This is a genomic window from Prochlorococcus sp. MIT 1306 (assembly GCF_047304515.1).
In the GTDB taxonomy this organism is placed as follows: Bacteria; Cyanobacteriota; Cyanobacteriia; order PCC-6307; family Cyanobiaceae; genus Prochlorococcus; species Prochlorococcus marinus_D.
In genome coordinates this window covers 2167163-2281892 of the sequence record NZ_CP138959.1, presented here as the reverse complement: position 1 = coordinate 2281892, position 114730 = coordinate 2167163, and the positions used below count along the sequence as shown (strand labels likewise).

Below are 114730 nucleotides of genomic sequence, written 5' to 3'. Positions count from 1 at the left end.
GTCCAAAACGCAAAGCATTAAGGAGCGCAATAGGCCTTGCACCCATAGTAAAAATATCTCTCAAAATTCCGCCAACACCTGTAGCAGCTCCTTGAAAAGGTTCCAATGCAGAAGGATGATTGTGGCTTTCAATTTTGAAAGCCAAGCTCTGTCCATCTCCTAAATCCACGACCCCAGCATTTTCTCCAGGACCAACCAAAATCCGATGACCACTTGTAGGAAAGCTGCTGAGTAAAGGCCTTGAATTGCGATAACAACAGTGTTCAGACCACATCACACCAAACATGCCCAGCTCAACTCGGTTAGGTGCACGTTGGAGACGACGACAAATCTCGTCGTAATCATCTGGTTTGAGACCTTCATGACGTAAAGCCGCAGCCACGTCATAATCAACTCTCAAATCGGGGCCCTCACACACGAGATCTGACTCATCTCTTCCCAGTTTTACTTATAAAGCTCAAACCCAAGGATCATCCTGACCATCGCCTCTACCGTCCGGACGCCGACGGCGGCGTAACTCTTCAGTTGATTGGGAAAAATTATCAGTCTGTTGATCATCCCAACCTTCTAAGGGATCCATTTCAGCCATATCAGAAGACTTCCAAGAACGCTGAACTGGTTCTTCCCAGGGAGGATCCTCCAACCAACCTTCCAAACGATCACTAGCCCGGTCACCCATCTTGTGAAGTTGATCACGCCAATGACGGGAACGCTTGATTAAACCCTGCCGAACACTGGAATGAACCAAGGGAAGATCATCTAAACCACGCAAAGCAGTAGAAACCATTCCTGGTTGCTGATCAACAATGCGATCAGTTGTTAATCGCCATCGACTGCTGCCTGGAAGGCGAGGATCACTGCGAGAGACCAAATAATGAAGAATTTTGCCTGTTGTGGGAATAAAAACAAAATCAGCCACCAAACCAAGGCGTTCCCCATCGCGATCCAACAAATCAGCATCTAACAAAGTGGGAAGACGCTCAAGCGTGATCTGATCAGAAACAGCCGGTTGCCCTTTAACAAAAACCTCTTGCTCATTAATCCCACGAGACTGATCCAAACGCCAAACATCCCTCGACACTCGAAGTGCTGATGGACGACTAACCCAACCAAGTAAACGATGAACTGGAGGATGCATCCAAGGCATTACTCCAGGCCCATGATCTAATCCCTGATCACAACGTACACGATGATGCAACAGATCACTCAATAAAATCTGATCAGGAAGATTCAAAGTTCAAGAACGAATTTGTACTGGCATCACCAAATACGTAAAGCCAATATCATCATCCTTTGGTGAAATAATTGCAGGTGTGGTTGGAGCATTACAACGCAGTACAATACGATCACTATCCATCACCTTCAAACCATCTAGTACATAACGAACATTAAAAGCAATCTGAACAGAATCACCAGTAAATTCAGCCGATAGCGATTCAGAGCCACTGCCTACATCCTGAGCATCAGCACTAATTTGTAGAAGCTCAGAAGTACTGTCACCACTAACCTTTACAACATTGTTATGTTGATCAGCTAATACAGCTATCCGTTCCAAAGCTGAAATAAAAGCACGCCGATCAACATCAAAGCTCCGAGCAAAACCATCAGGAATTAACTGACGATAGTTAGGATAAGTTCCGTCTAATGTTCGACTAGTTACAACTTGATCAGCAGCTAAAAATACCACCTGACCCTTATCACAAAACAAACTCACTTGATCATCACTACGCCATCCGGCGATCAAGCGCTCCACTTCCCGCAAAGAGCGAGAAGGAAGCGTTACCGCAAAATTCTCACCTTCATCATCCGTGTCAGATGAAAGCGTAGTCTCAACATCTAAGGCATCTGCCAAGCTTAAAACTGCAAGGCGATGACCATCAGTTGCCGCTGCTTCCATCGCTTTACCATCAAAATGCAAATGAACTCCTGTTAGTAACTGTTTGGCTTCATCTGAACTGCTAGCAAAAAGAGTTCCTCGAAGAGCTGTCAAAAGAGCCCTCGCATTCACCTTGACAGCCTTACCACTTTCAACAAGAGGTAATTCAGGAAAATCATCAGCAGACATCCCACGCATCTGATAACTCCCGCTTAAACTTTTGAGCTCTACCTGTTCACCAGCCTCATCAGTGGCCAAAGTGATAGGCGAATCACTTGAAAGCCTTGAAACAATTTCCCCTAATAGGCGCGCAGGCAAAGTAATCGCACCACTGGATTCCACCGAGGCAGTCAATGCCGTTTGAATACCAAGGCTCAGATCAAAACCCGTGAGGCTGAGACGATCAGTGCCAGCATCAGCAGTGAGAAGCACGTTAGCTAGCACCGGATGAGTGGGTCGTGAGGCCACGGCTCTGCTAACGAGCTGTAGTGCTGTATTGAGTTCAGCCTGTGAACAAACCAGTTTCATGGAATCAATGTCACGACTAGAACGAGAACGCTGAAGAGGTCTCCCACAATTTCACAAGCCAGCGAGAAGTGCAATGGCAGATCATTCTCATTCACAACCTCCCGGTTTTATTGATTAAATTATTAAAAGAAATTAAAAGAACCGTAGTAGTAGTGCTTGAGGAAATCGTGGAAAATTGTACAAATCCTTTACGACGACTGGACTCTAATGGTTAGAGACTTGTGGAAAGGATAGTTGGGCATGTGGAGGCATGGCTTTCTTTCCACATTTTAATCAATTGGGGAAAATGCTGAGCTCTTTAAATGGCTTGGTTTTGGGTCCTTTTCCCCAGCTTTAAATATGGTTTTAATATGATTTCCACAGTCAGATTGTAGATAGTCTATTTGAGCTGCTAGTGGTTGTTTGATCCTTAAAAGCCCATGACACGAGCCACAGTGGTCAGATCTGGATTTAGATCTGCATGAAATGTTGCATCGTTGTTATTGATGGCACAATCTGGATCTTTTAAACCGTTGCCAGTAAGGACACATACAACAGTTGCCCCTGAAGGGACTTCAGAAGCACGTTTTAATAATCCTGCTACAGAAGCAGCACTTGCAGGTTCACAGAAAATGCCTTCCTCTCGACCAAGCAATTTGTAAGCTTCTATTATTTTTTCATCTGAAACATCAAGAAAGGCTCCATTGCTGCTTGATTTTGCGGCAATAGCTTTTTCTTTGTTGACTGGGTTGCCTATTCTAATTGCCGTTGCGATTGTATTTGGATTGTTTACGGTTTTATTGAAAACTAATGGAGCAGATCCACTTGCTTGGAATCCCATCATTTGTGGTAGAAGTTGACATTTTCCGGCTTGTTTGTACTCTTGAAAACCCATCCAATACGCAGTGATATTGCCTGCATTCCCCATTGGGATGCAAAGCCATTCCGGTGCTTCTCCGAGAGCATCAACAATTTCAAAGGCTGCAGTTTTTTGACCTTGAAGCCTGTATGGGTTGACGGAATTCACTAGAGTTACTGGGTATTTCAAGGCCATTTCTTGAACAATGTCGAGAGCACGATCAAAATTGCCTCGAATTGCTAGCACCTCGGCGCCATAAACTAAAGCTTGAGCTAACTTTCCTTGCGCTACATAACCGTCTGGAATTAATACAAAAGCACGCATGCCAGCGCGTCTTGCATATGCAGCAGCAGCAGCAGATGTGTTGCCTGTACTGGCACATATGACTCCTTCACAATTAGCTTCTTTGGCCTTGCTGATTGCCATCGTCATGCCTCGGTCCTTAAAGGACCCTGTGGGGTTGAGGCCGTCGTATTTCACGTAGACCTTAACTCCCCTGCCAATCCGTTCAGCTATGGAGTTGACAGGGATCAATGGCGTCGCTCCTTCTTTGAGAGTCACGACAGGTGTGGTATCGCTTACGGGCAACCAGGATCTATACGCTTCTATTAGGCCAGGCCAATCCTGCATCACAGGGGCTGTGGCGATAGCTTGAGGGAGGTTCTGGCTGAGTGACACCTACAGAGAGCAGTGTTTAGAAGGAATCTAAGCCTTAAGGCTTAGATTCCTTAAGGCCGTCTAGTGGGGAATCGGAAAAGAATTTCACCAGACCAGCGATTGACTCAGCTTTTTGCATGATTCCAAACAGAGCCGGTAGGTTTACTGTCATTGTTTGGTTGGGATAGGCTTTTAGAAAGTGGATGGCATTAAGACCGCCCTTCCCTAATTGCATGCCATTGATTACTCCAGATCTGAATGCTGGAACGCTTACCGAAGGGTTTGGCACGTTGAGAGGGTAGATGATTTTGGATATGCGGTTGATGATTACGTTGCCAATGCGGGTGGTCATCAATCGACTGGTAAGCCCTATAGGAAGTTCTACCTTTTTATTGAGGAGCTTGGAAACAGTTTCAGGGTTTTGTCGACTGAATTTCAGGGCATCTTTTAAAAGGCCTCTGGCTTTTCCTGTTTTTGCTAGATATTCCAAATTTGACACTGAGATTGAGCGGCGGAAGGCACCACTCACTAAGGCCACTTCTTTGGCTGCTTCTGCTTTCGGCATCGTTGAAAACAGACTTAATCCCAAACCTAGGCAGAGAGCCATCAGAGACCGGTAAGAATGTTTTTTGGATTGATTCATTAGTGAACCCTTTAGTCACAGAATTTAGGGTGAAACTCCTGCTGCTACCTTGACAAGACGGACAACACCACGTTCGGCGAGACCCTGCGCAACTTTTATACCCATTTTGTGGGTGTCAGGTTCGCGGATCAGTCTTGGTAGGCGGCTGAGGACTAGTTCAGGAGTGAAGCCGGGCAGGTTTTGCAAGATAGCGATCAGTTGCCGAATTGGTTCTAAATCAAGCAGTGAGCCATCGTCAGAATTTTCAGACTCCGAACCAATGGCTATAAGTGGAGGTTGCAAGGATCGCGGTAGGTTACGACCCAGACGTTGAAATGTTTGCCAGCCAAAGGCGTCAAGGCGGTTGATTAGTGCTTCAACAAGTTGGTCTCTCAAGAGACCACCGTTGATTGAGAAGAGGAAATCGATGACCTGATCCATTAAGCTGTCCAAGTCAAGCTGGGCTTGGCTTGCAGCACTTGCTACAAGGTTTTCTAGTCGAGTCCAGCGGAAGATTTCTCCGTCAAATAGCATTTCTTTGAGGCTTTGGCGTAATTGAGGGTCGGGATCTTCCATGAGTCGCCGAGCGAAGTAAGGATAAGCAGCACCAAGAATTTTGAATTCTGAATCTACGCTTAATGCGATGCCTTCAAGTGTTATTAGTGAACGAATAATTAATGCGTAGTATGGAGGTACCTTGAAAGGGAACTTGTACATTACGCCAGAGAGGTCATCAGTTACGCTTTTGAAATCAAGGCGACTTACACCCATCTCAAGAGCTTGGCTGAAGACACTTTCAAACGCAGGTACAATTGGTTGGAGATTGACATCTTCTGCTAGAAAACCGAGTTTTACAAAGTCACGTGAAAGGTTGTTGAAATTACGGTTTACCAGATGTACCACTGCTTCAATTAAGCCTGTACGTGATTCTCGGCTCACCTCACTCATCATTCCGAAATCTAGGTAGCAGAGCCGCCCATCGGCCATAGCTAGAAGGTTGCCTGGATGTGGATCAGCGTGGAAAAAACCGTGTTCCAGCAACTGTTGCAAGCTGCAGTTAACTCCGACTTCAACCATATTATTGGGATCGATTCCTAGCTCTCTCACTGCCGTTAGATTAGTGAGTTTTACGCCATCAATCCATTCCATTGTAAGTACTCTACGGCTAGTAGCTTGCCGATAGATTATTGGTACAGCGATGCGTTGATTATGGCTGTGAAGAGTGCGGAAACGCTCTGCATTGGCAGCTTCATTGAGATAATCCATCTCTTCAAATACTCTTCGGCCTAGCTCATCAATCAGCGCCACAAGATCACTACGTATCAATCTCACATTGCTTTTTAGCCATGCGGCAATGTTCCGTACGATGTAAAGATCAAGGGTGATTTGTTCACGAAGTCCTGGTCGTTGTACCTTGACAGCCACCTGTTGACCTCCTTTGAGTACGCCTCGGTGGACCTGTCCTAGAGAGGCGGCAGAGATGGGCTCTTTGTCGAGTTGTTCGTAGATCTCTTCGATTGGTGCTTCAAGGTCTTCTTCTATGCAGGCCATAGCCATGACACTGTCGAAGCCTGGCAATTGGTCTTGTAGTTGTGAAAGCTCTTCCAGTAGAACTGGTGGTACCAGGTCTGGTCGACTGGAAAGAGCTTGTCCGGCCTTAATGAAAGCAGGGCCAAGCTCTACCAAGAGTTCCGCGAATTCTCGTGCTCGGGAACGAGCACGATTTGCATCGTTGAGTAAGCCAAAAACTTTGTCCCCTGCTAAGCCAATCAGGAAAAGACCAATGGGTAGAAGTGTTTGCCATAGTCGGCGCAAAAGGCGCTGTGGATGACCGGCATAAATTCTGGTAATTGCAGCAGGGTCGTATTCAAGTAGGCCTGCCGCCTCGATGAAATCCCCGAGTTCTGTTTCCATCCTGAGTGGGGTCTTGATCATCCCCCCCTTCTAAACGACTTTGATAGCCGCTACCGTCGGTCGACACTGGGGGTCGGCCGTGTTAATTGGTCTTCGACTTCAAAACATTGCTTTGATCGACAGCCTGGATCTGAGCTTTGATCAAGGTTTTACGGTGCTTACGGGAGAAACAGGAGCGGGAAAATCGATCCTGTTTGAGGCATTGGATGCTCTTTTGGGAGGAGCGCAAGGAACGGCGGGAGTTCGCTTACTTAGTTTTGGTGAGGAGCGTGGTCAGATTGAGGCAAGTTTCGCGCTTGATTCAGCAGTAGAACATTGGCTTAAGGATCAGGAGTTTGATTCAGAAGATGCGGAACTGGTCCTTTGTAGGGAGTGGCGTCGTCAGGACAATCGAGTTAGCAGTCGTTTTCGACTCAATGGGGTGACGGTTAATCGGCAGCAGATTCTCACTTTGCGACCGTTGTTGATTGATCTCACTGTGCAGGGTCAGGCTCAGCAATTAGCGAGACCTGGTCAGCAGCGTTGGTGGTTGGATCGTTTTGGTGGTGTTGTTTTGGAACGTACTCTTTTGCAAGTGAAGCAAAGCTGGTCTGATTGGCAACAGAACTCTTTAAGGCTTGAGCAGGCTCAAGCCAACTGGCAGCAGTTGCAACGGCAGAGACAGGAGGAGGAAATGCAGCTTGAGGAACTGGAGCTTGCTCAGTTAGACGATTGCTGCGAAGACAAGACTCTTCAGCGGGAGCAGGATCGACTTGTTCATGGCGTGAGGTTGCAGGAGGGCTTAGGTGTATTGATCGGTCGGTTGAAACTGGGTGCTGATCAAGTGCCGTCTGTTCTGGATCATTTGGCTGCCTGTGTTCATCAACTTCAGGCAATGTCTTTGCTGGATTCTTCTTTGGCCACTCAGCTGGATCAATGTCTCGATTTTGAGGCCGGTTTGCAGGATTTGATTCATCAGCTTGAGCATTACGGTTCTGTTTTGGAGAGTGATCCAGAACGTCTTGGTCAGTTGCAGGAACGGCTCGCGTTTTTGAAGCGATTGGAGAGACGTTTTGGTTTGGATTTGCCGCAGATGCTGGTTCGTCGGGATGAATTGAGGAATCATTTGGCAGTCGGTGGGGCAGAAGCTGCTTTAGAGAAGTTGAAGAAAGAGGAGGAAAATGCCCGGAATTGTATGGATCGAGCGAATCAGTCTCTAACAGTTGTTAGGGAGAAAACGGCGCGCCAATTAGAGCAGAAGTTGATGACATATTTGCGTCCGATGGGTCTGGAGAATGTGCGTTTTAAGGTTCAGCTCAACTCGTCTATGCCTAGTGAAAATGGTGCGGATGCTGTTCAATTTCTTTTTTCCGCTAATCCTGGTCAGCCGTTAGCTCCTCTTGCTGAAGTGGCGTCGGGTGGTGAGATGTCTCGTTTTTTGCTTGCCCTTAAAACAACCCTCAGTGCAGTGGATGGACGGAGCACCTTGCTGTTTGATGAGATTGATGCAGGAGTAAGTGGTCGGCTGAGTGGCGAGATTGCCAGTCTTCTAAAGGATCTAGCTCTTCATCGACAAGTCTTTTGTGTTACCCATCAACCATTGGTGGCGGCAGCTGCAGACCATCATTTCCGTGTCAGCAAATTAGTTGAGCAGGGTTTGACACGATCGCGAGTGTCCCAACTGAGGGACACTCAGTCTCGAATGCAGGAATTGGCGGATTTGGCTGGCGGGGATTTGGCTGAGGCGCGGGCCTATGCGGCCAGCTTGCTGGACCATCAAGTGGCCTAATTGACAGCTGGTTTTCGTAGACTCCCTTGCTATTGATTGATGCCTCATGGGGCGAGATGCCGCCAAGGTCAAGGATCATCGTTTGAGTAAGCAGCTGAATCTGAGTGGTGGCTCATTGGAGGATGTGATTCGCGTGCGAGGTGCGCGTCAGCACAACCTCAAGAACGTTGATATCACCCTTCCACGCAACAAGCTGGTGGTTTTAACCGGAGTAAGTGGAAGCGGAAAGAGCTCTTTAGCGTTTGACACGATTTTTGCTGAGGGTCAGCGTCGCTACGTCGAGAGTCTTTCCGCTTATGCCCGTCAGTTTTTGGGTCAGGTTGATAAGCCTGATGTCGATGCTATCGAGGGGTTGTCACCGGCGATTTCCATTGATCAGAAGTCGACGAGTCACAATCCTCGTTCAACCGTTGGAACGGTCACGGAAATTCAGGATTATTTGCGCTTGCTATTCGGACGTGCTGGAGAACCGCACTGTCCGCAATGTGATCGGCTAATCCGGCCTCAGACCATCGATGAGATGGTGGATCAGATCCTAATTTTGCCTGAAGGAACGCGTTATCAATTGTTGGCACCGTTGGTTCGTGGAAAGAAGGGTACTCACGCCAAATTGTTGAGTGGCCTTGCGGCAGAGGGATTTGCGAGGGTTCGGATTAATGCAGAGGTTAGAGAGCTTGCCGACAACATTGAATTGGACAAGAACCATCTGCACAGTATTGAGGTTGTGGTTGATCGTCTGGTGGCTCGGGAAGGGATTCAGGAACGATTAACTGATTCATTGCGTACCACTTTGATGCGCGGTGATGGCCTTGCTTTGGTGGAGGTTGTACCTAAAGCTGATCAAGCTCTCCCCGAGGGTGTGGAGCGTGAGCGGCTCTATTCCGAGAATTTTGCATGTCCAGTGCATGGGGCGGTGATTGAGGAACTTTCTCCCCGGCTATTTTCGTTTAATAGCCCTTATGGTGCTTGTTCTGATTGTCATGGCATCGGCCATCTTCGTAAGTTCACTTTAGAACGGGTTGTGCCTGATCCCTCCCTGCCTGTTTATGCCGCTGTGGCGCCTTGGAGTGATAAGGACAACAGCTATTACTTCTCATTGCTGTATTCAGTTGGTGAGGCCTTTGGTTTTGAAATTAAAACGCCATGGAAGAACTTAACGGCAGATCAGCAACATGTATTGCTTTATGGAAGTTCTGAGCCGATTCAGATTCAGGCTGATAGCCGCTATAAAAAGAGTACAGGTTATATGAGACCTTTTGAGGGTATTTTGCCCATCTTGGAAAGACAATTGCGTGATGCAAGTGGCGAGTCTGTTAAACAGAAACTTGAGAAGTTTCTTGAGTTGGTCCCTTGTGGAAGTTGTGGTGGGAAGAGATTGCGTGCAGAAGCTCTGGCGGTGAAGGTGGGTCCTTATCGGATTACTGAGCTCACTTCTATCAGCGTGGCGCTGACTCTTGAACGCATCGAAAAGCTTATGGGCGTTGGAGCAGCCAATGGATCTGAGCCTTTGCTCAATTCACGTCAGATCCAGATCGGTGATTTGGTCTTGCGGGAGATTCGTATGCGTCTTCGCTTTCTTCTTGATGTTGGGCTCGAATATCTCAGCTTGGATCGACCCGCGATGACCTTATCTGGCGGTGAGGCTCAGAGGATTCGTTTGGCGACACAGATCGGCGCTGGTCTTACGGGTGTGCTTTATGTGCTTGATGAACCAAGCATTGGTTTGCATCAGCGGGACAATGATCGTCTGTTAGCCACGCTCAGGCGTTTAAGGGATCTGGGTAACACTTTAATAGTGGTAGAACACGATGAGGACACCATTCGCGCCGCTGACCATCTTGTCGATATTGGTCCAGGCGCAGGGGTGCATGGGGGTCATATTGTTGTTGAAGGATCTTTGGATCATCTGTTGATGGCTGAAGAATCTTTGACAGGTGCATATCTCAGTGGCCGCCGCTCTATTCCTACACCTAGAGAGAGGAGAGAAGGAAGCAGTCGCAGGCTTCGTTTGATTGATTGTGATCGCAATAATCTTAAAAATCTCACCGTAGATTTTCCTTTAGGGCGCCTCGTTGCGGTCACAGGAGTCAGTGGTAGTGGTAAGAGCACTTTGGTGAATGAGTTACTTCATCCTGCCTTAGATCACAGTTTGGGTTTGAAGGTGCCTTTCCCTCAAGGCTTGGGCGAGTTGCGAGGTGTCAATGCGATCGACAAGGTGATCGTGATTGACCAGTCTCCAATCGGCCGTACACCGCGCTCTAATCCAGCCACCTACACCGGTGCGTTTGATCCGATTCGTCAGGTATTTGCTGCTTCCGTTGAGGCAAAGGCTCGTGGTTATCAGGTTGGTCAGTTTAGTTTCAATGTGAAAGGTGGTCGCTGTGAGGCTTGTCGTGGTCAAGGGGTGAATGTGATTGAAATGAACTTTTTGCCAGATGTTTATGTTCAGTGCGATGTCTGCAAAGGTGCTCGATTTAATCGGGAGACCTTACAGGTCACTTACAAGGGCCACACCATTGCAGATGTTTTGCAGATGACGGTTGAGCAGGCTGCAGAGGTTTTTTCTGCTATTCCCCAGGCGGCTGATCGATTGCGCACGTTGGTTGATGTGGGACTGGGATATGTGAAGTTAGGTCAGCCTGCGCCCACGCTTTCAGGTGGTGAAGCTCAACGTGTGAAGCTTGCTACCGAGCTCTCAAAGCGCGCTACTGGCAAAACCCTTTATTTGATTGATGAACCAACCACTGGCCTCAGTTTTTACGACGTGCATAAGTTGATGGATGTTATGCAGCGTCTTGTTGATAAAGGCAATTCAATTATCGTGATAGAACACAACTTGGATGTAATTCGTTGTTCTGATTGGATTATTGATCTTGGCCCTGAAGGAGGAGATTGTGGTGGCGATCTTCTGGTCACGGGGACTCCAGAACAGGTTGCATCCCATCCCACTAGCCATACGGGGCATTATCTCAAGAAGGTGTTAGCGAAGCATCCTCCTGAGACTGTGTCTGTTGCAGCTTGATGATGTTTTTTCGTTCCCGTCTTTGGCTGTTTGCAATCAGTTTTGGAGCGGGGCTTGGACTTTTTCCAAGCTCTGCTCCTGCACTTGAACGCTTGGTGTTTGATCTGCCTGTACTGGAAAGTCAGATTGATTTTGAGCTTGGCGCTGCTCAGAGCGCAGGCGATCTAATTGATGCCAATCCCGATTTTGTGGAGTTGGATCGGGCTACGGATGGTGCTTTTGAGCGACTTCTCAATCAGGTCTTTAATGCTCCCCTGCCAGCGCAGATTGAGAAGGTGATTGAGAAGTCTGTCGGGCAGCCTCTTTTGGAGCAGGCTCTGATCGCCGTATCCAAGTTGGTTCAAGTTGAGGGGCTGCCCCAAGACACCAGTGGAAGGATGTTGCTTGAGGCGCTTTCGCGTGCTTCCAAGAGTGGTCAGCCAACTGTGCTTGGTTTGTTGCGACAAATCCCTGGTCAAGCTGCATCCATCAACTTGTCGAAATTGGCCAGCTATGTCTCACGGCTTCAACGCAATCAGCTAGCAGCAAATCTGCTTGTGGAGAAAGAGGCTTCTGTTCAGATTAAAACTGGATTACGCATGCCGCTTAGCGGGTTGTGGTTAAGTCAGCAAGTTGATTTTCAGGCTTCCCATCGCTCGAAACCGATACGGGTGGTGGTGATAGAACCAAAGTCTCGCTCAAATGGTCGCTTGGTGGTCATTTCACATGGGCTTTGGGAGTCTCCGAGAGATCTTCAGGGTTGGGCTGAATATCTTTCTGCTAACGGTTATACGGTGTTGCTCCCGGAGCATCAGGGCAGTGATGCTGATCAGCAGAAGGCGATGTTGGCGGGTGATCAACCTCCGCCGGGACCTCAAGAGTTGCGTCTTCGTGCGATGGATGTGACTGCGATGCTCTCTGCTGTGGAGTCAGGTGGTTTGTTGTCAAGACTTTCCCTCAATACAGATGAGGTCGCTGTTGTTGGTCATTCATGGGGGGCGACTACAGCGATTCAATTGGCTGGGGCACGCTCAACGGATGTGAAGCTCTCTGCTCGTTGTCATAACCAGGATGACCCTGAGCGCAATATCAGCTGGATACTGCAGTGCAGTTGGCTTTCCAAAATGAATGAGTCTTCTGTTGAAGACTCACGGGTCAAGGCAGTTGTGGCGGTGAGTCCGCCGTTACGTCTTCTATTTGATCCAAGGAGAACTTCAGTTTTGACAGCCAAGGTTTTGTTGGTTAGTGGCACTCGTGATTGGGTCGTGCCTCCGGTGCCTGAGGCTCTGGTGCCCATGCGTGATAGTGGTGCTTTGGAGTTTGGCCATCGCTTGGTGCTTGCCCAAGATGGTGGTCACTTCAACTTGATGGCACCTGCAAATCAGCTTCAGCCGGCCACTTTGGCGCCCCTCATTCTTGCTTGGATTAATGAACAGCTTGCAAATCCTGGTGTTGTCACCTTTAGTGGCGGCGGTTGGGGTGATGCTGTGCATCCTTTAGTGGATGTGACTGATGCGGCTCTGAACCTGTATCGCTGAGGCTTTTTGGCCTGGCTTGTTGCGAGCAAGAGGCTTCATTATTCTGTCTTTGAGGTTTGTATTTCTCAACGATTCGTTCTAGGATTTTTCTTTTTAAAAGAGAAAACACATAGAGGGAATATATTGTTGTCGTTTCTAGTGAGCTGGGAGGTTTGGTTCTCATCCTTTCTTTAGGCTTATGAGGATGGAAGTTCCTTGATTATTTCTTGATGGCCATCCGCATCTGGATGGTTTCGTTGATCGCCTTGGAGGCATCAGATGGGTTTGAGATTGCTTCATCTGCATCTTCATGGACTGTTTCGATCTCACGACTTGGAATTGGGTCGCGATGCTGATACAGGAGGCCAGGCTCTTTATGTGCTCGAGCTTGTCAGGGGCCTGGCTGCGCGTTCGGAAATTGAGCAGGTTGAGGTGGTTACCCGCTTAATTCATGATCGTCGTGTTTCTACTGACTATGCCAATCCCATTGAGGATATTGCTCCTGGGGCCAAGATCATCAGGCTGCCTTTTGGACCAAGACGATATTTGCGCAAGGAGTTGTTTTGGCCCTATTTGGATGATTTAGCGGATCAGACCGTTAGCCATCTCCAGCAGCAAGAACATCTTCCTGATTGGATTCATGCTCATTACGCCGATGCAGGCTATGTGGGAGCCCTTGTGAGTCGCAGGCTGGGTGTTCCCTTGGTGTTTACAGGTCATTCCTTGGGCAGGGAAAAGTTGCGGCGTCTGTTGGGAGTTGGTGGAGACCATGAACAGATCGAGCAAACATATGCCATTGGTCAACGCATTGATGCTGAAGAGTTCACTCTTGCTCATTGCAGTTTGGTGATTACGAGTACTCGCCAGGAAATTGATCATCAATACGCTCGCTATGGGCGTTTTGTTCCGGAGCAAGCGGAGGTGGTGCCTCCCGGCGTTGATTCCATTCGCTTCCATCCACTCCAATCTTCTAGTGAAACGGATGTTGTTGATGGATTGCTCGCGCCCTTTTTGAGGAAACCTTCTTTACCTCCTCTTTTGGCCATTTCCAGAGCTGTGCGTCGTAAGAATATTCCTTTTTTGGTGGAGGCTTACGGCCGCTCGCCTGTGTTGCGTCAACGGCATAATCTTGTGCTTGTACTCGGCTGTCGGGATGATCCTCGTCAGTTGGAGAAGCAACAGCGGGAGGTGTTCCAGCAGGTTTTTGATCTCGTGGATCGTTACGACCTCTATGGCCGGGTGGCTTATCCCAAACAGCACCGTCGTGATCAGATCCCAGCGATTTACCGATGGGCAGCCTTGCATCGTGGTTTGTTTGTGAATCCAGCGCTTACCGAGCCCTTTGGGCTCACTTTGCTTGAAGCGGCGGCCTGTGGCTTGCCGATGGTGGCGACTGATGACGGTGGTCCACGCGACATCCTTGCTCGTTGTGACAACGGCTTGTTGGTTGACGTTACTGATCTGGAGGCACTTCAGGATGTAATGGAGCAGGCTGGTTCAGACGCAGATCAGTGGCGTCTTTGGAGTGATAACGGGATTGAGGCGGTCAGTCGGCATTTCAGTTGGGATGCTCATGTTTGCCATTACTTGGCATTGATGAAGCAACGTCTTGAATTGTCTCAGCCACGAATCTGGGCCACAGATAAAGAGTGTCTGGGCAGTCCACTGGGGCAGAGTTTGTTGTTGCTTGATCTTGATAGTTCTCTCGAAGAACCCGAGGCAGAGGGTTTGGCTTCGCTGCGGGAGGGATTGGAATCCATTGGCTCTGGCGATGCGCATGGTCTGGGAGTATTGACGGGTCGTTCTGTGCAGGCTGCAAAAAAGCGTTATGCAGAGCTGAATCTTCCTTCTCCTCGGGTTTGGATTAGTCGCGCGGGTACTGAAATCCATTACGGATTGGAGGATCAGTCGGATCGCTTTTGGCAGGCCCATATCGACGTTGATTGGCGGCGACAGGCAGTGGTGTCTGCTTTAGCTGATCTCAAGGACCATTTGACGCTTCAGGACGATCAGGAGCAGGGTCCTCACAAGGTGAGTTATCTATTGAAAGAGCATGGTGAGGCGATTTTGCCACTCGTCCGTCAGCGTTTAAGGCAAAGGAGTCAGGCGGCACGTCCTCATTTGCGTTGTCATTGGTTTTTGGATGTGGTGCCTTTGCGAGCTTCCCGAAGCGAAGCCATTCGCTATCTCTCTCTTCGTTGGGGATTACCTCTTGAGCAGATTTTGGTTGTTGCCAGTCAACAGGGCGATGCTGAATTGGTAAGGGGATTGACTGCTTCAGTAGTCCTTGCAGAGCATGATCCTTGTCTGGATGGTTTGCGACATCAGCAACGAGTGTTTTTTGCTAGCAGCCCGCATTTGTTTGGACTTTTAGATGGCTTAAATCACTATCGGTTTTTCTGAAAGTCTTAACTGACACTCTTGCCCTTTATTACCTGGATGGATGCGGCGGCTCGATCAGCTTTAGAGCGAACTGCTTCCAGAGACTTGCCTTTGGCTAAAGCAACCCCCATGCGACGCCCTGGTCGAGCATTGGGTTTGCCGAACAGTAATATCTGGGTGTCAATTTCTGAGAGGGCTTTCTCCACTCCTTTGTAGGAAATGGATGAGAGATTGTCTTTTGCCAGGATCACCCTGCTTGCTGCTGCATCTGCAGTTTGAATGGTAGGAATAGGTAATTTCAGCACTGCGCGCAGGTGTAATTCGAATTCACTAAGGTTTTGGCTGATTAGGGTGACAAGTCCGGTGTCATGAGGCCTTGGTGATAGTTCAGAGAAAATTACTTCATTGCCACATAGAAAGAACTCCACCCCGAACAATCCCACACCACCAAGATTTTCGGTAATAGTCAGAGCCATTGATTGGGCTTGCTTGAGTTGTTCAGTAGAGAGTTCTGCTGGTTGCCAGCTGCATTGATAATCTCCTCCAATTTGTTCATGCCCGATTGGTTCGCAGAAGAGGGTGGAGCCATCCTCTTGGCGAATTGTGAGCAAGGTAATTTCTAGATCAAAGTGAAGGAACTCTTCCACGATGACTCGCGGTGAGTTGCCTCGGGACCCTGCCATAGCGGCTTGCCAGGCTTGCCGAAGGCCTTCAGGATTGCTAACCACACTTTGGCCTTTGCCGGAGGAGCTCATGACTGGTTTGACCACCACTGGCCAGCCCAGGGGCTCAGCTGCATGTCTGAGTTCTTCGGCACTGCCGGCATAAGCAAATTTTGGGGTCAGTAGAGCCAATTCTTCGCTGGCGAGATCTCTGATTCGATCGCGATTCATTGTTACGGCTGTGGCTCGGGCCGTAGGGATCACTGTGATTCCTTCGTTTTCAAGCTCTGCCAGTGCATTGACTGCCAATGCTTCGATCTCTGGAATGACTACATCCGGTTGGTGATGCCTGATGATGGCTGTGAGGGCTTCTGAATTGTTCATGTCCAGAACCTCTGCTTGGTCTGCTACTTGCATGGCCGGGGCTCCGGAGTATCGATCACAGGCGATGACATGGCAGCCCAACCGTTGAGCGGCGATTGTTATTTCTTTGCCGAGTTCTCCGCTGCCAAGTAACAGCAAGGTTTTTGGTAAGACAGTCATCATGAAGGTGTTGATGATGAGTTGATCTTCGCGCTCGGCTGGTTAGGGGAATTGCCTTAAAAGTGGTATTTGAGATCCCTTTACATTTTGAGATCAGGGATCAGCGTGAGCTGTCGAAAGGCTGGTTCTTCGCTGATGAACCCCCAGGCTTCGAATACACCGGGATCAGGATGAGTGATGCGTTGTTTTTTCATGTTCTGTTCCAGCCGAAAGCCTTCTCGGGCCATGCGTCGCATCAGACTTGCAGCCTCTTCGAAACGGGAAGCCATGGCTTCAAGGCTTGCGCAGTCGCTTGTGAGACCAGCCTCTTTCCAAGTGAAGTAACTCATTTTTTTAATACACCAGATTGATGGTGATGACGACTGGGTGTTTGAAGCTTCGAGGTTCCGCAGACCACATTTGCTATTGGGTTGGTATGGATTTTTCTCGTTGGTAGTTTTTCTGTCTCAACAGTTCAATCATTATCGGCGCACAAACCTGCCCGATCGAGAGAGGTTGTTCTCAATAAGCGCGACACAATTGAGAATTGCTGGCCTTTGCCCCCATTGGCTTTGTTTGCACCAGCAAAACGCTCACTTTGCCTGATAAGACTTGGATTTTAGTGAGTTAAGGATGCTGCTCCGTGAAGTGCTTTCGGGGGTGTGTGCTTGATAAGTCTCAAAGGAAGCAAGGCCAATGTGTAAACAAGGAACGGGATGTAGAACTTTGGATCTTCACGTGTGTGTCCAACGTAGGTGAGCAGAAAGACGGTCCAAAGCCAGTGGCTGCCAATCAAATGAAGTCTCTTCCAATTTTTCATACCCATCCATTGCTGGGCTTGATCAGTGGAAGTCAAGGCCATCAGGAAAATAAACACATAACCAATACCACCGAAAATCCACTTTCCCATCGGCTGATCTTCGAGAAAAGGTTCTGGGAAGTTCAAAGAGATCAACACAATCAGGATGAGGTGAATGAAGTGCGAGGCTGCAAAGCTCAGTCCGATGTAGCGCCTGTTGTGAAGAGTCCAGGTCGTAAAAGGTGTTTTCCAGAGGGAATAGACACTCGATGCGGTAAAGGCAATGGAGAAGAGAAATAGAGAACTTCTGCCGGTGTAATCAATGCCTGCGGTGATCGTTTCGGCACTCCATCCGCTCAAAACGAAAAAGATGGTAAGCATCAGAAGGATCATGCCAGCGACCCAAGCAGTGATATTCCAGCCCTGTAGTTTCATGATCTTCATTTCGGTATTGATATTCTGAAACTGATACGAGTTGCTTGCAAGAAGTGAGTTTAAAAGTGCATCTTTATTTCTTATAGAAGTAACTCATGCCAGCACTTATGCAGTGGGGCGTAATAGCAGACCTAGTAGCACTAAGCCTCCAGTGCTCAACCAAAATCTTCGCACCACCATTTGCTCGTCGGCACCTCCGATTTCATAGTGGTGGTGAAGCGGCGCCATACGGAACACGCGTCGTCCAACTCCGTCAGGTCCTTTGGTGGCTTTGAAAACCCATACCTGAATAATCACAGAAAGGGATTCAGCCAAGAACACACCACCCATGATCAATAGCGGCCAGAGGCTGTTGGAGAGGATTGCGACTCCACTCAAGGCGGCCCCCATTGCTAGTGAGCCTGTGTCGCCCATGAACACCTGGGCTGGGTTGCGGTTGTGCATCAGGAAACCGAGCCAGGCCCCTGCCATTGCCATGCAGAAGCCTGCCAGTACAGGATTGCCATCATTACCTCTGAGCATCAGTTGCACGGCTAGCCCAGTGAAGACAAGCGCCCCGCAGCCACTGGCTAGCCCATCGAGTCCGTCGGTGAGATTGGTGGCGTTGCTTTCCGCTAGGAACACGAACAGTGCTAGTGGCCAGATCATGAATCCCATCTGGATGGACATGCCAAGGGGCAGGGCGATGCTGGAGTCGATCCAGTGTTGCCAGCCCGCCCAAGCGAGAAAGATCAGGCCGGCTGCGGTTTGAAGTAGAAGTTTTCCCCGAGGGGTAAGACCAGTGTTGGTTCCGCGCGTGAGACTGCGCCAGTCGTCGAAGCCACCGATCACCATGTAAGCCAGGGTGATGCATGACAGAGCTAGCAGTTGCTCGCTGCTTTCGCCATTCACACTGACGAAACTTCCGATGATGAGCCCCACTGGCACGACTAGCAGCCCACCCATGGTTGGTGTGCCAGATTTGCGCTGATGAGTCTGTGGTCCGTCTTCTCGAATCACTTGCCCCATTTTTAGGGCCCTTAACTTCGGGATGCCCCAGCTTGCGATCAGCACTGAAATCAGTGTTGAAATCATCAACGGCAAGCTGAGCAGACTGTTGGCTATGAAGCGGTCCGATGTGAAGCTTGCAGCAAAGATAACGATCCCGAGCAAGCTTGCGGACGTTGTCCCTTTAGTCCACCACCTTTGTGTATCCGTATCAGCCAATGGCTTCGGAGAGTTGCTCACGTCAGGGCTTGATTGGCGGTGCGTAATGAAGTGAGCAGGCTTCTTCGGTTTGAGAAAATGGCTATTCTTCCCAGTTTTCTTCTGTTTGTTCGTCGTCGGCTTTGTAATCTTCTTTCTCTCCCATCAAGGCCGAAAGCTCCTCTTCCTCTACTGTGCTGACCTCTGGTGAGGTGGATTCTTCATCGGCGACTAGCCTTCCACTTGCTTCGAGCCAACTCAGCAGATCTGGTTCTTCGCGTAGGGGCAAAACAGGGGCAGGTTCTGTTCTTCTATAGCGCGTAAGAGCAGGGTTGATGCCGTCGAGTGCGCTCAGGTTGATCGTATCGAGGGCGCTCATTTGTGAGGACATAGACCAATCAGCCAACATAGTTCATTGACTTCCTTTGATCAGGTGTTTTTTTCTTCCAAGCTGATCTTGATGGTTTTTGCCTGGGGCTTGGCCTTACTACTCAGCTTTGGCTTGCGGTTTTGGGGTCTGTTGCATCCTGAGCCTTTTGTAATTCGGCCCCTCCTGGTGGCGTTGTTGCTCTTTGCTCCTGCGGTTGGCCTCGGTATTTGGGTCATGCGGGAGGGATTTCCTACGACTGATTCCGGGTCTTTGGTCAACGGGAAGGGAGAATCTTTGAATTGTGATTCGGAGTCCAGTTGATGGGGCGTGCGAAGAAGGTGGTGCTTGCTTATTCCGGTGGTGTTGATACCAGCGTTTGCATCCCATATCTCAAGCATGAATGGGGGGTAGACGAGGTGATCACCTTTGCTGCCGATTTAGGTCAGGGCGATGAGCTTGATCCCATCCGCCTTAAGGCTCTTGATGCTGGTGCTAGTCAGTCTCTGGTGGGAGATTTGATAGAGCCTTTTGTAGAAGAGTTTGCTTTGCCGGCGATTCGTGCCAATGCTCTTTATGAAGGTCGTTATCCACTGTCTACGGCTTTAGCTCGCCCCCTGATTGCTCGTCGGTTGGTAGAGGTTGCCAGGGAGGTCGGGGCCGATGCGGTTGCTCATGGCTGTACGGGTAAAGGCAACGATCAGGTGCGTTTTGATTTGGCCATTGCAGCACTAGCACCTGATCTCAAGGTGCTAACTCCCGCTCGGGAATGGAGCATGAGCAGAGAGGAGGCGATCGCCTATGGCGAACGTTGTGGGATCCCTGCCCCCGTGAGTAAGAAATCGCCTTATTCGATTGATCTGAATCTGTTGGGTCGAAGTATTGAAGCGGGTCCTCTTGAAGATCCGATGGTGGCTCCGCCCGAGGAGGTCTTTGCCATGACCTCCTCGATTGACGCTGCACCCTCTCAGGCTCAGGACATTGAGATCAGATTTGAAGCTGGTAATCCTGTGGCTATTGATGGGGTGCGACTTGATTCGGTGGGTTTGATCAAGGAGGCGAATCGTCTTGCTGGACGGCATGGTTTCGGTCGCCTTGACATCATTGAGAATCGGGTGGTTGGTATCAAGAGTCGGGAGATTTATGAAACTCCAGGGTTACTTTTATTGATTCGTGCTCATCAGGAATTGGAGAGTTTGACACTTGCTGCGGATGTGTTGCGCATGAAGCGTCAATTGGAGATGCAATGGGCTGAGCTGGTCTATCAGGGTCTTTGGTTTTCCCCTTTGAAGGATGCTCTGGATGGATTCATGGAGCGCACTCAGATTTATGTGAATGGCTTGGTGCGGATTCGTCTCCATAAAGGCAATGCCATGGTGATTGGCCGGAGCTCTGACACCAACAGCTTGTATATATCTGAGATGGCTACCTATGGCAGCGAGGACAACTTTGACCACAGGGCTGCTGAAGGATTTATCTACATCTGGGGACTTCCAAGTCGCCTTTGGGCAGCAGCTCGGCGAGGCTAAGTTGTGATCTTTTGATTAGTTTTCTTGTGGAGATTGTCCTCTGCCTCCAAGCCATCTTGTGCGAAGCAGGGAAGGCACTTTTAATGTGTGAGGCTCCTCAAGCATGATTGACTCTGTTTGAATAGCAGAGTTTTGAGTATGCGTGATTAGGCGATAGCGCTCTAGTAGGGGGATGAGTCGTTGTTGAAATTTTCGTTCGAAAATATCAGGGAGTTCCTTTAGGAGGGCTTCGTATTCCTGAACTTGCTCCTTAAGGTCTTTGATTTGACTTTTAAGTAGTTCTTGTTGGTCATAAGGATTGTCTTTGCAGTTAGATCTGATCTCAGCCTTGGTTAGCAGCAACTTGCCTGTTGATTGTCGCCATTGTTGGATGGCATCACGTCTGGTTATTTTTTTATTTTCTTGTTGTGTTTCCTGTTTCTTCCAAATTGGAAGAGGGCTTTGATGGTCTTGATGGGCAGCGCGCATGGCAGAAAGCTAACGCCAAGCAGCTTTTTCAACAATGGTGTTGATCAGGCTTCTACGGCTGCGGCTTCCTGCTGTTCTACTGGCTCAGGTTCACTCCCTGGGACGATTCTGGGAGCGGGTAGAGGACCTTCCTGCTTCACAGTTAGGTAGCGAATCACGTCTTCACTGAGACGCATGGCTTTTTCCAGCACGGCCACTTGTTGTCCATTGCCGTTGTGGCTTAGCTGCACATAGATGCCTTCCTTGTGATTTGAGATTGGATAGGCCAGGCGTCGCTTGCCACGCATTTGATTGTCGAGGACCTCTGCCCCTGCTTCAGTCACCATCTCGCGGTACTTGGTGACATGGGTTTCTACTTCCTCTTCCGGGATGTCCGGCCGGAGGATGTACATGGTTTCGTAATAAGGTTGTTGACTCATCAGTTGTTCCGACAGGGACTTAAAGGCTCACGGCAGTGAGCGACGGAGCGACCAGCCTATCTCTTTGTGGTCATTGTTTTAGGAGAGCTGCATGCGAACGGCTTGGCTGATACCTGGCAGGTCTGGTTCACGTCCTCTTAGGCATTCGATGAGGGCGAAAATCACGATGGCAAGCATTGCTACCAGCACAGTGCTGGTTAGCGTGCGCAGCATGAAAGCACCACTAAGAGGTTGTAGAAGGATTTGGAAGGCATAGCCCAGCAGTACGACAACAATGTCTACTAGTAGTGCTTGCAGTGTGTTGAAGCGAAGAAAATAGGGAACTTTAGGGTTCCTTACAACGGCAAGAAAGAGCAAGAAAAATATTAGAAGACTTCCGAACGGGATCCCTTGTTCCAGGATCATGAAGGGTAGGGCTGGAAGTGCAAGCAATTCAAGCAATGGAAATTGCACAAATAAACTTCGCCCAAATGGAATGGTGTCGCTCCAAGGGAGCATGTAAATCAGCACTCCCAGCAATCGTTGCCAGATAGGGATCAGCATGGGGGTCAGATCACTGCTATGACGCTAAACCGTGAGCCAGCCCAGAGCAGCTTTTCTCATCTCTTCGACAGGCACCTGGTTGTTGCCGCTCCAGAGCCTTAGAGAGGCAGCGCCTTGTTGAACAAGCATTTCGAGGCCATCTATGCAATGGCAGCCATGTTCAGTTCCTAAGGTCAGCCAGGCGGTTGGTTTTGGTGTGTAAATAAGGTCATAGAGAGTTGTCTTTGGGCTTAGGTTTTGCCAAATGTTCTTCCCCAGGGGCATTGGCGCTCTAGGAGTTGATGTTTCTGAACGGTTTTGGGACATGCCTACTGGTGTGGTGTTGACCACCAGATCGGCTTTGGTTAGCTGTTCAACCAGAGCAGGGTCCTGTTGGAGAATTCCTTGCAAGAGCACTTGGCAATCAGATTCGGAGCTGGCTGGGTTGGGCTGGAGATCATCGAGAAATCTCTTCAGCGCATCAGATCGGCGGCCAACCACCATGATTTGAGCCAATTTTAAATCTTGCAGACCTGCAACGACTGCGCGGGCGCTACCACCGCAACCGAGCACGACGGCACGACGCCCATGCCACTCGCACTTGCTTTCTTGAAGGGGTGCAATAAAACCGGCCACGTCTGTGTTGGTGCCTGTCCAGCCGCCGTCGACATGAGGGATCAGAGTGTTGACGGCTTTAAGTCGTTTTGCTAGTGGGCTGAGCTCTCGACAGGTTTTGGCCACGTCTTGTTTGTGGGGGATGGTGATGTTCAGGCCAAGGCAGTTGATTGAACGCAGAGCGCAGAGCACATTGGCCAGATCGTTGGTTTCGCAGGGCATGGCCATGTAGCACCAGTCGAGATTCATTGCAGTGAGGGCTGCGTTTTGCATCACTGGTGAGAGGGAATGGTGCACTGGTTGGCCGAGCAGGCCTATTAGGGAGGTTGTGCCGCTAATCATTCCCATTGCTTGATCGGTTCTGTGCCCAGCCTGCCGGGCGAGCTGTTCGGGAACCACACCTCGCCTCTAAGTGGCCTCACTGCCGAGGATGCACCTGTTCAAGACAGAGATCTTTAGGAGGTCGGCACGAATGGGAAAGGTTGTTGGCATTGACCTTGGAACCACGAACAGTTGTGTCGCCGTAATGGAGGGTGGCAAGCCCGTCGTGATTGCTAACGCTGAAGGGTTTAGAACAACTCCCTCCGTGGTCGCGTATACCAAAAATCAGGATCAATTGGTTGGCCAGATCGCCAAGCGCCAAGCGGTGATGAACACTGATAACACCTTTTATTCAGCGAAGCGCTTCGTTGGTCGTCGGGTTGATGAGGTGAACGAAGAATCGAAGGAAGTGAGTTATGAGGTTGAGAAGTCTGGCTCTAATGTGAGGTTGAAGTGCCCGGTTCTTGATAAGCAGTTTTCTCCTGAGGAAGTAAGTGCTCAGGTGTTGCGCAAGTTAGCTGAGGACGCTGGTAAGTATCTCGGTGAGAACGTAACCCAGGCAGTGATCACGGTGCCTGCCTATTTTAATGATTCACAGAGACAGGCCACCAAAGACGCCGGCAAGATAGCTGGCTTAGAGGTGCTACGCATCATTAACGAGCCAACCGCGGCTGCGTTGGCGTATGGCCTCGATAAGAAGAGCAATGAGCGAATTCTGGTGTTTGACCTGGGTGGTGGAACCTTTGATGTTTCTGTGCTCGAGGTAGGTGATGGTGTTTTTGAGGTTCTATCTACCTCTGGTGACACTCATCTAGGCGGAGATGATTTCGACAAAGTGATTGTTGATCATCTGGCTGCAACTTTTAAGGCCAATGAAGGTATTGATCTGCGTCAGGATAAGCAGGCTCTTCAGCGGCTCACTGAGGCGGCAGAGAAAGCCAAGATCGAGCTTTCCAGTGCTACGCAAAGTGAGATCAACCTGCCATTTATTACTGCTACCTCTGAGGGGCCTAAGCATCTCGATCTAACCCTGACACGTGCCAAATTTGAGGAATTGGCTTCAAAGCTGATTGATCGTTGTCGTGTACCTGTGGAGCAGGCTCTTAAGGACGCCAAACTCTCTTCTGGTGAACTTGACGAAATCGTGATGGTGGGCGGCTCCAGCCGCATGCCTGCAGTTCAGGAACTTGTTAAGAGGGTTACGGGTAAAGATCCCAATCAGACTGTCAATCCTGATGAGGTTGTTGCAGTAGGCGCTGCCATACAGGGCGGGGTATTGGCTGGTGAAGTTAAGGACATCTTGCTGCTTGACGTCACTCCTCTCTCCTTGGGTGTGGAGACTCTTGGTGGTGTGATGACCAAGATGATTACGCGTAATACGACTGTTCCTACGAAGAAGTCGGAAACGTATTCCACGGCGGTTGATGGACAAACCAATGTGGAGATTCACGTGCTTCAGGGTGAACGTGAGATGGCCTCTGATAATAAGAGCTTGGGAACATTCCGTCTTGATGGAATTCCTCCTGCCCCTCGTGGTGTTCCTCAGATTGAGGTGACTTTTGATATCGATGCTAACGGTATCCTTAGTGTTAATGCCAAGGATAAGGGTAGCGGTAAGGAGCAAAGTATTTCGATTACTGGTGCTTCAACCCTCTCTGAAAATGAGGTTGAGAAGATGGTTAAGGATGCTGAGACCAATGCCTCAGCTGATAAAGAAAAGCGTGAGCGCATTGACATTAAGAACCAGGCTGAGACTCTTGTTTATCAGGCGGAAAAGCAGCTCGGAGAGTTGGCTGACAAGGTTGATGCTGATTCAAAGGCAAAGGTGGAAGATAAGCGCGTCAAGCTTAAGGCTGCCATTGAGAAAGATGACTTTGATGCGATGAAGTCACAATTGGAGGAACTGCAGCAGGAGCTTTATACCTTGGGCGCTTCTGTTTATCAGCAGGCGGGTGCTGCCGCGGCAGAATCCGGCGCTGATGCTGGCGCGGCTGGTGCTGGTGCTGGTGATTCCAGTAGTGGTGATGATGTGATTGACGCAGAATTTACTGAGTCGAAGTGATTGGATAGTTAGCTTGTTGATGCCATAAAGTATCATTTGTATGCTTCTCAATAGTCATAAAGTAGTCTTGGTCAACATTGGCCTTACTTTTGATATATGGTTAGCCTATATGGCATGAATGCTTGTATCTTTTCAGTGGCTAAGAATGGATCAAGCAACGAAGGATTGTTTAGGTTTTGTTGATCAGCGATTAAACTTGATCAGAGTTGATTGAAATGAGTGGATGTCTTATGTAAAGTCCCCTGTCTTATATATAAAATGGTGACATCTCTTTCAGTGTGTTGCTTGACTTTCACTGGTAATTAGCGGCTTCTACATCACCTTGGGCTGGCATGACAAAATATTCTCTGGATAGACTGAAGATCCAAAATTTACAAAATAGGCCAAATGACTTCTAGCCTTGAGAAAAAATTATATTGATTAGGCGATCAACTTTGAGAGCTGATTATTTTCTATGCATGAGTTCAATTGAGAGGCAAGAGTCTGTTGGAGGCTGATGGTTTGCTGCCTAATGATTTGCTGTTTGATTGTCTTGTAGTAGTCAATTCAATCAATATTGAGCCACGTGATTACAGAGATTTAGCAGATGGAGATGCCCTGCTTTGATTTCTACGAATATGATGACAGGAAGAGGCCATCTTCTGCAATGCTGAATACATTGCTACTTATTTAGCGATAGAATTGATCGAATCAATCTTTTTACGGGTTGCTGGGAGTCTATCAATGATTTGATGGTAGCACTTGAATCGTGCTTCAAGTGTTTGAAGAGTTGAGGAACTCTTTATTCATTTTTTTGGCCTAGTTACTTCAATTTTTATAAAATGCCTCTAGGGTGATTCCGCTATATTCTGAATTTCTGGGGTTTATCCCTTGCCTCAAAAGAATCAACGCAGAAAGCTCTTCGAAGCAGGGATTACTGTTGTGAAGGAGAGTCTATAGTTTTCAGCAAATGTTAATTTCAGTAGGATTGCTTATTTTTTGATGTATGACAACTGCAAGCAGATTCTGGCCGAATTGTCATTTCATGACTTGGAATTATGCCGTTAAGAGTTCTGCGACCTTGCAATATATTATGCTCAGGAAATTGCGGAAATTAAGAAGCTCAAATTTTTTGAATGGCAATCTTATGATGATTGGATTAAGGATTCATTGATTGACACGATAAGGCTTTTTATGTGTAGGCGTTCATCGGCCACGTTTAGGGTAAATCAAAGCCTTTATGCCCTTCCCTTTCAGTAATTTTGAAGGTTCAATCTGCATTTATTGAAGCAAGGACTTGCTTGCAATGACACCTGCATATGAATTTCTAATGAACTTTTCCGACTTGTTGATGCGGATTCCACTGTCTTCCGGCAGTGATCTGTGTTATAGCTTGAAGGATACAAAATCCTATTTGCCAAAAGTTTATGGAAACCCTTGGAACCATTTTCGCTTTTCTGCTGGCCGTAGTTCCTGTTGGTCTGTTATTACACTTTTATGCCAGGCACCGAGATAAAGAGATAACTCTGAAGTGAAATTTCTTGCTTTATTTCTTCAGCATCTATAAAGCAGGTGCCTCTGACGCATTGAGTACGTTTAAAAAGCGTTTTAGGCACTTCGTCAATTTAGATGGGCACTGGTTTCTCGAGGAATTCAGACAATCAAAGTGCGCCTCAACAGGCTCATAGAGATCTGTTTTACGCAGCTAACTGGTGATCTTTGGACGCCCCCTTTTTAGATGATTGAAAATTGATCAAGAGTCAAGTCAAGATCTTGTCTCGTTAGTGAGTTGCTCTTTGACCCATGCAGCGCTGGCCGGGGCGAGCAAGACGCCATTTCGGTAATGGCCTGTAGCCACGATTAGCCCGGGCTCTAGTTTTTCTAAAAGAGGTGCTGGACGTTCGACAGGTCGAGCGCGCAATCCATGCCATTGGTCTTTCACAGTCGCGCTTTCTAACCAAGCCGGGGCATCTCCCTCGAGGTGTTGCATGGCCTTTAGGTGGCTCGCTATTGGTTGCACTCCTGGCTCGAGAGTGGCACCTATCCAGATCTGATTGGGTCCGTGGGGGATCAGGTTGATGCCATGGCTCACGAGTACTGCAGGCCAGCCGCTCCAATTGTGCTGATCTGAGATCAGCTCTAGATCCAGCACTTGTCCAAGCACAGGGGTCATGGGAAGACTGTGGCCTAGTGGTTCCAGCAGGGCTTCGCTGCCCAGTGCTGCACAGATCACGACAGCCTCTTGGTTCAAATTTGTTCCTCCCGCAAGTTGAAGGCGCCACTGTTTGTCTTCGACAGATGAATTTCGTTCCAGCGAGACGACTGGCTCTTGGATTTGTTGTACGCGTTGCTCTTGAAGGGCGGCCCGTAGGCATTTTTGTAGGGCGATCGGGTCTAGATAACCGTCTTGATGAGAGATCAGGCCCCCATGTTGTCTGTTTGGCCATGATCGGCCCATGCAGGGATTCGAGTTTGGTGAGATCAGCTCAAGGCCGAGATGTTGCCGTTGTTCTGTGAGTTGCTTCATCAGGGTGGCTTCTGCTTCGCTACTCGCAAGTTGAATCAGAGGCGTGTTGAGCTTGAGCGGATGCTCTTGACTGCTCAGTTCTGCAACCCACTCTGGCCAGAGGGTCATGCTGTGTTGTCGGAGTCGCCAGGCTCGTCCACTGCTGCGCCTGAAAACATGCCCCATGAGTACCCCTAGAGAAGCAGTTGTTCCCGGGAGGGCCCCTGATCTGTTAATCGGTTGATCCAGTTTTGGATCAATCAGCATCACTTGGTGGCCATGCTTGGCTAAATACCAGGCTGTGCCAGCGCCAACCGCACCGGCGCCAATGATTGCAACAGTGGAAGCAGTCATTCTTGATATTGACGAGCAATGCATCTCACTTTGAGGTGTTCTTGGTGCTGACGTTCGTCAAGACAGAATGAGTTTTTGCAATCAGGTTGAGTGAGCTCCCCTCTTGGTGCTGTATGGAATCCTTACGGTTACAAGCTTCGTGTGATTCTGCAGCTCATCTGTCCAGATCGGCCTGCTTTGGTGAGTGAGTTGTCGGGATGGGTGGCTGTTAATGGAGGCAATATTCTTCATGCTGATCACCATACGGATGTTGGGGCTGGACTGTTTCTGAGCAGGATCGAATTTGGAATTGAGGGCTTCGGATTGCCTCGAGAGGCGATAGCACCAGCTGTAAATGCCCTGGCAGATCGCCTCGGGGGTCAGGCGCAATTGCATTTTTCGGATGAGATCCCTCGGGTGGCGATCTTCGCCAGCAAGCAGAGTCACTGTCTGTTGGATCTGCTTTGGCGCACTCGCAGTGGGGAGTTGCCGATGCAGGTGCCGCTTGTGATTGCAAACCACTCTCAATTGGAGCCTTTATGCAGGGAGTTTGGTGTTTGTTTTGAGTGTGTTCCTATGACGCCTGCCAGCAAGCCTGAGGCGGAACAAACCATGCTGGATTTGTTGGCTGAGCATCGGATTGAGCTCGTTGTGTTGGCCAAGTACATGCAGGTCCTTAGTGGTGCTTTTCTAGAGCGTTTCCCCACCGTGATTAATATTCACCATTCCTTCCTGCCGGCTTTTAAGGGGGCACAGCCCTATCACAGGGCCTGGGATCGAGGGGTGAAAGTGATTGGGGCTACCGCCCATTACGTCACTGAAGATCTGGATGACGGGCCGATTATTGAGCAGACCATCGAGCATGTAAACCATCGTGATGAGGTGGAAGATTTGATTCGTAAAGGACGTGATACAGAACGTCTCGCTTTGGCAAGGGCCTTGAGATTGCATCTTTGTCGCCAGGTGATGGTCTATCGCGGTAGAACCGCTGTTTTTGCATGACGGTGTTGGCTTGGATGGCTCGATGTCGCCCTGCTGCTGCGACCTCCATTGGATGGCTTGCTTTCCAGTGGGGGCTTTTTTTGTTGCCTTCCAGTGCATTGTTGGCAGGCTTGTTGCTGCTTACGGCCCTGGTGCTTGGTAGTTGTCAGCGACAGCAACCGTTTTGGCGCGATCCCTGGAATTGGCCTTTGCTGATTGCCGCACTGTTGATGCTGGTTGGTTGCGTTCAGGCCTATTCGGGTGGACGTGCTTGGGTTGGTCTGGGGAATTGGTTGCCTTTCTTTTGGGCTTTTTGGGGTTTTCAGCCTTATTTAGTTAGTGATGAAGCCCGACGACGTTGTGCCCTTTGGCTTGTCGCTGGCACTTTGCCTGTGGTGATTACCGGTCTCGGACAGCTCTGGTGGGGATGGCAGGGGCCATGGCAATTGTTCGGTGGCTTAATCGTCTGGTTCATGGCTCCAGGGGGTGAGCCTACTGGCCGTTTATCTGGTCTATTTGATTACGCAAATATTGCTGGAGCCTGGTTGGCCTTGGTTTGGCCATTCTGTTTGGCAGCTCTGCTTCAGCCTGCCCTCAGTCGTTTTCAACGCAGTGTGGCTTTTGGGGTCGCTATTGCTGTTGTGGCTGCATTGGTTCTCACCGACTCACGAAATGCTTGGGGAGGGTTGATGTTGGCGATTCCCTTTGTTTTTGGGCCCGCCAGGTGGCCCTGGTTGTTGCCGTTGATGGTGTTAGCGCTGTTACCAGTGACCCTTGCAGCATTACCAGGCAGTCCTTCAGGTTTGCAGCAGTGGGCACGCACGTTTGTGCCTGAGGGTATTTGGGCGCGTCTTAATGACATGCGCTATATCCAGGATCGTGAGTTGATGTCAACTCGCATGAGCCAGTGGGGGGTGGCTCTGCAGTTCATTGATTCTCGTCCTTGGCTTGGTTGGGGGGCTGCTGCTTTTTCAGTGCTCTATCCGCTGCGGACTGGTCAGTGGCATGGCCATGCCCATAACCTTCCTCTTGAACTTGCTGTGAGCCATGGGATACCCGTGGCTTTGCTAGTGGTGGGGACTGTTTTAGCTCTCTTGATCACAGTCTTGCGACGTGGTGTGTTGACTGGTGGAGTCTTGATAAGCCGAGGTTTGAGTAGCACGGTCTTTGACCGTGCTTGGTGGACGGCAAGTTTGATCCTGGTGGTGATGCATGCTAGTGATATGCCTTTCTTTGATAGTCGGCTCAACATTGCCGGCTGGATTCTTTTGGCTGGATTGCGTTGCATCATTCTTCCCCAGCAGTCACTCCACCATGCTCGTTTAGGGCTTGATGATGATGTTCGATGAGTTGCTTTTGGTTGAGGGGTCCTTCTAGATGGGTCCAGGGAAGTGTTCGTGATGGCTCCCATGATTCATGCACCACTTCTTCCCAGGCGGGTGGGCGGGGCAGTGGTATGGCTTGTTCAGTCGTTGTACTGAGATCCCCTTCGCGTGCTGCTTTGTAAGCCTTTCTCCAGCTGCCTAGTTTGTTGTGTGAGCCCCGGACAGATGCAATCACAGGGGCGAGACGTCGGTCACTGCGTGACAGCAGAGCCTGGATCGTGCTCCATCCGAAGCTTTCTGGTCGCACCTCAATGCCTTTTGGTTTCAGTTGTTTTGCTAGTTGTTTGAGTCGTTTCTCCGCTTTACGGTTGATCCCGTGCCATTGAAAGGGAGTATGAGCCTTAGGGACAAAGGTGCTGACTCCCAGAGTGAGGCGTAAGCCTGGGGTTGTTTTTTTGAGGTTCAGTAACAGATTGCTCGTGTCGTCTATATCGGAGTCTTCTTCGGTAGGCAGTCCAACCATGCCGTAGAGCTTCAGGCCCCTGAGGCCGCCTTCAAACGCATATTTGGCAGCCGCAAAAATTTCTTCTTGAGCAAGCTTTTTATTGATCATTGCGCGAATGCGCTCGCTGCCGCTTTCGATGGCAATTGTGAGTGATTTACTGCCGCGGCGGTTCAGGATCCTGGTCAATTCTGAGTTCACTGTGGCTGCCCGTACAGAGCTAACGCTGAGGCGGATGTCGTTGAAGCGATCTTTGTCTAACCATTGCAGTAGCTCACCAAATTGAGGGTGTTGGGTAACAGAGGCGCCTAGTAGTCCAAGTCTCTTAGTGGCGGTGAGTCCTTTCTCAATGGCAGGGATGAGTCCATCGTCTAAGGATGGACTGCGGAAGGGCAGTGTGAGATAGCTGGCAAGACAGAATCGGCAAAGTTCTGGGCAGCTGCGCACCACCTCAACCATATGGATGTTTGGCCAGGCAGCATCTGGCGTGATCACTGTGGAATGAGTGAGGGTGTTGCCGCGCCAGGTTTGCTTCGCGATTGAGGGGGGTAAGTCGGATTCGACGGGCTTTACTGTCAGCAGGGTGTCGTCAGCGTCGTAGATGGGTTCATAGAACCTTGGTACATAGACACCTGGAATCTTTGCCAGAGCTCGCAGGCGATCAGTTCGTGGCAACTGTTTCACTTGTTGGAGCGTATCGATGAAGGCTGGCAAAAGTTCTTCCCCGTCTCCCAACAACACCACATCGAAAAATGGAGCTAGGGGTTCGGGGTTAGCTGTGAGTACAGGACCACCACCAAAAACAATTGGGTTGTTGTCTCCGCGTTGATGACTCCATAGCGGGATGCGTTGTTGCTCAAGTAGATCCAGTAATACCGGACCATCCAGTTCCCAGCTCAGGGAGAGTCCGAACAGGTCGCAGGTGCGATGGGTGATGTCCCCTTGATCGGTAAATAACCGCCTTACATCGATGTCTTCACGTTTAGCGAGGGTGGCCCAGATAACTTGATATCCCAGGCTGGTAATCCCAATGCTGTATGTGCTTGGGAACGCCAGCACGGCTCGGAGCGCTCCAGGTTCGGGAACGGCGGGGGTGAATAGGAGCGTTTCCTTGTTCAGGAGGTCAACCTTGGCAACATCAGTTCATCCTGAAGAGGCTATTGGCATCGGGTGCAAAACCATCTGATTTACGTCAATAAATCAATGATTAAGGAATCAACCCTGCATTATTGGGTTGATTGATCTTGCTTGATTATATGTTTTGACCTGCCAGCTGTCTTTAGCAAATTCCTTGCTTCACTTTATATTGATAGAGTAACAATTTATATGACTACCTGCCTTTTAGGGATCTAGGTTATTGTGATATTTAATGGCAATATTGGCTGAAGTCTTGAGCTCAGGAGCGGATATTTACGAGTCTTATTATGCAGATCATGAGGATCCAAATAATATGGGTTGTCTTGATTCTCTTTGCATAATTTTTCTAGAGGATAGATTTGGGCTGTCTGCAAATTATCCAGTTTATTTAGATATTATAAGTAGTAGATTGCTTCTTTCGATTGGTTACTCTTTGTATTCCATTGTGATTTGTCTTTCATAGATTGAGTGTTCATTAAAGAGGCGAGATACGAGAAAGCTTGATAGGCATGCCACTAGAATTGGTTTGAGGATTAGCAAATCTTTTGTTAGTGCGAAGGCTAAAAACATGGCTGTGATCGGTGTGCGTGAGCAGCTGGCTACGAACGCTCCCATGCCTGCAAAAATGAAGGTACTGGGTGCGTGGCCAGTGAGCATTTCTGCCCAGTCTCCACAGGCCAGGCCGATTGCTCCTCCTAGGGTCAGCATCGGGACAAATAAGCCTCCTGGTGCTCCTGAGGCAGCTGCTAGCCCTGTAGTGAAAAACAGCACGACGAAGGTGCTGAGAGCCATCAGAGGACCAGCTTCTCCTCCACCGACCAGATCTTGGAGGTTATCCAAATTCCTAAAGCTCTCAGGAAGAGATGCATAAACCCCTCCGAGTACACCACCACTGAGCACCATCCTTAAAACGAGTCGATTGCCGAACCAGGTTTTACCTTTGCGTTGCATCGCTAGGACGTAGCGGCAGTAAAACTCCGCCAAGACTCCAGTGACCAACCCAAGGGCGATTAGGTAGCCCAGGTCGATTGGTAGAAAGTGCACTAGGGGTGTGTATTCACGTTCCAGTTGAAAGCCCACGCCTTTGCTAAGACTTCCAGCTGATGGACTTAGCCCTAGAAATCCGAACACATCGGCCCAAGTATCAGCCCAGAAGGTGGTGACAACCACCAGCAACAAGACTGCAGGTTTTGCAGAATGAAGTAGCTCTTCAATTACATAAACAAAGCCTCCAATTGGCGCACTGAAAATAGCGGCCAGACCTGCCCCACCTCCAGCAGCGACAATGACTCGGCGAAAGGCGATTGGTGCCTTTAACCATTGAGCAAATTTCCAAGCGACAGAGCCTCCCATTTGCACTGCTGGTCCTTCTGGACCAAGTGGAAAACCACTGCCGATGGCGATCACTCCTGCGACTAGCTTGACCATCCCAACCCTCAATCCCATTGGTACGGATCGATGGCGTAAAAATGCCATGATGTGGCTCACCCCTGAACCGCTCGCAGAGGGGGCTAGACCAGAAACAAGCAACCCAGAAACCAAGCCTCCTGTGGCACCAAGGGCTGGTAGAACGATCCAAGGCGGAAGAAGTTCAAGAAGTTGGAATCGCCACTTGGCGAGGCTATAGATACCAGCTTTGAAAAGCACTCCTGTGAGGGCAGCTCCAAGGCCCGTAAGCATCAGAGCCAGCACAACCACAAACCAGCGCTGTTCTAAGAGTTTGCGGATGCTGCGACTGGACTGCATCAGATTTTGTTGCTGGTTTAGATCATTCGGCATGGCCATGGGTGGGTGAAAACTCTGCAAGAACTTCTGCTTGTATGTCGTTACTTACCACGCGCCCTTGATCTGCAAAGCCATCAATCTGGTTGAAATTTAGATAGCGATAAAGCTCAGATGAGAGGGGATCGATTTTTTCTGTTGCGATCGAAAGATATTCTTTTGGTGTAGGGATTCTGCCTAATAATGCACATACTGCTGCCAACTCAGCACTGCCTAAATAGACCTGGGCTCCTTGGCCTAGTCGATTGTTGAAGTTTCGAGTGCTTGTGGAGAAAACGGTTGTGTTGTCTTCCACGCGTGCTTGATTGCCCATACATAATGAACAACCAGGCATTTCCATGCGGCTCCCTGCCGCTTCGAAGATTTTGTAGTAACCCTCTTCTTGAAGCATGGCTTCATCCATTCTTGTTGGTGGGCAAACCCATAGGCGAGCTTTGCTGGTTCCAGACCCTTCAAGAATTTTTGCGGCAGCTCTGTAGTGGCCGATGTTGGTCATACAGGAGCCGATAAAGACTTCCTGCACTGGATTGTTTGCAACCTCACTGAGTAGTTTTACATTGTCGGGATCGTTGGGACAGGCCAGTACGGGTTCTTTGAGTTCGTCGAGATTGATATTGATGATTTCGGCATACTCTGCGTTTTGATCAGCGCTAATTAATTCTGGTTTTGCCAGCCAAGCTTCCATGGCTTTGATACGTCTTGCCAGGGTGCGAGCATCCTGATAACCGCGGGCAATCATGTTTGTTAGCAATGCAATATTGCTGCGAAGGTATTCAGCAACCGTTGATTCAGAGAGTTTGATCGTGCAGCCAGCGCAGGAACGTTCAGCAGTGGCATCGGTTAGTTCAAAGGCTTGCTCCAGCTTCAGATCAGGTAATCCTTCGATTTCCATGATTTTGCCGCTAAAGACATTGAGCTTTTTGGCTTTTTCTACGCTGAGTAGACCTTCTTGAATCGCGATCCAGGGGATGGCATTGACGACGTCACGCAGTGTGATGCCGCTCTGTAGTGAGCCGCTGAAACGAACCAGTACAGATTCCGGCATGTCTAGTGGCATGGCACCGATGGCTGCAGCAAAAGCCACCACGCCAGAACCTCCGGGGAAAGAAATACCTAAGGGGAAACGAGTGTGGCTATCGCCGCCTGTTCCCACTGTGTCTGGCAGAAGCATGCGGTTCAGCCAGCTGTGGATGATCCCATCGCCTGGATGAAGTGCTACACCACCACGCTGGGCGAAGAAATCGGGAAGTTCTTTCTGGGTTTGTAGATCTACAGGCTTCGGGTAGGCAGCGGTGTGGCAGAAGCTTTGCATGACTAGATCTGCTGCAAATCCCAGGCAGGCGAGCTCCTTCATTTCGTCTCTAGTCATTGGTCCAGTTGTGTCTTGGCTGCCTACAGTTGTCATCAGCGGTTCGCAACTTGTCCCAGGTCGTATTCCTTCGAGCCCACAGGCAAGACCAACGATTTTTTGGGCCTGGGTATACCCCTTGCTCGTTTCAGGAGTGTCTCCTGGGCGGACGAATAGATCGGATGTTGAAAGTCCAAATTGAGATCGCACTTTGTCGGTTAGTGCTCTGCCGATCAGTAGGGAGATACGCCCACCCGCGCGCACTTCGTCGCTGATGGTGATTGGTTTGAGCTTGAAGTGAGCAACGATTTCGCCTGCTTTGTCTTCTCCGAAGGCCCGTTCGATGGTGCCGGCATGGGGACGGATGGTGATCACATCGCCACTTTGCAGCTGACTGACATCACATTCGATTGGGAGGGCGCCGGAGTCTTCCGCTGTGTTGAAGAAAATGGGAGCGATTTTGCCGCCAAGGATGACGCCGCCGGATCGCTTGTTGGGTACGAAAGGGATATCGGCTCCTATGTGCCAAAGCACCGAATTGATTGCTGATTTGCGAGAACTGCCCGTACCCACCACATCGCCCACGTAGGCAATGGGATGGCCTTTTGCCTTCAGGCTGATGATCTTGGCAAGGGCATTGGGATCTCGTGTTTCCAGCATGGCCAGAGCATGCAGGGGGATGTCTGGTCGGGTGGTGGCATGGGTGGCGGGGGATAGATCGTCGGTATTGGTTTCACCATCAACTTTGAAGACTGTGACTGTGATCTCTTTGGCTAAGACTGGTTTTGAGGTGAACCATTCAGCGGCGGCCCAGCTTTCTACAACTTGTTTGGCGAAGCGATTGGTTTCAGCTAGCTCGATAACGTCATGCACAGCGTCGTAGACGAGCAGGGTGCGACTCAGGCCTGTAGCGGCGCATTCAGCTAGCTCGTGGTCATTGTGTTGCAGCAGCTCAATCAGAGCTGCAACGTTGTACCCCCCAATCATCGTGCCAAGCAGTTTTGTGGCTTCTAATGGAGTAATGAGTGGGCTCTTGCTGTTTCCCTGGGCGATAGCACTCAGCCAGGTTGCTTTCACGTAGGCAGCTTCATCGACTCCTGGAGGGATGCGTTCACGCAGCAGGTACAGCAGTTCAGAGCTGTCTCCTGCTGGTGGATTCTGTAAAACCAAGGTGAGTGCTTGGGTTTGCTCGGCAGTGAGGGGCAGGGGAGGGATGCCCTGGGCGTCACGTTCGGCGGCGAGCTGGCGATAAGCACTCAGCATTTGGGTGATTCCTCGGCAGCGGTCATGGCCCTTCTATTGTTATTTGCCGTCGATCCCTCCTGGAAGGAGATCGATATTGAAATGCAATTACCGGATGCTGTCACCTTGCTGGTTTCCTAGCCTGGGTTGTCATGAATTCTGGCGAAATGACCACCACCTCCGACTTGCATGTGGTGGATACGCGGCCTTTGGTGTCACCCGTGTTGCTTCATCAGGAGCTGCCCCTCGATCTAGTGGCTCTCAAAACCGTTGCAGACACTCGTAGACGCATCCAGGCAATTCTGCGTGGTGAGGATCCCCGCTTGCTGGTGATTGTTGGTCCCTGCTCGGTTCATGACATTGCCTCTGCAAGGGACTATGCCCGTCAGTTGGAGCCATTGCGACAGCGATATGCTGCCCAGTTGGAGGTGGTTTTGCGGGTCTATTTCGAAAAACCTCGCACCACCGTTGGCTGGAAAGGTCTCATCAATGATCCCCATCTCGATGGTTCCTATGACATCAACACTGGCTTGAGGCGTGCGCGGTCGTTGTTGCTCGACCTTGCCCGCGAGGGTATGCCGACGGCCACTGAATTGCTGGATCCGGTTGTTCCTCAATACATCGCTGATTTGATCAGTTGGACGGCGATTGGAGCCAGAACCACTGAGAGTCAGACCCATCGGGAGATGGCTTCTGGATTGTCAATGCCCGTTGGTTACAAAAACGGTACCGATGGCAGTGCCAAGATTGCGATCCATGCGATGCAGGCAGCATCTAGGCCGCATCATTTTCTAGGGATCAATCGGCAGGGTCAGGCTTCGATTGTGCATACCACTGGAAACCCTGATGGCCATCTCGTGTTGCGGGGAGGTAATGGCTGCACCAATTACCATCCCGAAGCTGTGGAAGGGGTTGCAAAAGAATTAGTGAAGGCTGGCTTGGCTGATCGGTTGATGGTGGATTGCAGCCATGACAATTCGAATAAAGATTTTCGGCGACAGTCAGAGGTGCTGCAGGCTGTTGCTACTCAGGTACGCCAAGGATCAACCCACCTGATGGGTGTGATGTTGGAAAGTCATCTTGTCGAGGGCAATCAGAAGTTGCCTGAAGACCTCTCTACTCTTGTCTATGGTCAAAGCATTACGGATGCTTGTATCGATATAGAGACAACGGCAACTCTCCTTGAGGATTTGGCGGCTGCAGTGGCTTCAGTGACGTTGTCACCAATAACTTGAAGAGTCTTTAGATCGCTGTCATCCATGACCAGGCGACTGCAACTCCCATTGGCACAGTGAGGTTGTCGATACCCCAACGACTTAGTTGCTCTAGTCCAACGGCAAGGCCTGTGACGGCGAAGATGCGTAGGGGATGGAAGCTAGCGTCAATGAGCAGGCTGAGAGTGAAAAGAATGATTAGGGTTATCACAGCCATGGTAAGAGTGCCTGCGATTGATTTGCGTTGACCCCATATCAACCAATTGGGTGAGCGTACTTTGCGACCGATGAGGCCAGCTAACCCATCGCCGAAAGCCATCACAAGCACTCCGGAGCAGACCGCTGCAGCATTTTCTGGCCAGAAGAAAATCAGCAACAGGGTGATTGTTAGAGCGTATGCCACTGTGCCGTAGCTGTTTCGATTGACGTCTTCAATAGCTGGTAGTAAGCGCCAGCGGTGGTTGATGAGGATCACAATGGTAATGAGGATTGCCATTGGAATTGCCCAATTCGATGGGATCCCGAGCCACCAGGCCAAAGGGATCACTGGGCCAGTACCGATGTGAACGATCTTGCGACTTAGTTCTCGTTGGTTAGGCCAGCGGACCCTGCAAACCACAGCAGCTGAAAGCACAAAAGCTATCCAGCATGCAATGGCAACCAGAGAGTTGATATACCCCAAGACTTAACTCATGCAGCTTGTTGATGGTTGGTCATCATCCGTAGCTTGAGAATGGCTTTGGCCTCCAACTGTCGTACGCGTTCTCGTGAGACGCTGATTTGCCGACCAATTTCAGCGAGGGTCAGTGGTTCTTCACCATCTAGACCGAAGCGCAAGCGCAGGATTTTCTGTTCACGTTCATTGAGCTGAGATAGCCAACCTCCTAGGTGTTCCTTTTGGATGCTGCGATCTAGGCCTTCCATTGGTTCGGCCCCATTGGGGTCGGGTATCAGTTCACCTAGGGTGCTGCGGTCTTCTTCTCCGCGGGCATGGGCATCGAGAGATGCGCAAGGAGCGCTTTGAGCGATGAGATCCTCAAGGTCTTGGGGTTGAATGCCCATGGCATGGGCTAACTCCAATCGATTTGGTTGACGGCCGAAACGATGGGAAAGCTCTCTTGAGATGCGTCGCATCTTGGAGAGTTTTTCGCTGATGTGAATGGGTAGACGGATGGTGCGAGCGCTGTTGTCGATGGCCCTGGTCATCCCTTGACGAATCCACCAATAGGCGTAGGTAGAGAACTTATAACCCATGGCTGGATCGAACTTGTCGACAGCACGTTCGAGACCAATGGCTCCTTCTTGGACTAGGTCAAGGAGTTCAAGGCCCTGATTCTGATATTTTTTGGCAACGCTAACCACGAGCCGGAGGTTGGCTGACATCATGCGGTCACGGGCGCGTTTGCCCATGCGAATTTTGTGGCGTTGTCGTGGAGTGTGGTCTTGCTCTGGTAACTCCAGCAATTCCTTCATCGCTTGCACATGGTGTGCCAGCTCAATTTCCTCAGCTGCGGTCAGCAAAGGGACGCGTCCGATGCTGCTCAGGTAGAACCCGATCGCATCAGTACCCAAACGACCACCTTGGCGATTTTGGTTACGGGATGTCTGCCCGTTACGGCCAGCTCGATTCGCTTGTTCTGAAGGTTGCTTAGATGTAGACGGTAATACAACTTCTGACGAAGGCGTGAGTGAAGCACCCTTCGCAGATTCCAGAGGGATCCCCATCACCCTGGCCTCCTAAATTAGATTTGCGCGGAATGTAGCACTCACAGAGCTTAGAAACTTGGTTGAAGCAAAAAGTTTTTGTTAGCCTATGCGAGTGATCAGTTGATTGGTCGCTTCTAAGTAAAAAAACTGTTTTGCATGCTGATCATTCCTTTTTAGGTAGCAAAGAGCACTTTGCTCACAGTTATGGTGTCGTGAGGCACGGAGTTTCACCCTGCAGGGATGGCTTGTTGCCAGAGGTTGATCAGCTGTTGCTGTGCACGATGTTCTTCACTATTGGGATTGGGTTGGCGCTGTAAAAAGCTGCCATCGCTCTGCATATCCCAGGCTTCCCGGTTGTCGTTTAGGTAGAGGTTCAGCAGTCGCTCTAGGTGTTCCTTTTGCTCTGGTTCTTCAATTGGAGTAACGGCTTCCACGCGTCTGTCTAAGTTTCGAGGCATCAAGTCTGCGCTGCCGATATAAACCTCTGGGTTGTTGTCATTGGCAAACCAGAAGATACGGGAGTGTTCCAGGAACCGGCCGATGATGCTGATCACGCTGATGTTTTCGCTGAACCCTTTTCGCCCTGGGTAGAGACAGCACATACCGCGGATGATCAGTTCAATGCGAACTCCAACTTGGGAAGCTTCGTAGAGCAGGCTAATGATGGCTGGATCCACCAGAGCATTCATCTTGGCGCGGATGTGTCCGCCTCTACCTTCGCGGGCGTGTTCGATTTCGCGGAGGATCAGTGATTCCATTCCCTTGCGTAGGGTGACAGGCGCCACCAGCAGTCGACGAAAACTTTGTTGCTTTGAAAAGCCAGTGAGATAATTGAATAGTTCAACTAGATCTTGGCTGAGTTCCGGTCGTGCAGAGAGCAGGCCAAGGTCGGTGTAGAGACGTGATGTCTTCGAGTTGTAGTTACCTGTGCCGATGTGCACGTAGCTGCGTAGGCGCTCTTTTTCTTTGCGAACGACCAAGATGGTTTTTGTGTGTGTTTTTAGTCCTAAAACGCCATAGACAACGTGAACGCCCGATCGCTCTAGATGACGGGCCCATTGAATATTGTTGCCTTCATCGAAGCGTGCCTTGAGTTCAACCAGAGCCATGACCTGCTTACCGTGTTCGGCTGCACGGATCAGGGCCGCAATGATTGGGGAATCCTTGGATGTCCGATAGAGCGTGATCTTGATTCCCATGACGAGGGGATCGTCTGCTGCTTGATTGATGAATTCCTCTACAGAGGTCGCGAACAGTTCGTATGGGTGGTGAAGGAGAATGTCTTTGCGGCGAATCACCGAGAAGATGCTTTTGAATTCTTCTTCTTTGATTGATTCTTCTTCAAGCATTCTGCGCTGGCTGCGGGAGAGAACTTTGGCGGTCAGGCCAATGTGGGGTTGGTCTTTGAGTTGCTCCAGGGGCAAACGCATGAGACCGAATAGATCATCGAGGCCTAGTAGTCCCTCGATGCGATAAAGGTCGTTTTCTTCAACAGCCATACCTTCAATCAGCATCTCAACGACTCTCTGGGGCATTTCGTTTGTCACTTCGAGTCTCACCACTTCTCCGCCCATCCGCCGCTTGTGAAGGCCCTGTTCCATGGCGCTCATGAGATCGTCGGCTTCTAGGTCTCTGAGTTCAAGGTCAGCATCGCGGGTGACTCGGAAGAAGTAGTGCTCTTCAATCTTCATTCCGGGGAAGAGCAATTTGAGGTTGAAGGCCACCACTTGCTCCAATGGAACTGCTGTGTGAACCGGCTTGGGATTGATGCCACTTAGATCAGGAGGTATCTCTACAAAACGAGGCATCGTTTTTTGTGGAATCTTGACCCGGGCGAATTGTTGTTGGCCTGTTTCCGGATCGAGGATCAGGGTCGCAATGTTGAGGCTGAGATTGCTAACGAAAGGGAAGGGATGGGCTTGATCCACGGCTAGTGGTGTCAGCACCGGGAAAATGGCTGTCTGGAAATAATTGTCAACCCAGAGGCGTTCTTTTTGATTGAGTTGCTCGTAGTCGAGTAGGTGAACACCTTGCTCGACTAGCTGGTTTTTGAGGTGTTTACGGTAGTGATCTTGTTGTTGCTCGATGAGAGGAACAAGGTGATCTCGGATCGTGAGGAGTTGCTGAATAGGGGTTAGACCATCTGCGCTGGTTTTGGTAATGCCGGCTTCCACTTGAGCTTTGAGGGAGGCCACGCGAACCATGAAGAATTCGTCGAGGTTGTTGCTGAAGATGGCACTGAACTTGGCTTGTTCCAGCAGCGGGGTGCGCGTATCCAGTGCCTGAGCAAGGACCCTTTCGTTGAAGGCGATCCAGCTGAGCTCGCGGTTGATGTAGTGCTCCGAAGCTACCGCTGGATTACTCATTGAAGGCCAGTTTGTTCATCCACTATCCAGGCAAAGTAGCAATCATGATTGTTTGATTGTTGTGTTCCTTGTGCTTGCAGGTAGGCCTCCTGCAACAAGGGCAATCACGCCCACTAGTACGAGGCTGGCCAGCCAGAAGGGACTGCGAGTGCCTATTTGGTCGTAGGCGAATCCTGCGGCGGCTGCACCAAGGAAGGTCCCTAGACTCTGAAGACCTTGAAGGCTACCGAGCACTGCCCCTTGGCCAGCGTTGTCGAGGCGTCTGGAGACAAGCGCTCTCAAGCATGGCACGACTAGACCTGTGCCAAGGGCTAGTACCGATACGGCAGTGAATACAACAGAAATCGAATTCTGCTGAGTGGCCATGGGCAATAGCAGACAGCCTGCAATGACGAAGCCAATGCCAGCAATGGTGAGCCGCCATTCGCCGAAGGATTTGACCAGTGGACCGATTAGCAGCCCTTGAACCACCATTGCGATCACGCCTACAACTGCAAAGGTCAGGCCTGCCAAACTGACTGTCCATGAGAAGGCTTGCTTCAGGTAAAGCACCAGCACAGCTGTGAAACCGTTGAATGCCATGAAGAACAGGAAGAAGGCGAAACAAAGGCGGCTTACTAGTGGATTGGCAAAGATCTGTGCTAGCTGGGTGATCGGGTTGAGTTGTCTTTTGCTTGGTAGGGAATTGCGAGCTGCTGGCGGGTGTGTTTCGGGAAGGATATAGATCACAAGGAGCAGGTTCGCGACTGCGAAGGCTGTGGCGGCTATCCCGGGTAGAGCGATATTGATCTCTGCTAAGCGGCCACCGATATAAGGGCCCAAGATGAACCCGAGGCCGAATGCAACGCCAATAAGGCCGAATGCCTTTGCTCGGTTCTCAGGTGTTGAGATGTCGGCAAGCACTGCGGTGGCGCTACTTGCTGTGCCACCGCTAACGCCATCGATGATTCTTGCTGAGAAGAGAAGGATCAGGGGAACAATGCCGATCCAAGCGGCTGGAAGTATGTTCCAGTCAATCCATATTGTGATAGCGAATAAGCCAAGGCCTGCTACTGAGCCAGCAACGCAAGCGGTTAAAACTGGTTTGCGGCCAAAGCGATCACTGAGAGCGCCAATTAGGGGAGCCACGACGAATTGAGCCAATGCATAAGTACCTCCCAGTAGCCCCAGAATTGTGCCGCTGTCTGTGAAGCGTCCTGGGAGGTATGGAAGTAATGGCAGTAAGAGGGTTTCACCTAGGCGATCGTTCAACAGAGTGACAAAGGCACAGAGAAAGATGGGAATCTGTGGTCGGCGCAATTGGGAATGAGTCAGGATGAATGTCACGATCCCATAGAGACTTGACGCCATTGATCTAAATGGCAGGCTCTTGTGACTTGTCGCCGCTTAAGACCCCTTACAAAAACTGATCATTTTGTTGTCAGGGAGATTTATGCCGATGCGATTGAATCTCAAGGGGGAGGCTTGTATTCCCCTGTTCAGATCAGTGCTTGGGCAGCCTTGGCCTGGTTACCAGGAGTTCTGGATAGGCCACTGATCGAAGGACGAGGTTGGTTGAGTCTTGAGAACGACGAGGTTGAGGCTTTCGCTCTTCGTTATCCCTCTGATCGTTTGGCGTTGCTTTATTGCCGGGGCCGGTCTGCTCGTTGTGGCCATGCCACTGCGCTGCTTGAACAGGTGGAAGCTGAAGCCTTGCAGGAAGGACAGCTAATCTTGGTTACGGAAGCCAGTTTGTGTAGTCACCCTTTGCTGTTGAAGTGGGGCTGGATTGAAATGGCTAAGGAAGTGATTCAGATCGGAGGTGTGAGTTTCGATCGTTATCGCATGGCGAAAAACCTACAGGCTCGCTTCAAATGATGGTCTCTCTCCAAGCAATGAGCTGCTCAAGCGTGGTTTGGGCTAAGCCTGATTGCAGACACTTTTCAGCATGAGCGATACCTTCATCGAGGTTGTCGGCCAGGCCCGCTAACCATAGGTAGGTACCAGCATTCCAGAGGAGGGGCTGGCTTAATGCCCCGCGATTGTGCAGAGCTTCCATTGCCTGCTCGCGCCACTCCGTAAGGTTGCTCCACTCAACGTCTTGGCTAAAGCAGCCGTGGTTACGGGGGTGGAGGATGAGTCGTTCTGGCTTGCCGTTTTGAACTCGGGATGTGATGCAAGTTCGACTGATGGGAAGGTCTGTGCTTCCTTCGAGCCCTTTCACAGTCACGAGATTTGTTTCACCTGCTAGCTCAAGGGCTTTCCAGGCCCGGTCTTCGGTGGGTGGATGCACGAAGCCGCTGACGAGTAAATGCTGTCCTTGATGTGCTGTCCAAAGCAGCTCCAAACTGGCCACAGGCGGTCGCTTGCCGATGTCGTCGCGATAACTGATCAAGCTTTCGGCCAGCGGGAAGTGATCTGGCTGGTAGATCAGTGCCAGACCATGTTGTTGAAAGCCAGCTTCTAGGTTTGCTATTGATAGGCCTTGGAGTTGTAGCCCTAAGGCTTTGAATAACTCTTCTGTGGTGACGCCATATTTGATTGGCATACGTTGCCCCCCTTGCAAGACGACGGGTTGACCAGCGTTGAGTAGGACCAGTGCTGTGAGCGGATAAATGGGGGCTGTTCGCTTGCGGCCGTCGAATGGCATCCCAAAGCAAATGGGTCGTTTCTGGCCATTGGCTGATTTCAGTTTGGGTCCAAGCACTCTGTATGTATCAAGCATGCCGGCGAGTTCCTGGGGCTCGGGTCGACGAATGCGATGGGCGATGAGGAAGGCGCCAATTTGAGCAGGGCTGGCTTGGGCTGTAAGGATGAGATGCAAGGCATCAGCTGATTCTTCACGGCTCATGCCACGACTGGTTTGCTCTCCACTTCCCACTTTCCTGAGGTGGGCTTTGAAGCGTTCACGGCCGGATAATTCGGGGCATGTGGTCACGATTGATTGCCGGAACTCATTGGATCTTTCTGTAGTCATGTAGCTGCGTGGAGTAGCGATTAAGACATCCTTGTGACATGTCTGCTTGGCACAGGCCTAATTGGCTCCGTTGGGCTTTAGGAATCACTGCAACGATAAAGCGAGGCTGTTTGCATTTCAGCGTAGTTATATTTTCTAAGTGCAATGTTCGAATCTCCAAAGTTTTTGCGCTGGGGTATTGGGGTATTGATCAACGTCGAGACTGGTTTTATGCTATTGTTTTATTTGATTACCGGGCTTTTGATTGCAAGGGCTCGGCATGCATCTTGCATAGAAGATTCATCTAAGAGTAAGAGTTTTTTTGGCACCGTAGTTCTGCTTTTCAGTAGTTGATTGGTGTCAATGAAATGAATCATCAGATACGATTGCTTTTGCTTGGATTGCAGTTTTCATTTATTGCCATCATCCTCTTTTTGATTCAATAACCCATATTTGCGTATCCGTTGGCTATGGACTCATTGCCATGATCTGTATTGCTGAGCAAGTTGTTTTTTGGCTAGGTCTCGATGGAGATCAGTCGGCAGACTTTGGCTGAGCTTGAACAGGTTTGATTGACTGCTGGATGTGCCGATGCAGCCCAGGGCTAGTAATGCTGCTCGTGTTGTAGCTTCGGAACCTTTTCTTGCCACTTCGGCAATGCGGTTGCTGATGTCGACACCATCGCGTCGTTGCAGAATTCGAATGGTGCTTAACACCACTGGATCGCGTATGTCGTTGAGGAGGTCGTCAAGGAGGTTCAGCAGCTCGTCATCGCTAAGTTGGTATGCCTTGAAGTTCAACAACTCCAGACCAGCCATGCGCATTGCTTGGGAAGGTTCTCTGAAAATCCTTTTTATCAGCAAAGTTGGCACTATGGCTCCCCAGCAGGCCATTGCTTGCAGTACCTCGAGCTCCAGTTCTTCTTGATCACCAAGTTGTTGGATGAGCCAGTCTCGAGCCTCAGGTTGATGGCAGAGGCCAGCTGCATAGATGAGTTCAGACTGCTTACCATGTTGCTTAAGCAGGGTTTTTAATATTCCCCAGCCATCATCACCAAGCAAGCCCAGTCTTTCGGCTAAGGCTTTACGTAGATCAGCAGAAAGGCTGGGGCAGTAAACATTCCCCAGCCAGTCTGGTTCTAGAGGAGTCTTACCTACTTTATTGAGACGTTCCCAGAGAACGGCTTCATCGAAGCTCATGAATGTTCTAGATCAGCGTGCCCCTAGTTCGGCGGCGAGTTCACGTTCCAGCTTCTCATCGTGAACCGTAGGCAGTACGTTGCTCATTTGGGTGCGATGGGTGCTGTAGAAGAGCATGCCGATAAACACCATCCCGCCAATGATGTTGCCGAGGGTGACTGGAATGAAGTTCCAAACGATTACTTGGCCAAAGGAAACGCCTGAACCAAGCATGGGTCCGGCGGTGTGCAGGAACATGTTCACCACGATGTGCTCCATTCCCATGGTTTGGAATGCTGTGATCGGCAGCCAGCAGGCCAAAATTTTGCCAGGTACGCTCTTACTAACTAGGGCCATGGTCACACCCAGACAAACCAACCAGTTCGCGATCAATCCGCGCAGGAAGGCCAAGAAGAAGCCAAGGGATTGAAGGTTCTCGTATTTGCTAACAACGTTGGTTTTGTTGAGGGCAATGATCTTCGCTGCTACCTGTTGCCACATGCCGCCACCATCGGCAGCGGAGGCGGGATCCACGGTGCCACCGCTGGTCAGGCTGATTGCCATCAATAGGGCAACCACAGCAGTGCCGATCCAGTTGCCGAGCCAGACCCAACCCCAGTTGCGGAAGGTGGCTCCCCAGGTGCTCTTGCCGGCCCATGTGGCCATAGGCAGCAGAGCGAAGTTACCGGTGACCAGTTCCATGCCGAATAGCACGATGCTGGCAAAGCCGAAGGGGAAGAGCAGGGATCCCAACCATGGTTGACCACTCTTGAGACCAACTGTGAGTGCAAGGATCACAGCAAGGCCGAGAATGGCCCCGGAATAGAAGCCACGCACCAGCAAGTTCTTGACGCTGACAGTGGCTTTTTTGCCGCCGGCGGTAATCATGCCGTCGACAAGTTCGTTAGGTAGGACGTAGTCCATTTGTGACGCCGTGGCGCTCATGTTGGTAGATGCGTAGGTTTAACGAGAGGAGGATTTTTAGCCACTGATGGTGTTCATCAGGCGTGAGAAGACATCTCGGCCACCTTCTTTTTGATTGATTGCAGGCTTGTCGCTACCGCTGTTGCTTAACCAGTTGACAAAGCGAGAGAAAAGATCACGTGCTTGGGAAGTCGATTGCATGGTGGGGCTTGATAGGTGATTGATTTAAGAACGGTGGTTTAGCGATCGCAGCTCAAGGGGATGGGCTGCTGTTTTCGCCTAAATTGCTGAACCAGTTCATGAAGTTGGAGAAAGGGTCGCTGTTCTGCTTCGGTTGGCTACGAGGTTGAGCACCGAAGCGTTCGATCAGTAATTCCCGCAGTACGTCTTTCAGTTCGCTGCCAGGAATGCCTTTGCGATGCAGTGTCCCGATTCGGGCATCCGGCCCTTGCCGGCCTTCAAGGCTGAGGTCATAGGCCTCAACCATGCCTTGGCCCCCGTTCGGTGCACGGGCTTTGGTTCCTGTGAGGCCGATTGCGCCCATGTAGGCCTGGCCACAGCTGTTGGGACAGCCAGTCCAATGGACTTTTATTTCCTCAGGGAGGATGAGTTCTGCATCCAGTTGATGGGCCATTGCCATGGCCTGATCTTTGGTGTTTGTAAGGGCGAAGCTGCAGTACGTATTTCCTGTGCAGGAGACAGTGCCGGCGGCAAAGGAACCGGGTTCAAGTGGAAAACGCTGTAGCAGTGGATCAGCTTGAAATTTGTCGAGGTTGGTAGTTGATAGCCCCACCAAAATGATGTTCTGGTCTTCAGTAAGACGAATTTCACCACTGCCATAGTTAAGACTGGCGCTAGCAAGATCCTGAAGATCTTCTGCGCGTAATCGTCCAACGGGTACATGCATGCCGGCGTAGTGAAGTCCTGTTTGTTTCTGAGGGTGGATTCCGTAAAAAGAGCGAGGCTTGTCGTCAAATACAGAACCGGGATCAGGAGTTAGCGGTCCAAATTTTTCCGCCACCATGGTGCGAAACGCTTCGATGCCCACGCTGTCGAGGTACATGCGAAACCTGCCCTTAGGGCGATTGTTACGCTCACCGTTATCTCGCCATAGCGTTAGAATAGTGCCGGTGAGCCGACAGATTTCATTGGGTTTAACCCAGGCATTTAAAGGCAGCGCATAGTCATTCATCTGCGAGGAGAGGATCCCTCCGAGCCAGACGCCGAAACCCATCACCCCATCGTGTTCCACTGGATGGAAGATGATGTCGTTATGGAGCAGGAAATTATCGCGGGCCCCTGCAACTGCCGTATTCCATTTGCGGGGAAGGTTGGAGAATTCATGGTTTCCTTTTCCTTGATTCGTGAGGAAATTTTGTAGTTCAGTTGTGTAAGGGCGAGTATCAACAATTTCAAGAGGGTCAATCCCAGCCAGTGGATTTCCTGTGACATTGCGTGGGTTATCAAAACCTGATTGGATTGTGTTGAGACCTGCCTCTTCAAGACGTCTGAGGATTTCGGGAAGATCACTCAGTAAAACACCACGAAGCTGTAGGTTTTGGCGTGTTGTGATGTCGCAACTGCCGTCTTCTCCGTAGCGACCCACGATTGAGGCCACTACTTTTATTTGGTGGCTATTGAGAACACCATTGGGTATCCTTAGCCGTAGCATGAACTTGCCAGGAGTTTTGGGTCGCCAGAACATTCCATACCATTTCAGGCGCAGTTCGAGGTCTGTTTTATCGACCTGTTCCCAACCAACCTGAGCAAAGGTTTCAAGTTCATCACCAACATCTAAGCCATCTTTAAAAGCTTTGTTTTGCTCAATTTTGTTGAGCTTCTTTCCTTGGAGAAATTGTTTAGCAGGAGAGCTAATAACCATGACATTTTGTTGAAATTAAACTTGAAAAGAAGTGATCATGTTTTTCAAACTTTATTTGCTTATTCGATGCCCATGGTTTTTAGACTCTGCCATTATTGAAGTAAGGGTAAGTTGCGAATGGAGTCATTAAGCCTGATGGAAGAGGGCATTGGCGGTATCAGATTGAACAAAACTGAGCATTTGTGTGAAATTAAAGATTTGGTGTCTTTGTATACATTCTGAGCCCGGCTGATGTTGGCTGAGCTAGGGGTGTTAAGGAGTCAGGCCACGCTGCGAATGGAGTCATTAAGCCTGATGGAAGAGGGTATTGGCGGTATCAGATTGAACAAAATTGAGCATTTGTGTGAAATTCAAGATTTGGTGTTGATCGATACATCTAGGTGCACAAGTTTCCTTCTTTATGGTTGCTGTGTATAAATTTTAAGTGATTTCAGTATTGGCGGCCTATCTCTCCCAGCCAACGGATTGTGCCTTGTCTGAGCATTTTCCACACACGGTTCATGGCAGCTAAATCCCTTTCGAAGTCACTGTTAAAGCGTTTTGAGCGGTTTGCACCCTGTCTGCCTTGGCGACCACTCGTCCTCAACCGAGTTTGCGACTGTGTGCGATAGCGACGGGATGCCATGGTTGCAGTCGACTATTAAGACTGGAATGACTTCACCAGTTTCGGATGTCTTAGATCCGTGGCCGTTGTTACGAAAGCATGAGGAGGTTGGTTGTAAGCGCGCTTTGCGTTTGATCGTGCATGGCCGTGCTGGTGGGTATGTTCCTTCTTGTGTGCGTTCTTTTGCTCTGCAGGTCGCGCAACGTCGAGGCACACCTGTGCTGGTAGAAGCCTTAACGGCTACTGATCGCCATGAGCAGAGTGCAGATCCTATTTGGCTGGTTCCTTTGTTGTTGCTGCCTGGTTCTCATGTTCGAGAGGATGTGCCGTTGATTCGTCAGCGACTTCAGCAACAGGGTGTGAACATCAGGTTGGTGCCTTTCTTGGGTGCCTGGCCCTCTTGGTGGCGATTGTTACAGGAGTGGGTGCAGCGTCAGGATTGTCGTGATGGCTCTCTTGTTTTGGTTCACCATCCCCTTCGCCAGGGTGTTGCTCATCGCTATTTAAGTTTGCTTCAGCAGCGGCTGGCGTTGCCCATGCTTTCCTGGGACGACTGGCATGCTGATCTCGCTGCAGCGAAGGAGGCATCCAAGCCTCTTTTTCTCGCCTTGGCGCCAATCCAGATGACGCAGACGCTGCGCGATTCTGGGGTGATGACTTCCCTACTTGAGATTGAGTTATTTCGATTGGGTTTGATTGATTTGCTGGCTGCATTGCCATGAGCTCTTTGGACTTTGGCACTGTGTATTTGGTGGGTGCAGGCCCTGGTGATCCTGATTTGCTCACACTGAAGGCTTATCGTCTGCTTCGCCAGTGCGGAGCCTTGGTTCACGATGCTCTGGTGCCTAAGGAAGTACTCGAGTTAGTACCCGAGTCTTGTGAACGGCATTTTGTTGGTAAACGTCGAGAACGTCATTGGGTCCCACAGTCCAAGACAAATGAGTTGCTTGTTGAATTGGCTCAGCGTCATTCCTGTGTAGTACGCCTAAAAGGTGGTGATCCTTTTCTGTTTGGGCGGGGTGGTGAGGAGGCCGCCTATTTGCAGAGTCATGGGGTATCGGTGGAGGTGGTCCCTGGGATTACAGCGGGGATGGCTGCGCCGGCCTATGTGGGTATTCCTCTGACCCATCGTTGTGGTGGTAGTTCTGTCACTTTTGTGACAGGTCACGAGAAGATCGACAAACAGCGCCCTTCTGTGAATTGGAAGGATCTTGCTAGCGCAAGTGACAGCCTGGTGATTTATATGGGTTTGCATAACCTTGCTTATATCGTCGAAGAGTTGATTGCCGGTGGACTCGATCCAGCTACGTCCGCAGCAATCATTCAACAGGGCACTGTCGTAGGTCAGCGCTACCTCAAAGCTCCCTTGGAACAGTTGGTTCAAAGGGTGCAGAGCGAAGGGTTTGCAGCGCCGTCGATTGTGATTGTGGGTGCAGTAGTTGATGAACAGGTGGCAGCGTGTGCTCCTCAGCCGGCTGAGGTTGTGATGCCGATCAAGTCTTGATCTATGACTTAGCAACCTAAAGGTAGATGTTGAATTTAGCGTTTAGATTAGGAGATATCGCTGGGCCATTGGTAGTTCTTCTGCGGGGTCGCATGTGAGTAAATCGCCGTCGGCGAACACCTCGTAAGTTTGTGGATCTACCTCTACTTTTGGTAGTGAATTGTTGTTGTGCATTTCTGCTTTGCCGATCGTGCGGGTGTTCAGAACGGGAATGCAGGCACGTTGCAGCCCCAGCTTGTTGGGAAGATCTGTTTCGATGGCCGCTTGGCTCAGGAAGGTGAGGCAGCTGGGGGCAAGGGCTTTGCCGAATGCTGCAAACATTGGTCTGCCATGGACTGGTCCAGGTGTTGGAATAGAGGCATTAGCATCGCCCATTTGCGCCCAGATGATTGAGCCGCCCTTGATGACAAGTTCTGGCCGCACGCCGAAGAAGCCTGGCTTCCAGAGCACCAAGTCTGCCAGTTTGCCTACCTCTACTGAGCCAACATGGTTGTCAATGCCGTGGGCAATGGCGGGGTTGATCGTTACTTTGGCGATGTAGCGCTTTAGGCGGTTGTTGTCGTTACGAGTGCCACGTGGATTGGCAGCATCTTCTGGCAGAGGGCCTCTCTGAACTTTCATCTTGTGAGCGGTCTGGAATGTTCTGCTAATCACCTCTCCGACTCGTCCCATCGCTTGGGAATCACTGGCAATGATGCTGAAGGCACCGAGGTCGTGGAGAATATCTTCCGCGGCGATCGTTTCGCGACGGATGCGCGATTCGGCAAAGGCCACATCTTCAGGAATCGCTGGATCTAGGTGGTGGCAAACCATGAGCATGTCGAGGTGCTCTTCCAGGGTGTTGCGGGTGTAAGGCCGGGTTGGATTTGTGGAGCTGGGCAGCACGTTGCTTTCACCACAGATACGGATGATGTCTGGTGCATGGCCTCCACCGGCCCCTTCGGTATGGAAGGTGTGGATGGTGCGTCCGCCGATGGCTCGGATTGTGTCTTCTACAAAACCTGCTTCATTGAGCGTGTCTGTGTGGATGCAGACCTGGACATCAAAGCGATCGGCTACCGAAAGACAGCAGTCAATAGCTGCTGGAGTGGTACCCCAGTCTTCGTGGAGTTTGAGGCCGCAGGCACCGGCTAGTACTTGCTCCTCGAGAGCTTCAGCTGTACTGGCATTGCCTTTACCAAAGAAGCCAAGATTCATCGGCAATCCTTCGGCTGCTTGCAGCATGCGGCTGATGTGAAAGGAGCCAGGTGTACAGGTAGTGGCATTGGTGCCTGTTGCTGGACCTGTACCACCACCGAGCATGGTGGTAACGCCGCTAGCCAGGGCAGTCTCGATTTGCTGTGGGCAGATGAAATGGATGTGGCTATCGATGGCGCCGGCTGTCACGATGTGACCCTCTCCAGCAATGGCTTCAGTGCCTGGGCCGATCACAATGTCAATCTCGTCAGTGATGTCGGGATTGCCAGCCTTGCCGATAGCAACGATCCGTCCATCTCGCAGGCCGATATCTGCTTTGACGATCCCCCACCAGTCGAGGATCAGGGCATTGGTGATCACGGTGTCAACAGCACCATTGGCGCGGGATTGCTGGGATTGCCCCATGCCGTCGCGGATCACTTTCCCTCCACCGAATTTGACTTCTTCGCCGTAGGTGGTGAAATCGCGTTCCACCTCCAGGATCAATTCGGTATCTGCCAGGCGCATGCGGTCGCCTGTGGTTGGGCCGTAGGTTTCGGCGTAGGCCTGGCGATCCATCCGGTAGGCCATAGCAATGCAGCGAAAGGGACGAGGTGTAGAAGCTGTTCAGTCGAGTGGTCCGTTGACCAGACCGTTGAAACCGAAAACCTTGCGGTCACCAGCAAGGGCAACCAGGCGGACGTCACGTTCGTCGCCGGGCTCGAAGCGGATCGCTGTTCCAGCAGGGATGTCCAATCGGTGCCCCCGTGCAGCATCACGATCAAAGTGCAGAGCTGTATTGGTCTCGAAAAAGTGAAAGTGGGAGCCAACTTGAATCGGTCGATCGCCACTATTGGCAACGCGCAGGGTGAGGGTTGGCCGGTTGCTGTTGAGTTCAAGCGTGCCCGGTTCAGGAATCAGTTCACCGGGGATTAGCGGAGGCATGGGGATTTTTTAGCGGATGGGGTCGTGGAGGGTGACCAATTTGGTGCCGTCCGTAAAGACAGCTTCAATTTGTACCTCCGGGATCAGTTCGGGAACACCGTCCATCACCTGGTCGCGACGCAGCCAGGTGCTGCCTTCGGCCATCAGTTCCGCGACGGATTGGCCGTCACGAGCGCCTTCGATGACAAGGAAGCTGAGCCAGGCCACGGCTTCAGGGTGGTTGAGCCGCAGGCCGCGCTTGAGGCGTCGTTCTGCAAGCAGGGCAGCGGTGACGATCAGGAGTTTGTCTTTTTCCTGGGGGCTGAGGTGCATGGAAGCCAGGATTTCATTTCAGTGTGGCGAGGCAACAGGCGGCTGATGGTTCTTTGTGAACCTTTCTTTTGAGAACATTCACTCCTCTTGCAGGGGCCATTCTCTGGGCGGTTGAGGAGTGCTGAGCCGCCGCAGCTGGCGTGTGCGGGCCCAAAGGCGGGTAAACCATTGACGTGCGGCTTGGCTTGATGGCCCTATATATCGGGCCACTAAGCCTTGATTGAGACCACCACAAGCCATGGAACCTTCTAGGTTTGCGCGGTCTGTTCGACAGTTCCGCAGAAGTGTCTCCATCACTTCGGCAGTCAGGGGATCCGGTGCGGCCCAAACAAAAGATCCGAACACGGGTTGTGTTCCCATGCCGTGCAAACTCTGCAGCACGTCGCTGTTGAGCTCGAGTTGATCGACTAGTTCCCATTGACGACCAATCGCGGTTTGTCGGCAGATCTCCAGGCTGGACCTCCAGCAGCCTTCGTTCAGTGTTTCTCCAGCAGCTGTGCGACCTAGGCGCACCACTTCGGCGGAGAGAAAACTGGCTTTTGGTTGCAGTTCGACTTGCATCCGTTGCTTGTAGAGGCCTCCTTGAAAAACCACGAGCTCTTGGGGTAACCATTCCAGGTCAGCATTTGTTGCTAGTTCGAAGTGACACTCTTGACTTGCCCAGCGGCCTTTGGGGTGTTGTTTGGAGCGGCCCACGGAGCCATAGACCTTCTGGGCAGCCACACTCGTGACCAGGCCGCGGCTGCTTGCTCCAGCTTTGACATTCACACTGAGTTGATCTCCTCCGACCAGACCCCCTGCGGTGTGGAGTAAGGGCAGTTGGCAGCGGCCGTCGTCATCAAGATTGGCACGCTGAATCTTGAATGGAGCCGTGCATTGGCTCTGATGCACGGTGAGCCGGGATTGAAGATCGTCTGCCGCAGTTTTGCTGATCAGTTGCAGGGAACATTGGCCGTGCCAGGGTCTATCGCCAGTCATCGGAGCACGCTGTGATCGAGCACGGTTTAACTCTTTAGCAACACTCACGGATGGAGCAGTTGCCGTTTGGCAGGCTTATGGTCATGAGCTTGGTCGATTTTCCTTCGCGCGACACTGTTCCGGTGCTCACCCGCAGGCTTGATGCTGTTGGGGTTGAGGCTTGCATGCAGTTGCCTCTCACTGCTGAAGAACGCACCCGTTTGCGGGGGCTGCGATGCACGGCTTGCGGTCAGTCCGTCTTATTGCAATTGCCGCGGCAGGGCCCATTGCAGCCTGGAGAAAGTTTGGCTGCGGCGGAAGGTTCTGTTTTGGTGAGGGTGGTCGCTGCTTCTGAGAAACTGTTGTTGGTGAGGGCTCCTTCAGAACTGGCTCTGCTTGAGGCGGCTTATCACTTGGGCAATCGTCACGTAGCACTAGAGCTACGCACGAAGCAGTTGCGTTTGCTAGATGATCCTGTCTTAGCCGATCTGCTGCGGGTGCGTGGCTTGGCTCTGGAGTCTGTGATGGAGCCATTTTATCCAGAGCCTGGGGCCTATCAAGGCGTCCATAGCCATGATCAACAGCCCATTGATGGGCACCAACAACGTCATCACTGATGAGCAGTCTCGCTTTGCTTCAGCTTGTTAGCCCGGCTTTGCCGGTGGGTGCGTTCAGTTATTCGGAGGGTTTGGAACTGCTGGTGCAGCGTGAGCAGCTTCAGGATCGAGCAACTTTGGCAAGTTGGTTGGAGGCGGAGCTCAGTCGCGGGCAGGTCATGATCGAAGCTGCTGCTTTGCGTCCGCTGCGTCATTCCCTCAGCCAATGGAAGGTGAGTGCTGAGCAGGGCAAAGTTGACCATGGCACTGCTGTGCGGGATTGGGCTCAATGGTTGATTGCACTGCGAGATGCGGCTGAAGTAAGAGCGCAGCAGCAGCAGATGGGTCGATCTCTTTTGCAGTTATTAGCTGAGCTGGGTCATCCTCTCCCTGATGGAGGAGTGGATTTTGGTTGGCCAGTGGCGTGGGCTTGGGCTGGTTTGGCTTGGGAGATAACGCCTCTGGAGGTTGTGCAGGGTTACCTGTTTGGTTGGGTGGCTAATCAGCTCAGTGCGGCCGTGCGTCTTGTTCCGCTGGGGCCAACTGAGGCACAACGGTTGCAGCGTCAGCTTCAGCCGCTCATTGAAATGCAGGCCATTAGCTTGCTTGATGTGGATCCACAGCAGCTTTGGTGCGGAGGAGTGGGTTCTGCTATTGCACAGCTCTCTCATGCTGAGCTTTATTCCCGATTATTCCGGAGCTGATGAGTAGCAAACTGCGCTTAGGTGTGGCTGGCCCGGTGGGTTCGGGTAAGACAGCACTAGTGGAGGCAATTTGTCGCCGTCTACGAGATCAGTTGCAATTGGCAGTTGTCACCAATGACATCTATACCCAGGAAGATGCAGAGTTCTTGACGCGTGTGGGAGCTCTCGAGCCAGAGCGTATTCGCGGCGTGGAAACAGGTGGTTGTCCTCATACTGCTATTCGTGAGGATTGTTCGATTAATCGCGCGGCCGTAGAAGATCTGGAGAGGAATTTCCCAGATCTTGATGTTGTTCTTGTTGAGAGTGGTGGCGATAATCTTGCCGCCAGCTTCAGTCCAGAATTAGTGGACCTTTGCATCTATGTGATTGATGTGGCGGCTGGCGACAAGATCCCTCGTAAGGGTGGTCCGGGGATCACACGCTCGGATTTATTGGTGATCAACAAGATTGATCTCGCGGATCATGTCGGGGCTGATTTGGAAGTGATGAAGCGCGATGCGACGCGGATGCGGGGAGAGCGCCCTTGGTGTTTCACCAACTTGCACAGCGGCGACGGCCTGGAGAGTGTGCTGCAATTTTTGTTGCAACAGATACCAAATTGCCCTGAGCAATGATCGGCGCAAAGGGCTTTGTATCATTCACTACAGAATCATGCCTGGCTGATCTTTACGTTCGCCAAGCCGCCCGAATAGGCGTGCTCCATATTCTGCCTATCTACGGTTTCAATGAACGTTTCATTCTCAAAGCGCCTTGTGGCTGGCTTCGCCGCAACCGCCGTTGGTGTCAGCATTACGGCTTGCGGTGGTGGTAGTGATAAAACCGCTAATACCGATTTCGACGATACGGTCACGGTTGGTATCCTCCATTCCTTAAGTGGCACCATGGCCATCTCGGAGTCCACCCTTGTGGACACAGAGAAAATGGCGATTGAAGAGATCAACGCTGCCGGTGGTGTTGAAGTTGATGGCAAGAAATACAAGATCGACTACATCGTTGAAGATGGCGCTTCTGATTGGCCAACCTTCGCTGAGAAGTCCAAGAAGTTGATCGATCAGGATAGTGTTCCTGTTGTCTTTGGTGGTTGGACTTCCGCAAGCCGTAAGGCGATGCTGCCGGTTTACGAATCGAAGAATGCATTCCTCTATTACCCGATTCAGTACGAAGGCCAGGAGTGTTCCAACAACATCTTCTACACAGGTGCGACTCCGAATCAGCAGTCGGAGCCTGCAACCAAGTTCATGTTCGAGAAGTCGCCTGCTGCTGGCAAGCCCTTCTTCCTTGTAGGTTCTGATTACGTTTTCCCTCGCACCTCTAATACCATCACTAAGGAGCAGGTCAAAGCTCTGGGTGGGAAAGTTGTTGGAGAGGATTATTTGCCCCTCGGCAACACTGAAGTGGCGCCGATCATTGCCAAGATCAAGAAGGCATTACCTGATGGTGGTGTGATCATCAACACCCTCAATGGTGACCAGAACGTCGCTTTCTTTAAGCAGATTCAGGATGCCGGACTGACTCCTGAAAATGGCTACTACGTGATGAGCTATTCCATCGCGGAAGAAGAGATCAGCACGATCGGACCTGAGTTCCTTGAGGGACACTATGGGGCTTGGAATTACATGATGTCGATTGATACGCCTGCTTCGAAGAAGTTTGCATCTGACTTCAAGGCCAAATATGGCAATGACCGTCAGGTTGCTGACCCTCAGGAGTCGGCTTACAACATGGTGTATCTGTGGAAAGCTGCGGTCGAGAAGGCCAATAGCTTTGATGACGACAAGGTACGTGAAGCTTTGATCGGAATTGAGTTTGATGCGCCTCAGGGCCCTGTGAAAGTGATGCCAAACCATCACCTGTCCCAGACAGTACGTATCGGCAAGATCACCAAAGATGGTCAGTTCGAGATTCTCGAAGAGACAAATGGCCCTGTGGCTCCACAGGCTTGGAATCAGTTTGAGCCAAGTTCCAAGGGCTATGCTTGTGATTGGACTGACGCCAATAAAGGCGAGAAGTACAAGCTTTGATTACCTTGTCAAGGCGTTTTTCCGCTTTGGCATTGTTTGGGAGGAGTCCGGAAACGGGCTCCTCCTTTCGTCGTTTTTCCGGTCTCTGATCTTCGCCCGTGCAACTGCTTCTTGAAAGTCTTTTCAATGGTGTGGCCATCGGCTCGGTGCTGCTGGTTGCTGCCCTCGGACTGGCGATAGTCTTCGGCCTGATGGGTGTCATTAACCTCGCCCATGGCGAGTTGATCATGCTCGGGGCCTACACCACTTATGTGGTACAGCTGATCTTCAAGCTGCCTGCTCTGCAGCCTGTCTACAACGCTTACGTGTTGGTGGCGATTCCTCTGGCCTTCATCGTTAGTGGTGTGGTTGGTATCTTGCTAGAGCGCACCGTGATTCGTCGTCTCTACGGCAACCCGTTGGAGACATTGTTGGCGACATGGGGCGTCAGCCTGATTCTGCAGCAGTTTGTGCGCAGTTTTCCATTGGCTTATGCGGCTGGCTTGGTGCTGGCGTTAGTGCTTGGCTTTAGTCTGCCGATCATTCTTCCTGACAAGCTTTTGCAGGGGCCGCGAGCCCGCCTGGTGCGTGCTGGAAGCTGGCTTGTGTCGGCTCTGGCTGGGGTGTTACTGGCGGGTGGCTTGGCCTCTCAGATCAGTCGTATCGCTCGTGCGACCTCTCGCAATGTCGATGTCACGGCACCTAAGTGGATGCGTGGGGGGATTGAACTGTCGGGCATGACCTTCCCTGTGCCACGCTTGGTGATCATTGTGATCACGATCCTCGCTGTCCTCGGTATCACCTGGTTCTTGAATCGCAGTGTGTGGGGGATGCGCATCAGGGCAGTGACTCAGAATCGCTCCATGAGTGATTGCCTTGGTATCTCAACCGATACCGTGGATGTGCTTACCTTTGGTATCGGCTCTGGTTTGGCTGGGATCGCGGGGGTAGCGGTGTCTCTGTTGGGATCCGTGGGACCCAACGTCGGCACTTCTTATATCGTTGGTTGCTTCATGGTGGTGGTTCTTGGCGGCGTGGGAAATCTGTTCGGCACCGTGTTGGCCTCCTTTGCTATTGGGGTGCTAACAGACCTGATCGGTGCTGGCCGTCTGCTCAGTATCTGGCCTTCGATGCCTGCGCCTTTGGCGAGCGTGGTTGATTTTTTTGCTACCACGAGCATGGCCCAGGTGATGGTGTTTGCGCTGATTGTGGTGTTCCTTCAGTTCCGTCCTGCTGGTCTGTTTCCCCAGAGGGGACGCATGGTGGAGGCTTAAATCAATGTTGAAAGCGTTTCAACAACGCCGTTGGCCCCTGGTGATTGTCTGGGTCTTGATCATTGCTGCGATTGTGGCGGCGCCTGCAGTGGTGTCGGTATTTGGGCTCAACCTGCTTGGTCGTTTTCTCTCTCTCTCGATCGTGGCCCTCGGCATCGATTTGATTTGGGGTTTTACAGGCTTATTGAGCCTGGGCCAGGGCATCTTCTTTGCGCTCGGTGGTTACGCAGCCGCAATGTATCTGCAGCTCAACAGTTCGAGCGAACAACCCAACGGGATTCCAGAGTTCTTCGGCCTGTATGGGGTGGATCAACTGCCTGGATTTTGGCAGCCGTTTCATTCGCCTTGGTTCACGCTGATTGCCATCTGGTTGATCCCTGCACTGCTTGCCGCGCTGTTAGGCAACTTGGTGTTCCGCAACCGGATCAAGGGAGTTTATTTTTCGATTCTTACCCAGGCCGCCTTGCTGGTTTTCTTTAATTTCTTCAACGGACAGCAGAAACTGATCAATGGCACCAACGGTCTTAAGACCGATGTCACAGAGCTCTTTGGCCAGCAGGTGGGCTCTGCATTCATGCAGCGAGGCTTCTTCTGGTTAACGGCCGTGATGGTGATCCTGGCCTGGTTGGCTGTGCGCTGGGTGGTGCGTGGCCGTTTTGGTGAAGTGTTGATCGCCATTCGCGATGATGAGCCGCGTTTGCGTTTTGCTGGTTACAACCCCACCTTGTTTAAAACCATCGTGTTTGCGATGGCTGGTGGCTTGGCCGGCATCGGCGGTGCTCTTTACACCGTGCAGTCCGGTATCGTCTCGCCGCAATACATGACTGTTCCGTTCTCAATCGACATGGTGATTTGGGTGGCAGTTGGCGGACGCGGAACTTTGATTGGTGCCATTCTTGGAGCCCTAGTCATTAATTTGGCGAGGAGCCAAATCAGCACGTTTTGGCCAGAAGGCTGGCTATTCATCCTGGGAGGCTTGTTTATTCTCGTCGTTACGGCACTACCAGAAGGTGTTGTGGGCTGGTGGCAGGCGGGTGGGCCACGAAACCTGCTTACTCGCTTGGGTGTCGCGCGCAGGATCGGTACCTATCCACGATTGGAAATGGATAGCAAGGAGGAGGTGAAGTCATGACAACTGCTTTGCTTGAGCTGCGTCAAATCAGTGTCAGCTTTGATGGCTTTATGGCACTGCGTGATCTCAATCTCAGCCTGAAGCCAGGAGAATTGCGTGCCGTGATTGGTCCCAACGGTGCAGGCAAGACCACCTTCCTTGACGTGATCACTGGCAAGCTTCGACCAACGGCAGGTGATGTTTTGTTTAAGGGCCAATCTCTTTTAAACAAGCCGGAACACAGGATTGCGCGGCTTGGGATTGGTAGGAAGTTTCAGAGCCCGAGAGTCTTCGAAAACCTCACTGTTGAGGAAAACCTCGCCTTGGCGGTCAGTCATCCAAAGCGTCCTTGGCCACTTTTAAGCGCAGGTCTTAGTGCTGTTGAGCGCGATCGCATTGCCCATTTGATGGGTATCGTTTCGCTGCAGACACGTGCGCATCAAGTTGCTGGATCGTTGTCTCATGGGCAGAAGCAGTGGTTGGAGATCGCCATGCTTGTGGGTCAGTCTCCTGACCTGTTATTGGTTGATGAACCAGTTGCTGGTTTGACGGATGAGGAAACTGATCTCACCGCGGATCTGCTTAAGTCTCTCGTTGGTGATCACACTGTTTTGGTGATTGACCATGACATGGAGTTCATCCGGCGCCTGGAGAGTCAGGTTTCTGTTCTTCATCAGGGGCATGTTTTGTGCGAGGGCTCGATGGATCAGATTCAGTGTGACCCACGCGTGATCGAGGTGTATCTAGGTCGTAATGAGGAGGCTGCTTGATGCAGAGATTTCTACCTATGTCGTTCATGATTTGGTTAAGCCGATGACCATACTTGAGATTCGCGGTTTAAACACCTACTATGGAGAGAGTCATATCCTTAGGGATGTCGACCTCACCGTGAAAGCTGGTGAGATGGTCTGCTTGATCGGCCGCAACGGTGTAGGCAAGACCACCTTGTTGAAATCATTGATCGGTCTGTTGCGTCCTCGTAGTGGAGAGATTCTGTTTAACGGTGAAGGTTTGGATCGCCATCCTCCGCATCAGCGGGCACGGGCTGGCATTGGTTATGTGCCTCAGGGGCGAGAAATTATTCCCCATCTGACGGTGGAGGAGAACCTGATGCTGGGGATGGAGGCATTGCCTGGCGGCTTGGCGCGAAACCACAGCATTGACCCGCTTGTTTATGAGTTGTTCCCGATCCTGCAGGAGTTTTTGCCGCGTAAGGGCGGAGACCTCAGCGGTGGGCAGCAGCAGCAGCTTGCGATTGCTCGGGCTCTGCTTGGTAAGCCGAAATTGCTCCTGCTAGATGAACCGACTGAGGGTATTCAGCCCAATATCGTTCAAGACATTGAACGAGCTGTTCGACGCATCATTGCCGAGACAGGGATTGGCGTTCTTTTGGTAGAGCAGCATCTGCACTTTGTTCGTCAAGCTGATCGCTACTACGCCATGCAACGAGGTGGCATTGTGGCCAGTGGTCCGACCAGCGACCTTAGTCAGACAGTGGTGGATCAATTCCTGAGTGTATGAGTGCGTATGAAGATGTTTAGGGGTGGGGTATTAATCTGCATGCCTGGGAGAAGTGTCAGTGTTGTTGGCTTTTAAGAGGGAGTACCAAAGGCCTTCAGGATCCGACCATGCTCTGAGCAGATGATCATTGAGCTTCACGATGGGTTGGCAGCTGAGGCTATTAATCAGTAGCCATTGATCATCTTTTTCTGGTGTGGCTTCTAGTTGAGTTTCTTGCAGCCATCCATGTTCGAGGCCCTGTTGTCGCATGACACCTGGTAGACAGCCACTAGCAAGGCGTGGTGTGAGCCAATGATTGTTTCGTCGCACGATGAGGTTGGCGGTACTGCCACAACAAAGTTCACCGTTTGTGCTGAGCAGTATGGCCTCATCGCAATTCGCTTTCTGTGCTTCGTGGCGGGCCTGTATCGCTTGACCGTAGGCGAAGGTTTTGCAACGATTCAAGCGACTATTGGCGTTGCGACGCTCATGGCAACTGATCATCGTCGTAAGTGGAGTAAAGCAGGGCTGCATTGCATTCAGCTCTAGCCAGAAGCGATGGGTTGTTGAACGCGGGTTGTCCTGGGGCAGGCTGATGCCTCGGCTTGAACTATCGCCACGGCTCCAGTTGAGGCGTAGGGCCCCATTGCCATTGTCCAAGTTGCATTGTTTCAGGCCCTCTTTGATCACAGGTGTCAACCATTGCGCTGTAGGCGGGGGGGCCATCCCTAGCAGGCATGCGCTGGTCTGCCAGCGGCTGAGATGAGCATTGAGGAGTTGTGGATGTCCATCAAGGATCAGAATTGTCTCAAAGATGCCATCGGCAAGCTGCAGGCCTCGATCTCTTAGAGGAAGAGCGAGCTCGGCAGTGCTACCCCAGTTGCCATCGATCCAGGCAATCTGGTTTTTCATTGCAGTGCCTCCAGTAGTGGCAGCAGTTTCCAGTTCAGCTCATCAGCTTCGCAATAGGGGTCGGAACCGGTCACGATGCCGCAGCCGGCATGGGCTCGTACCGTGTTCCCCTCGAGCAACATCGAGCGAATCAGAATGCTGCTGTCGAGTTGTCCATCCCAGTTGAGATGCAACAACGAGCCGCAATAGGGCCCGCGTGCTGTTGGTTCCAGGTCGTGTAGCCGCTGACAGGCGCGCAGCTTGGGGGCACCGCTGATGGAGCCTCCAGGCCAACAGGCTTGTAGTAGGTCCACCCAAGATTGGTCTGATCGAAGCCGTCCTTGCACTACTGAGGTGAGGTGATGCACATGGGGATAACTCTCAAGGCCTACCAATTGAGGCACTGTGATGGAGCCGGGCTGACAGACTCGCCCTAGATCGTTGCGCAATAGATCGACGATCATCACGTTTTCAGCTCGGTCTTTGCTGCTGCAAACAAGATCAGCTGCCAGATCAGCGTCTTGGCTTTGGTTGTGGTGGCGAGGTCGGGTTCCTTTGATTGGTCGCGTTTCAACTTCTCCTGTGGGGAGTGCTTTTAGGAAACGCTCTGGAGAGGCGGAGATCACGGCTTCACCGTTTGCAAGGCCTGCAGCTATCATTAGGCCGGCAAAGGGAGCTGGGTTGTGGTGGCGAAGTTTTAGGAAAAGATCAACGGCGAAGCTTCCTGAAGGGATCGTGGTGGTACAGCAAGCGCTGAGATTGGCCTGGAAAATATCGCCGCTGGCAATCCAATGTCTGATCTGTTCCACATCACGTGCATAGTCAGCTCTAGTGGTGAGCCATTGCCATGCATTGACGGGAATGTTGAGGTCTGTTGTTGTAAGTAACGACTCATCTTTGCTGTTTTCAGATGCATTCTCAGATGGGTTGGCTTCTAGCCAGTTAGCCAGTTCTTGCAGTCGTTTGGGATGACATCCTTCGATCCAGAGTTGGCGTTTCTGAAGGTCGAATCGCAGGATGGGATCGTGACGCGCCATCCACAGAGTCGCCATGGAATCTGCTTTCCAGGGATTTTTGGGTTCTATCCAGGCTGCTGCCTCATAGCTAAGCCAGCCTGTCCAATGGCCTGGCTCTAGATCACGCAGTGCTTCAAAAGGGTTACTGGCGCCTTTTTCGCCAGGTATGCCTCGGCAACAAATCTGATTAATGGGATCGACTGCCAGAGTCGCCCAACGACCCAGGCCACTGCCGTCTCCATCCAGCCACACAAGCCCAGCTTCTCCCCAAGTTTTGGTGAGTTGTTTTGCCAACTTCGCTGGTTCTTGCCAGCGGCAAAGTCGCCGCTCCAGAGAAGTCATGGTGTCGGCTTGCTGCAGAGATCTGATCTGCCAGCCTCGCTCAAAGCTGCATCGCGGATGCGGCAGCTGTCGCATATACCGCAGGCATGCTCGCCTCCGCTGTAGCAGCTCCAGGTTTTATCGATCGGAACTTTTAGTCGAAGTGCTTCTTGCACAATCCGTTTCTTGTTCCAATGCATGAGTGGAGCCCAGAGTTTGATCCCATGTCCCTCACGGCCAGCTTTATTGGCCAGATCCGCCAAGGCCTGATAGGCCTTGAGATAGTCAGGTCTGCAGTCTGGGTAGCCGGAGTAGTCCATTGCATTGACCCCTAACACCAGCTGATTGGCATTGCGAGCCTCCGCAAGACTGAGGCCAATGGCAATGAAGACCGTGTTGCGTCCAGGTACGTAAGTGTTGGGGATCACTCCGTCAACGACTCCTTCACTGGGAACTGTTTGCGTTAGATCGGTGAGGGAGGAGCCTCCCCAACTTCCCAGGTTGACACTGATTACATGGTGTTCCGTTAGACCCATGTGGGCCGCTAGCGCGTCAGCGGCTTGCAGTTCTTTGCGATGTCGTTGCCCGTAATCAAAGGAGAGTCCAATCACGGTTTGACCTGCTTCCACTGCCAAGGCAGCTGCAGTGGCGGAATCAAGACCTCCAGAGAGCAGGGCAATGGTTGTTGAGTGGATCATGCTGGCCATTCTCTTGCGCTTGTTGCTATGCAGGCATCAATTCAGAACAGAATCTTTTTCGGGCTGGTTGTTTTGTTGGCGACGACAGTGCTGGAACCCCTGCGGGCAATACCACGGCTGGATTTGAATGATTATCCGCAGCCGATTGCTGGACAGCAACGCTGGGTGATTCAGCTCCCAGGGTTGCTAGCAAAAAGTCCTGATCCTGTCCTGTCCACTAATGCTGTGGATTGGCGGGTCCAGTTGATTGTGGGTCGAACGAGCCAATTGGACTGCAATCAGAATCACTTGGCTGGTCAAGGGCTGAGGATGGAGCGGCTTCAAGGAGCTGAGCAGCGGATGCTCTATAGCGTTGCAGGTGCAGTCAAGGTGATGTCCACCCGCATGGTTTGTCCTCCTGATGAGCCGATGCGTGAGAGCTTTCTTGGTCTTGGCAGTAAGCCCTATTTGGTGCCCTATAACGCCTCCTTCCCGATCGTAGTTGATGTACCTGGTGGCTTAGAGGTGCGTTGGTGGTTGTGGAGGGCTGAGATCACTCGGCGGGAGGCAACCAAGCTTTGAGCTTCAACGTATACCAAGCCACTTGTGGGTTTGCATGCTGAGCCTCCAGTAGGGATGACTTTGTACGTGCTCGAAAGCTAGTTGTTGACCTGTTGTTGTTGCCCAGCCAGGTTGAAGGAAGAGTAGTGGTTCCTTTGATGTGTTGCTGAGGCGTGATTGTGAGGCGTTGTCGTTCTTTCTCGCTTCTAAGGCAGCTTTGGCCATGACTTCGGCGAAGTTCAGATCGTCTGTTTCATGAACTACAACTTTAAGCTCATGACAAGCTGCTAATAAGTCTGTGCGAGGTGGCGCATGGCGCTTTGGCGAGAGGGTGATCCATGTGGGAACACCGCTGAGCTGATTGACTCCGCTGGTTTCAAGATGGATTGCTAATGGCCCGTCGGGGTTTGTTTCTGTGGCCCTGTGTAGGGCTTCACATAGGGGAGCGATGTTGTGTTGCAATGGCTCACCCCCGGTCAACACCACAAAGGCCGCACCATCTTTTGCTGCTGTTGCTGTTTCCACTGCTAGTTGTTCAAGCGTGATTTCCGGATGGTTCCTCGAGTTCCAAGAGTGCTTGGTGTCGCACCATGAACAGCCGACATCACAGCCGGCGAGCCTGATGAAGAAGGCGCTGCGACCGACATGGGCTCCTTCCCCTTGAATGGAATGGAAGGTTTCTACTACCGGCAGATTGCCGGTCATCCAATCCGGCTGGGTTGCTCCTGCACGGAGATGTTGGTCTGGCTTTGTCGGCGTAGGGCTTCGTCAGGTGAGGCTGGTAGCCGTAGTTGAGCTGCCTCGATTAATCCTCGGAAGAGGGGATGGGGTTTTCCGGGTCGGGAGAGAAATTCTGGGTGGTATTGGCAGGCTGTGAAGAAGGGATGACCTTTCAGCTCGATCAGCTCCACGAGTCGCCCATCGGGTGAGCTACCGCTGATGGTGTAGCCGGATTCAATAAATAGGTTGCGGTAGGAGTTGTTGAATTCATAGCGATGGCGGTGGCGTTCGTAGACGACTTCTTCGCCATAAAGCTTCTGTGCCAACGTGTCTGGTGCTATGCGGCATGGATAGACCCCAAGCCTCATTGTGCCGCCTAGATCGACTACGTCTTGTTGCTCTGGCAGGAGGTGGATAACAGGATGGCTGGTGTCGGGTTCCAGCTCGGCACTGCTGGCTCCAGTGAGTCCTGCCTGGTTGCGTGCCCACTCGATCACAGCGCATTGCATGCCTAGACAAAGCCCTAGGAATGGCACTCGTTGTTCTCTCGCCCAGCGAATGGCTGCAATTTTGCCATCGACGCCACGGTTGCCGAAGCCTCCTGGTACTACAACAGCATCCATTCCTTTGAGTAGGTTTTCAGGACCATGCGTTTCGATCTGTTCTGCGCAGATCCAAGACAGCTCGAGGGAGGCATCTTGGGTTAGGCAGGCATGGCGCAGGGCCTCCACTACTGAAAGGTAGGCGTCGTTGAGTTGCACATATTTTCCGACTAGGGCCACCTTCACAGCGGGACCAGGGTTGCGCAGCTTATGGACAAGCTGAATCCAGTTTTTCATGTCACTGTCATGGTCAGTCAGGTTGAGTACATCCAGCATTTCTAGACAGAGGCCCTCTTCCTCTAATGAGATGGGGACGGCATAAATGCTGTCGGCATCAAGGGCAGGGATGACAGCCCGGTTTGGTACCCCGCAGAAGCCCCCGATCTTGCGCTTTAGTTCTTCATTGATTGGGCGGTCGCTGCGGCAAACCAGTACATCTGGTTGTATGCCGATTGCGCGCAGCTCCTTAACGGAGTGCTGTGTGGGCTTGGTTTTGAGTTCACCGGATGTGCCGATGAACGGCAGTAGGGTCACATGGATGTAGGCGAGGTCGTTGCGTCCTACGTCACCACGGAATTCACGGATTGCTTCGAGGAAGGGCAGAGATTCGATGTCTCCGACAGTGCCGCCGATTTCTGTGATCACGACATCTGCTCCACTATTGGCTGCTACTCGGTGGATGCGTTCGCGAATCTCGCCAGTGATGTGGGGGATCACTTGCACAGTGCCGCCGTTGTAGTCGCCGCGCCGTTCCTTATTGATGACTGCTTGATAGATCGAGCCAGTGGTTACGCTATTGAGGCGTGACATGGCTGTGTCAGTAAAGCGCTCGTAGTGCCCAAGATCCAAGTCGGTTTCGGCGCCGTCTTCGGTGACGAACACTTCACCATGTTGAAATGGACTCATGGTGCCTGGGTCCACATTGAGGTAGGGATCCAGCTTCAGGATCGAGACGCTGTAGCCACGTGACTTGAGTAGGCGACCAAGGCTCGCTGCCACAATTCCCTTGCCGATACTTGATACGACTCCACCGGTAACAAAGACGAACTTGGCCATGAATTTCAGGGTGATTCTTTAAGTTACCTCGGCTTTCTCATGCTTCCAGCAAGCTGCGCAGCATCCAGGCGGTTTTTTCGTGAATCTGAAGCCGCTGGGTTAATAGATCGGCGGTGGGCTGGTCATTGGCGGCTTCAGCCAGCTTGAATATTTCCCGAGCGGTGCGTGCCACCTCTTCATGACCATCAACCAGCTCGCGTACCATGTCGAGGGCGGCGGGATGTTGCTCGGCTTCCTTGATCGAAGCGAGCTGTCCGAGGGTATTGCCACCGAAGGGTGCCAGAAAACCAAGGGCACGAATGCGTTCGGCGATCACATCGAGGGCATTCCAGAGCTCGGTGTATTGATCCATAAACATCAGGTGGAGCGTGTTGAACATCGGGCCGGTTACGTTCCAGTGGAATCCGTGGGTTTTGCCGTAGAGCACATAGGTATCGGCGAGAACCCTTCCAAGGCCGTCAGAGATTGCCTGTCGTTTGTCCGCTGGGATGCCGATTTCAATGAAGGAGGTCTGAGGCATTGAAGTTCAGTGCGTTTGTGAAGTGCTAATCAGGAATCGAGATTTTGAATGTAGTCCCGTACCTTGCAGCGACGTTGTGGTTGACGCAATTTCAAGAGGGCATGGGTTTCGATCTGACGAACTCGTTCTCGCGATAGATGCATTGCCTCGCCAATTTGCGTCAGGGTTTGAGGAGTGTCGTCTTCCAGTCCAAAACGTCGTCTGATCACTGTCGCTTCGCGGTTGCTTAGTTCATCCAGCAAGATTTCAAGGTCGTTGTGCAATTGATCGCGGGTGAGTTTCTCCTCTGGGGTCGCGTTGCTGTCTTCCAGCAGATCGCCTAGTTGGCTGTCTTGTTCTTGGCCTATTCGAGTGTCCAGGGAGATCGAACGGGGGACCCTCATTAGGGTTAGGCGCACTGTTTCTTCACTAAGGCCAAGTGCCTTGGCAAGATCGGCAATCGAAGCTAATCGTCCTTGGTTGCTAGCAATCTCCTGTTGAACCCGTTTGATGCGGTTTAGTTTTTCGGTGATGTGCATCGGTAGTCGGATCGTCCGACTTTGCGTCGCAATGGCCCTTGTGATGCCCTGACGGATCCACCAGTAGGCGTAGGTGCTGAAGCGGAAACCTCTGGTGGGGTCGAACTTCTCTACTGCGCGTTCTAAACCCAGGGTGCCTTCTTGCACCAGATCCAGCAGCTCTATGCCCCGTTGTTGATATTTCTTGGCTACAGCCACCACAAGTCGAAGATTGGCCTGGATCATCTGATCTTTGGCACGCCGACCAGTTCGCAAACTTCGCTTGAGTTCCAAGGGGTCAAGACCAGTCAGGGCTCCCCAGGTTTTGTAACCAGTCTCGATTTTCTCTTGCAGCTCGGCCAGGGTGAGCCCAGCAGCCATAGCCCATTCCTGTTTGGTGGGCCAGTGGCAGGAATGGTTCGCTTCTCGTTGCTGCAGCTCCTCCAGTCTTTGTAATTCTTTGATCGCTTCTTGGTTGGAGGCCAGTTTCCTTTCCTGTTTGAGTAGGGCTTCCCTGCGCTGCACAAGTCGCGCCAGGGTCACTTCCTCTTCATGGGTCAGTAGCTCTATGCGTCCAATGTCCTGTAAGTAGAGACGCACAGGATCAGTGCTGCCGCTTCTGCGGACTCGGGAAGTCTTGGTTTGCTGGGGGCTGCTCTTCAAGGGTTGCCCGCGAAGATATGCCTTCAGGGTTAATGAAGACGCCCCTTGTTGTCTGGAATCCGCTGAATCTATTCGGGATCGACCCAGGTACTTTCTACATGCAGTTCCTCTAATTGATGGTTGGAGACACCTGCGGGGGCTTGGGTCATCAGGCAGCGAGCTTGTTGGGTTTTTGGGAAGGCAATCGTGTCGCGGATCGAGTCTTCTCCTGTGAGCAGCATGACGATCCGATCCATCCCGAATGCCAAGCCGCCATGAGGTGGGGCTCCCATCTCAAGGGCATCGATGAGGAAGCCGAATTGTTGATTTGCTTCTTCTAGGGGCAGACCGATTGTTTGCAGCACTTGTCGTTGGAGTTCGGCATTGTGGATGCGCAGTGATCCGCCCCCAAGCTCCAGCCCATTCAAGACAAGGTCATAGGCCTGAGCACGGGCTTGAGGTAGGCGCTCCATCCAGGTGTGGGGATCGTTGCCTAGATCGTCTTTATTTGGTGCACAGAAGGGGTGATGGAGAGCCTCAAGGCGGTTTTCTTCTGCGTTCAACTCGAACATCGGGAAGTCCACGACCCAGAGGAACTGCCATAGCTTGTTGTCTTGGTCTGTGGGGATCAGGCCCAGCTCGCGGCCCAGGAATTGCCGCACCCGGTCAAGGGCGCTGTTGACGGTGGCCGTCTTGCCGGCTCCGAACAAAATCAGGTCGCCCGCTTTGGCTCCAGTCTGTTTCAGCAGGGCTGTCTTTTGTTTGCTGTTGAGGTTGTCTTTGATCGCACCGATGCTGTCGATCTCATCGGAATCGCGTACACGGATGAAAGCCAGGCCACCGGCCCCAGCTTTTTGGGCTTCGTTGAAAATGTCTCCGCCGGGTTTGATGCGCACGTTGCTGATCAGGTCGTTCCCGTTTGGCACAGTGATGCACTTGACGGAGCCTCCAGCGGCTATGGCCCCGGAGAAGACTTTGAAGCCCATGTCTTTGAGGATGTCGCTGACATCATTGAGCTCCATTCCGTAGCGGGTATCGGGTCGGTCGGTGCCGTATCGGTCCATGGCCTCATGCCAGGTCAATCTTGGGAAGGGAAGTGGTAGGTCGATGCCCTTCACTGCTTTCCAGATGGTGGCGATCAGTCGTTCATTGAGATCGAGTATTTGCTCTTGATCCATGAAGCTCATCTCGATGTCCAGCTGGGTGAATTCAGGCTGCCTGTCGGCGCGTAGGTCTTCGTCGCGAAAGCAGCGAGCTACTTGGTAGTAGCGCTCTAAGCCGCCCACCATGAGTAATTGTTTGAACAGCTGGGGGGATTGAGGCAGAGCAAACCATTCACCGCTGCATACCCTTGAAGGCACTAGGTAGTCGCGGGCTCCTTCGGGAGTGGAGCGTGTGAGAACAGGTGTTTCCACTTCGATGAATCCCTCGTCTTCCAAAAAACGACGAGCCGTTTTAATGGTTGTGTGGCGTAGCTGGAGATTGCGGCTCATTCGCTCCCGGCGCAGATCCAGGTGGCGGTGACGCAGACGTAGTTCTTCTTTGACGGGTTCTTCGTCGTGGATCGAGACCGTAAAGGGCAGGTTGCCTGTGACGGGATTGAGTACCTCGAGACCATTGGCCAGTACCTCAATCTCGCCGGTGCTGAGTTTGCTGTTGATTGCATCGGCCGGCCTGGGTCTGACCAGACCAGTGATCTGCAGGACGGTTTCATTACGCAGGCTCTCCGCGCTGGCGAATAGCTCAGCACCTTGATCGGGATCCACGGTGATTTGTATGGTTCCACTGCGGTCTCGCAGATCGATGAAGATCACTCCGCCATGGTCGCGACAGCGATCAACCCAGCCACACAGTTGCACGTTGGAGGCGATGTGCTTACTGCGCAGTTCGCCGCAACTGTTGCTGCGCATGGGGAAGGCTTCAGGATGAAAAGCGAGTTTCCCACAGGGGCTTGTTGCCGCTTATTAGAGCGACCGGTTTTGGCGATGGCTTTCAGCTGTGGCCTTCAGCTAAGGGAAGGACGGCGATAAAAGGGGCGCTTCACCACCGTTGCCGGGTGGTGCTTGCCGCGGATCTCTACCTCCACTTCGTTGCCGATGCGGGCTAGAGCTGTGGGTAGATATCCCAGGGCTATCGCTTCTCCCAGACTGGGCGACCAGGTGCCGCTTGTGATTTCTCCCACTTTGTTGTTGTTGTGAAGCAGTGGGTATCCATGACGGGCTATGGCTCGTCCAGACAGCTTGAGGCCGACCAAGCGGCGAATGGGGCCTTGCTCTGCTTGTTGCTCTAGAGCCGTTCGACCCATGAATGGAGCAGGCATTTCCAGGTGTACCAACCAGCCGAGACCAGCCTCGAAGGGTGTTGTATTGATGTCCATGTCCTGTCCATAGAGGTGCATTGCTGCCTCTAGACGCAAGGTGTCACGGGAACCGAGTCCGCATGGGATGACTCCTTCGGCGAGCAATTGGAGCCAGAGGGCTCTGCCGGCTTCTGCCTCAAGGAGCAGTTCAAAGCCGTTTTCGCCGGTGTAGCCAGTTCGTGCAACGAAGACTGAAGAGGGATCTTCCGCTCCCAGGCCGTAAAACTGGACTTGGCGATGGCCGAAGCGGGGAAGGCTCGCTAGTGATTCGCCACTTAAGCGTTCCAACACCTTGGTCGCTTGGGGTCCTTGTAGTGCCAGTAAGACGCCATTGTTCTTGGCATCCGAGAGTGCGATGCCTGCGGGCTGCAAATGTTGCTTTAACCAGATGGTGTCGGTTTCGCTGCAGGCTGCATTAATCACAATCAGCAGGCTTTGGCTGTCTTGCTTATTGGTGCCAAGGTCGTAAACAACTAGGTCATCGAGAATTCCGCCTGTTTCGTTGAGCAGCACCGTGTAGCAAGCCTCACCTGGACCGATGCGATTGAGGTCGGTTGGCACTAGTGCCTGCAAGGTGTCTTTGGGGTTGGTTCCTTCGAGACGCAGCACTCCCATATGAGAGATATCGAACATTCCCACCTGCTGACGCACTGCCTGATGTTCTTGGAGTAGGCCAGAGAACTGCACTGGCATGTCCCAGCCGGCAAATGGCACCATCCGGCCTCCTGCATCTCGGCAGAGGTTATGGAGGGGTGTGTGTTGCAGATTCACGGGGTGGACGTTGCAGTGCCGAAATCCTATGGAGGGTGCTATCTGGTTTGCAGAAGCGGAAGGAAAGTCGCAGATTTGACGATTTCAGTCGTCCAATCCGTCAACAGTCCTTACCCTGAGCGTCATTCGGGGATTGAAAAATGTCCACGAGAGCCAGCTGCAAAACCTGTGAACACTGTGGTACCAGTCAGTTGGCGGCTGCGGGTTGGTGTCGTCTTAGGCAAATCAGCGTGCATCCTGAGTTGGCGCACGTTGCTCTGTGTCATCACTGGAGAGAACAAGCCCCATCACTGCCATTGTTGAAGGAGAAAGCGACTGAAATTCAGATGGATCGGCAGCTTGAGCTTGGTCGTACTTTGGTTGGTTGTCTTAGTGAGGATCTTTAATCAGGGGATACAAAGGAGCTGTTTTCAGACCTGGATGTTTTCCGAGCTGCTTTGAGTGTTCGAAGATCCTGCTCGAAATTCTGCTGAAGCAATGGAGTGATGCTGCTCAATTTTGCTCAGATGTTGCACACAGGCTGAGCAGCATGAGCAGGCTGCGGGTCACCTTGGCGCCGAGCACACTACTCATTCCTGAAGGATCAAGTTGGGGGGCGAGTTCCACCACGTCTGCGCCGACAAGCTGATGTTGTCGTAGTACATCCACGACGGCGGCAAAATCGCGCCATAGAAAGCCGCCTGGTTCAGGTGTCCCCGTCCCCGGCAGTACGGATGGGTCGAACCAATCCAAATCCACGGTGAGATAGAGAGGTTTGCATTGATGGGGTGCAAGGGCTTTAGCTAACTCAGTCGCTGCTTGGCCGGGGTTGTGGTTCACCAGCCGTTGCTGATCGTGTAGTTCCTGAAACTCTGCGCGTGTGCCACTGCGGATTGCTAACTGCAGCAGCTGAGCGCTGGGCAGTACCTCGAGGCAACGGCGCATGGCACAGGCATGGCTGTGTCGCGCACCTAGATATTCTTGGCGGAGGTCTGCATGGGCATCCAGTTGCAACAGCACGAGATCTGAATGAGATTCAGTGATTGCAGCCACTGCTCCGGAGCTGATCGAGTGCTCGCCGCCTAGCATCAGCGGCCTGAGACCCATTTGCAGCACGTTTTGGGTGGCTTTTTTGACTGCTTCTACAACGGGCTTAGGGTCGCCACAGGGAATCTCAAGGGCGCCAAGGTCAGTGAAGGCAAGATCTTCTAGATCTAGATCAAGCTGCGGGCAGTAGCTCTCTAGGCCATTGCTGACGTCGCGGATGGCTGCCGGACCGAAGCGGCTGCCTGGGCGGAATGAAGAGGTGCCGTCGTAAGGCACGCCAAAAAGTCCGACGTTGCATCCGGTAGGGTCGCGTCTGGCAGCCATGAAGATGGCACCTTCGCTGTCGAATCTTGTTGCAGTGGTTGTTGTGTTTTGGGGCATCAAGTCAGCTCCCTTTCAATAAAAGCTGGGATGGCTTCAAAGGCACCCTGTTGCCAGCGTGGGCTCCAGATTTCACAGCCTGAGGCGATGGCGGCCGCTCTTGCTGGGAGTGGGTTGCGATAACGAGGACCATCGACGGCGGCGAAGGTCCAGCTCCACCAGCCGCTTGGATACATCGGCACCCAGCCGTAAAGGGGGTCGGCATGGCCGAAAATTTGACGGATCAGACGCACAGTGTCGATGTGAACCTGACGGAATGCTTCTGGTGACTCGCTTTGAGTAGCAAAAACTCCTCCGGGCCGCAGGATGCGTCGGCAATGCTCAAAGAAGGTTTGATTGAAGAGACCTTCTGCGGGCCCCGCAGGATCTGAGCCGTCCACAAGGATCACGTCGTAGGAGCAGTCAGCTGCATTGGCGACCCAGGCAATGCCGTCTGCCAGGTTGAGCTCTAAGCGGGGATCGCTCCAAGCATGGCCTCCAAGGCTGGGCAGATGCTTTTGGCTCAGTTCCACGACGCGGCCATCAATTTCCACCATGTCGAGGTGTTTGACACCTTGGTAGCGCAGGCACTCCCTTGCTGTGCCGCCATCGCCACCCCCAATCACCAACACCTTTTCAAGTTGGGCAGCGCTACACAGAGCTGGGTGAACCAAGGATTCGTGATAGTGGCGTTCTTGGTGTTCTGCGGTCATCCAGCAGCCGTCGAGCAACAGCCCTTTCCCGTAGCGGCTGCTGTCGATCACCGTGATTCGCTGGTATGGGCTTTTTTCATCAACCAATACACGGCCTTGAAGGCCATAGCGAACACCCTGGTGGTGTTCATCGATCCAGCCGCTTGCTGTTATTGAAGGGCTGTCCATGGCAAGGAGGCCTCAAACTCTCTTCCAGCTAAGTCCCCGTTGGGCTTGGATGCCAGCGTGGGTCCATGGAGTAAGACCTTCTGATCACGAATCGCTTGTTGATTCTCGCTGCTGAGCTGCAGTGGCGGTGCTCAAGGGCTTCTGGGCTTGGAGGGCAGGTGAGCAGAGGAATAGACCTAATTCAATGTTTTTAGCCCTTTTGGGTTGTTCTGTCCGAAGGATGTTGTTTTCTACTTAGAAGTGCATCTTTGCATGAATAATTAATGCAAGGTATGATGACTAAATGCTAATTAGGCATCGAGTGAAGGTTTGGATTGTCGGGTACGTTTTAATTCGCCGCGCAGTTTCTTGGCTTGAAGACGACGTTTCTTTGCTCCTTGACTGGGTTTGGTTGGTTTGCGTGTCTTGGGAACTGCTTCTAAGCCCATTCGTAAAAAATAAGCCAGTCTCGAAAGGGCTAACTGACGGTTTTGATATTGCGAACGTTCTTCCGCTGCAACCACACGTACACAACCAGCAACCAAGCGATGTTGAAGTTGATTTAATAAGCATTTTTTTCGAAAAGGTCCCAGTGCAGAGGTTGCGTTGAGATCAAAGATCAGTTCAACTCGACTATTGGTCTTATTGACGTTTTGCCCACCAGGACCTGAAGCTTTGGAGAATCGCCATTGTAATTCAGCTGATGGGATGACTAATTGCGAATTAACTCTTAGATCGTCCATTGACTTTAGTCGCAGATCTTGGAAGTATTTTTTTAAGAGTGTGACTCTATTGAAGTGGGCTTAGTGGCATGGCGCATGTTAATGATTAAACCACATGATTCTGGCAGGTCAAGATTTGGTTAGGCCAGATGTAACTGGCCATGGCATTGGCGCTAACCCTTCTTTTTTGAAGTTTGAGATTGTTCATGCTTCTGCTTATGGAAACTTCGTAAGACAAACTTAGAATCTTCTCCTAAGCTAATGACTGGGTTTTGAGGTCGAATCGCTTTTTGGATGCTTTCAAAGCCAAACACTCCCAATGATCCATTCAATGAATAATTGGCGTCAAAGGGTTAAATTACTAAGGAGGTGATCATTCTTCTTTTTTTTGATTATCACGATTTCGGAATGCCCTCTCGCCTGTCCAAAATGCGATTGCAATTAATACGGCTGTAATCGTTAGGGGAAAATCGGTAATTGATACAGCGAACATTGGATAAATCATCTCTGGCTTTGCCTGAAGTAGATGGCTTGAGTTTGAGGTTGTACATTTAGGCTATAGAACTTGTTCTCATAAGCCTTCAATGTGTGTTAATTCGATATCTTTTTGTCGTCAGCCTCTTCTCGAATTGCTGCTTTGGCTTCTTGCCAAAGTTGTTCTAGTTCCGTCAGTGATTGGCCGCTTAGCTGGCCCTCGAGTGCTGCTTCAACGCGAGAAAAGCGATCAAGAAAGCGTTGGTTTGTACCTGCAAGGCCTTCTTCTGGGTTTAGGCCGCACCAGCGAGCAACATTCACAAGAGTGAAGAGCACATCACCAAGTTCTGTTTGTGCATGGGCTTGGTCTTCATGCTCTACCGCCTCTTTGAGTTCCTCGAACTCTTCTTGCACTTTTCCCCATACTCCATCGATGGTGTTCCACTCGAAGCCAACGTTCGCGACCTTTTTGGAGATGGCCATCGCTCCAGCCAGAGCTGGCTGACCTCTGACCTTGCTACGTAGACGATCGCTTAGCGGACTTTTAGAGGCTGAGCTGGGTTGCTCGCTCGCTTTGATCGATTCCCAACTTTGCCGAACTGCTTCGCTGTCGATTGCGACTGCCTCTGCGAACACATGCGGGTGACGGCGAATCAGCTTTGCGCTGATGCCTCGGGCGATGTCTTCAAGATTGAAGCGTCCTTCTTCGTTAGCGATCTGAGCATGTAGAACGACCTGCAGCAGAAGGTCCCCTAGTTCTTCGCTGAGGTGGTTGTCATCGTCGTTGCGGATGGCGTCGGCCACTTCGTGGGCTTCTTCCAACATGCATGGAATCAAGGAGGTGTGGGTCTGCTCCAGATCCCATGGGCAACCTCCCTTTGGATCCCTGAGCTGGGCCACGATGTTGACCAGCTCCGCGATGGCTTCTGTGGGAGCCAGATGCTGTTCGGCGTCCATGGCCATTGGTTTGTATTGGCCTACCTTCTCATCGATGACGCCAGCGATGCCATTCGGCGGGGAGGGGATCGCCATCGAGAATGAGGTGTAGCCAAACGCTGGCTTCCAGCCCGAGCAGCAGTGACAGGATTGGTTGGGGATTAAGCCGCAGCTGCTCATTCAATGCTTTGGCAAGGCTGAGCGGTGCAGGACAACCCAGCGGCTGCAAGAGCATCATTAGTAGGCCAGTCCAACTCATCAGGTAGGCGAGCCTTAGACCGGTACCGATCAGTGGGCCGTGGGAGAAGAGGGAGCGATGGGGAATCAGTTTGCGGTAGGGCCACCAAAGTCCTTGCAAGACCCCCCAGCGCTTCAATGGTTTTGAGTCAGTGTCGAGGTCTGGCGAAAGCCACAGTCCGCCGACTACAAAGGCGAGCCCACCCATCAGACCACTAGGCAAACCCATCACAAAGCTCAGAGCGAAGCCAAATGGAAGGCTCCAGAAGCAGGTGGCTTTGTCGTGGTCTTCGCCTGAGGCCATGTCTCTTCTATGGTGATCAAGTCCACCCTGACCTCTTGAGGCACAATTGTCTCTAGGGGCGATTAGCTCAGCGGTAGAGCGCCTGCCTTACAAGCAGGATGTCGCTGGTTCGAACCCAGCATCGCCCATTCATTGGCCTCAATGAATTTTTGGTTTGCCTAAAACTCATAAAAAGCTGTTCACTCAATTCAATGAGCCTTAAATGCGATTGCTAACTGATGGTATTGGCAGGCCAATAAGCTGAATTCTGCACCTTGGTTTGTGTCAAGAGATGCACCTGAAGAATGTTTTATTGCATCTTTAATTATGAATGTTTTGCATTTCACTTGTGAGGCTATGAGTGAAGCCTTCGCGCACGGAAATCTGTAATTGAGCATGCTTTTAATGTGCTAATCGGCTTACGGTCTTTACAAAGCATATTGCTTGATGATGAGTCGTGATTAGGGCAACAAAGTAATGCTCCAATCTTTCCTGAGCCAGGTCGAGAGGAGTTGTTGGCAGGCCGCCTATGTTTCAATTGAGTAGCAATATAAATATTGCCCCAGTTCAGCCATTCTCTCAAATCAATCTGCTTACACTGTTTAGAGCTCTCTGCCTGCTCTCCCGATTCAGGCAGGACTTCATCATGATCCTCATCAATTCAGCATGAGGCGAGCTTCTGATCACAACTCCCTTCAGACCCATGAAGGCTGACCCGCATGATCAAGGCAGGATTCCCAAGTCCTAGGCCTGAAAGGGTCCGCGGCAGAGCTTGATTTCTTGAGAATGAAAAATTTCGCTAGGGATGCAATAGTGATGCATGGTTAATTCTTTGAGATGGAAAATGGTCCGCGCCTAGGCATTACGCCAACCGCCGCAGCTGAGCTGGTTCGACAGGCTGCTTTGGCTGGCAAGCCAGGATTGATGCACCTTGATTTGATTAAGGCCACCTTTGATGAGGGTTGGCTTTACATACGACTCCAGCCTGGTGAATGTGGTGGTGTGCCTCTCGCTCGAGCCGATGGCATCACTCTTTTTGCACCGGTGGGCCAGTTCCATTTACTTTCGGGTCTCACCCTCAATTATTATGGAGATTTGAGTGGTGGCGGTTTCTTGATTAGTGTGCCTGAGGGAGCTGAAGCATCTGCTTGTGGTGGAGGTTTTCGTTTTATAGAAAAAGAACGGTAGTTATTTGTAGTAAGTGCTCCGGCTTATTTAACATGCTATGTGAATCTCGGCATGACTAAATTGTTCAACTGTGATTTGATTTGCTGGTGATAGCTTTTCTTGTTGATCATTTTTATTGCTTTGACGTATGAGCTTTGCAGGAGGTTGGGCCGCCACATAAGCGTTTCTTCAGTGAGATTTCAGGTCAGGCTTTGATCCTTTTGGCAGCTCTCACAGTGACCAAAGAACTCAAGTGTGTGAAAGATCAGCTGAAAATTATGACTTTGTTCTTGCGGGATGTTGAGGTTGTGCAAAGGGCAATGCTCGATCGGCAGCGTTTTGCCGCAGTCCACGCATGTGAGGTGATGAAGGTCCCTTTCCACTGGCGCATAGAGGGCTTCACCTGTAGGTAGGTGTCGGCATCTCACCAGTCCTAGTTGTTGAAGCTGGCGCAAGTTTCTGTATACGGTCGCAAGTCCCATGGCATAGGGGCTGTCTTGCAAGGCGCGATAAAGCTGCTGACCGCTCATTTCATCGCAACAGCCACGTAGTTCTTTCAAAAGTTGGTTCTGCCGCAGTGTGGGCTGACGTTGATCGACAGGCATGGATGAGCTCGTTCACTTGCTCTTTTAGCTCAGAGGAGCTGGCAAGAGGATTGCTTTTGACAAATTTTTTGCATAAATGATTCTAGACAATCAACGAGCAAGACCATTGCACGAATTCAATTTCATGCAAAAAAGGAGATGTTTGAGCTGATCTCAAGAGAATATAGATTCTTTGATTGACAAACTCTTTGCCTCATTTCGAAATGACATTCGTCAGAGCTTTGGTTTGTGATTCAGTTTCAGCAATTGACTCACTGATGTGTTATTCATCGCGATGATTCACAATCAATGGCTAATTTTTATTTTTTTACTGAAAATTAAGCCAGCCCTGCAAGATTTGTAAGCTCTTTGTTCTCAAGTGTTAGCAACTCCAGTGGCCTTGCGTCGATCGCTAATTAAGCCAGCATTCTTCAAGGGCTGGAGGTGAAAACAAGCGCGTGACTATTCAAACTGTCATTGATTAATCAGAGCAGACAATGTTTTTCAGGCCAGGGAAATTCTTTTTTTTCATGACAATAGGATCTGGAAGCGTCTTGATTGGAGTTCTGGCACTGGCTTTGGCAGGGCTTCGTATGAGAATCAAGCAGAAGAACAGTCGCCAAGCTTTTGAACTCACAAGCGCAATTAGCTTCGCCTGATGCTCAACGCGAGTCAGCCGCTGCCTGTAGCTTATAAGTAGTTTTTAAGGTTGCTTTGGATGCTCATATCATTACATGATTAGCAGCGATCGCTGGGCATAAGTTTTCAACCTGACCCATCCAATATCATGAAAAATTCTGCAAAAGATTTCCATTGCTGCAGAATCAGCCACATGCACAGTTGAGCTAGATGGATAGGCTCGCCACAGCCTGGGCGATATTTCAGGGCCTTTTGCTTGAAGCGATTCCCTTCCTGTTGCTGGGTGTCACCATTGCTGGCCTGGCCCGCTGGCTTGTACCCCAGGGGGCCTGGATCGGACGTCTCCCCCGGCATCCACTGCTAGCGCCGATCACGGGTGCCTTAATGGGTTTTGCCCTACCTGCTTGTGAATGCGGCAATGTGCCTGTCGCCCGCCGCTTACTGGCCAGCGGTGCTCCTCTGGGCACAGCCTTCGGCTTTTTGTTTGCAGCGCCAGTCCTGAATCCGATCGTTCTCGCCAGTACCTGGGCCGCTTTCCCTGATCAGTCTTGGTTGCTGATTGCTAGACCACTCGGAGCCTTTCTAATTGCTCTGTTACTGAGTGCTTTTTTGGTGCAGCTCCCAGAAGCGCAGCTGATTGAATCGTCCCTATTGGCAGAACGGCGTCTTAGCCAGCCCTTGAGCAGTATCGGTCTATTAGAAAGAGGCGCTGGGTTGATCGGAGCCGCGCGACCCGATCCACAACCAACGAGAATTGAGCGACCTCAACTCAGTGAGGTGCTGGAACAAAGCAGCCGGGAATTTCTTGACTTGCTTGCTCTGCTCGTGCTCGGTTGTGTGATCGCCGCCCTTGTGCAGACCTGGTTGCCACGTAGTTGGCTCTTGGCGGTAGGCAGCGCGCCGACACTCTCGATTGTGGCGTTAATGCTGCTGGCGATCGTGGTCTCGGTGTGCTCAAGCGTGGATGCCTTTCTGGCCCTTGGATTCGCTGCCCAGGTGACACCTGGAGCCCTGCTGGCGTTCCTGTTACTGGGTCCGGTTGTGGATCTGAAACTTGCAGGTCTGTTCACGGTGTTACTCAGGCCAAAAGCAATTGGCATGACAGCCATCGTGGCCTGTCTAGGCGTGCTGCTAATCGGCCAGTGGGTCAATTTATGGCAACTTTGAACAGGACAAAACAATGATGCGTGCCCTGCTTCTGCAGCTGTGGGGATGGATGGTGGTCTGGAGTGTTCATTCAGGTCGCCTCGATCTCCTTCTCGCTGGTGGCTTCCACAAACTTGTCAGTGCTTCAGGAGTGGCGCTGCTGATTGCGGGTGTGATGGTGGGGCTGAAAAGCCGCAAGCGGAAAGAATCAGTCTCATGGCCCTGGCTGGCCAGTGCTGGGATGGCAGTACTTGTGTTAGTCGTGCCCCCGCAACCTTCCTTCAGCGACTTGGCAGCCTCGCGCCCGCAAGGCCTACTTGAACCGCCGGATCTGGCTTTCGTGCTGCCGCCTCAACAGCGCACGCTTACGGACTGGGTAAGGCTATTGCGCAGCCAGCCTGACCCGGATCTGGTGGATGGCAATCCTGTCAAAATCAGTGGATTTGTGCTCAAGAGAGGCGATCAGCCAGCCCAGATCGCACGCCTTACGGTGCGCTGCTGTCTGGCGGACGCCACCCCTGCAGGGCTACCGGTGTCCTGGCCAGTGGACGCTAAACCCAAGGTCAATCAGTGGCTCAAGATTGAAGGGCATATGAAGGTGGAGACACGTCAGGGCCAGAGAGTCGCCGTTGTGGTTCCCGAGACAATCACCCCGATTCAAAGGCCGGAACGACCGCTGGAACCATGAAGCAAAAGATGTGGCTGCTGCTAACAAGCTTCGCGGCTCTCGTGCTGGCGCAACAGCAACTGCTGCTGAGCCGTCCACCCCGATTGCTGTCACGCACACCGCAGCCCCTCCAATCAGGTAGTGCTGCCCTGGACCTTCGCTTCAGTCGGCCGATGCAACTGGGGAGCGTGGCGGCAGATAGTCAACTACAACCGGACCTCCCTCACCGTTGGCAGGGGGAGGACAATCTTCTGCGTTTGTTGATTGATGCCAATCAGAGCATCAAGGCTTCAATTCAGCTGACGGTTGCTGGACAGGATCATCGAGCCCAGGCTCTACCCCCCCAACACTGGTGGTGGGATCCGAGACCCTGGCTGTTAGTGAATCGCCCGGTGGATGGCGGAGACCAACTGCAACTGCAGAGACGCGATGGGCGTTGGATACCCCTGAGCCCCACGTTGAATGAGATCAAAAGCGTTGTTCCCCTTGGCAATGGCAAGGGAGCCGCCTTGATCGAAAAGGATAAGGACTGGAAGCAACGACTCTTTTTGCTGCCTTTGTTGCCACGCAATATCACGGCTCATCGCGATCAGCTCGCTGCTCCAAAGGCAGGGAAATTGATGCCATTAGTGCCAGGGCAATATCTTTTTGCTGATCTCAGCAGCAACCTGAACGGTGACCTGCTTGCGCAAACAGGAGGATTCTCTCCAGGAAGTGGACGCACTGAACTGATCAAAGCGGATGGCCAGAGAAGAACCCTTGAGATCAAAGCCTCCGGTCCGATCCAGCTGCTGCCGGCCGGTGGTGGAGCAGTTGTGCCCACCTTCAACGGGCTGACACTGCGTCCATTGATTGAAAACTACAAGACCCCCCAACTCCTCCCCGGGGCAAGGGATCTCGGAGATTTCTGCCAAGCCACGGGAAGGGCAGTGCTCATCCGCCATTGGCCGGACTATCGCCGTTCAATCGAGTTGGTGATTCCAGGATTGCCCCCTAAGCAGCTCTGGCTTGGCGAAGAGTCAGTGCTGGCCTTGAGCTGTGATAACAGGGGCGAACGTGTTTGGGCGGTTCTTGGTCGCAGGCAGGATCGCCGCATGCAACATGAGCTTGTTCTGCTGGATGGCGACGGCTTGGTACTGGGCCGCCGCCAACTAGCACCATGGACTTTTAAGCCACGTTCAATGCTGCAGTTTGACCCTGTGGGCGAACAGTTGTTGATGACTGTCACCAAGCCAGGATTGGACGCAGGTCGAGCGGCTCTGATGGATGCCACCACGCTTGAATGGCTCAAGGTATTGCCAATACGAATTAAGGAGGCACTTTGGTTGTCCGCAGGGTGATCTATCGCTGTTTGCTTAGAAGCTGAATGTGACGCCGGTGCCGACATGGTGCTGCCAGCCTTTACCCCAGCCTGAGCCTCCTTCTGAACTGTAGGTGGGCTGCCAGTGGGCGAACAGAACAGTGTTGTTGCCCACTGGATATGCAACTTCCAGTTCGCCTGCGAAATCGGTGCGCTGTTCTAGTCCGGAGTAGCTGCCCGGTACGTAGAAGCGTGGTCCAGCGTTGAGGCTGATATTCAACAGGTCGAAATTGAAACCGACTCCAACTCGGGGATCGGTGTAGTTGCCCATCCATGTGCCATCCGATTCCCATCCCTGCCGATGCTCGATAGAGAGATAAACGCCATCGATCAGGTCTTCGAGGCGATCGCCGAGAGCAAAATTGACATCTCCATCACCCAGTGCCCAAACCAATTTCGCGCCTAGTTCATTCTTCAGACCCTTAATGTCTTCGCCTTGATCCTTGGTGACGTAGTAGGGATTCCAGGAAACCGAGAGGCTCAGCCGATCGTTAGGGGAATAGCGCGCCTGTAGGAAACCGCGGACATCGGAGCGTTTGTAGTCGGTGTCATGGGCCCCATGGCCAGCATGGTCGTCATGGCCAGCATGGTCATCGTCATCATCATGATCGTCGTCGTCGTCGTCGTCGTCATCATGCTCGGCATGGTCGTCGTCGTCATGCTCGGCATGGTCATCGTCGTCATGCTCATCATGCTCGGCATGGTCATCGTCATGGTCGTCGTCATGGTCGTCGTCATGGTCGTCGTCATGCTCATCGTCGCTATGGCTATCCGTCTCTTCGTCATGCTCATCGACATGAACCTTGCCGTAAAAGTGTTCCGCTTCACCCCACACCAGGGCTGGACCAATGGCGGCTTCAATCGCGAAGCTACCGTTATTGCCAAGACCCCACTCCATCACTAAGCCAAACAAACCATCGATGGCGTAGTGCTCAGGGCTGCCCTCGAGGTTGGTTTCGAACCCTCCATGACCTTCGATGGTGATAACGGGTGATGTACGAAATTCACCTGCCTCTAGAGCTTCTGCGCCACCGCCGCCATGGTTGCCACCTGCAACACTGGGGCGGCAGAGGGTGGAATCAAGCGTTGCTGGAGCAAGTAGGAGCGCTAGAAGTAAAAACTTGGGCCGATTGAAGAGACGATGAGACATTGGTTTGTGTAGGAATGAATTGAAAGGGATTCAACAAAGGTGAAATTGATTGTTCAACGAATCGCGGACCAACGCGCCATCAGTTCATCGGCAGCGGCCTGATCACACTGGCCTCCTTGGCCTTGGACCACAGTGCAAATGTTTAGCGTTGCCGTGCCAACTGTGGAGCGATCGGGAGCGAGGCCATCGGCGAACAGAGGGGTGCCATTCACAGGCAGACCAGTGCTGCGGCTGATGCGGCGCAGGGTCTTGCTGACAGGTAGAGATTCAGGAAAAAGGGTTTGGGCGCCGGAGCCTTGCACTTCAGCTGTGATCGTTCGAAGGCTAGAGGGGCGCAAAACGCCTCCGGTGGTAAAGGAATCGAGCATGGTGATTTGTCGTAGCCCATATCGATTCGTGAGGTAGCTATAAGCTTTGTGTTCACTCACGAGAACGCGCTGATTCTCAGGAATCGTGGCGAACTGGTTGCCTCCCCAATCACCAACGCGATTGAGGACGTTGATCGCTTCTGCGGCCCGAGCAGTCAATGCAGACTGTTGCGTTGCAGGCAGGACAGGAGCGAGACGCTCAGCAATAACGGTCACCATCGCGGCCGAGTTGGCGGGATCGTGCCAGACATGGGGGTCTAAGCCGTCGTGGTCATGAGCACCATGCTCCGCATGGCCGTTGTCGTGGTTTGGGTGGTCCGTAGTGGGTATTGCTTTCTCCGCTACGGCAACCACCTTGGCTGAGCCGCTGATTTTGTTTGCACTCGGGGTGAGGTTGTAGCCGTTGTGCAACACCAAACTTGCACTGCTCAGAGCCTGTCTGTCGCTTGGTTTGAGCCGGTAGTTGTGGGGATCGCTACCCGGTTGAATCAGGCAAACCACCTTGGCATCTGAGGCCACAAGGGTGCGAGTGAGATCACAGAGCACACCATCAATGGCGACCACGGTTGGCTGACTTGCCTGTGCAGCAACTGGAGTAGCAGAGACTGTGGCTAGAACAAGTAGAGCGTTTATTGCTGAAGGTGTGATACGGCGAGCTGCAGCCAAAATGTTGTAAAATGAGAATGATTCCCATTTTTATGGCCAGGCGGGGTTCTGTGAGCGCTCTTGTTTCAGTTCCAAGACAGGACCAAGGTCTTCATCAGTTGGATGTTGGCCTTGCCTCGGCGATGCCAAGCCTCAGCGTGCGAGGGGTCTCCTATGACTACGACAACTGCCCTGCCATTAAGAGCGTTGATCTCGACCTTCACCCTGGGACGCTTACAGCCCTCGTCGGTCCTAATGGTGCTGGTAAGTCCACCCTGCTTCATTTAATTCAGGGTTGCCTTAGAGCGAATCAGGGCACGATTGAAAGCAACGGCAGTATTGCTTTGATGCCACAACGGGCGTCGATCGACTGGTCGTTTCCGATCACGGTGACGCAGATGGTGGAGTTGGGAAGACTGCGTACGCGCAATCGAGGGCAGCAGCTTTCTGCGCAGCAGCTACTCAATCAGGTTGGGCTGAATGGGCTCGGTGCTCGACGGCTGGACCGCCTGTCAGGAGGCCAGCAGCAGCGGGTGCTTCTGGCACGGGCACTGATGCAGCAGACCAGCATCTTGCTGCTCGATGAACCTTGCAGCGCCATCGACCCGCCGACGCGTGAACACCTACTCACAGTGATGCGCCAGCAAGCAGAATCGGGACAAACCCTACTCGTGAGTAGCCATGATTGGGGCAGTGCCCTCGACAGTTATGACCGAGTGGTGGTGCTCGACGGTACGGTCCTTGCCTGTGGCACACCCGACGAAGTTCGCCAGAACCTCACCGACATGACTTGCATGATGGGCAGTCACTGCTGTGGATGACTTTGGCGTTTGGTGGCTAACGCCACTGATCCTGGCTCTGATGGTTGGGGTGATCTGCCCGACGACTGGTGCTCTGCTGATTACTCAGCGACGCATCCTTTTAGCCAATCTGATGGCCCATTCGGTCTTGCCAGGGCTGGTGCTTGCGCTGGCATTCGAGCTGGATCCCCTAATCGGTGGTTTGCTGAGCGGTCTGCTGGGTGCGTTGCTGGCAGAACAGCTCAACCATCGCTTCAAAGGCCGGGAGGAGGGCGCAATGAACACCGTGCTGGCGGGTTTCACTGCCCTGGGGGTGCTGCTGGTGCCCCTGCTGCAAGCGCGAATCGATCTGGAAGCCCTTCTTTTTGGAGACATGCTTGCTGGCAACGGTAGCGATGTGATCCGGACGCTGATCGCTGCCGCTGCCTTGCTGCTGCTGTTGCTCAGTCGTTATCAGGATCTTGTGTTTCTCGGTTTGGATCAGGAGGGAGCGATCGCGGCGCGACGACCGGTCATGCAGATCCGTTTCATCACGATTCTGATCACCGCTTTGGTCGTGATCAGCGCAATCACTTCCGTTGGTGTTGTGCTTGTGATTGCCCTGCTTTGCGCTCCTGTGCTGGTGAATCTTGATCGCAGCGAGAGTCTGCGCGTCTTGATGCTGCGCTCTGCTGGCACTGGTGTGCTGCTCAGCAGTGGCGGATTAATGCTGGCGATTTTGCTGGATCTGCCGCCGGGACCTTTGATTGGGGTGCTTTGTCTGGTGTTGTTGCTTTTTTGGCGCCGTTGACCAAGGTTCAGATTGACATCGCTACTGACGGCAAAAGTTGTTCTGAGCTGCCATCTCCTAGGCAATCGAGCAGAGACAGTGCATGAGAGCCTTCTCTGCCAAAAAGTTCAACGCCTTGGCCTCCTATGTTGCTGGCATCGAAGCTCATCAAAAGAAGGCGTCGATCGGCAGAGCCGAAATGCCCAGTCTGGCGATGTTGTCTTTCTTCTAAGCCTGGTTCACCACTGATTAAGACAGGCTTGCGCTCTGGATCATTGGCTGCTTGACGAATGGATTCCCGTAACTTGCAGGCATAACGGCTGCTTCCCACGCCGCCGCGGCGTGGGCGATCGATTAGCTAGGGAGCCATCCGCATCATGCATTGATGGCTGGGGGTGGTGGACTCCATACCGATCAAAGACGACGGACATCCAATTCATCCAAGCTGACAGAAAGCCATTGCTGCTCAAGCTCATCTTGATCAATCAATTCATGGGGACAAGCGCTCGATGCACCATGTTTGGTCATGGTTGCTGTCTTTTTGGGGCCGGTAGCGAAATCGATCGTTCAGTCGGTTCTCGCGTCCTTGCCAGAATTCGAATTCAATCGGAGCCACCCGAAAGCCACCCCAGAACTCAGGTAGGGGTACTTCACCATTGGCGAAACGACGATTCATTTCTTGCCATTTCATTTCCAGGATCTGGCGCGAGCTGATCACTTGGCTTTGCTGCGATACCCAGACCCCAAGACGACTCCCGAAGGGCCTGGAGCTGAAATAAGCCTGAGATTCCGCTCTGCTGATGCGCTCAGCAGGGCCCATGATTGCGACTTGCCGCTCAAGGTCATACCAGGGAAATAGCAGGCTCACATTGGGGTGTGCAGAAATTTCTTGGGCTTTTCGGCTGCCGTAATTGGTGAAGAACACAAATCCGCGTTTGTCAAAGGCTTTGAGTAGCACTGTGCGGCTGCTGGGGCGCTTGCCATCAAAGGTGCTGAGCACCATGGCGGTGGACTCTTGCAGATCAGCTTCGATGGCTTGCTGAAGCCAGCGACGGAATTGCTCCACTGGATCGGCATCTAGGTCGACACTGCGCAGGCTTGCTCTTTGGTAATTCCGCCTAAGCGCTGCAATGTCTTGATCAGGGGAGGGTGCACCCATGGGGGGTTAAGAGGGTCCTTAGCCAATGCCGCTTGGGCCCGCCGCTTTATGTTCTATCTGTTTAGCAGGGTGTATTACTGCTGAGTCCTAATCCTTCCAGTAGCGCGGTTTAGAAAGATCTGAATTTGCCGCACTGATCAAGATCCTCATCAGCGCCTTGCAATGAGCTCATCAATGGATGGGTGTTGAGTTTTAAGGCTTAACTCCCTCGGGTAGCAGGGCTTCCTCTAGGCGGGCTCCCTCCAGCAGGGCGCCTTCTAGCTTGCTGTTTCTCAGATCGCATCCACGTAGGTCCGCTTCGCATAGATCGGCCTCGCAGAAAGATGTGCTGTAGAGGCAGCAGCGCAGCAGGTTGGCTCGGTGCAGATTGGCTCTCTGCAGAAGGGCATAACTAAGGCCTGCGTTGTTGAAATCTGCTTTGCCTAGGTCAGTGAGTTGATCGAGTCCTGAACGGAAATCTGCCTCGACTAGCCGGGCTGTATGCCATGTGCTGTTGGCAGTAATCACGCCTCTTAGGCAGCAGCGATGCATCACGGCATCGCTGAAGCTTGTTTGCTGGATGTGGGTTACTGAGAAATCGGCTGCGTGCCAAAACGATTGCTCAGCTTTGAGCCCGGAAAGATCTGCCCCTTCCTAATAGTCAGGCTTCTTGAAAGCAGCAGCCCTGTCCGTTGGCAGGACTCAGTTGGGCTTGGCTGCAGCGGGCTGTCTTGAAACAGTTGCTCGCCAGTTCGCAGCTTGAGAGATTGAGGGTAAGGCCATCCACCTGACTGAGTTGCAGCCCGGGAAATAATGCGTGCCATCAGCAAGGACTTGTTCTAATTGGTCGTGCTTTCGTGGGCCCAGAGCAGGAAGCTCCTCGATCAGATGATGGAGGAGAGCTCGTCGAGCTGTTGGCGGCGGGCGGTCATGATCAATTTTTGCGCCTGGCTAATCAGTTTGAACACAGCCTTGTCCATCACCTCGTAGTACACGAGGGATCCTTCTGGGCGGCGATGCACCACGCCAGCGATGGTAAGCAGCTTCAGGTGTTTCGAAACCAGGGCCTGGCTTAGGTCAGTTTTTTCAACAACGGCCGTTACATTGAGAGGCCCGCTCCTGAGTGCCTCAAGAACTGCCAGGCGGTTGGGCTCTGAGAACACTTTGAAGTACTCGGCGAGGAGCTCCATATCAATAACTTGTATAAAACAGAATCAACTTAGCGTGACCTGCTGAGACTTGATAAGGTATATTAACACTATAGCGTTATATCGGCTTAGACCTTTTTTTTGGATTGTTGCCTGGGCCGAAGCCCCTGCGGGCTTGTAGTTACAGGATTGCTTATCAGCCTTGAGGCCTCTAGATCTTGCGGGTTCTTGTGCGCGATTGGCTGTATCGAGGCTGCTTGTGTTCCTGTTTTGTGATTTGGATACTCGGTGTATTTTGCGATTGCCTAAGGAAAAGGGCGATTTTTAAAGCAAAGGCCTTATGATCACTTGCCAGTTAGAGCAAGGTGATGACGGCCACTACTGCTACTGCCCCTGCCATGAGAGGAGGAGGGAGGAATGAGCTTCCGCCGCACCTTGATGACAACCTCCTGACTCCGCGTTTTTACACCACAGAATTCGATAAGGCGGCCAAGACTGATCTGGACATCGCCCGCAAAGATTTTGAGGCGATGTTTAAAGAGATGGAAGCAGACTACAACCTGAAACATTTTGATCGCAAGGCTTCTCTAGAGCGCCTGGCTGACCTCTCTCCTGAGGACAAGGCTATTTATGAGAGCTATTTGGTTCGCTCTGTTGTCTCTGAGTTTTCTGGATTCTTACTCTTTAAGGAGATCTCAAATAGATTCAAGAAAGCAGGTCGTCAGGAATTAGGGCAGTTTTTTACATTTTTAGCAAGAGATGAAGCTCGTCATGCTGGTTTTCTTGGCAGGGCATTAAAGGCAGAAGGGATCAATGTTGATTTGCCAAATTTAGGAAACAAAAGAGCGCCTACATTTTTTCCGCTCAGCTGGGTGCTCTACTCTTTATATCTTTCGGAGAAGATTGGCTATTGGCGTTATATCTTGATCAACCGTCATCTGAATGACAACCCTGAGAAGGTATGTGCCCCTTTATTTGACTTTTTTGAGCCATGGTGTCAGGACGAAAATCGTCATGGTGATTGCATCAATCTGATGATGCGTTGCTGGCCAGGAATGACCAAAGGCTTCCGAGGCAAGCTTCTCAGCCGCTTTTTCCTTTGGAGTGTTTTTCTTACTCACACTCTCACTGTTTGCGAGCGGGGTGATTTTTACGGGCTTTTGGGTATCGACCCTGTTCTTTTTGATGAGGAGGTGATCGTGCAAACCAATAACACTTCTCGCAATGCCTTCCCTTGGGTTTACAACTTCGATGATGGCAAATTCCTGGAGATGCGTATGCAGATCTTGAAGGCATTCCGTAATTGGAGAGAAAGTTCTGGCTTGGCTAAGCCAGTAGCTCTTAGTAAGTTTGTTTCATTGATTCTTCGGCAATTTGCATTGCCAATGCAGAAAACAAATGCAGTTCGCTATGGATAAAGGACCCTGCTGAAGGAGACTTTATGAAATCTCGAGAGTTTTCTTCAGCAGATAGTACTGATTATATTTTTGTAGTCTATCTAGGTTTTGTTGCTTGACTTTGTTTATAGATCAAAAGGGCTGCCTGCTTTAGATTTAATGCTACCCAAATCTTTGCCGAACTGCATTTCGTAGACCTCATCCTCATCCTGAGTCTCAACTTCTAGTGACCCTATAGCTTTGGCCACACAAAGCAAGCCATACCCCTTTTCGCGCATTTCCTTTGAAAGGCCAATGCCAGCCGTTTGATCCATCTCGCCGGATAAAATTCTTACGGCACAAGTTGTGCAACAGCCATTTCTACATGAAAAAGGTAGCTGCTCTCCACGTGACTCGAAAGAGCGCAGAATGTATTCTCCATCTGGCACATCAAAAGTGATTGTGCGTCCTGCTTGGCGGTGGTGAATTGTGATCTTGTGAAGGGATGTCATATGAGTTGCAAGAATGTGAAAGTGTTTTTTCAATGTAGTAAGGATAGGTATTTTTTTAATGCTTCGCTAGCAGATGAGTTTGTAGTGTTAGCTTGGTGTTGATTGATCACCCGTATAAACTGCCAGTTCAATTATTTATTGAATACTAAGATTCCTGTTTGTTGGTGCCGGCGGTAATGAACTTGCATGTTCATGTAATTGATCAACATCTAGTTGAATGCTGCAACTCTCACCACCGAAGCGCATTTTCAGCCAATTGATTGCTGTGAGTTCGTTGGCAACCACTGCTTCCACTCCTGTGCCAGGCAGATTGAATTTCTGAACCAGTTCTGGAGAAAGATACCAAAAAGCTACATCGTCGCCATTGCGCTTACGGCGTTCGCGAATGGTTTCTCGTAATTGTCCATTGGCGGTGAGTTGGCCGGTAGGGGCCAACAGTACATAGAGAGCTTGGGTCTCTGACATGGTGAAAAGTGCTTAGAGAAATCCTTTAAATCAATCTTATACGCCAAGTTGTTTTGTCTTTGCAGGATGAAGCTGAGCCTTTAGTGGCAATGGTAGGGCGTTGCTTTGATCATTTTATAGGTTTTCGCCTTTGCCTTCTCTAGTTTGGTTGTGTGCTCTATTTGGCTGATTTTTCAAGAAGATTGCAGTGATATGGCGATTGAACGGAATCTGAAGCCATCAATCACACTATTTTCAGCTTGTTAGTCGATCCCGTTAGCTCTACTTGCTAAGAGCAGCACCGCCAGGCAATGTCTTCACGCTGCCTACTTTTTCGCTCAAAATATTGAGGATTGATGCGGTTTGTTGTTGGGCCATTATTCCTTTTTACAAGAGTTGTCTTAGTTCTTGCCTAAACGTGGGTGATTGTGGCGGGTTTGCCAATCTTGGAAATCGCTCTGAGTTTTGTAGATGAGCTGTGATCACTGAGCGAACACCTCCCAACGATCCTTGCGATTGCCTGGGAGAAGGCCATTTGATCAGTCTTGATTTGGCCTGATTAGTTGTTGGAAAAACTATTCCTAGAGCTCAAGTTTTCAGATCTGGTTTTTGAAACGCTTCTCCTGAGATATCCGCTTTGCTCTCAAGCTCGTGCGTCCAGTGTGTTCAGCCAGCCGATGCTGCCATATCTGAATGGTCCTGATCGAACGTGCTGACCTTGCCAGCTTCGTTGCATTAACTTTGCCCATCTCATCAGTAGCTCCATGGAGGTGGCAGCAAGTGCCATGTCTGCTTGGGGGATCTGGCATCCCGCTGAAACATGCCTCTTAGATCAGTGAAGAAGATCTAATGAATGCTTCCTAGGCAGCTCATGAGCAGCTCAGGGGATCAGCGATCCAGTTCAGTCTTCTGGGAAAAGCAGATTGGCGAGTTCTTCTGCATCAACGTCATAGACGCGCGCCAGGCTGGTTTCAATGGCGCTGGTCACGTCTCCTGGAAGGAAGCGCATCGCATTGAGCGCATCTTCAGAGATGTCATCAGTGAGCAGCTGATCCTCAGATTCGAGCTTCTCATCATTGATCACGGCCAATACCCACGTGATGTAGGCATCCACCAAATTCGAAAATTCGAGTTCGGGATCGTTCAGATCCAGGGTCATGGGCCCTGCCGGATTAGACACCTCATCAGTCTGCCTGCTGGAGGAGAGGATGTCTGCCATGGACGATTCCCAAGCAATTTTATTTCAGGGCAAATTGGTTGATTTTGCTTTGGCTGAGCTGGTGCGGCAGCACCGGGATAGCTTTCAGCCCCTCTGGACGGTGGATAGTTGGGCCAAGTTGCTGATCTGGATGGCCCTGAACTGTGGTTTGTCGGGAGAGCGCGAGAGTCTTGAGTTATTTGCCGAGGCTCTGGGGCCGAGGTTGACGGGTCGCTTGCGCGGGTTGTTTTACGAACGAACCTTGGAGGATCTCGAATTGCAGCTGATGGCTGATCCAGCTGAGCCCCAGGTGCTGGTGATGCCTATAGCCCCTGGGGCCGTAGTGACACCCCAGCAGGCTTCCAGGGCATTGGATCAGGTGGGGTTGCTGGAAAGGGTTGAGTCCGACCGCAGTCGCTGGCAACAGCTGGAGGCAGTGGTGGCGATTCCTTGGAAAGTTTCTCAGTGATGCGGGTGATGGTTTCGAGCCGTCATGGATGCGCCGCGGCCTTTTGCGAGCATGGTTCGCATGCCGTCCACTTCCATCGTGACTGAGCTGAGCGCCGCAGACCCAGCCTTTGTTCAGGCGGCTGATGCCCTTGCTAAGACCTACGACCCAGCTGGTACGGAGAGTCGCTGGCAGTGCGCATGGGAGGAGAGTGGTGCTTTTCACCCTGACCCACAGGCTGCAGGCGAGCCTTTTTCGGTGGTGATCCCCCCTCCGAACGTGACCGGCAGTTTGCATATGGGGCATGCCTTCAATACGGCTCTGATCGACACAATCGTGCGTTTTCAGCGCTTGCAAGGAAAAAATGTGCTCTGTCTGCCTGGGACCGATCACGCATCGATTGCTGTGCAGACAATCCTTGAAAAGCAGCTCAAGGCTGAAGCGATCAGTCGTTATGACTTAGGCCGGGAGGCCTTTCTTGAACGCGCCTGGGCCTGGAAGGAGGAAAGCGGTGGGCGGATTGTTGATCAGCTTCGCCGCTTGGGTTACTCGGTTGACTGGCAGCGTCAGCGCTTCACGTTGGATGAAGGTCTCAGTGCGGCTGTCCGTGAAGCTTTTGTTCGCTTACATGAGCAGGGCTTGATCTATCGAGGTGAGTACCTCGTGAATTGGTGCCCGGCTTCCGGATCGGCAGTGAGCGACTTGGAGGTTGAGATGAAGGAAGTCGATGGTCATCTGTGGCACTTGCGCTACCCCCTAACGGGTGGCCCGGCCGCGGATGGCACTACTCATCTTGAAGTGGCCACAACTCGCCCTGAAACCATGCTTGGCGATGTGGCTGTTGCGGTGAATCCGGCCGACGAGCGTTATCGCCATTTGGTGGGTCAAACCCTCACATTGCCCCTGCTGGGGCGAGAGATTCCCGTGATTGCTGATGATCATGTGGATCAGGATTTCGGGACTGGTTGCGTCAAGGTGACACCCGCCCATGACCCCAACGATTTTGCGATTGGACGGCGGCACGACTTGCCTCAGATCACGGTGATGAACAAAAACGGAAGCATGAATTGTCATGCCGGTCGTTTTGAGGGGCTGGATCGCTTTGAGGCCCGCAAGGCAGTTGTGGCGGCCTTGCAGGAGGAGGGCCTATTGGTGAAAGTGGAGCCCCATCGCCATAGCGTTCCTTATTCCGACCGGGGCAAGGTGCCGGTGGAGCCTTTGCTTTCCACTCAGTGGTTCGTGCGTATGGAACCTCTAGCGGCCCGTTGCCATGAGTGTCTTGATCATGGAGCACCCCGCTTCGTACCCAATCGTTGGCAAAAGGTCTATCGCGATTGGCTCACTGACATTCGTGATTGGTGCATCAGCCGGCAGCTGTGGTGGGGCCATCGCATTCCTGCTTGGTTTGTTGTCAGTGAGACTGACGATCAGTTGACCGATGCCACTCCTTATCTAGTGGCTCGCTCGGAGGAGGAGGCATGGCAGCAGGCTCGTGATCAGTTTGGAGAGGCTGTGGTCATCCAGCAGGATGAAGATGTTCTTGATACCTGGTTTTCCAGTGGTCTTTGGCCCTTCTCCACGATGGGCTGGCCTGATCAAGAGAGTGCAGACCTCGAATGTTGGTATCCCACCAGCACTTTGGTCACAGGGTTCGACATCATCTTTTTCTGGGTGGCGAGGATGACGATGATGGCTGGTGCCTTCACCGGTCGCATGCCGTTCGCGGATGTCTATATCCATGGCCTGGTGAGGGATGAGCAGAATCGCAAGATGAGCAAAAGCGCCGGCAATGGTATTGATCCGTTGTTGCTCATCGAGCGGTATGGCACCGATGCTCTGCGCTTTGCCCTGGTGCGTGAAGTTGCTGGAGCTGGTCAAGACATCCGCCTGGATTACGACCGCAAGAGCGACACCTCTGCGACGGTGGAGGCGGCCCGGAACTTCGCTAATAAGCTCTGGAATGCCACTCGTTTTGCCCTGATGAATCTGGGTGGAGAGACGCCGTCATCGCTGGGTGAGCCTGATCCTGCGAGCTTGCAGCTCGCGGATCGTTGGATTCTTTCGCGCCTAGCTCGCATGACTCGCGATGTTGCTGAGCGCTACGACAGTTATCGCCTTGGTGAGGCGGCTAAATGCCTTTATGAGTTCGCTTGGAACGATATTTGCGACTGGTATTTAGAGCTGAGTAAACGACGGCTACATCCGGGTGAAGATCCCAGTGATGAAGTTTTGGCGGATCAGGGCACAGCTCGTCAGGTGTTGGCCAAGGTGCTTGCTGATCTATTGGTGATGCTTCACCCATTAATGCCTCATTTGAGCGAGGAACTTTGGCATGGGTTAACTGGTGCTCCCAAAGATACTTTTTTGGCTTTGCAAAGCTGGCCAGCAAGCAACAAATCATCTCTTGATGACGCTCTTGAGTTGTCGTTTACTGAGCTGATTGAGGCCATCCGGGTGGTGCGTAATTTGCGTGCAGTTGCTGGTCTGAAGCCAGCTCAGACGGTGCCGGTTCAATTCATTACAGGCCGCCGTGAGCTGGCCGCTTTGTTAGAGGAGGCGACTGCGGATATCACAGCTCTCACGCGTGCTGAGAGCGTGGTGGTGGCGACCAGTGCTGATCTGACGCAGCGCTGCTTAGCCGGAGTTAGTGGAGAGTTGCAAGTGCTACTGCCCATCGATGGATTGGTGGATCTGGATGCTCTTAGGGGTCGCTTGGAGAAGGATTTAGCTAAGGCAGAGAAAGAGATTGCTGGTCTGGCGGGTCGCTTGGCCAATCCGAATTTCGCAATTAAAGCTCCGCCGAACGTCGTTGAAGAATGCCAATCCAACCTTGCTGAGGCTGAGGCTCAGGCTGAGCTTGCGCGTCAGCGGTTGTCCGATTTGGGCTGATGTGGTGATTGAGGTAGAGCAGCTCAGTAAGACCTATCAAGTCGCGGATAAGAGTCCTGGTTTTGTTGGCACGCTCAACCATTTTTTTCGCCGCAAGACTCATGATGTTCAAGCGGTTCGTGATGTGAGCTTCACCATCCAGCCAGGGGAAATGGTGGGCTTCCTTGGTGCCAACGGTGCAGGAAAAACCACCACCTTGAAAATGCTTTGCGGCTTAATTCATCCCAGTGCAGGAAGGGTGCATGTCGCTGGCTATCTGCCTCAGCGACGTCAGGCTGCTTTTCTCAAGCAGATCACTTTGGTGATGGGTCAGAAGCAGCAGCTGATCTGGGACTTGCCGCCACTCGATTCGCTCTCGGTCAATGCTGCGGTCTATGGCATTGGAGAGAAGGAGGCCCGATACCGCATTAATGAGTTGGCGGAGATGTTGGAGATCACAGAAGAGCTCACCCGCCCGGTGCGTAAGTTGTCCCTTGGACAGCGCATGAAGGCTGAGTTATTAGCTGCCCTATTGCATCGTCCCTCGGTGCTTTTTCTTGATGAACCGACTCTTGGCTTGGATGTGAATGCTCAGGCGAGGGTGCGTAGTTTCCTGGCCGAGTACAACCGTCAAACGGGCGCAACGGTTTTGCTGACAAGTCACTACATGGCCGACATCACGGCTTTGTGTTCGAGGGTGTTATTGATTCATCAAGGAGAGCTCATTCACGATGGTGACCTTGATGCATTAGCCACGAGCCTGTCTCCCTTCCGTCAGGTTCGTCTTGAGCTCAATCGGTCAGCTTCCCCGGAAGACTTCGTCGGTTATGGCGAGTTGGAAGCACTGGATGATCGAGCCGTGCGTCTTCTGGTTTCACGCAGTGAGCTCACTGAGGTTGTGGCACGTCTGCTGGCCAATTTTGATGTTTTGGATCTTGAAGTTAATGATCCACCGATCGATGAATTGATTGGCAGCCTTTTTCGTAAGGGGAGGGTTGTATGAAGATCGCTGGCCTGTCTTGGCCGGTGGTGAGGGCCTTGTTGGCTTCTCAGCACGCCAACATGGTTCAGTATCGCGCTGAGATTGCCCTTTGGGCTCTCTCCGGTGTGCTGCCTTTCATCATGTTGAGCCTTTGGAGTGAAAGTGACGCTGGAGCGTCATTGGGCTTCAAGGGGGTGGGCTTGGCCCGTTATTACCTCAGCGTCTTCATGGTGCGTCAGTTTTCCGTGGTTTGGGTGGTTTTTGCCTTTGAGGAGGATGCCTTGCTCGGGCGTTTATCTCCCTTTTTGCTCCAGCCTTTGCATCCACTTTGGCGTTATGTGGCTGCTCATGTGGCTGAACGAGTCACTCGCTTTCCTTTTTCTATTGGGATAGCAGCTATTTTTTTCCTGCTTTATCCAACGTCTTTTTGGTTGCCGTCGCTTGGCCAATTTTTGTTGGCCTGTCTGGCCATCTTGCTCGCTTTCAGTATCAATTTTTTGCTACAGAGTTTGATTGCCGCACTTTGCTTTTGGAGTGAGAAGGCTAGTGCTTTGGAGCGGTTGCTGCTGATTCCATATCTCTATTTTTCTGGTTGGTTGGTCCCTCTTGCTGCGTTCCCAGATGCGGCGCGTACGGTTTGTTTCTGGACGCCGTTTCCCTATCTGATTGATTTTCCGGCACGGGTTCTGGCGGGTTTGCCTGTTGACTTTGTAGCCGGCTTTGCGGCTCAGTTGTTTTGGGTAGCGTTATTGCTGCCTTTGGTTTTGATGGCTTGGCGCGCTGGGGTGCGTCGCTATACAGCGATGGGGGCTTGAGATGGGGCGCTACTTACTCAGCCTGAAGCGTTTTTGGGGCACGGCATTGGCTGGGCAGTTGGAGTATCAGGCCAACATGCTGATCGATTTGCTGGCCATGGTCGGCAGTTTGGCTGGCAGCATCTTTGTGCTGTCTGTGTTCTTTGGACAGGGGCGAGATCTGGGTGGTTGGAGTTGGGAAGCTGCCCTTGTGGTTCAGGGCATTTACACCTTTTTGGATGGTGTTTCCAGCACCTGGCTACGACCAAACCTCGGTGCGATTGTCACCCACGTGCGTGAGGGCACTTTGGATTTTGTGCTGTTGAAGCCGATCGACAGCCAGTTTTGGGTCTCGCTACGCATCATGGCGCCGGCGGGCCTTCCGGAAATGGGGTTGGGGTTGGTTTTGATCGTCTGGGCTGCATCCCGGGCAGGCGCATCTTTCAGCCTTGGCACAGTATTGGTCGCTGTTTTGATGCTTTGTGTAGGCGGTGTGATTCTCTATGCCCTGTGGTTTGTGATTGCTGCCACGAGCATCTGGTTCGTGAAGACCTGGAATGCCACTGAAGTGCTACGGGCCGTGCTGGCTTCCGGTCGGTTCCCAGTGAGTGCTTATCCACCGACTCTGCGCTTGGTGTTCACGTTGGTGTTACCGGTTGCTTTTTTGACTACGGTTCCAGCAGAGGTCATTCTTGGTCGTGCGGCCATGCCGATGTTGGCTTTGGGAATGTTTTTGGCTGTGATTTTTTTTGTTGGAAGCCGGGCTTTTTGGTTGTTCGCTTTGCGCTATTACACATCAGCTTCGAGTTGATGTGTCTTGTCGGTGGGCATTGGTTTGAGGCTTGGATTTAGGTGTCGCTTCCGACCCCATGGTGTACTCGGAAAAGATTGGTTGGGTCGTAACGTCGCTTGATACGCAGAAGGCGCTCGTAGTTCGGGCCCCAGAACTCCTGCTTCCAGTTTGGTTCGAAGAAATTCCCTTCATTCACATAGGAGCTGCCGCCAGGGGTGGCGGCGCGAATGAAGGCCATGGCACGATCCACATCCTGTTGTTGCTTGAGGCTTTCTCTTGGGTTTGGCTGATGGCCGCTGATGCCCGGGTAGCGGTATTGCGTCCAATTTGCGAGTGTGACGTAGCCGGCATCATTGAGTACAGCCGGGTTCATTGACGTTTGTCGCTGACGGGATTCAGCTTCCGGAGAGATTCCAGCGAGGCCTTTGCTGGTCTGGAACAGTAAGAAACTGGTGCGGCTTGCGCTTACGAATGCTTTCGCTAATCGGTGTAGTGATTCGCCTTCTAGAGCACTCATGGGTACACCTCGGCCCTGGTAGCCACCCCAGTAAGCACCTACTTCATTTTGGTTTCCTTTCCACCAGAATTGTCCTGATGGTGCCCCATCTCGGCGATCCCAATGCACAGCATCTGCTTGAGGTCGCCATTTGTTCTCAAACGGCACGGCATGGAAATTGACTTGAACGTCGAAGGCATGTGGCTTGCTTTTCAATTGCGTTAGTAAGGGTGTCCAGATGGCTTCAGCTTCGTTGGCCTCGAGGTCGATAAATGACGTCATGATCTGTAGACGTCTTTGGCCTGGCTCAATCACGACACCTTCTCCCCAGTTGGGATTGATCAGGGCCTTTTGAACCAGTTCTAGGTAATTCGTCAGCAACTCTTCAAGGGCGCCATCGTCGCTTGCTTCTATCCAGCCGGAGATCCAGCCATCGAGTCGAGGTATCGGATGGGCGAGCAAAGTTTGGCTGACTACGACTCCGTAGGTGCCACCACCTCCACCTTTTAGGGCCCAGCAGAGGTCTGGTTCTTGGAAGGCGTTGACGGTACGCAACTGACCATCGGCGGTCACGACCTCCATTTGCAGCACACCGGCGGCTCCACTGCCGAAGCGTTTGGAGTAGCTACCAAAGCCACCTCCTTGGCTAAAGCCTCCACATGCTCCTACGGTTGTGCACCCTCCGCCCTGCACATAGAGCCCGGCGGCAGTTGCTGCTTGATAGGCGTGGAGCCAGGCATTGCCAGCGCTGACGGTGAGGGCAGTGACTGGTGGCTGAGAAGCAGGAGCACCTTCTGGGGTGAAGCTTTGATGTGTTGTGATTGCGTTGAGGTCATGGGTCCAGATCAGCAGGGAGTTTGGCGGTCCGCTCGAGCGTCCGAAGTAATCGCCACCCATGCCTTTGATCACTAAGCGCAAGTTGTGGAGTCGGGCCACATCTACAGCAGTGGCAACGTCTGCTTTGCTGCCAACACGCACAGCGTTATGACTGGCTTGCGCAGTCCAGGCGCCCACCATGCCGGTTGATTGAGTGCCGCCAGCTTGGCTGCTCAGTGCCCAGGGATTTTTGAGTTCCACGGGGACTGGGGTTTTCGCTAGTAGGTTTGCCCAGGGAAGTTTGGGCCTGATCAGACGAGTGCCGAGGCGTCGTTGTAATTCCTTGATGGCTGCTGTTGTGTTTTTAGCTTTGGCTTGTCGCCAAAGTGCTGGTAGGCCTAGGGCGGAGAGAGTGGCCAACGAGGCTTGCTGCAGAAGTTTGCGCCGACGCATCGCCAACTCAGCATGAATCTTGAGTATGAGAGGTATTGGTGTTGCATGCAGATTGCTTGTGTTGATTGATCCAGGGACTTGGTTGGAGTCTTGGCTGCCTTTCTTGCAGACACCTATTGGTGCAGTTCTATTTGTGCCTCTCTATGCAGTTTGGGTCACCTTGTTGCTGCCAGGGGTCTGGGCCTCGATGCTTGCAGGTGCGCTCTTCGGGACTGGGTTAGGCAGTTTGCTGGTGTTTGTCGGCGCCTGTCTGGGTGCAGAGGCATCCTTTCTGCTTGGACGTTACTGGCTAAGGAATTGGGCTCGACGTCGCTTGGCAGTTGTGCCAAAACTGCAGGCTGTTGAGAAGGCCGTGAGTCGTGAGGGGCTCAAGTTGGTGCTCTTAACCCGCCTGTCTCCGGCGTTCCCTTTTAGTGTGCTCAACCTGGCATATGGCCTCAGTGAGGTGAGCCTGCGGGACTATTCGATCGGTTTGATCGGCATTCTTCCCGGCACTATTTTGTTTTGTGGTTTTGGTGCACTGGCTGGAGATGTGGCGCGATTTGGCGATGTCCTCTCTGGCCAGGCTGACCCGGCCACCTGGACTCTCAGGATTGTTGGGGTGTTGGCCACGGTTGTGGTGGTATGGCTGGTAGGCCTTGCAGCTAAGCGAGCTCTTCAGGATTCCGAGCCATCCAGTTGATCTGGGTTGTCTAGCTGCCAGTCTTTGAGGGCGGCAAAGAACACGAACCAGCTCAGCCGGAGGCGTGCAAGCACCCCAGTGCGTTGAGCCAGATCTGCATATTTGGCACGTCCGCAGGCTGTTTTGATCCAGGTGTTGATGTTGGCTTGGCTCATGCTCTTATGCAGTGATTCAAAGCCTAGGGATGGAGAACTTCAGCTGGCCAAAAGTTTGAGCAGCTCCTCCTGGTTAAGGACCGTGACTTCAAGTTTCTCGGCCTTGTTCAGCTTGCTGCCCGCTTCAACTCCAGCCACCACATAACTGGTGTTTTTGCTGACAGAGCTATTGACTTTGCCACCGGCGGCTTCGATCAGAGCTTGGGCTTCGCTGCGGCTCAGGGTTGGCAGAGTGCCTGTTAATACAAAGGTTTGGCCCTCCAAGCTGACCGTTCTTTGGTTTTGATCTGTGTCGTGAGCGAGCTCGTCTTCATTGGCTTCCAGGGAGATGCCTAGCTGTTTCAACTTGGCCAGAAGCTGTTGATTGGCGGGGGTAGCAAACCATTGTTGTAATGACTGCGCAATTTCGTTGCCGACTCCGAACACTGACGTGATTTGTTCGGGTGCCTTGCAGGCGGCGGTGGCCAGTGTGGTGGCGCTGGGGAACTTTTTAGCTAGGGCTTTAGCGTTGACTTCGCCGACGTGGTGGATGCCTAGGCCGTAGAGCTGCTTATGCCAGGGCTTGCTTTTGGAGGCTTGCAGGGCGGTTATCAGGTTTGCTGTTGATTTACTGCCCATACGATCCATGCTTGCCAGAAGGCTTGCCTCGAGGGCATAGAGGTCAGCAATCGATTGCACTAGACCGCGGTTGACCAGCTGTTCGATCAGCTTGCTGCCGAGGCCATCTACATCCAGAGCTCCTTTACTGACCCAGTGACGTAGTGTTCCGCGCAGGATCGCTGGGCAGCTGCTGTTGACACAGCGTGTTGCTGCTTCGTCTTCTTCCCGCACCAGGTCTGATCGGCATTCCGGACAGATATGAGGCAGCTTGAGTGTCTGTGCTCCTGCAGGTCGTAGTTCTCTCAACACACCTATCACTTCCGGGATGATTTCGCCGGCCTTGCGCACCACGATGGTGTCGCCGCTATGGAGATCGAGCTCGCTGACCCGATTGGCGTTGTGCAGTGTGGCGCGGCTCACACTTGTACCCGCTAGTGGTATCGCTTCGAATTCAGCCACAGGTGTTACGGCGCCTGTGCGTCCCACCTGGCAGGTGAGTCTTAGCAATTTGCTTGGGGCTTCTTCAGCGGCGTATTTGAGTGCAATCGCCCAACGTGGGGCCTTTTGAGTAAAGCCTGCAGTTTCTTGTAGTTGTAAGTCGTTGAGCTTTACGACTACTCCGTCGGTGGCGTATGGAAGTTGATGGCGATCCTCATCCCAGAGCTTGAAGAAGTTTTCTACCGCAGTTAAATCCGCAAGCAACGCGGTGTTTGGATTCACTTTGAAGCCGATGGCCTGGAGCCATTGCAATGCTGCCCATTGGTTGATGGGTCTGGCTGGATCATGAGCTTTCGCTTGCCAGTTGTCTGGTAGATGCAGGGTGTAGGCAAAGAAGTCCAGCTGACGTGAGGCCACCACCTTGGGATCTAGTTGACGCAACGTGCCGGCACAGGCATTGCGGGGGTTGGCAAAGGCTACGTCGCCCCGTTTTCCTCGGGCAGTGTTGATGTCTGCAAAGGTGCTATTCGGGATAAACGCTTCTCCTCGCACTTCCAGCCAGGCTGGAGGATGCACGAGTTGTAATCGCAGCGGAATGGAGGCAATGGTGCGGACGTTGGCTGTGATCTCCTCTCCATTAGCGCCATCACCGCGGGTGGCTGCGCGTATGAGTACGCCGTGTTCGTAGCTGAGGGCTAGCGCGTTGCCATCGATCTTCAGTTCGCCCACCATCGATAGATCAGGTTGAGGCGTTTTCGGGTTGGTTTGATGACCAAGCAGCTTGGCGAGTCGGACGTACCAGCCCGTTAGTTCGTCAACATTGAAAGCATTGTCGAGGCTGAGTAATGGGATGCGATGCTGAACACTTGCAAAGCCTTGAGCAGGGGCTCCACCAATCCTTTGGGTGGGGCTGTCTGGGGTGAGTAGCGATGAATCTTTAGCTTCTAGGTTCAGTAGCTCGCGATAGAGGCGGTCGTAGACGGCATCCTCCATCGTTGGTGTATCAAGTACGTAGTAAGAGTGGGCGGCCTGATTGAGTAGTTGGCGTAGTTCGGCTGCCCGCTCTGGGGGTGTTATCGACGTCGGGGTCACCGCAGCTGTCTTAAGAACGATTGGTCATGAATTGAGGGGCACAATGCGATCGACTCGCCATGAATCGTCAATCTTGCTGAATGTGAAATCCATTTTTAATTCATCTTTACCATCAGATTTGAGTTTGATGGTGAGGATGACCTGACCTTCTTGGAGCCTAGGTCGACCGGATTTGAGGTTGCGATATCGGTTGAGTTTCAGACTGGCCAGGAAGCGGATGAATTGTTGTCTGTTGACGTGCTGCCGATAGGTCTTGGTGGTGAGTAGGTAGGCAGCATCAATCCGACCTGCCGCGACCTGAGTGAAGAACTGCTTGACCAAGGGGTTGATGCCCCTTGCACTGAAGACCAGCCTGACGGCCGTGATGGTCCAGTAGAGCAGTAGGGCTCCAGCGCCAGCTAGTAGGGCTTTGGTCCCAATGTCCCGTGCCAGGGCTAGATCCATCATCTTGATGCAATTGACAAGAGAGTCTGACTGACCGACTTCAGAAATATGGCTCTTCAGCGATTGTGTGAAGTGGGCAGACTGTCAAAGCTTGATTTAAGGGCCTACCCCACGCGCATTAATGCCTCTGGTGCCTCTGCTGCCGCTGTTTCATCGCTTCAATAGGGAATATTTCAATGGCGCCCTAGCGATTGGATCTCAGCCTCTTCTGTCTGTGCGGTGGAGTGATGGTCGATTGCGCAAGACAGCAGGTTTTTATCGTCGTGGCTTAAGGGTTGACGGCCGCAACAGCTGCGAGATTGTTCTTTCTCGTCCGTTGCTGGAGCTTCTGCCTCAGACCGCTACTGAAAGCACTCTTTGCCACGAAATGATCCATGCCTGGATTGATCTTGTACTGCAGGTTAAGGAGAGTCATGGCCCCAACTTTCATGCCCGGATGGCCGCCATTAACGCTGCCCAGAACCAGTTTCAGGTGAGTGTGCGCCATCAGTTTCCCGTGCCTCAAACGCCGCCGCGGTGGTGGGCGGTTTGCCCTCGCTGTGGTCTTCGTTCTCCTTATCAGCGACGTGTTCATCGCGCTGCTTGTCGGCAATGTTGCGACCGTCACTATGGGGGTAGCTGGCATGCCAGCTGTGTGTTCGTCTATGAACCTGCGTTACCGGAGGCCTGAGTGGACATGTTTTTCTGGGTGCTTCAGGTCAGTGGGGTCTCGATTGCCCTAATCGGTTGGCAACGGGAGCAGTGGTTGCACCGGCGGCGCCGGTAACGTCGATGCATGGATACACGTCGTCAACGTCGCCAAAGGTCCAGGGATCCCTTGGATCGTCGTTTGGATCAGTGGCTTGAGACAGGTCGTCAGTTGGTTGATGGTGTGGCCGGCACCCGCCCTGGACAGCGTGGATCTGGTCGTACAGACCGTCCTTCCGCTGCGAGCTTGGGAACGGTTGGTCGCTGGGTGGGTGACAAGCTTGAATGGTTGTTGGAAGAGGACGAGGACGATGGTTGGCTGGAGCCTTGGCAGTCTGAGCCTCAGTCCACTGAAATGCGAGTGAAGCGACCACTGGAAGCGATCTCTCGCCGTGTTCCCCCTTTGATTCAACCTGCGTCTTCTCGCAGTGAGGTTGTGCCTCATGAGGATGATTGGCCCGATGAGTCCACCTTCCAGGTTGATCGTTGGCAGCGTCGCCCATCAGAGCGGCTTAATCCTGAGGCCGCTTCCAACCGAAGCGCATCAGAATCATTGAAGCGACCCCTTGAGCGGCGACCTTTGCCGCGTTCCAGTCGTCGGCGCGATTGAGCGTGCGCGATTCAATCAGGCTGCAGCGCTGAAATATGCCTGATGTGTTTTGAGCGCTACGCGAAAATGGCAGCCTCGCTGTGCGAGTTGATCATTGACATCACCTACCAGTTCTTCAGGTAGATCTTCAGCCATTTGCTCGGCTGTTGTATTGATGGAGGGCGATCCCTCTTCAAGGGCCTCAAGTAGTTCGGCCCATTGCTCCACCTGAAGTGTTCGGTTGATGGGTTGGTAGCCGCTTTTCTCAAGCAAGCCTTTGCAGATTTTTGCGTTCCAGAGAGCTGTGCGTGGAGGGGTTTGTGGACCGTGCTTATGGGCTGCACCAGTCTCAAGGGCTCCTGGAGTTGGTCGTCCATGTCGATCGCGCAAGCCCTGCAGTTGTAGAGCTCGGCCGCAATTGATCGCTGAGATGCCGTAGATGCGTCCCAGATCAGTGAGGCTCAGCCAGCTTGGGGAGGGTGCCATGGAGAGGGGAACCGCTTTAATAATCTTCCCGAAAGCACAAGAGTTGGCAAGTTGTCAAGTTAAAAATCGACAAATCCAGAGCTCTGGTCATGAACAGAGTTGAAGCTCTTGTCGTGGAGTGGGTCCGAGCCATTTCTCGAGCTCAGGGCTGAAAACTTCTCGGATCACTGTTAGTTCACGCTCTTGGCGAAAGAAGCGATAATGCCGGCTCCAAAATGGCCCTGTTTGGCCGAATGCGGATTCGAGCCAATCGGCAGCGACAAGGCCCAGTCCGTCGACTTCACGAAACAGTTCGGAACGGCCTTTTGTGAGACTGTCCCAGATGGGTTGATTGCGATTGTGGAGATGCTTTTCGGCCTCATCGAAATTCCACCAGCTTTCCGCCCAGGCCAGGGTATGGGAGTCGCAGATCAACCACACCTGGCGCCTTAGTAAAGGCGGTTTGAGTTCGCGAACTTCCTGCGGGGCTGTTGCATCAGGATTGGGTTCCGGTTGCATGGCAATGAGGTTGACTTGCACTTCATGGCCTGTGAGCAGTCTCAGGTGGCGGGTTGGGCTGCCATCCCCAAGCAGCATCAATCGCCAGGGTCCGGGCAGTTGCCAGGGGCCTTCACCAGAGAGCACTGCCTTGCTAGGGGCGTCCCAGACCCGTGCTGGTGAGATCAGTCCTGAGGGTGTCTGGTTCAGAAGGCGCCTCCAATGTTGAGCTGACGTTGCTGACCTTGACTGTTGATGACGGCACCATTGGCGTTGACAGAGTCCAAGCGCCAGTTGCTGCTACCGATGTTCTCTCCGGGTTTTGCGGAGGTAGATGTTTGCTTCAGCTGAAAGATTGCTGAGCTGCTGCCTTTAGGGCCATGCACTACACCTACCAGTACGGGGACTTCGCTGGCATTGTCCTGCAAGTGACTTGAGTGGCTGGAGAACGTTTCTTCGCCGATGGGAACGATGACAGGCTCCAAGCTTTGGACCCAATCAGGATCAAGCGGAGTTTGGGGAAGGACTGCCAGCTCAGCGTTTGTGTTTTGGGCGCGAATGCTTGAGCTGTTGCTGGGTTCTTCGGTGGTCGTTCGAGATGCGGCGGGTAACTTTCTGAGCCGCTCCATGACTAGCAAATTTCGTTCTCGGTCAAGCTGGGCTTGGGAGGCCTGCCAGTTGTGAGCTAGCCAGACACTGCTGATTAGCCCCGCAGTGGCAAGACCAGTAAGAGTAAGAGTTTGCCACTGAGCTGGCTTCGCCTTGAGTGATTCGTGGACATGCAGCCTGGCAGAGGTCAGATGATTGTCTTGCGCGTGGAAGACGCGGTCCATCACCTGTTCAGCTCGTAGGTTCCAGTAGGCCCGCGAGGTGGTGAGCTGAGAGGGCACCGTTGGCTTCCAATGACATCCAACGTTATCGATCGTGACCAGAGGCGGCGAGGGTTCGACGCTTCTGCAGTTCCAGCCAGACCAACAGGGCGGTGAGATCTGCCTTGCTAACACCGGGAATCTGGCTGGCCTGAGCGAAATTGAGTGGCCCTACAGCGGTTAGTTTTTCGCGGGCTTCCTTAGAGAGGGTGCTGATGTTGGCGTAGTCGAGATTTGCAGGCAGGCGTCTTTGGCTCTGCCGCTTCAATTGATCAATTTGTTGTTGCTGCCGTTGTAGGTAACCGCTGTACTTGATATCAATTTCTGCTCCTTCTCTTACACCTAGGGCAAGCTCTGGATCGACTAGGCCATGTTCGATCAGATCAGCACTATGCACGCCAGGACGTCGGAGCAGGTCGGCCAGAGTTATGGATCCTTTGATTTTTGCACCTGTTTTGGCCTCGAGGGCCGGTGCGGCTGGATCGCTGGCTTTGATTCGCTGCTTTTCGAGTCGTTGTTTTTCATCCTCTAGAGCGGTTTGTTTGCTTTGAAACAGCTGCCAACGGCGTGCATCAATCAGGCCTAGCTGATAGCCCAGAGGCGTCAGGCGGCGGTCTGCGTTGTCGCCCCGCAAAATCAGGCGGTATTCGCTTCGACTGGTGAGCACCCGGTAAGGCTCGTGTAGATCCTTGCTGACAAGATCGTCGATCATTGTGCCGATATAGCTGCCCTCGCGAGGAAAGTGCACTTGCTCTTGGCCATGGACGAGACGGGCTGCATTGAGACCGGCAACCAGCCCTTGGGCGGCGGCTTCTTCATAGCCGGTTGTGCCATTCAGTTGCCCAGCAGTGAACAGCCCTTTGACGCGTTTGGTTTGCAATGAAGGACTGAGCTGTGTGGCGGGAAGATAGTCGTAATCGACTGCATAGGCGGGCCGCAGCATGACGCATTGTTCAAGCCCTGGCAGGGTGCGTAGCAAGTCGAGTTGCAACCGCTCAGGTAGTCCGGTGGAGAATCCCTGCACATAAATTTCTGGCGTATCGCGACCTTCCGGTTCGAGAAAAATCTGGTGAGAGTCTTTGTCAGCAAAACGGACGATCTTGTCTTCGATTGATGGGCAGTAACGCGGCCCTTTGCTGTCGAGAAAGCCTCCATAGATAGGCGTTAGTTCGAGGTTCTCTTTGATCAGCTGATGGGTTGATGCGGTAGTGCGGGTGATGTGGCAGCTCATCTGTTCACCGCTGACCCAGGTGGTTGGGTCGAAGGAGAAGAAGCGATCAGCGGCATCGCTGGGTTGCTCTTCCAGTTGATCGAGAGCAATGCTGCGTCGATCGACTCTGGCCGGAGTGCCTGTCTTGAGGCGATTGGTTTGGAAGCCAAGTGACTCGAGGGCTTCGGTGAGCCCTTCTGCGGCTTGCTCGCCGGCACGACCTGCCGGCATGGATTGATTACCAACCCAGATCTGACCACCAAGGAACGTGCCGGTGGTTAGCACGACGGCTTGGGCCCGATAAATACTGCCGAAATAGGTCCGTACGCCTGTGATTTGTGCTGCATGTCCTTGAGCTGGCTCCCAGTGCTCCCCGCCACCCGATGGATCACCTTTGACTTCGAGGCCAGTCACCATCGCTTCTCTTAGAGAGAGGTTGGCTGTTTGTTGAAGCAACTGCAGCATTTGGCGTGAATAGAGGCGTTTGTCGGTCTGGGCGCGTAAGGCCCAGACCGCAGGGCCGCGGCTTGCATTCAGCACACGTTTTTGCAGCGCCGTCGCATCGGCCAGGCGTCCGATGACCCCCCCAAGGGCATCGACTTCATGCACGAGTTGACTCTTGGCTGGCCCTCCCACTGCGGGATTACATGGTTGCCATGCAATCCGATCGAGGTTGAGGGTGAACAAGGCAGTAGAAAGCCCCAGTCGTGCTGCTGTCAGCGCGGCTTCACAACCGGCGTGACCACCGCCGACGACGATGACGTCGAAGTGTTCGGTTGGGGGAGCACTAAAGGGCATGGGGCCCGTGACGGTCTAGAGAACAGTAGAAATCATCAATGTATTGCTGCTTTAGGCCGCCAGGTTGCGGAACCGTGTGAATTGGGGCTCGAACAGTAGTTTTACTGTGCCGACAGGGCCGTTGCGGTGCTTGGTCACGATGACTTCGGTGATGCCGCGGTCGGGGGTTTCTGGGTTGTAGTACTCGTCGCGGTAGATCATCAGCACCAGGTCGGCGTCCTGTTCGATTGAGCCTGACTCGCGCAGGTCGCTGAGCATTGGGCGTTTGTTGGTGCGGGATTCCACTCCACGGCTGAGCTGTGATAAGGCAATCACAGGTACGTTCAGTTCCCTAGCCATGCCCTTAAGGCCGCGGGTAATCCGGGAGAGTTCCTGAACACGGTTATCAGGCGTGGAGCCCTCCATCAGTTGTAGGTAGTCGATCACGATGAGTCCGAGCTCTTTGCCTTGTTCGGCCATGAGTCGCCTGGAGAGAGAACGCATCTCCAGGACGCCTGAATTGGGTTTGTCATCGATGTAGATCGGTAGCTGACCAAGGGTGTTGATGCCCTGGCCCAGAAGAGGCCACTCCTCCTGTCGTAAACGGCCTGTTCTCAGTCGACTGCTCTCAATGCCAACTTCCATTGAAAGGAGGCGATAGGTGAGTTGTTCCTTGCTCATCTCCAGGCTGAACACGCACACAGGCAGGTTGTGGAGTTGGGCAACGTTTTTGGTCAGATTGAGCACCATGGAGGTTTTGCCCATGGCTGGGCGGCCAGCCACAATGATCAGGTCACTGCGCTGCAGACCCTGGGTCATGGCATCCAGGTCGTAGAAGTTCACCGGGATGCCTGCGACGGACGTACCTAGTGAGCGGCTTTCGATCTCGTTGAAGGTGCTGGTAAGGATTTCTGCTGTGGGAGTGAGACCTTTGGATGGCTTTTCCTGGCTGATCGCAAAAATTGTTTGTTCTGCTTTGTCGAGAACCTGTTCCATCGGCAGGCCCTGGTCAAAGCCGAGTTGAATCACTTCGTTGCCTGAGCGAATCAACTGTCGCCGTAGGAATTTGTCCATGACCAAACGGGCCACTTGCTCGATTGATGCAGTGGAGGCGACGCGCTCTACAAGTTCGATCAGACGGTTGCTGCCACCTACCTTCTCCAAGGATCCTGTGTCGGCCAACCAGGCGCTCATTGCTGTGAGGTCGGTGGGTTTGCCCTGGCTGTGAAGCATCAGGGCTGTGCGGAAGATCTCTCGATGGGCGTTGAGATAAAAAGCCTCAGGTTGGAGCACATCGACCACTCTGCCGATGGCATCAGGATCAAGAAGGATGCCTCCTAGAACAGCTTCCTCTGCCTCCAGATTTTGAGGAGGCACCGAGTCTGGCAGGGCTTCAAAGCTCGGTTCTCGAGATGTGGCAGAGGCTTTCTTGAAGGGACGAGACCCCTCTGCGGCGGTATCGCCGTTGTTTGGCAGGGGGGCGCTCACCATGGATGAGGAGCTGACGTTATAAGGAGACCTACTTTGGCTTGTTTTGTAAGCCTTGCCAGCAATCAGTAGCTGACGACTTCGAGGTTGATTTCGGCGTTGACTTCATTGTGCAGTTTCACTTGCACCTTGTAGCTACCGGTTCGGTGAATTTCCGGAACGATGATATTGCGACGGTCGATCTCCTTCTTTGTGGCTGTTTCGATTGCTTCAGCGACATCACCATTGGTGACTGTGCCGAACAAGACGTCGTCTTCGCCGGTTTGCTTTTTAACGGTGAAACGCCCGATTGTGACCAGAGCGGTTTGGAAGTCCAGGGCTTCCTGCTTGATTGCCGCCTGATGTTCGGCCTGCTTGGCACGTCGGTGACCGACCTGTTTCATCACGGCTGGGGTCACAGGGACAGCCTTGCCGAAGGGAAGCAGGAAGTTGCGGGCATAACCAGGAGCAACCTCAACTAGGTCGCCGTCCTTGCCGAGGCTGAGGACGTCTTCGTTCAGGACGACTTGTACGCGCTTGGCCATGGCGATAAGAAGACGGACGACGACTGTTGAGCGATCGACAACCCTACGATGTGATCGGTAGCCGAATCTTGCGAGCCAAGCCTAGAGCCCGCATTAGACGGATGTGCTGCCAGGTGAGGTCGATCTGACCGCGCTGGAGTCCATGAATGGCGGAGTAGGGGAAGGCGTGGTGATTGTTGTGCCAACCTTCGCCGAAAGTAAGGGCTGCTACCCAAGGGTTATTGCGGGAGTTGTCACCGCTGTCGAAGGCCACAGTCCCCCAGCAGTGACTGGCGGAATTGACCAGCCAGGTGATGTGATACACGATTGTTAGGCGCAAGGGGATACCCCACAGCACGAGGGCCCAACCACCGGCTCCACTGACGCTGCCGATCCAGAAGAGCAGACCGGCTAGAGGGAGCTGCAACAGTAGAAAGTACTTGTTAAGCCAGCGGTAATAAGGATCCGCTGCCAGGTCAACAGTGAGGCGTGGCACGACCCGCATGGCTGGAATGGGTTCAAACATCCAGCCCATGTGGCTCCACCAGAAGCCCTTATGACTGTTGTGGTGGTCGGGGTCAGTATCGGAAAACTTGTGGTGGTGGCGATGGAGTCCTACCCAGTCGATTGGACCGTGTTGGCAGCTCAAGGTTCCGCAGGTGGCAAAGAAGCGCTCCAGCCAGTGAGGTACTCGGAACGACCGGTGTGAGAGCAGACGGTGGTAGCCGATCGTCACTCCGAGGCAGGCCGTGACCCAGTAGAGGACGAGAAGGGTTGTGATCGCTTGCCAGCTCCAGAAACGGGGCAACAGGGCCAGGATGGATAGGGCATGAATAGCGATCATGAATCCGATCGTTCCCCAGCGTCTTGATTCTTTGGGTGGGCCAATGGCCTGGCTTGTGTAGGAGCGCTGAAGTTTTGTAGAAAGGCTTGAGGCCTTATGCGAAGCTGCAGGCCTGCTTATCGTTGAAGGCGTAGGTATCACTCTGGAGGCCATGAGCGATCTCTCGAATGTGCATAAACTATACACGATACGGATCCTTATCCAGTGACTAAGCCTGATGTTGAATCTGATTCGGCAGCCAGGGGCTACCGCGAGCGTTTGGATGATGGGCGGCGGGCCATGGCTCATCTCATTCATGTCTGGCATGAGCGCAATGGTTGGTCACATAAGGTCTTGCCCGCTTTGGCTGAATGCCTGGATCTCGGCCGGGTGCACAATTCTCAGATCTCTAATCTGCGCAACGGCAAACTCGCTTCACCAGGCCCCGAAGTGTTTCTGGCATTGGGACAAGCCAATGCCATCCTTCATGCCGGCCTAGAGCCGATTCGTGATCGCTTGGTCGAGGGTCATCCCGACTTACTCAAGGTGCTTTCGGAAAGTTCTCTTCCTCTGGAAGGAGAAGATGGTGAGCCACTCGGAGCTGGCGCTCTGTTTGAGATTTTTGTGGGTCTTGCTGCCTTGCCTGCGGGCTTTGATTGGCGAATTGAAGAAGATGAGGCCGCAGCTCTTAGTGCTGCTTTGGCTGATTGTCTATGCAATGGAAAATCTTGGCGTCATTGCCGGGACAAGGTGATGGAGGCTTATCCAGTCACTAAGGCGCAGCGCAGAGAACGTTTTGCGGAGGTGATGGCTGGTTTGAGGGATTACAACTCTGAGGAGCTCGATGGCGAATTGCTTGATCTGCACGCAACTCAGGTGGCCTTGGGTGGAGTGAACAGACAGGGAGCAGAGGGGTTTTTGGATGATCTAAGGGCCCGCTCAGAGTTGTTGGTTGATCAGGAAGCCCCGGAAACATAGCGGGCTTGCTGGACTCGACGAGCCAGGCCAAGACGACGCAACGCTTTCACGTGTTGCCAGGTGATGTCGAATTCAAACCATCGCAGGCCATGACGGGCGCTGGAGGGATAGGCATGGTGGTTGTTGTGCCAACCCTCGCCGAAGGACAGCACCGCCACCCACCAGCAGTTGCGAGAGAGGTCTGGGCTGTCGAAGTTGCGGTAGCCAAATGCATGGGTCGCCGAGTTCACAAACCAGGTCACGTGGTACACAACCACCAGTCGCAGGGGGATGGCCCAGAGCACTAGGCCAAGTCCTCCACCGTGCACCTGGGCGACTTCTCCGTACCAGTAGAGCCCAAGACCGAGAGGGATCTGTAGCAGCAGGAACCAGCGATCAAGCCATCGGAAGAAAGGGTCGGCTAGCAGATCTCCTGCAAAGCGGTCCATGTGGGCCAGCGCTGGAATCTCATGCAGCATCCATTCACTGTGGGCCCACCAGAGGCCACGGCCGGCGTCGTGGTGGTCATTGGTTTGGTCGGAGTAGCGGTGATGGTGGCGATGCAGAGCCACCCATTCGATGGGGCCACTCTGGCAGGCAAGCGTGGCCATGATCACCAGAACCCTCTCCAGCCAAACGGGTACGACAAAGCTGCGATGAGCGACCAGTCGATGCAATCCCAAGGTCACCCCGAGCACCGTGGTCCAATAAAGAACGGCAAAAGCGGCCAACCCTTGCCAGCTCCAAAAGCGTGGTAGCAGTGCGAAGGTTGCTGCTACATGCATGGCCAGCATGAAACTGGTGGTCCCCCATTTGAGTCGACGTTGTTTTGCTGGTAGTGGCTCACGATGAGCCTTTACAGCAGCCCACAACCGTTGCTGACGGTTTGTGGCTGAAGAGACCGGAAGAGGGGAAACCAAGAGGTACTCCTTTGGATGGGTCGGCCGCTTGGCTTGTAAGGCGAGTGGAGCGGAGAGGGCCGAGACATGTTCAAATCTAAAGGAACTATGGAACCGTTTCCAGGGGCCATAGCTCAGCTGTGCATCTTCTTGATGCGTGCTGAGCTATGGCAGTTTTGCCAATGATTTGCGTTGACTTGGTTCGGTGAACTGTGATTTTGGCAATCTTGCGCTCTCGTTCTTCACTTTCGATTTCGTTTGACGTTCAACGAGGATTCAGCATGGGGATGATTGATTCTGACCCCGGGTTGTTTTGAAGACATTCCCCGCAGCTGGCTTTGATGAAGTGCTGGTGCAGGCGTGGGCCAGGCGGCACGTCGGTTTTGTCTCTAAGCGCCTTGAGGGGATCGCAAGCGAGCGGACGGCTGCCGTGGCGGTTCGCCTTGCGAAGGTTTTGGAGGCTTTCAGCAGCGAACGAGTCGCCACGCAACACTTTGCTTCCCTCACCGGTTATGGCCATGGAGATCAGGCCCGGGAGGTGGTTGATCGTGTATTTGCAAGGGTGCTTGGTGCTGAGAAAGCAGCTGTTCGACTCCAGTTTGTGAGTGGCACCCATGCAATTGCGACTGCGTTGTTTGGCGTTCTTCGACCTGGTGACCGACTCTTGTCAGTGACCGGAGAGCCTTACGACACACTTGAAGAAGTGATTGGTCTGCGTGGATCAGGCCAGGGATCCTTAACCGAATTAGGGATCTCTTATGACCAGCTGCCCCTCACGGCCGAGGGATGTGTGGATCTCTCAGCCTTGGAGCGCGCCTTGGAGGTGCCAACCAGGATGGTGTTGATACAGCGCAGCTGTGGCTACAGCTCGCGGTCATCTCTTTCGATCAAAGCCATTGGCGAGTTGTGTCATCGCATCCATAACTCTCAGCCTGGGTGTGTCTGTTTTGTCGACAATTGCTATGGCGAGCTTGTTGAGGATTTGGAGCCCCCAGCAGTTGGTGCTGATCTGATTGCGGGCTCTTTGATCAAAAATCTCGGTGGCACGATTGCTCCAACTGGTGGTTATGTCGCCGGTCGGGCTGATTTGGTGGAGCAGGCTTGCTGCCGGCTCACTGCCCCAGGGATTGGTAGTCAGGGGGGTACTGGCTTTGATCTTTATCGGTTGGTGTTGCAGGGGCTGTTCTTGGCTCCACAAATGGTGGCAGAGGCATTGATCGGAGCTGATTTGGTCGCGGGTGTGTTCGACACTTTGGGCTTTGCAGTGAAGCCCTCGATGGGAGCCTTTCGTAGCGATTTAATTCAGGCGGTGCAGCTTGGAGATCCTGAGGTTTTGAAAGTTGTTTGCAGGGCCTTTCAGGCATGTTCACCTGTTGGTGCCTATCTCGATCCTGTGCCGGCAGCGATGCCTGGGTATGCAAGCGATTTGGTGATGGCGGGCGGAACATTTATTGACGGCAGCACCAGTGAGTTTTCTGCAGATGCTCCCTTGCGCCCCCCTTACAACCTCTATGTGCAGGGAGGCACCCATCGCACACATGTGGAATTGGCACTGATCCGAGCTTTGGTGGCTTTGGTTCGCGCCGGTTTGCTGGATGTACCGCAGACTGGGTGAGCTTTGCCTCGCCAGGCTCGATGGCTTTCCAATTCCCCGACCACTTTCGGTTTGCCGATACCCATGAATACGCCAGTTTGGATGGTGATTTGGTGCGGGTCGGCATCAGTGCCTTTGCTGTTGATCAGTTGGGTGACATTGTGTTTGTGGATTTGCCGGAGGTGGGCGATCTGCTTAATCGCGGCACCACTTTCGGGTCCGTTGAGTCAGTGAAAGCTGTCGAGGACTTGCATGCTCCGATCAGCGGTGAGTTGGTGCGGATTAATGAGTCGGTGCTTTCCAGCCCGGATGAACTTCAAAATGATCCGCATGGTGAGGGGTGGTTGCTCGTGGTTCGCCCGGCGGACCCAGCTCAATTGCAGGATCTGATGGACGCAGCCACCTATGCCAACAAGGTGGCTGTCGAATAAATCAACGAAGCACCCGATGAAGTGCGATGGTTCTGAACCATATTTTCTAAACTTCTGTCCATCTTGTTGATGAATGTCCCTTGACCCTGCTTGAACAGCGTGCAGTTGAGGCTTCAAGCATTCAGTCTTCACCTTTTTTGGTGAGGCACATTGGGCCCAGCTTTGAAGACCAGCAGCAAATGCTGCTGGAGCTTGGTCATCGTG

The 114730-nt window shown here is 52.3% G+C and carries 111 protein-coding genes and 1 tRNA gene (2 of these 112 cut by a window edge); 43 read left to right on the top strand and 69 right to left on the bottom strand.

Features of this window, described 5'->3' with window-relative positions:
• The 6 genes from purL to SIB74_RS11360 all read right to left on the bottom strand — a co-directional run.
• A protein-coding gene (gene purL / locus SIB74_RS11385) for a phosphoribosylformylglycinamidine synthase subunit PurL (RefSeq protein ID WP_063396947.1) crosses the window boundary here: on the bottom strand, positions 1–400 show its beginning. 1985 nt of this gene lie to the left of the window's left edge; only the first 400 of its 2385 coding nucleotides appear in the window; the start codon lies at positions 398–400; its stop codon lies beyond the left edge, outside the window.
• A 57-nt stretch (positions 401–457) separates the two neighbouring features.
• Complete coding sequence (locus SIB74_RS11380; protein ID WP_063396549.1) at positions 458–1234, bottom strand: hypothetical protein; 777 nt, start codon at positions 1232–1234, stop codon at positions 458–460.
• A 3-nt stretch (positions 1235–1237) separates the two neighbouring features.
• Complete coding sequence (dnaN, locus tag SIB74_RS11375) at positions 1238–2404, bottom strand: DNA polymerase III subunit beta (RefSeq protein WP_011824691.1); 1167 nt, start codon at positions 2402–2404, stop codon at positions 1238–1240.
• A 409-nt stretch (positions 2405–2813) separates the two neighbouring features.
• Positions 2814–3872 (bottom strand): threonine synthase, encoded by a 1059-nt coding sequence (gene thrC, locus SIB74_RS11370; protein WP_063396550.1) that lies wholly within the window; start codon positions 3870–3872, stop codon positions 2814–2816.
• Positions 3873–3954: 82 nt separating this feature from the next.
• Positions 3955–4542 carry an alpha/beta hydrolase gene (locus SIB74_RS11365; RefSeq protein ID WP_063396551.1) on the bottom strand — a complete coding sequence of 196 codons (588 nt, stop codon included), beginning with the start codon at positions 4540–4542 and terminating at the stop codon, positions 3955–3957.
• Positions 4543–4566: 24 nt separating this feature from the next.
• The gene (locus SIB74_RS11360; RefSeq protein ID WP_011827589.1) at positions 4567–6456 is read right to left on the bottom strand and encodes an ABC1 kinase family protein; all 1890 of its coding nucleotides are present in this window, start codon (positions 6454–6456) and stop codon (positions 4567–4569) included.
• Positions 6457–6514: 58 nt separating this feature from the next.
• Between SIB74_RS11360 and recN the strand changes: the two genes are divergently transcribed.
• From recN to SIB74_RS11340, 4 genes are all read left to right on the top strand, one after another.
• On the top strand, positions 6515–8203 hold the full coding sequence (recN, locus tag SIB74_RS11355; RefSeq protein ID WP_063396552.1) for a DNA repair protein RecN: 1689 nt from the start codon (positions 6515–6517) through the stop codon (positions 8201–8203).
• Between the two features lie 46 nt (positions 8204–8249).
• Positions 8250–11225, top strand: a complete 2976-nt coding sequence (gene uvrA, locus SIB74_RS11350) for an excinuclease ABC subunit UvrA (protein WP_063396553.1) — start codon at positions 8250–8252, stop codon at positions 11223–11225.
• Entirely contained in the window at positions 11225–12742 is a 1518-nt protein-coding gene (locus tag SIB74_RS11345) for an alpha/beta hydrolase family protein (RefSeq protein ID WP_063396554.1), read from the top strand. Before uvrA ends, SIB74_RS11345 begins: the two co-directional genes overlap by 1 nt.
• Positions 12743–13000: 258 nt before the next feature.
• Entirely contained in the window at positions 13001–15124 is a 2124-nt protein-coding gene (locus SIB74_RS11340; protein WP_063396555.1) for an HAD family hydrolase, read from the top strand.
• Between the two features lie 5 nt (positions 15125–15129).
• Here the strand turns inward: SIB74_RS11340 and purT are convergent, their stop codons facing one another.
• The 5 genes from purT to SIB74_RS11315 all read right to left on the bottom strand — a co-directional run bounded on the left by purT (position 15130) and on the right by SIB74_RS11315 (position 19085).
• On the bottom strand, positions 15130–16308 hold the full coding sequence (gene purT / locus SIB74_RS11335; protein WP_063396556.1) for a formate-dependent phosphoribosylglycinamide formyltransferase: 1179 nt from the start codon (positions 16306–16308) through the stop codon (positions 15130–15132).
• An 80-nt stretch (positions 16309–16388) separates the two neighbouring features.
• Positions 16389–16637 (bottom strand): hypothetical protein, encoded by a 249-nt coding sequence (locus SIB74_RS11330; RefSeq protein WP_063396557.1) that lies wholly within the window; start codon positions 16635–16637, stop codon positions 16389–16391.
• 269 nt (positions 16638–16906) lie between these two features.
• Positions 16907–17521 (bottom strand): hypothetical protein, encoded by a 615-nt coding sequence (locus tag SIB74_RS11325; protein ID WP_369818046.1) that lies wholly within the window; start codon positions 17519–17521, stop codon positions 16907–16909.
• Between the two features lie 105 nt (positions 17522–17626).
• Positions 17627–18748: a phospho-N-acetylmuramoyl-pentapeptide-transferase gene (gene mraY / locus SIB74_RS11320; protein ID WP_063396559.1), complete on the bottom strand. Its 1122-nt coding sequence runs from the start codon at positions 18746–18748 to the stop codon at positions 17627–17629.
• A gap of 61 nt (positions 18749–18809) precedes the next feature.
• The gene (locus tag SIB74_RS11315) at positions 18810–19085 is read right to left on the bottom strand and encodes a DUF3134 domain-containing protein (RefSeq protein ID WP_041374996.1); all 276 of its coding nucleotides are present in this window, start codon (positions 19083–19085) and stop codon (positions 18810–18812) included.
• Between the two features lie 81 nt (positions 19086–19166).
• On the opposite strand from SIB74_RS11315, the gene SIB74_RS11310 reads away from it, so the two are divergent.
• Positions 19167–19397, top strand: coding sequence for a hypothetical protein (locus tag SIB74_RS11310; RefSeq protein WP_231906121.1), 231 nt, complete (start codon positions 19167–19169; stop codon positions 19395–19397).
• Positions 19397–20602 (top strand): argininosuccinate synthase, encoded by a 1206-nt coding sequence (locus tag SIB74_RS11305; protein ID WP_063396561.1) that lies wholly within the window; start codon positions 19397–19399, stop codon positions 20600–20602. Before SIB74_RS11310 ends, SIB74_RS11305 begins: the two co-directional genes overlap by 1 nt.
• 15 nt (positions 20603–20617) lie before the next feature.
• Here SIB74_RS11305 and SIB74_RS11300 read toward each other — a convergent pair whose 3' ends face one another.
• From SIB74_RS11300 to SIB74_RS11285, 4 genes are all read right to left on the bottom strand, one after another.
• Positions 20618–21070 (bottom strand): DUF5320 domain-containing protein, encoded by a 453-nt coding sequence (locus SIB74_RS11300; protein WP_063396562.1) that lies wholly within the window; start codon positions 21068–21070, stop codon positions 20618–20620.
• A 44-nt stretch (positions 21071–21114) separates the two neighbouring features.
• A complete protein-coding gene (gene rpsF, locus SIB74_RS11295) occupies positions 21115–21489 on the bottom strand; it encodes a 30S ribosomal protein S6 (protein WP_011827575.1) in 375 nt (124 codons plus the stop codon).
• Positions 21490–21567: 78 nt separating this feature from the next.
• On the bottom strand, positions 21568–22032 hold the full coding sequence (locus tag SIB74_RS11290) for a Tic20 family protein (protein WP_011827574.1): 465 nt from the start codon (positions 22030–22032) through the stop codon (positions 21568–21570).
• A gap of 24 nt (positions 22033–22056) precedes the next feature.
• Positions 22057–22968 carry a shikimate dehydrogenase gene (locus SIB74_RS11285; protein ID WP_041375294.1) on the bottom strand — a complete coding sequence of 304 codons (912 nt, stop codon included), beginning with the start codon at positions 22966–22968 and terminating at the stop codon, positions 22057–22059.
• 130 nt (positions 22969–23098) lie between these two features.
• Between SIB74_RS11285 and dnaK the strand changes: the two genes are divergently transcribed.
• Entirely contained in the window at positions 23099–25009 is a 1911-nt protein-coding gene (gene dnaK, locus SIB74_RS11280) for a molecular chaperone DnaK (protein ID WP_063396563.1), read from the top strand.
• 1744 nt (positions 25010–26753) lie between these two features.
• Here the strand turns inward: dnaK and SIB74_RS11275 are convergent.
• Positions 26754–27872, bottom strand: a complete 1119-nt coding sequence (locus SIB74_RS11275; RefSeq protein WP_063396564.1) for an NAD(P)/FAD-dependent oxidoreductase — start codon at positions 27870–27872, stop codon at positions 26754–26756.
• Positions 27873–27938: 66 nt separating this feature from the next.
• On the opposite strand from SIB74_RS11275, the gene purU reads away from it, so the two are divergent.
• Positions 27939–28829 carry a formyltetrahydrofolate deformylase gene (purU, locus tag SIB74_RS11270; RefSeq protein ID WP_011827570.1) on the top strand — a complete coding sequence of 297 codons (891 nt, stop codon included), beginning with the start codon at positions 27939–27941 and terminating at the stop codon, positions 28827–28829.
• A gap of 14 nt (positions 28830–28843) precedes the next feature.
• Positions 28844–30157 carry an O-antigen ligase family protein gene (locus SIB74_RS11265; protein ID WP_082818528.1) on the top strand — a complete coding sequence of 438 codons (1314 nt, stop codon included), beginning with the start codon at positions 28844–28846 and terminating at the stop codon, positions 30155–30157.
• On the opposite strand, the gene SIB74_RS11260 is transcribed toward SIB74_RS11265, so the two are convergent.
• The 3 genes from SIB74_RS11260 to acnB all read right to left on the bottom strand — a co-directional run bounded on the left by SIB74_RS11260 (position 30096) and on the right by acnB (position 36165).
• Entirely contained in the window at positions 30096–31694 is a 1599-nt protein-coding gene (locus SIB74_RS11260) for a B12-binding domain-containing radical SAM protein (RefSeq protein WP_063396566.1), read from the bottom strand. The two genes, SIB74_RS11265 and SIB74_RS11260, sit on opposite strands and share 62 nt — an antisense overlap.
• Positions 31695–32198: 504 nt before the next feature.
• Complete coding sequence (locus tag SIB74_RS11255; RefSeq protein WP_063396567.1) at positions 32199–33557, bottom strand: ClC family H(+)/Cl(-) exchange transporter; 1359 nt, start codon at positions 33555–33557, stop codon at positions 32199–32201.
• Positions 33541–36165, bottom strand: a complete 2625-nt coding sequence (gene acnB, locus SIB74_RS11250; protein ID WP_063396568.1) for a bifunctional aconitate hydratase 2/2-methylisocitrate dehydratase — start codon at positions 36163–36165, stop codon at positions 33541–33543. The genes SIB74_RS11255 and acnB overlap by 17 nt, the downstream gene beginning before the upstream one ends.
• A 146-nt stretch (positions 36166–36311) precedes the next feature.
• On the opposite strand from acnB, the gene SIB74_RS11245 reads away from it, so the two are divergent.
• A complete protein-coding gene (locus SIB74_RS11245; protein ID WP_041375292.1) occupies positions 36312–37379 on the top strand; it encodes a 3-deoxy-7-phosphoheptulonate synthase in 1068 nt (355 codons plus the stop codon).
• Positions 37380–37386: 7 nt separating this feature from the next.
• Here the strand turns inward: SIB74_RS11245 and SIB74_RS11240 are convergent, their stop codons facing one another.
• The 4 genes from SIB74_RS11240 to SIB74_RS11225 all read right to left on the bottom strand — a co-directional run bounded on the left by SIB74_RS11240 (position 37387) and on the right by SIB74_RS11225 (position 42781).
• Entirely contained in the window at positions 37387–37992 is a 606-nt protein-coding gene (locus SIB74_RS11240; RefSeq protein ID WP_231906122.1) for a diacylglycerol/polyprenol kinase family protein, read from the bottom strand.
• A 56-nt stretch (positions 37993–38048) separates the two neighbouring features.
• On the bottom strand, positions 38049–39083 hold the full coding sequence (locus tag SIB74_RS11235) for an RpoD/SigA family RNA polymerase sigma factor (RefSeq protein ID WP_063396570.1): 1035 nt from the start codon (positions 39081–39083) through the stop codon (positions 38049–38051).
• Between the two features lie 209 nt (positions 39084–39292).
• Positions 39293–41431: a polyphosphate kinase 1 gene (gene ppk1 / locus SIB74_RS11230; RefSeq protein WP_063396571.1), complete on the bottom strand. Its 2139-nt coding sequence runs from the start codon at positions 41429–41431 to the stop codon at positions 39293–39295.
• Between the two features lie 42 nt (positions 41432–41473).
• Positions 41474–42781, bottom strand: coding sequence for an MFS transporter (locus SIB74_RS11225; protein ID WP_063396572.1), 1308 nt, complete (start codon positions 42779–42781; stop codon positions 41474–41476).
• 21 nt (positions 42782–42802) lie between these two features.
• Here SIB74_RS11225 and SIB74_RS11220 point away from each other — a divergent pair, with 21 nt between their 5' ends.
• The gene (locus SIB74_RS11220) at positions 42803–43288 is read left to right on the top strand and encodes a GNAT family N-acetyltransferase (RefSeq protein ID WP_063396573.1); all 486 of its coding nucleotides are present in this window, start codon (positions 42803–42805) and stop codon (positions 43286–43288) included.
• On the opposite strand, the gene SIB74_RS11215 is transcribed toward SIB74_RS11220, so the two are convergent.
• From SIB74_RS11215 to SIB74_RS11195, 5 genes are all read right to left on the bottom strand, one after another.
• Positions 43281–44387, bottom strand: coding sequence for an anthranilate phosphoribosyltransferase family protein (locus tag SIB74_RS11215; protein WP_063396574.1), 1107 nt, complete (start codon positions 44385–44387; stop codon positions 43281–43283). The two genes, SIB74_RS11220 and SIB74_RS11215, sit on opposite strands and share 8 nt — an antisense overlap.
• A gap of 455 nt (positions 44388–44842) precedes the next feature.
• Entirely contained in the window at positions 44843–45565 is a 723-nt protein-coding gene (locus SIB74_RS11210; RefSeq protein WP_063396576.1) for a hypothetical protein, read from the bottom strand.
• 12 nt (positions 45566–45577) lie between these two features.
• Positions 45578–46468: a formate/nitrite transporter family protein gene (locus tag SIB74_RS11205; RefSeq protein ID WP_063396577.1), complete on the bottom strand. Its 891-nt coding sequence runs from the start codon at positions 46466–46468 to the stop codon at positions 45578–45580.
• 57 nt (positions 46469–46525) lie between these two features.
• Positions 46526–46669, bottom strand: coding sequence for a hypothetical protein (locus SIB74_RS11200; protein WP_063396578.1), 144 nt, complete (start codon positions 46667–46669; stop codon positions 46526–46528).
• A gap of 52 nt (positions 46670–46721) precedes the next feature.
• Positions 46722–48350: a ferredoxin--nitrite reductase gene (locus SIB74_RS11195; protein ID WP_063396579.1), complete on the bottom strand. Its 1629-nt coding sequence runs from the start codon at positions 48348–48350 to the stop codon at positions 46722–46724.
• 540 nt (positions 48351–48890) lie between these two features.
• On the opposite strand from SIB74_RS11195, the gene SIB74_RS11190 reads away from it, so the two are divergent.
• The gene (locus SIB74_RS11190) at positions 48891–49676 is read left to right on the top strand and encodes a CbiX/SirB N-terminal domain-containing protein (protein WP_413681716.1); all 786 of its coding nucleotides are present in this window, start codon (positions 48891–48893) and stop codon (positions 49674–49676) included.
• On the top strand, positions 49673–50458 hold the full coding sequence (gene cobA, locus SIB74_RS11185) for a uroporphyrinogen-III C-methyltransferase (protein ID WP_063396581.1): 786 nt from the start codon (positions 49673–49675) through the stop codon (positions 50456–50458). The genes SIB74_RS11190 and cobA overlap by 4 nt, the downstream gene beginning before the upstream one ends.
• Positions 50459–50500: 42 nt before the next feature.
• Here the strand turns inward: cobA and ureC are convergent, their stop codons facing one another.
• From ureC to SIB74_RS11165, 4 genes are all read right to left on the bottom strand, one after another.
• A complete protein-coding gene (ureC, locus tag SIB74_RS11180) occupies positions 50501–52225 on the bottom strand; it encodes an urease subunit alpha (RefSeq protein WP_063396582.1) in 1725 nt (574 codons plus the stop codon).
• Between the two features lie 36 nt (positions 52226–52261).
• A complete protein-coding gene (locus SIB74_RS11175) occupies positions 52262–52579 on the bottom strand; it encodes an urease subunit beta (RefSeq protein ID WP_063396583.1) in 318 nt (105 codons plus the stop codon).
• A gap of 9 nt (positions 52580–52588) precedes the next feature.
• A complete protein-coding gene (locus SIB74_RS11170) occupies positions 52589–52891 on the bottom strand; it encodes an urease subunit gamma (RefSeq protein WP_011827547.1) in 303 nt (100 codons plus the stop codon).
• Between the two features lie 78 nt (positions 52892–52969).
• Complete coding sequence (locus tag SIB74_RS11165) at positions 52970–53869, bottom strand: urease accessory protein UreD (RefSeq protein ID WP_063396948.1); 900 nt, start codon at positions 53867–53869, stop codon at positions 52970–52972.
• Positions 53870–53952: 83 nt separating this feature from the next.
• On the opposite strand from SIB74_RS11165, the gene ureE reads away from it, so the two are divergent.
• From ureE to urtE, 8 genes are all read left to right on the top strand, one after another.
• On the top strand, positions 53953–54465 hold the full coding sequence (gene ureE, locus SIB74_RS11160; RefSeq protein WP_063395030.1) for an urease accessory protein UreE: 513 nt from the start codon (positions 53953–53955) through the stop codon (positions 54463–54465).
• Complete coding sequence (locus tag SIB74_RS11155; protein ID WP_063396584.1) at positions 54465–55148, top strand: urease accessory protein UreF; 684 nt, start codon at positions 54465–54467, stop codon at positions 55146–55148. The genes ureE and SIB74_RS11155 overlap by 1 nt, the downstream gene beginning before the upstream one ends.
• A complete protein-coding gene (ureG, locus tag SIB74_RS11150; protein ID WP_063396585.1) occupies positions 55148–55762 on the top strand; it encodes an urease accessory protein UreG in 615 nt (204 codons plus the stop codon). The genes SIB74_RS11155 and ureG overlap by 1 nt, the downstream gene beginning before the upstream one ends.
• Positions 55763–55873: 111 nt before the next feature.
• Positions 55874–57169, top strand: a complete 1296-nt coding sequence (gene urtA / locus SIB74_RS11145; RefSeq protein WP_063396586.1) for an urea ABC transporter substrate-binding protein — start codon at positions 55874–55876, stop codon at positions 57167–57169.
• 98 nt (positions 57170–57267) lie between these two features.
• Positions 57268–58422, top strand: coding sequence for an ABC transporter permease subunit (locus SIB74_RS11140; RefSeq protein WP_063396587.1), 1155 nt, complete (start codon positions 57268–57270; stop codon positions 58420–58422).
• A 4-nt stretch (positions 58423–58426) separates the two neighbouring features.
• Entirely contained in the window at positions 58427–59554 is a 1128-nt protein-coding gene (gene urtC / locus SIB74_RS11135) for an urea ABC transporter permease subunit UrtC (protein WP_063396588.1), read from the top strand.
• Positions 59551–60303, top strand: a complete 753-nt coding sequence (gene urtD / locus SIB74_RS11130) for an urea ABC transporter ATP-binding protein UrtD (RefSeq protein WP_063396589.1) — start codon at positions 59551–59553, stop codon at positions 60301–60303. The genes urtC and urtD overlap by 4 nt, the downstream gene beginning before the upstream one ends.
• 43 nt (positions 60304–60346) lie before the next feature.
• A complete protein-coding gene (urtE, locus tag SIB74_RS11125; RefSeq protein ID WP_041375289.1) occupies positions 60347–61054 on the top strand; it encodes an urea ABC transporter ATP-binding subunit UrtE in 708 nt (235 codons plus the stop codon).
• Between the two features lie 30 nt (positions 61055–61084).
• On the opposite strand, the gene SIB74_RS11120 is transcribed toward urtE, so the two are convergent.
• From SIB74_RS11120 to queC, 3 genes are read right to left on the bottom strand one after another with little or no spacing between them, the layout of a single operon-like run.
• Positions 61085–61945, bottom strand: coding sequence for an aminotransferase class IV (locus SIB74_RS11120; RefSeq protein WP_063396590.1), 861 nt, complete (start codon positions 61943–61945; stop codon positions 61085–61087).
• Positions 61942–63282, bottom strand: coding sequence for an anthranilate synthase component I family protein (locus tag SIB74_RS11115; RefSeq protein WP_063396591.1), 1341 nt, complete (start codon positions 63280–63282; stop codon positions 61942–61944). The genes SIB74_RS11120 and SIB74_RS11115 overlap by 4 nt, the downstream gene beginning before the upstream one ends.
• Positions 63279–63959, bottom strand: coding sequence for a 7-cyano-7-deazaguanine synthase QueC (gene queC / locus SIB74_RS11110; RefSeq protein WP_063396949.1), 681 nt, complete (start codon positions 63957–63959; stop codon positions 63279–63281). The genes SIB74_RS11115 and queC overlap by 4 nt, the downstream gene beginning before the upstream one ends.
• A gap of 27 nt (positions 63960–63986) precedes the next feature.
• Between queC and SIB74_RS11105 the strand changes: the two genes are divergently transcribed.
• Entirely contained in the window at positions 63987–64520 is a 534-nt protein-coding gene (locus tag SIB74_RS11105) for an ecotin family protein (protein WP_063396592.1), read from the top strand.
• A 3-nt stretch (positions 64521–64523) separates the two neighbouring features.
• Here the strand turns inward: SIB74_RS11105 and SIB74_RS11100 are convergent, their stop codons facing one another.
• The 6 genes from SIB74_RS11100 to gcvT all read right to left on the bottom strand — a co-directional run bounded on the left by SIB74_RS11100 (position 64524) and on the right by gcvT (position 71666).
• A complete protein-coding gene (locus SIB74_RS11100; protein ID WP_063396593.1) occupies positions 64524–65204 on the bottom strand; it encodes a 7-carboxy-7-deazaguanine synthase QueE in 681 nt (226 codons plus the stop codon).
• A complete protein-coding gene (locus tag SIB74_RS11095; protein WP_063396594.1) occupies positions 65201–66877 on the bottom strand; it encodes a CTP synthase in 1677 nt (558 codons plus the stop codon). The genes SIB74_RS11100 and SIB74_RS11095 overlap by 4 nt, the downstream gene beginning before the upstream one ends.
• 37 nt (positions 66878–66914) lie before the next feature.
• Positions 66915–67397 (bottom strand): Dps family protein, encoded by a 483-nt coding sequence (locus tag SIB74_RS11090; protein ID WP_063396595.1) that lies wholly within the window; start codon positions 67395–67397, stop codon positions 66915–66917.
• A gap of 29 nt (positions 67398–67426) precedes the next feature.
• Positions 67427–68557, bottom strand: a complete 1131-nt coding sequence (locus tag SIB74_RS11085; protein ID WP_063396596.1) for an RNA polymerase sigma factor, RpoD/SigA family — start codon at positions 68555–68557, stop codon at positions 67427–67429.
• A gap of 68 nt (positions 68558–68625) precedes the next feature.
• On the bottom strand, positions 68626–70446 hold the full coding sequence (aspS, locus tag SIB74_RS11080; protein ID WP_063396597.1) for an aspartate--tRNA ligase: 1821 nt from the start codon (positions 70444–70446) through the stop codon (positions 68626–68628).
• Positions 70447–70541: 95 nt separating this feature from the next.
• The gene (gene gcvT / locus SIB74_RS11075; protein ID WP_063396598.1) at positions 70542–71666 is read right to left on the bottom strand and encodes a glycine cleavage system aminomethyltransferase GcvT; all 1125 of its coding nucleotides are present in this window, start codon (positions 71664–71666) and stop codon (positions 70542–70544) included.
• A 140-nt stretch (positions 71667–71806) separates the two neighbouring features.
• Between gcvT and SIB74_RS11070 the strand changes: the two genes are divergently transcribed.
• Complete coding sequence (locus SIB74_RS11070; RefSeq protein ID WP_063396599.1) at positions 71807–72052, top strand: hypothetical protein; 246 nt, start codon at positions 71807–71809, stop codon at positions 72050–72052.
• Between the two features lie 106 nt (positions 72053–72158).
• Here the strand turns inward: SIB74_RS11070 and speB are convergent, their stop codons facing one another.
• The 5 genes from speB to SIB74_RS11045 form a co-directional block, all read right to left on the bottom strand.
• The gene (speB, locus tag SIB74_RS11065; RefSeq protein WP_063396600.1) at positions 72159–73073 is read right to left on the bottom strand and encodes an agmatinase; all 915 of its coding nucleotides are present in this window, start codon (positions 73071–73073) and stop codon (positions 72159–72161) included.
• Positions 73073–73933, bottom strand: coding sequence for a polyamine aminopropyltransferase (speE, locus tag SIB74_RS11060; RefSeq protein WP_063396601.1), 861 nt, complete (start codon positions 73931–73933; stop codon positions 73073–73075). Before speE ends, speB begins: the two co-directional genes overlap by 1 nt.
• A 290-nt stretch (positions 73934–74223) precedes the next feature.
• Positions 74224–74655 (bottom strand): alternative ribosome rescue aminoacyl-tRNA hydrolase ArfB, encoded by a 432-nt coding sequence (gene arfB, locus SIB74_RS11055; protein WP_063396602.1) that lies wholly within the window; start codon positions 74653–74655, stop codon positions 74224–74226.
• A 570-nt stretch (positions 74656–75225) separates the two neighbouring features.
• Positions 75226–76140: a nucleoside triphosphate pyrophosphohydrolase gene (gene mazG / locus SIB74_RS11050; protein WP_082818512.1), complete on the bottom strand. Its 915-nt coding sequence runs from the start codon at positions 76138–76140 to the stop codon at positions 75226–75228.
• Positions 76094–76585 carry a metal-binding protein gene (locus SIB74_RS11045; protein WP_063396604.1) on the bottom strand — a complete coding sequence of 164 codons (492 nt, stop codon included), beginning with the start codon at positions 76583–76585 and terminating at the stop codon, positions 76094–76096. The genes mazG and SIB74_RS11045 overlap by 47 nt, the downstream gene beginning before the upstream one ends.
• A gap of 56 nt (positions 76586–76641) precedes the next feature.
• Between SIB74_RS11045 and SIB74_RS11040 the strand changes: the two genes are divergently transcribed.
• Together SIB74_RS11040 and SIB74_RS11035 are read left to right on the top strand one after the other, a co-directional pair.
• Positions 76642–76713, top strand: a tRNA-Val gene (locus SIB74_RS11040).
• Between the two features lie 688 nt (positions 76714–77401).
• A complete protein-coding gene (locus tag SIB74_RS11035) occupies positions 77402–77752 on the top strand; it encodes a hypothetical protein (protein ID WP_011827503.1) in 351 nt (116 codons plus the stop codon).
• 179 nt (positions 77753–77931) lie between these two features.
• Here the strand turns inward: SIB74_RS11035 and SIB74_RS11030 are convergent, their stop codons facing one another.
• Positions 77932–78336 (bottom strand): transcriptional repressor, encoded by a 405-nt coding sequence (locus SIB74_RS11030; protein WP_063396605.1) that lies wholly within the window; start codon positions 78334–78336, stop codon positions 77932–77934.
• An 828-nt stretch (positions 78337–79164) separates the two neighbouring features.
• On the opposite strand from SIB74_RS11030, the gene SIB74_RS11025 reads away from it, so the two are divergent.
• The 3 genes from SIB74_RS11025 to SIB74_RS11015 are packed head-to-tail and all read left to right on the top strand — an operon-like array spanning position 79165 to position 82107.
• Positions 79165–80121, top strand: a complete 957-nt coding sequence (locus SIB74_RS11025; protein ID WP_063396606.1) for a permease — start codon at positions 79165–79167, stop codon at positions 80119–80121.
• Positions 80122–80134: 13 nt separating this feature from the next.
• Positions 80135–80788: a TIGR03943 family putative permease subunit gene (locus tag SIB74_RS11020; RefSeq protein WP_063396607.1), complete on the top strand. Its 654-nt coding sequence runs from the start codon at positions 80135–80137 to the stop codon at positions 80786–80788.
• Complete coding sequence (locus SIB74_RS11015; RefSeq protein WP_063396608.1) at positions 80785–82107, top strand: hypothetical protein; 1323 nt, start codon at positions 80785–80787, stop codon at positions 82105–82107. The genes SIB74_RS11020 and SIB74_RS11015 overlap by 4 nt, the downstream gene beginning before the upstream one ends.
• Before the next feature lie 15 nt (positions 82108–82122).
• Here the strand turns inward: SIB74_RS11015 and SIB74_RS11010 are convergent, their stop codons facing one another.
• Positions 82123–83277, bottom strand: coding sequence for a hypothetical protein (locus SIB74_RS11010; protein WP_063396609.1), 1155 nt, complete (start codon positions 83275–83277; stop codon positions 82123–82125).
• 53 nt (positions 83278–83330) lie between these two features.
• Positions 83331–84311 carry a metal ABC transporter substrate-binding protein gene (locus SIB74_RS11005; protein WP_063396610.1) on the bottom strand — a complete coding sequence of 327 codons (981 nt, stop codon included), beginning with the start codon at positions 84309–84311 and terminating at the stop codon, positions 83331–83333.
• A 122-nt stretch (positions 84312–84433) separates the two neighbouring features.
• Between SIB74_RS11005 and SIB74_RS11000 the strand changes: the two genes are divergently transcribed.
• Together SIB74_RS11000 and SIB74_RS10995 are read left to right on the top strand one after the other, a co-directional pair.
• Positions 84434–85111, top strand: a complete 678-nt coding sequence (locus tag SIB74_RS11000) for a metal ABC transporter ATP-binding protein (protein WP_063396950.1) — start codon at positions 84434–84436, stop codon at positions 85109–85111.
• On the top strand, positions 85104–85880 hold the full coding sequence (locus SIB74_RS10995) for a metal ABC transporter permease (protein WP_063396611.1): 777 nt from the start codon (positions 85104–85106) through the stop codon (positions 85878–85880). The genes SIB74_RS11000 and SIB74_RS10995 overlap by 8 nt, the downstream gene beginning before the upstream one ends.
• 7 nt (positions 85881–85887) lie before the next feature.
• Here SIB74_RS10995 and SIB74_RS10990 read toward each other — a convergent pair whose 3' ends face one another.
• The 4 genes from SIB74_RS10990 to SIB74_RS10975 form a co-directional block, all read right to left on the bottom strand.
• On the bottom strand, positions 85888–86190 hold the full coding sequence (locus SIB74_RS10990; protein WP_063396612.1) for a hypothetical protein: 303 nt from the start codon (positions 86188–86190) through the stop codon (positions 85888–85890).
• Between the two features lie 159 nt (positions 86191–86349).
• Positions 86350–87018 (bottom strand): pyridoxamine 5'-phosphate oxidase, encoded by a 669-nt coding sequence (gene pdxH, locus SIB74_RS10985; protein WP_063396613.1) that lies wholly within the window; start codon positions 87016–87018, stop codon positions 86350–86352.
• Between the two features lie 192 nt (positions 87019–87210).
• On the bottom strand, positions 87211–87549 hold the full coding sequence (locus tag SIB74_RS10980) for a pentapeptide repeat-containing protein (RefSeq protein WP_063396614.1): 339 nt from the start codon (positions 87547–87549) through the stop codon (positions 87211–87213).
• 332 nt (positions 87550–87881) lie between these two features.
• The gene (locus SIB74_RS10975) at positions 87882–88187 is read right to left on the bottom strand and encodes an ArsR/SmtB family transcription factor (protein WP_011131561.1); all 306 of its coding nucleotides are present in this window, start codon (positions 88185–88187) and stop codon (positions 87882–87884) included.
• A 326-nt stretch (positions 88188–88513) separates the two neighbouring features.
• Between SIB74_RS10975 and acsF the strand changes: the two genes are divergently transcribed.
• Positions 88514–89563, top strand: a complete 1050-nt coding sequence (acsF, locus tag SIB74_RS10970) for a magnesium-protoporphyrin IX monomethyl ester (oxidative) cyclase (RefSeq protein ID WP_011827489.1) — start codon at positions 88514–88516, stop codon at positions 89561–89563.
• Between the two features lie 104 nt (positions 89564–89667).
• On the opposite strand, the gene SIB74_RS10965 is transcribed toward acsF, so the two are convergent.
• From SIB74_RS10965 to SIB74_RS10950, 4 genes are all read right to left on the bottom strand, one after another.
• Entirely contained in the window at positions 89668–90033 is a 366-nt protein-coding gene (locus tag SIB74_RS10965) for a 2Fe-2S iron-sulfur cluster-binding protein (protein ID WP_063396615.1), read from the bottom strand.
• A 135-nt stretch (positions 90034–90168) separates the two neighbouring features.
• Positions 90169–90498, bottom strand: coding sequence for a hypothetical protein (locus SIB74_RS10960; protein WP_063396616.1), 330 nt, complete (start codon positions 90496–90498; stop codon positions 90169–90171).
• A gap of 622 nt (positions 90499–91120) precedes the next feature.
• On the bottom strand, positions 91121–91264 hold the full coding sequence (locus SIB74_RS10955) for a hypothetical protein (RefSeq protein WP_156486157.1): 144 nt from the start codon (positions 91262–91264) through the stop codon (positions 91121–91123).
• Positions 91265–91378: 114 nt separating this feature from the next.
• A complete protein-coding gene (locus SIB74_RS10950; RefSeq protein WP_036914951.1) occupies positions 91379–91636 on the bottom strand; it encodes a hypothetical protein in 258 nt (85 codons plus the stop codon).
• A gap of 58 nt (positions 91637–91694) precedes the next feature.
• Between SIB74_RS10950 and SIB74_RS10945 the strand changes: the two genes are divergently transcribed.
• From SIB74_RS10945 to SIB74_RS10925, 5 genes are read left to right on the top strand one after another with little or no spacing between them, the layout of a single operon-like run.
• Positions 91695–92144 carry a hypothetical protein gene (locus SIB74_RS10945; protein ID WP_041375284.1) on the top strand — a complete coding sequence of 150 codons (450 nt, stop codon included), beginning with the start codon at positions 91695–91697 and terminating at the stop codon, positions 92142–92144.
• A 60-nt stretch (positions 92145–92204) separates the two neighbouring features.
• Positions 92205–95012 carry a valine--tRNA ligase gene (locus SIB74_RS10940; protein WP_369818048.1) on the top strand — a complete coding sequence of 936 codons (2808 nt, stop codon included), beginning with the start codon at positions 92205–92207 and terminating at the stop codon, positions 95010–95012.
• A 4-nt stretch (positions 95013–95016) separates the two neighbouring features.
• A complete protein-coding gene (locus SIB74_RS10935; protein ID WP_063396952.1) occupies positions 95017–95994 on the top strand; it encodes an ATP-binding cassette domain-containing protein in 978 nt (325 codons plus the stop codon).
• Positions 95991–96788, top strand: a complete 798-nt coding sequence (locus SIB74_RS10930; RefSeq protein ID WP_011827480.1) for an ABC transporter permease — start codon at positions 95991–95993, stop codon at positions 96786–96788. Before SIB74_RS10935 ends, SIB74_RS10930 begins: the two co-directional genes overlap by 4 nt.
• A 1-nt stretch (position 96789) precedes the next feature.
• A complete protein-coding gene (locus SIB74_RS10925) occupies positions 96790–97578 on the top strand; it encodes an ABC transporter permease (protein WP_011131552.1) in 789 nt (262 codons plus the stop codon).
• Positions 97579–97615: 37 nt separating this feature from the next.
• Here SIB74_RS10925 and SIB74_RS10920 read toward each other — a convergent pair whose 3' ends face one another.
• A complete protein-coding gene (locus SIB74_RS10920; RefSeq protein WP_063396617.1) occupies positions 97616–99325 on the bottom strand; it encodes a BBE domain-containing protein in 1710 nt (569 codons plus the stop codon).
• Positions 99326–99350: 25 nt separating this feature from the next.
• Here SIB74_RS10920 and SIB74_RS10915 point away from each other — a divergent pair, with 25 nt between their 5' ends.
• Positions 99351–100007: a TVP38/TMEM64 family protein gene (locus SIB74_RS10915; protein WP_197463331.1), complete on the top strand. Its 657-nt coding sequence runs from the start codon at positions 99351–99353 to the stop codon at positions 100005–100007.
• On the opposite strand, the gene SIB74_RS10910 is transcribed toward SIB74_RS10915, so the two are convergent.
• The 3 genes from SIB74_RS10910 to SIB74_RS10900 are packed head-to-tail and all read right to left on the bottom strand — an operon-like array spanning position 99983 to position 102736.
• Positions 99983–100162 (bottom strand): hypothetical protein, encoded by a 180-nt coding sequence (locus SIB74_RS10910; RefSeq protein WP_011131549.1) that lies wholly within the window; start codon positions 100160–100162, stop codon positions 99983–99985. The genes SIB74_RS10915 and SIB74_RS10910 overlap by 25 nt on opposite strands.
• 39 nt (positions 100163–100201) lie before the next feature.
• Positions 100202–102292, bottom strand: a complete 2091-nt coding sequence (ligA, locus tag SIB74_RS10905; RefSeq protein ID WP_063396618.1) for an NAD-dependent DNA ligase LigA — start codon at positions 102290–102292, stop codon at positions 100202–100204.
• A gap of 24 nt (positions 102293–102316) precedes the next feature.
• The gene (locus SIB74_RS10900; protein ID WP_063396619.1) at positions 102317–102736 is read right to left on the bottom strand and encodes a hypothetical protein; all 420 of its coding nucleotides are present in this window, start codon (positions 102734–102736) and stop codon (positions 102317–102319) included.
• Between the two features lie 121 nt (positions 102737–102857).
• Here SIB74_RS10900 and SIB74_RS10895 point away from each other — a divergent pair, with 121 nt between their 5' ends.
• Both SIB74_RS10895 and SIB74_RS10890 read left to right on the top strand, forming a co-directional pair.
• The gene (locus SIB74_RS10895) at positions 102858–103406 is read left to right on the top strand and encodes a SprT family zinc-dependent metalloprotease (protein WP_011131546.1); all 549 of its coding nucleotides are present in this window, start codon (positions 102858–102860) and stop codon (positions 103404–103406) included.
• Positions 103407–103511: 105 nt separating this feature from the next.
• Positions 103512–104033, top strand: coding sequence for a hypothetical protein (locus SIB74_RS10890; protein WP_063396620.1), 522 nt, complete (start codon positions 103512–103514; stop codon positions 104031–104033).
• 15 nt (positions 104034–104048) lie between these two features.
• Here SIB74_RS10890 and SIB74_RS10885 read toward each other — a convergent pair whose 3' ends face one another.
• The 7 genes from SIB74_RS10885 to SIB74_RS10855 form a co-directional block, all read right to left on the bottom strand.
• Positions 104049–104498, bottom strand: a complete 450-nt coding sequence (locus SIB74_RS10885) for a hypothetical protein (protein ID WP_063396621.1) — start codon at positions 104496–104498, stop codon at positions 104049–104051.
• Between the two features lie 87 nt (positions 104499–104585).
• Positions 104586–105164, bottom strand: coding sequence for a chorismate lyase (locus tag SIB74_RS10880; protein WP_169190004.1), 579 nt, complete (start codon positions 105162–105164; stop codon positions 104586–104588).
• A 17-nt stretch (positions 105165–105181) separates the two neighbouring features.
• On the bottom strand, positions 105182–105865 hold the full coding sequence (locus tag SIB74_RS10875; RefSeq protein ID WP_063396622.1) for a hypothetical protein: 684 nt from the start codon (positions 105863–105865) through the stop codon (positions 105182–105184).
• A 25-nt stretch (positions 105866–105890) separates the two neighbouring features.
• Positions 105891–107852, bottom strand: a complete 1962-nt coding sequence (gene mnmG / locus SIB74_RS10870; protein ID WP_063396623.1) for a tRNA uridine-5-carboxymethylaminomethyl(34) synthesis enzyme MnmG — start codon at positions 107850–107852, stop codon at positions 105891–105893.
• 51 nt (positions 107853–107903) lie between these two features.
• Complete coding sequence (dnaB, locus tag SIB74_RS10865) at positions 107904–109322, bottom strand: replicative DNA helicase (RefSeq protein WP_063396624.1); 1419 nt, start codon at positions 109320–109322, stop codon at positions 107904–107906.
• A 62-nt stretch (positions 109323–109384) separates the two neighbouring features.
• Positions 109385–109843, bottom strand: a complete 459-nt coding sequence (rplI, locus tag SIB74_RS10860) for a 50S ribosomal protein L9 (protein WP_011131539.1) — start codon at positions 109841–109843, stop codon at positions 109385–109387.
• 43 nt (positions 109844–109886) lie between these two features.
• The gene (locus SIB74_RS10855) at positions 109887–110819 is read right to left on the bottom strand and encodes an acyl-CoA desaturase (RefSeq protein ID WP_063396625.1); all 933 of its coding nucleotides are present in this window, start codon (positions 110817–110819) and stop codon (positions 109887–109889) included.
• A gap of 51 nt (positions 110820–110870) precedes the next feature.
• On the opposite strand from SIB74_RS10855, the gene SIB74_RS10850 reads away from it, so the two are divergent.
• Positions 110871–111623: a hypothetical protein gene (locus SIB74_RS10850; protein ID WP_011827465.1), complete on the top strand. Its 753-nt coding sequence runs from the start codon at positions 110871–110873 to the stop codon at positions 111621–111623.
• Here SIB74_RS10850 and SIB74_RS10845 read toward each other — a convergent pair.
• Positions 111602–112522, bottom strand: a complete 921-nt coding sequence (locus SIB74_RS10845) for an acyl-CoA desaturase (protein WP_063396626.1) — start codon at positions 112520–112522, stop codon at positions 111602–111604. The genes SIB74_RS10850 and SIB74_RS10845 overlap by 22 nt on opposite strands.
• Positions 112523–112814: 292 nt before the next feature.
• On the opposite strand from SIB74_RS10845, the gene SIB74_RS10840 reads away from it, so the two are divergent.
• The 3 genes from SIB74_RS10840 to gcvP all read left to right on the top strand — a co-directional run.
• A complete protein-coding gene (locus SIB74_RS10840; RefSeq protein ID WP_063396627.1) occupies positions 112815–114116 on the top strand; it encodes an aminotransferase class I/II-fold pyridoxal phosphate-dependent enzyme in 1302 nt (433 codons plus the stop codon).
• A 20-nt stretch (positions 114117–114136) separates the two neighbouring features.
• Positions 114137–114526, top strand: coding sequence for a glycine cleavage system protein GcvH (gene gcvH, locus SIB74_RS10835; protein WP_011827462.1), 390 nt, complete (start codon positions 114137–114139; stop codon positions 114524–114526).
• 80 nt (positions 114527–114606) lie between these two features.
• A protein-coding gene (gene gcvP / locus SIB74_RS10830; protein WP_063396628.1) for an aminomethyl-transferring glycine dehydrogenase crosses the window boundary here: on the top strand, positions 114607–114730 show its start. 2825 nt of this gene lie beyond the right edge of the window; the window shows 124 of its 2949 coding nt (coding positions 1–124); it begins with the start codon at positions 114607–114609; the stop codon falls past the right edge of the window.

Bases quoted from the DNA above. Each gene is read 5' to 3' on its own strand.
- purT (WP_063396556.1), bottom strand. From the start codon at position 16,308: ATGACTGTCTTACCAAAAACCTTGCTGTTACTTGGCAGCGGAGAACTC.
- SIB74_RS11025 (WP_063396606.1), top strand. From the start codon at position 79,165: ATGGATAGGCTCGCCACAGCCTGGGCGATATTTCAGGGCCTTTTGCTT.
- SIB74_RS11235 (WP_063396570.1), bottom strand. From the start codon at position 39,083: ATGGGGATCCCTCTGGAATCTGCGAAGGGTGCTTCACTCACGCCTTCG.
- SIB74_RS11255 (WP_063396567.1), bottom strand. From the start codon at position 33,557: ATGGCCATGCCGAATGATCTAAACCAGCAACAAAATCTGATGCAGTCC.
- rplI (WP_011131539.1), bottom strand. From the start codon at position 109,843: ATGGCCAAGCGCGTACAAGTCGTCCTGAACGAAGACGTCCTCAGCCTC.
- ppk1 (WP_063396571.1), bottom strand. From the start codon at position 41,431: ATGAGTAATCCAGCGGTAGCTTCGGAGCACTACATCAACCGCGAGCTC.
- dnaN (WP_011824691.1), bottom strand. From the start codon at position 2,404: ATGAAACTGGTTTGTTCACAGGCTGAACTCAATACAGCACTACAGCTC.
- urtE (WP_041375289.1), top strand. From the start codon at position 60,347: ATGACCATACTTGAGATTCGCGGTTTAAACACCTACTATGGAGAGAGT.
- cobA (WP_063396581.1), top strand. From the start codon at position 49,673: ATGAGCTCTTTGGACTTTGGCACTGTGTATTTGGTGGGTGCAGGCCCT.
- SIB74_RS11210 (WP_063396576.1), bottom strand. From the start codon at position 45,565: ATGAGCTTCGATGAAGCCGTTCTCTGGGAACGTCTCAATAAAGTAGGT.
- speB (WP_063396600.1), bottom strand. From the start codon at position 73,073: ATGCCCCAAAACACAACAACCACTGCAACAAGATTCGACAGCGAAGGT.
- acsF (WP_011827489.1), top strand. From the start codon at position 88,514: ATGACGGCCACTACTGCTACTGCCCCTGCCATGAGAGGAGGAGGGAGG.
- SIB74_RS11045 (WP_063396604.1), bottom strand. From the start codon at position 76,585: ATGGCCTCAGGCGAAGACCACGACAAAGCCACCTGCTTCTGGAGCCTT.
- SIB74_RS11115 (WP_063396591.1), bottom strand. From the start codon at position 63,282: ATGACTTCTCTGGAGCGGCGACTTTGCCGCTGGCAAGAACCAGCGAAG.
- SIB74_RS10955 (WP_156486157.1), bottom strand. From the start codon at position 91,264: ATGGCACTTGCTGCCACCTCCATGGAGCTACTGATGAGATGGGCAAAG.
- SIB74_RS11345 (WP_063396554.1), top strand. From the start codon at position 11,225: ATGATGTTTTTTCGTTCCCGTCTTTGGCTGTTTGCAATCAGTTTTGGA.
- SIB74_RS11265 (WP_082818528.1), top strand. From the start codon at position 28,844: ATGGCTCGATGTCGCCCTGCTGCTGCGACCTCCATTGGATGGCTTGCT.
- SIB74_RS11310 (WP_231906121.1), top strand. From the start codon at position 19,167: ATGGTTTTTGCCTGGGGCTTGGCCTTACTACTCAGCTTTGGCTTGCGG.
- SIB74_RS11360 (WP_011827589.1), bottom strand. From the start codon at position 6,456: ATGATCAAGACCCCACTCAGGATGGAAACAGAACTCGGGGATTTCATC.
- rpsF (WP_011827575.1), bottom strand. From the start codon at position 21,489: ATGAGTCAACAACCTTATTACGAAACCATGTACATCCTCCGGCCGGAC.
- SIB74_RS11325 (WP_369818046.1), bottom strand. From the start codon at position 17,521: ATGAAACTACAGGGCTGGAATATCACTGCTTGGGTCGCTGGCATGATC.
- SIB74_RS10900 (WP_063396619.1), bottom strand. From the start codon at position 102,736: ATGGATCTAGCCCTGGCACGGGACATTGGGACCAAAGCCCTACTAGCT.
- SIB74_RS11340 (WP_063396555.1), top strand. From the start codon at position 13,001: ATGGGTTTGAGATTGCTTCATCTGCATCTTCATGGACTGTTTCGATCT.
- SIB74_RS11010 (WP_063396609.1), bottom strand. From the start codon at position 83,277: ATGTCTCATCGTCTCTTCAATCGGCCCAAGTTTTTACTTCTAGCGCTC.
- SIB74_RS10945 (WP_041375284.1), top strand. From the start codon at position 91,695: ATGGACGATTCCCAAGCAATTTTATTTCAGGGCAAATTGGTTGATTTT.
- SIB74_RS10980 (WP_063396614.1), bottom strand. From the start codon at position 87,549: ATGCATCGCTGCTGCCTAAGAGGCGTGATTACTGCCAACAGCACATGG.
- SIB74_RS11290 (WP_011827574.1), bottom strand. From the start codon at position 22,032: ATGCTGATCCCTATCTGGCAACGATTGCTGGGAGTGCTGATTTACATG.
- ureG (WP_063396585.1), top strand. From the start codon at position 55,148: ATGAGTAGCAAACTGCGCTTAGGTGTGGCTGGCCCGGTGGGTTCGGGT.
- SIB74_RS11245 (WP_041375292.1), top strand. From the start codon at position 36,312: ATGACCACCACCTCCGACTTGCATGTGGTGGATACGCGGCCTTTGGTG.
- urtA (WP_063396586.1), top strand. From the start codon at position 55,874: ATGAACGTTTCATTCTCAAAGCGCCTTGTGGCTGGCTTCGCCGCAACC.
- SIB74_RS11225 (WP_063396572.1), bottom strand. From the start codon at position 42,781: ATGGCGTCAAGTCTCTATGGGATCGTGACATTCATCCTGACTCATTCC.
- SIB74_RS11095 (WP_063396594.1), bottom strand. From the start codon at position 66,877: ATGGCCAAGTTCGTCTTTGTTACCGGTGGAGTCGTATCAAGTATCGGC.
- SIB74_RS10930 (WP_011827480.1), top strand. From the start codon at position 95,991: ATGAAGATCGCTGGCCTGTCTTGGCCGGTGGTGAGGGCCTTGTTGGCT.
- mazG (WP_082818512.1), bottom strand. From the start codon at position 76,140: ATGGCGATCCCCTCCCCGCCGAATGGCATCGCTGGCGTCATCGATGAG.
- gcvH (WP_011827462.1), top strand. From the start codon at position 114,137: ATGGCTTTCCAATTCCCCGACCACTTTCGGTTTGCCGATACCCATGAA.
- SIB74_RS11155 (WP_063396584.1), top strand. From the start codon at position 54,465: ATGAGCAGTCTCGCTTTGCTTCAGCTTGTTAGCCCGGCTTTGCCGGTG.
- SIB74_RS11305 (WP_063396561.1), top strand. From the start codon at position 19,397: ATGGGGCGTGCGAAGAAGGTGGTGCTTGCTTATTCCGGTGGTGTTGAT.
- SIB74_RS11330 (WP_063396557.1), bottom strand. From the start codon at position 16,637: ATGAGTTACTTCACTTGGAAAGAGGCTGGTCTCACAAGCGACTGCGCA.
- SIB74_RS11195 (WP_063396579.1), bottom strand. From the start codon at position 48,350: ATGGTTATTAGCTCTCCTGCTAAACAATTTCTCCAAGGAAAGAAGCTC.
- SIB74_RS11020 (WP_063396607.1), top strand. From the start codon at position 80,135: ATGATGCGTGCCCTGCTTCTGCAGCTGTGGGGATGGATGGTGGTCTGG.
- uvrA (WP_063396553.1), top strand. From the start codon at position 8,250: ATGGGGCGAGATGCCGCCAAGGTCAAGGATCATCGTTTGAGTAAGCAG.
- SIB74_RS11035 (WP_011827503.1), top strand. From the start codon at position 77,402: ATGGAAAATGGTCCGCGCCTAGGCATTACGCCAACCGCCGCAGCTGAG.
- SIB74_RS10925 (WP_011131552.1), top strand. From the start codon at position 96,790: ATGGGGCGCTACTTACTCAGCCTGAAGCGTTTTTGGGGCACGGCATTG.
- pdxH (WP_063396613.1), bottom strand. From the start codon at position 87,018: ATGGGTGCACCCTCCCCTGATCAAGACATTGCAGCGCTTAGGCGGAAT.
- SIB74_RS11200 (WP_063396578.1), bottom strand. From the start codon at position 46,669: ATGCAATCGACTTCCCAAGCACGTGATCTTTTCTCTCGCTTTGTCAAC.
- arfB (WP_063396602.1), bottom strand. From the start codon at position 74,655: ATGGACGATCTAAGAGTTAATTCGCAATTAGTCATCCCATCAGCTGAA.
- SIB74_RS11120 (WP_063396590.1), bottom strand. From the start codon at position 61,945: ATGAAAAACCAGATTGCCTGGATCGATGGCAACTGGGGTAGCACTGCC.
- mnmG (WP_063396623.1), bottom strand. From the start codon at position 107,852: ATGCCCTTTAGTGCTCCCCCAACCGAACACTTCGACGTCATCGTCGTC.
- SIB74_RS11275 (WP_063396564.1), bottom strand. From the start codon at position 27,872: ATGCATTGCTCGTCAATATCAAGAATGACTGCTTCCACTGTTGCAATC.
- SIB74_RS10890 (WP_063396620.1), top strand. From the start codon at position 103,512: ATGGATACACGTCGTCAACGTCGCCAAAGGTCCAGGGATCCCTTGGAT.
- dnaB (WP_063396624.1), bottom strand. From the start codon at position 109,322: ATGGTGAGCGCCCCCCTGCCAAACAACGGCGATACCGCCGCAGAGGGG.
- SIB74_RS11205 (WP_063396577.1), bottom strand. From the start codon at position 46,468: ATGGACTACGTCCTACCTAACGAACTTGTCGACGGCATGATTACCGCC.
- queC (WP_063396949.1), bottom strand. From the start codon at position 63,959: ATGATCCACTCAACAACCATTGCCCTGCTCTCTGGAGGTCTTGATTCC.
- aspS (WP_063396597.1), bottom strand. From the start codon at position 70,446: ATGCGCAGCAACAGTTGCGGCGAACTGCGCAGTAAGCACATCGCCTCC.
- urtD (WP_063396589.1), top strand. From the start codon at position 59,551: ATGACAACTGCTTTGCTTGAGCTGCGTCAAATCAGTGTCAGCTTTGAT.
- SIB74_RS11215 (WP_063396574.1), bottom strand. From the start codon at position 44,387: ATGACTACAGAAAGATCCAATGAGTTCCGGCAATCAATCGTGACCACA.
- SIB74_RS10895 (WP_011131546.1), top strand. From the start codon at position 102,858: ATGCCTCTGGTGCCTCTGCTGCCGCTGTTTCATCGCTTCAATAGGGAA.
- SIB74_RS11175 (WP_063396583.1), bottom strand. From the start codon at position 52,579: ATGCCTCCGCTAATCCCCGGTGAACTGATTCCTGAACCGGGCACGCTT.
- dnaK (WP_063396563.1), top strand. From the start codon at position 23,099: ATGGGAAAGGTTGTTGGCATTGACCTTGGAACCACGAACAGTTGTGTC.
- SIB74_RS11315 (WP_041374996.1), bottom strand. From the start codon at position 19,085: ATGAGCGCCCTCGATACGATCAACCTGAGCGCACTCGACGGCATCAAC.
- speE (WP_063396601.1), bottom strand. From the start codon at position 73,933: ATGGACAGCCCTTCAATAACAGCAAGCGGCTGGATCGATGAACACCAC.
- SIB74_RS10885 (WP_063396621.1), bottom strand. From the start codon at position 104,498: ATGGCACCCTCCCCAAGCTGGCTGAGCCTCACTGATCTGGGACGCATC.
- SIB74_RS11365 (WP_063396551.1), bottom strand. From the start codon at position 4,542: ATGAATCAATCCAAAAAACATTCTTACCGGTCTCTGATGGCTCTCTGC.
- SIB74_RS10950 (WP_036914951.1), bottom strand. From the start codon at position 91,636: ATGACCCTGGATCTGAACGATCCCGAACTCGAATTTTCGAATTTGGTG.
- SIB74_RS10940 (WP_369818048.1), top strand. From the start codon at position 92,205: ATGCCGTCCACTTCCATCGTGACTGAGCTGAGCGCCGCAGACCCAGCC.
- SIB74_RS10920 (WP_063396617.1), bottom strand. From the start codon at position 99,325: ATGCGTCGGCGCAAACTTCTGCAGCAAGCCTCGTTGGCCACTCTCTCC.
- SIB74_RS10855 (WP_063396625.1), bottom strand. From the start codon at position 110,819: ATGGCCTCCAGAGTGATACCTACGCCTTCAACGATAAGCAGGCCTGCA.
- SIB74_RS11105 (WP_063396592.1), top strand. From the start codon at position 63,987: ATGCAGGCATCAATTCAGAACAGAATCTTTTTCGGGCTGGTTGTTTTG.
- SIB74_RS11100 (WP_063396593.1), bottom strand. From the start codon at position 65,204: ATGACCGGCAATCTGCCGGTAGTAGAAACCTTCCATTCCATTCAAGGG.
- SIB74_RS10975 (WP_011131561.1), bottom strand. From the start codon at position 88,187: ATGGAGCTCCTCGCCGAGTACTTCAAAGTGTTCTCAGAGCCCAACCGC.
- SIB74_RS11285 (WP_041375294.1), bottom strand. From the start codon at position 22,968: ATGATTAGCGGCACAACCTCCCTAATAGGCCTGCTCGGCCAACCAGTG.
- SIB74_RS10915 (WP_197463331.1), top strand. From the start codon at position 99,351: ATGAGAGGTATTGGTGTTGCATGCAGATTGCTTGTGTTGATTGATCCA.
- SIB74_RS11000 (WP_063396950.1), top strand. From the start codon at position 84,434: ATGCCAAGCCTCAGCGTGCGAGGGGTCTCCTATGACTACGACAACTGC.
- SIB74_RS11165 (WP_063396948.1), bottom strand. From the start codon at position 53,869: ATGACTGGCGATAGACCCTGGCACGGCCAATGTTCCCTGCAACTGATC.
- acnB (WP_063396568.1), bottom strand. From the start codon at position 36,165: ATGCTGAGTGCTTATCGCCAGCTCGCCGCCGAACGTGACGCCCAGGGC.
- SIB74_RS10960 (WP_063396616.1), bottom strand. From the start codon at position 90,498: ATGTCAGAGACCCAAGCTCTCTATGTACTGTTGGCCCCTACCGGCCAA.
- SIB74_RS11015 (WP_063396608.1), top strand. From the start codon at position 80,785: ATGAAGCAAAAGATGTGGCTGCTGCTAACAAGCTTCGCGGCTCTCGTG.
- SIB74_RS11070 (WP_063396599.1), top strand. From the start codon at position 71,807: ATGTCCACGAGAGCCAGCTGCAAAACCTGTGAACACTGTGGTACCAGT.
- SIB74_RS11170 (WP_011827547.1), bottom strand. From the start codon at position 52,891: ATGCACCTCAGCCCCCAGGAAAAAGACAAACTCCTGATCGTCACCGCT.
- urtC (WP_063396588.1), top strand. From the start codon at position 58,427: ATGTTGAAAGCGTTTCAACAACGCCGTTGGCCCCTGGTGATTGTCTGG.
- thrC (WP_063396550.1), bottom strand. From the start codon at position 3,872: ATGCAGGATTGGCCTGGCCTAATAGAAGCGTATAGATCCTGGTTGCCC.
- ureC (WP_063396582.1), bottom strand. From the start codon at position 52,225: ATGGCCTACCGGATGGATCGCCAGGCCTACGCCGAAACCTACGGCCCA.
- ureE (WP_063395030.1), top strand. From the start codon at position 53,953: ATGAGCTTGGTCGATTTTCCTTCGCGCGACACTGTTCCGGTGCTCACC.
- SIB74_RS11300 (WP_063396562.1), bottom strand. From the start codon at position 21,070: ATGCGCGCTGCCCATCAAGACCATCAAAGCCCTCTTCCAATTTGGAAG.
- SIB74_RS10910 (WP_011131549.1), bottom strand. From the start codon at position 100,162: ATGAGCCAAGCCAACATCAACACCTGGATCAAAACAGCCTGCGGACGT.
- SIB74_RS11030 (WP_063396605.1), bottom strand. From the start codon at position 78,336: ATGCCTGTCGATCAACGTCAGCCCACACTGCGGCAGAACCAACTTTTG.
- SIB74_RS11090 (WP_063396595.1), bottom strand. From the start codon at position 67,397: ATGCCTCAGACCTCCTTCATTGAAATCGGCATCCCAGCGGACAAACGA.
- SIB74_RS10965 (WP_063396615.1), bottom strand. From the start codon at position 90,033: ATGACATCCCTTCACAAGATCACAATTCACCACCGCCAAGCAGGACGC.